A 114,471-nucleotide genomic window follows, 5' to 3' on the forward strand; every position below is an offset into this window, starting at 1 on the left:
GGCATCTTGATAACGTGCGTGCCCATTCAGACCTCCATAACCCGTTTCAAAGCCGCGCCCACACGGGACGGGCCAGGGAAATACGCCCACTCTTGCGCGTGCGGGTAGGGGGTGTCCCAACCGGTGACGCGTTCGATCGGCGCTTCCAGGTGATGGAAGCAATGCTCTTGCACCAGCGATACCAACTCGGCACCGAAACCGCAGGTGCGAGTGGCTTCGTGAACCACCACGCAGCGACCGGTTTTCTTCACCGATTTGACGATGGTTTCCAGGTCCAGCGGCCACAGGCTGCGCAGGTCGATGACTTCAGCATCGACGCCGCTTTCTTCAGCGGCCACTTGCGAGACATACACGGTGGTGCCGTAAGTCAGCACGGTGACGTCCTTGCCCGGACGGGTGATCGCGGCGACGTCCAGCGGCACGGTGTAGTAACCGTCCGGCACTTGCGCGGCAGGGTGTTTCGACCACGGGGTTACCGGGCGGTCGTGGTGGCCGTCGAACGGGCCGTTGTACAGGCGTTTTGGCTCGAGGAAGATCACCGGGTCATCGTTTTCAATGGAGGCGATCAGCAAACCTTTGGCGTCATACGGGTTGGACGGCATGACCGTGCGCAGGCCGCAGACTTGAGTGAACATCGCCTCGATGCTCTGGCTGTGGGTCTGGCCACCGTAGATGCCACCACCGCACGGCATGCGCAAGGTCATCGGTGCGGTGAACTCGCCAGCCGAGCGATAGCGCAGACGCGCCGCTTCGGAAATGATCTGGTCGGACGCCGGGTAGACGTAGTCGGCGAACTGGATCTCAGCTACCGGACGCAAACCGTAAGCGCCCATGCCGACGGCGACGCCGACGATGCCGCTTTCGGAGATCGGTGCGTCGAACACCCGCGATGAGCCGTATTTGGTCTGCAGGCCTTCGGTGCAACGGAACACGCCGCCGAAGTAACCGACGTCCTGACCGAACACGACCACGTTATCGTCGCGCTCAAGCATCACATCCATGGCCGAGCGCAGGGCCTGGATCATGGTCATGGTGGTCGTGGTCATGGCGGTTTCCAGCTGAATATTGTTGTTGTGATCGTTCATCTCAGACCCCCAACTGCTGACGCTGGCGCTTCAAGTGCTCCGGCATCTCTTTGTAGACGTCTTCGAACATGGTCGCGGCGCTTGGAATCTGGCCGCCGGCGAGGGTGCCGTACTGCTCGGCCTGTTTCTGCGCGGCAATCACTTCGGCTTCGAGTTCGGCGCTGACGGCGGCGTGCTCTTCATCGGACCAGTGGCCGATCTTGATCAGGTGCTGTTTGAGACGCGCGATCGGGTCGCCGAGCGGGAAGTGGCTCCAGTCATCGGCCGGACGATATTTGGACGGATCGTCGGAGGTCGAGTGCGGGCCGGCGCGGTAGGTGACCCATTCGATCATGGTCGGGCCGAGGTTGCGGCGGGCGCGCTCGGCAGCCCAGGCAGAAGCCGCGTAGACCGCGTAGAAGTCGTTACCATCAACACGCAGCGAGGCAATGCCGCAACCGACGCCGCGTCCGGCGAAGGTGGTGGCTTCACCGCCAGCGATGGCCTGGAAGGTCGAAATCGCCCACTGGTTGTTGACCACGTTGAGGATCACCGGCGCCCGATAGACGTGGGCGAAGGTGAGGGCGGTGTGGAAGTCCGATTCGGCGGTGGCGCCGTCGCCGATCCAGGCCGAGGCGATTTTGGTATCGCCCTTGATCGCCGAAGCCATGCCCCAGCCCACGCCCTGAATGAACTGGGTGGCGAGGTTGCCGGAAATGGTGAAGAAGCCGAAGTCCTTCACCGAGTACATGATCGGCAGTTGACGGCCCTTGAGCGGATCGCGCTCGTTGGACAACAACTGGCAGATCAGGTCGACCAACGGCACGTCGCGCGCCATCAGAATGCTTTGCTGACGGTAGGTCGGAAAACACATGTCGTCGACGTTCAACGCCAGCGCCTGGGCGCTGCCGATGGCTTCTTCGCCAAGGCTCTGCATGTAGAACGACATCTTTTTCTGACGCTGGGCGACCACCATGCGGTTGTCGTAGATGCGCGTCTTGAGCATGGCGCGCATGCCTTTGCGCAGGATCTCGACCGTCACGTTTTCAGCCCATGGGCCGAGGGCATTGCCCTGATCGTCGAGCACGCGAATCAGGCCTCGCGCCAGGTCGGCGGTGTCGGCAGGTTCTACGTCGATGGGAGGTTTGCGCACCGTACCGGCATCGGTCAGATGCAGGTAGGAAAAATCAGTTTTGCAGCCTGGACGGCCCGAGGGTTCAGGGACGTGCAGACGCAGCGGTTCGTACGCTTGTGTCATGGCTTCTACGCTCGATCTTGTGAATTTCTTGTAGTGAGCTGGCAGTCATTCTTCGGTAGAAGAAATCTTGTCCTACAACAATCATAGGCGCGGGCAAGAAGAATATTTCTCTCTGTTTCGTTGCGCTGGAGACGATTTGCAGATAAAAAATCTGCATAAACATAAAAAACAGGTGGTTTTGTCTCATGCGCAAACTGGACCGTACCGATATCGGCATTCTCAACAGCCTTCAGGAGAATGCGCGCATCACCAACGCCGACCTCGCACGCTCGGTAAATCTGTCGCCAACACCGTGCTTTAACCGGGTCAAGGCCATGGAAGAATTAGGCCTGATTCGCGAGCAAGTCACGCTGCTCGACGCCGATTTGCTGGGCCTGCATGTCAACGTGTTCATCCATGTCAGCCTGGAGAAGCAGGTCGAGGAGGCGCTGCAGCATTTCGAAGAGGCGATTTCTGATCGCCCTGAGGTAATGGAGTGCTACCTGATGGCCGGAGACCCGGATTACCTCATCCGGGTCCTGGTGCCGACGATTCAGTCGCTGGAACGCTTCATGATGGACTTCCTCACCAAGGTTCCCGGTGTGGCGAATATCCGATCGAGCTTTGCGCTCAAACAGGTGCGCTACAAGACGGCGTTGCCGCTGCCGGTCAACGGTCTGATTCTGGGCGCCTGATTGCGGCGCCATCACTCAAGTCATACCGATAATCAAGTGCCTCCGTGTCGAGGACCTGTCCAACCTTCCAGGTTCTTTGCCAAGGTGCAGGCTCGATGTCCGGATGAAAGATCAGGGTGACATCGAGCATGTCCTGGGAGGCGTCATCGGCAAACGCGATGGCGGGTTCGGCAGGGTGCTGACGCTTCCACCGTTCCCACAGGTAATCGAGGTGGCAGTGGTGCAGAAAGAATATCGGGTCGTTCGGCGATGTGGCTGTACCCATGTTGCCGCCCACCCACGAATGCACATTGTTGTGCATCTGCTCAATAGTGTTTTCCCACCCTTCAGGTTCAGACCAGTAGGGTGTTCGCATCATGACCGACTCGATTTCTTGCGCGTCAGGCAGTGGCGAGCCGTCCGCGCCGAAGTCGCGCCTGAGTTCCGGAGCTCCTTCGTCACCATTCCAGACCCTGACGTCAAAGGCGCGACCCTTGAAAGCAAATGGCCCGAGGGTTACACGCTGGTTTGACTGGGGATCGCCATCCCTGCCCATGAAGTCATCATTGAAGGGATTGTCTGCGCCGCTCATGCTCCAGTTCCAGTAAGGCAGGGTAATGCCAGGGTCGTCAGCCACGACTTGCAGTTCCCACTCGAATTGGCGAATCAGGATCCGGTGCCAGGGAAAAAACAGCGGGTTGCGATGGGGGTTGGGGGTGATCGGATTGCCCAGCCCCATGGAGTTCTTGTGAATCTGTACAAAGTCATCGTAGCGACACTGCTCGCCGGGTCGCAGAATGCTGGGGGTATGATTCTTCAGAATCAGGATCGCCCTGATGAACGCGGCTTTCTGTGCCGCTGACATGTCACGGTGATTACGACGAATATCCATATTGCGAAAACTCCATTGAATGTTTGTTCAATGGAGTCTGCTCGCTGAGAGGATTTTCACCAGTTCATCACTATCGCCAGCGTTCGTAGGAAAAATAAGCTGGTGATGGTTCGAGTGACTGGTTCCTATAAAGAATTGAGCGGAATCTTCAGGTACACCACACCGTTGTCTTCCGCCGCCGGAAAATTCCCCGCGCGCACATTCACCTGAATCGCCGGCAGCAACAACGTCGGCATGCCGAGCCCGGCATCGCGCTGGGTGCGCATCTCGACGAACGCCGCTTCATCAATGCCGTCATGTACATGAATGTTGCTCTTACGCTGTTCACCGACGGTGGTCTGGCATTGGGCTTCGCGGCCTTCAGGCGGGTAGTCGTGGCAAACGTAGAGTTTCACGCTGGCAGGGAAGGCCAGCAGTTTCTGAATCGAGTTGAACAGTTGATGGGCATTGCCGCCGGGGAAGTCGCAGCGCGCCGTGCCGACATCCGGCATGAACAGCGTGTCACCGACCAGAATCTGCTCGCCGTCGATCAGGTAAGCCATGTCGGCCGGTGTATGCCCCGGCACATGCAGCGCCGTGGCCTTAAGGTTGCCGATGGTGAATGACTCGTTCGGCGCGAACAGGTGATCGAACTGCGAGCCATCGACACAGAATTCCGGCTCGAGATTGAACAACGCCTTGAACACGTTCTGCACTTTGCTAATCGATTCGCCAATCGCGATTTTGCCTCCCAGTTCCCGGCGTAGATACGGCGCGGCGGACAGGTGATCGGCGTGGGCGTGGGTTTCCAGTAGCCATTGCACTTGCAGGCTGTGTGCCCGCACAAAAGCGATGATCTTGTCGGCCTCAGCGGTGCAGGTGCGGCCGGCGGCGCCATCGTAGTCGAGCACCGGGTCGACGATTGCGCATTGTCCGCCATCGGCCTCGTAGACCACGTAGCTGTAGGTCGAGGAGGCGGGGTCAAGAAAGGCTTCAATCAACGCGGGCATGGACATGAACCTGTGCAAGGGTGGAAAAGTCAGTTGCAACACTTTATGTAAAAACATAATGTTCGCAGCTTAAGTGACGTTGAAGGCATCATGCAAATGCAATCCAGTCTGACCGAATGTGAAGTCGCCCAATTGCGCGCCTCGGCCTCCAAGGCCTGTTCGCTGCTCAAGGCCATGGCCAATGAAGATCGCCTGTTGATCCTCTGTCAACTGACGCAGGGCGAACGCAATGTCGGCGAACTGGAAAAGATGACCGGCGTGCGTCAACCGACGCTGTCCCAGCAATTGGGCATCCTGCGCGATGAGGGATTGGTCGGAACCCGTCGTGAAGGCAAGTACATCTTTTACGGCCTGGCCAGTCCTGAAGTGATTCAGGTGATGAAGACATTGTCCGGGCTCTACTGCGGCGCTGTGCTGAAAAGCCTGGGTCACCAATAAATATCCGCCCACACACAAAACCTGTAGGAGTGAGCCTGCTCGCGATAGCGGTAGTTCAGCCGAAATCTTCATTGACTGACCCACCGCTATCGCGAGCAGGCTCACTCCTACAGTTTGTTTTGTGTGGTGGCTGAGAAATCCTTGCGTGCAGCTATAAGGAACAAGCAATGAACGATCAACACTGGGGCCCATCCATCAGTGCAGATATCGTGGTCATCGGCGGCGGCACTGCCGGTATCGCCTTCGTCGCCAGCCTGCTCAGGCGCGATCCGCACTTGAACATCACCGTCATCGAACCGAGTTCCCAGCATTACTACCAACCGGCGTGGACGCTGGTTGGTGGTGGCGCTTATGACGTGAAAGACACCGTTCGGCCGATGAGCAAAGTCATGCCGCGCCAGGCCACCTGGATTCAAGCGGCGGTTACCCAAATCGACGCGGACAACCGCCAACTCACCCTCAGCGATCAACGCAATATCAGCTATCAAAACCTGATCGTCTGCCCCGGCCTGCGTCTGGCCTGGGAGAAAATCGAAGGATTGCAGGACAGCCTCGGCCAGCACGGCGTCACCTCCAACTACAGCTATCAGCACGCGCAGTACACCTGGGATCAGGTGCAGAAACTACGCGGCGGCAAGGCGCTGTTCACTCAGCCGGCAATGCCGATCAAATGCGCCGGTGCCCCGCAAAAAGCGCTGTACCTGTCCTGCGATCACTGGCTGAAAAGCGGCGTGCTGAACAATATCAATGTCGAATTCAATCTGGCGGGCGCCGCGCTGTTCGGCGTGGCCACGTTCGTGCCGCCGCTGATGAAATACATCGAGAAGTACAACGCACAACTGGCGTTCAACGCGAATTTGGTCAAGGTCGACGGCCCGGCGAAAACCGCGTGGTTTGAGGTCAAGGACGCCGACGGCAACGTCACCCGCGAGGCAAAGACCTTCGACCTGCTCCACGTCGTGCCGCCGCAGGTTTCGCCGGACTTTATCGCGCAAAGCACATTGGCCGACGCCGCTGGCTGGTGCGAAGTCAATCCGCACAGCCTGCAGCATCCACGTTATCCCGAGGTGTTTGCACTGGGCGATATCTGTGGCACCAGCAATGCAAAAACCGCAGCGGCGGTGCGCAAGCAAGTTGTGGTGGTCGCACAGAACCTGCTGGCCCTGCGCAAGCAACAACCGTTGCCGCTTAAGTACGACGGCTACGGTTCCTGCCCGCTGACGGTGGAGAAGGGCAAGGTGATTCTCGCCGAGTTCGGTTATGCCGGTAAATTGCTGCCGACCTTTGCCCTGGACCCGACCGTGCCACGTCGGTCGGCATGGTGGTTGAAGGCAACGCTGCTGCCGTGGTTCTACTGGAACGGCATGCTCAAGGGGCGCGAATGGCTGACCAGCCTGTCCAAGGTCGATTGAGAAAACCCTATGTTGCTGGCAAGTCTGTTTGGCGTGGTGATGGGGTTGGTCCTCGGGTTGACCGGGGCCGGCGGCGGGATTCTCGCGGTGCCAGCGCTGGTGCTCGGGCTCGGCTGGACGATGACGCAAGCGGCGCCGGTAGCGTTGTTTGCCGTCGGCAGTGCGGCGGCGGTCGGCGCTATCGATGGCTTGCGTCATGGTCTGGTGCGTTACCGCGCGGCGCTGTTGATTGCCGCACTGGGCGCGGTGTTTTCGCCGCTGGGGATCTATTTCGCGCATCAGTTGCCGGAGAAAATCCTGATGATTCTGTTCAGCCTGCTGATGGTCATGGTTGCCTGGCGCATGCTGCGGCGCGAGCGTGAGCAAGCAGGGCCGAGTGATCATGGTCACGCCAGTTGGGGCCAGAAGAATTGCATGCTCGATGAAGAGACCGGACGCTTCGACTGGACGGCCAAATGCACGGCAACCCTGGCGGCATTGGGTGCGGTGACGGGAGTGGTTTCAGGATTGTTGGGCGTGGGTGGCGGCTTCTTGATCGTGCCGGCGTTCAAGCAACTGACCGACGTGCAGATGCGCGGCATCGTTGCCACGTCATTGATGGTGATCAGCCTGATTTCGGCGATCGGCGTGGTCGGCGCGTTTCATGCCGGGGTGCGGATCGACAGCCTGGGCGCGGCGTTCATTGTCGCCAGCGTGGTCGGCATGATCATCGGGCGCAAGCTTTGCGCGAGGGTGCCGGCGCGGGCGTTGCAGGTGGGGTTTGCGAGTGTATGTCTGGTGGTGGCGGGGTACATGTTGTTGCGGGCTTGAGCGCATGAAGATCAAAAGATCGCAGCCTTGTTTCACTCGACAGCTCCTACAGGGGAATGCGCTTCCTGTAGGAGCTGCCGGAGCTGCGATCTTTTAGCGGCTTACAACACCAGATGCGGCAGCCACAGCGAAATAGCCGGTACGTACGTCACCAGTATCAACACCATGAACAGCACGGCATAGAACGGCAGCAGCGCTTTCACGGTGCTCTCGATGCTGACCTTGCCCACCGCCGAGCCGACAAACAGCACGGCGCCCACCGGCGGTGTTATCAATCCGATCCCGAGGTTGACCAGCATGATCATGCCGAACTGCACCGGGTCGACGCCAATGCCGAGAATCACCGGCATCAGGATTGGCGTGAGGATCAGGATCAGCGGCGCCATGTCCATCACTGTGCCGAGCAACAGCAGCATGACGTTGATGCACATCAGGATCACGTAGCGGTTGTCCGACAGGGTCAGGAACAGCGTGGTGATCTTCGCCGGAATCTGCATCAGGGTCATGATGTAGCCGAAGCTCGCGGCAAAACCGATCAGGATCATCACGATCGAAATCGTCCGCACGGTGCGGTGCATCAGCTTGGGCAGTTCACTCCACTTGTAGTCGCGGTAGATGAACATGGTCACGAAGAACGACCACAGCACTGCGATGGCAGCCGATTCGGTGGCAGTGAAAATCCCTGACAGGATGCCGCCGAGGATGATCACCATCGCCATCAGACCCCACAGCGCTTCGCCGCAGATTTTCAGGGCCTGGCGCATCGGGATGACTTCGCCTTTGGGATAGTCGCGTTTACGCGCGAAAATCAGGCAGAGCACCATCAGGCACGCGCTCATCAACAGCCCGGGCACCACGCCGGCCATGAACAGCGATGCGATGGACACGGTACCGCCAGCGGCCAGCGAGTAGAGCACCGAGTTGTGGCTCGGCGGGGTCAACAGCGCTTGCACGGAACCGCTGACGGTCACCGCCGTGGAGAAATCACGCGGGTAGCCTTTGCGCTCCATTTCCGGGATCAGCACCGAGCCCACGGAAGCGGTGTCGGCTACCGACGAACCGGAAATGGCGCCGAAGAACGTCGAAGCCACGATGTTGACCAGCGACAGGCCACCACGGACGAATCCGACCAAGACGCCGGCAAATGCCACCAGCCGCCGCGACATGCCGCCCTCGGCCATGATCGCCCCGGCCAGAACAAAGAACGGAATCGCCAGCAGCGAGAATTTGTTCACCCCGCCCGCGACCTGAATCATCAAGGCCTGGAACGGAATGTCGATCCACCACGCGCCGATCAGTGCCGACAGCCCGAGGGCGTAAGCGACCGGCATGCCGATCAGGATCAGTGCGATAAAACTGCCCAGCAGAATCAATGCGTCCATCAGGCAGCCCCTTCGTTTTCTTCAACCAGATCGAACCGCACAACGCGGCGATTGCTCTGGTCACCCAGCAAAAGTTTTTCGATGACGAAAATCAGTGTCAGCGCGCCGCCAACCGGAATCGGCATGTAAGTGATGCCCACGCGCAGGGTAGGCAGGGCGCTCATGAACTGGTTCCAGGTCGACATGCACAGCTTGGCGCCCCAGATGGTCATGAACAGGCAGATAATGCCCATCAACACCTGGGAAACGATGCTCATGGTTCTGCGCATGTTCGGGTTCAGGCGATCAGTAACCATGGCCACGGCCATGTGTGCACCGGCGCGATAACTGGCGGCAGCGCCGATGAAGGTGAACACCATCATCAGCAGAATGGCGGTGGGCTCCGGCCAGCTCGAACCGGTGCCAAGGATGTAACGGGCGAACACGCCCCAAGGGATGATCAGGGAAATGGTCAGCACCGACAGACCGGCGACCCAGATGCAGGCCATGTAAATCCGGTCGTTGATGCTCAGCAGCAGATTCTTCATCGGGTTCCACCGTAACCGGGCAGGCGCTGACACCAAACGAGGTCAGCGCTGCCGGGCCTTTCATTGAGGACAGAGAGTTACTGAACGGCTTCGATGCGCTTGATCAGGTCGGCGTAAGGCGCGCCGTACTTCTCGCGGACCGAGGCGGTGGCCTCGTAGAACGGTTTTTTGTCGACGGTGATGAACTCGACGCCGGCAGCCTTGAGTTTCTCTTCACTGCTGGTGGACTTGGCGTCCCACAACGTTCGTTCCTCGGCCTGCGCGGCTTTGGCTGCTTTCTTGACCAGTACTTGTTGATCGGGAGTCAGTTTTTCCCAGGTGATTTTCGACATCACGATGGGCTCGGGCAGGATCAAGTGACCGGTCAGGCTGTAGAACTTGGCGTTCTGGAAATGGTTGTGTTCGAGCAGGGTAGGCGGGTTGTTTTCCGCCCCGTCGATCACGCCGGTTTGCAGGGCACTGAAGATCTCGCCAGTGTCCATCGCAATGCCGTTGCCGCCCATGGCGTTGATGGTGTCGATGAACATCGGATTGCCTTGCACGCGGATCTTCATGCCTTTGAGGTCTTCGAGTTTGCGCACCGGTTTCTTGGTGTAGATGTTGCGCGTGCCGCCGTCCATCCAGGCCAGGGCCACCAGACCGAATTCGGAATTGGTGATCTTGTCGAGAATCGCATCGCCGACTTCGCCGTCAATGACTGCGCGCATATGCGCCTGATCGCGGAAGATGAACGGCATGTTGAACACGTTCACATCCGGTACGACCGGGCCGACGATGCCGAGGCTGACGCGGGTCATCTGGATCGCGCCGACCTGCGCCTGTTCGATGACCTCTTTCTCCGAGCCGAGCACACCGCCCGGGAAATACTTGAAGGTCAGGTCGCCATTGGTTTCCTTGGTCAGGGCTTCGCCCATGCTTTTTTCGGCGACTACCGTTGGATAACCGGCGGGGTGGATGTCGGCGAATTTGATTTCCAGGGCCTGAGCGGCTCCGGCAAAGGTGAACATCAGCGGAAGTGCAGCGGCGAGCAAGGTGCGTTTGAAGTCCATGGGGGTGTCTCCAGTCTTGTTATTTTTGTGTTCAAGGCACAGCGGTGCAGCAGAGGCGGGTTAAAGCAAATCGTCGAAAAGAGGTTCCGGCAGGCCTTTGACGCCGGGGGTCAAGGCGAACACGCCGCCGGCCAGAGACTGCGGGTCGTGGTCATCGCCTGGACGAATCGAAGCGACAAACAGGGTGTCCATTCGGGCGCCACCAAAGGCGCACATGGTCGGTTTTTTCACCGGCACCGGCAGCGAGTAATCAAGGCGACCATCGGGGGTGAAACGGTGGACGAGGCCGGCGTCGTTGGCGCAGATCCAGTAGCAACCGTCGGCATCGACCGCCGCGCCATCGGGGCGACCGCAGTGCTGATTCATGTCGACGAAGACTCGGCGGTTCGACGGTGTGCCGCTGGCAGTGTCGTAATCGAACGCCCAGATCAGTTGCACGTTGGGATGCGAATCGGACAAATACATGGTTTTGCCGTCGGGGCTGAAGCCGAGGCCGTTGGGCACGATGAAACCGTCGAGTTGCGCGTCGATCACTCCAGACTCGGTGGCGCCGTAGCGATAGAGCCGACCTTCGGGCGCGTTCAAACCCATGTTCAGCACCATGCTGCCCGCCCAGAAACGGCCCTGGCGGTCGCAACGACCATCGTTGAGGCGCATGTCTTCGCGGCTGTGTTCGACCGTGGCGAGCAATTCGCTGTCGAGGCTGCCGTCCGCGTTTGGGTGCAGGCGGAAAAAACCGGTTTCCATGCCCGCGACCCAGCCACCTCGGCTGTGAGGGGCGATGCAGGCAAGCATTTGCGGGGCTTTCCAGGCGTGAACATGCCCGGTGTCGGCGCTCCAGCGCTGCAGGCCGCCGTTGGGAATATCCACCCAGTAGAGGGCATTCTCCTGCGGCACCCAGACCGGGCTTTCACCGACCGCGTTGCGGGCGTCGACGATCAATTCGGCTTGCATACTCATTCCCTTGGTTCTTATTGGAGGGGGATCAAGTGGACAGGTCAGTCACCAAACGGGCCGGCCGCAACGAAGGCGCCGCCCTGATAGATGCGCGCCGGGTCATCGGCGGCCGGCATCGGTTGCGCCTCGACTTTTTCGCGGAACACTTCAGAGCTGTCCTTGGCTTCGAAGCCGAGGTGACTGGCGAAGCGGTTGTCCCACCAAACGTCCTTGTTGTCGGACATGCCATACACGATGGTGTGGCCGACGTTGGGGGTGTACAGCGAGCGTTCGAGCAGTTGCGTGAGGTCGTCGAAGCTCAGCCAGGTGTGCATCATCCGGCGATTCTGTGGTTCCGGGAACGAGGAGCCGATGCGAATGCTCACGGTCTCGATGCCGTAGCGATCGAAGTAAAAACTGGCCATGTCCTCGCCGTAGGACTTGGACAAGCCGTAGTAACCATCGGGACGGCGGGCGGAGCTGGCGTCGAGCTGCTCGTCCTGTTTGTAGAAACCGATGACGTGGTTGGAACTGGCGAAGATCACCCGTTTCACGCCATGCAGGCGTGCGGCTTCATAGATGTGGAAGACTCCGCAGATGTTGGCGCCGAGAATCTCTTCGAACGGTCGTTCAACGGACACGCCGCCGAAATGCAGGATCGCATCAACGCCTTCGACCAGTTGATGCACGGCGTTTTTGTCGGCGAGATCGCACAGCACGACTTCTTCACGATCATCCACGGCCGGGGTGAGGGCGGCGATGTCGGACAAACGCAGCACATTGGCATAAGGCCGCAGACGTTCGCGCAAGACTTTGCCCAAGCCGCCGGCGGCACCGGTCAGCAGCAGGCGATTGAATGGAACGCGGGTGGTGGAGGTAGACGTCATGGCAAGCCCTTACACGTATTGTTTTTAGGGTTGTTGTAGGTTGTCGTATGACTGCGCTGAAGTATCGGTAGGGTTTCCGGATCTTGTCAACGCGACTTTTGGTGTAAATGACGGAAGGGCTGATTACCCGGTTCTCGTCTGACAATGCGATCCCTGTAGGAGGGAGCCTGCTCGCGATAGCGCAGTGTCTATCAACATTGATGTTGAATCTGCCGCCCTCATCGCTGGCAAGCCAGCTCCCACAGGTATCAAAGGCATGTACGATTCCTGTATTCACCACCAACACTGTGGGAGCTGGCTTGCCAGCGATGGGGGCGGTGTAGGCAACATTTGCATTGACTGACATGACGCCATCGCGAGCAGGCTCACTCCTACGGGGTTGGCGGTGACCCAGTGAGTTACAACAACGAAATCGGATAGCTGATAAAGAGCCGGTTCTCATCAAACTCGTTGGTGCTGAAGTCTCGGCGAATCGTCGCGTTGCGCCATTTCACATTGAGATTTTTCAGCGGCCCGCTCTGTACGGTGTAGGCCAGTTCCGACTCGCGGCCCCATTCCTTGCCGTCGCTGGTGGTAGCGGTGTGAACGTTATCGCCGCTGATGTAGCGGTTCATCATGGTCAGACCGGGAACGCCGAGAGCGACGAAATTGTAGTCATGGCGAACCTGCCAGGAGCGCTCCTTGGCATTGTCATAACTGGCGTTGTAACTGTCGTTGGCCAGGGTGCCGCCGCTGGTGCCGTTGACGCGCATCCACGCATCGTCGCCGCCGAGTTTCTGCAGGCCGACGTAGAAGGTGTTGCCGCCGTATTTGGCCGAAAGCAGGGCGAACGCGGTTTTGTTATCGAGATCGCCGGCCTGCGCGCTGCCGTCTTCCTTGCCGGTGAAGAAACCGAGGTTGGCGCCCAGCGTCCAGTCGCCGATTGGCTGGCTATGGCTGAGATTGAAGTATTGCTGCTGGTAGATGTCGGTGAGTTCGGCGTACCACACGCCGACCAGGGTGCGCTTGTCGTTGAAGGCGTATTCACCACCGCCGAAGTTGAAACGGTCGGACGTGAACGCGCCGCGGCCGTTCATCGACATGTCTTCCATGCTCGCGTCGTTGCGCGGGCTGTTGCCGCGGAACTGGCCGCCGTACAGGCTCAAGCCGTTGATCTCGGTGGACGTGATCTGGCCACCGCGGAAGGTTTGCGGCAGGGAGCGGCCATCGTCGGAACGCAGGATCGGCAGCACCGGCATCCACTCGCCAACCTTCAGTTCGGTCTTCGACACTTTGGCTTTCAATGCCACACCGAGGCGACCGAAGTTGTCTGCCGGACGCCCGTCATCGTGGATCGGCAGCAGCTGTGTACCGCCAGTGCCTTTACCGCCATCGAGCTTTTGCGAGTACAGCCCGAGCATGTCTATGCCGAAACCCACGGTGCCTTGGGTGAAGCCGGACTTGGCATCGAGAATGAAGCTCTGCGTCCACTCTTCAGCCTTGCCCTGCGCATTGTTCGGGTTGGTGAAGTTGCGGTTGAAGTAGGCATTGCGCAGGTTCAGCGTGGCTTTGCTGTCTTCGAGAAACCCTTCGGCGGCGGCGCTCATGGGTAAAGCAAAGGCGAGGCTGCTACAGCCGATCAGACTTAAGGTGAGGCGAGGGCGGGTGACGGAAAATCGGAAAGGGCGGACGGAATTGCAGACGAGTGTGCTCACTGGGTCGCTCCCTGTATCAGTTGTTGTTTTTATTATTTGTTATACGTCGTCGTACAACATGGGTGCGGATATTTCCTAGGTTTCACTGGAAAGTCAACAGGAAGTTATACGATGACTTCACGTCAGATGCCCCTGTAGGAGCTGCGGCACGCTGCGATCTTTTGATCTTGTCTATGAAATCCAAATCAAAAGATCGCAGCCTCGTTTCACTCGACAGCTCCTACAGGGCTTTCTGTTGTCCATGGAAATGTGTGTTGCGGCAACTTTTGCGGCAAACTTCATCCACCTCCCGCACAAGGCCTTTCAATGGATCAATACGCCCCGCGCAACTGGCAGCCTCACGAGAAGCCCAGTTTGCCCGGTTCCCCCTCGACGCCACTGCACTCCAATCCCAAGCGACTGGCCTATGCGCTGGTGGGTTTGCTGGTGGCGTTGACCGGCGGTTTGGGCAATTCGCTGGTGGTCGCCAATCTGATTTACCTGCAGGGCGCGCTCGGTGCGACCACGGCGGAAATGGCCTGGCTGCCGGCGGCGTATGTGATGACCAACGTGTCGATGAACCTGCTGCTGGTCAAGTTTCGTCAGCAGTTCGGTTTGCGTGCGTTCACCGAGGTGTTTTTGGTGCTGTATGCGCTGGTGACCTTCGGCCATTTATTCGTCAACGATTTGAACTCGGCAGTGGCGGTGCGTGCGGCGCACGGCATGGTCGGCGCGGCGTTGAGCTCCCTGGGTCTGTATTACATGGTTCAGGCATTTCCGGCGAAATGGCGGATGAAAGCGCTGGTGCTCGGCCTCGGCAGCTCGCAGTTGGCTTTGCCGCTGGCGCGATTGTTTTCCGAAGATTTGTTGCAGATTGCCGAATGGCGCGGGCTGTACCTGTTCGAACTGGGCATGGCACTGCTGTCGCTGGGTTGTGTCTTGCTGCTCAAGCTGCCGCCCGGAGACCGTTTCAAGACCTTTGAAAAACTCGACTTTCTCACCTTCGCGATTCTGGCCAGCGGTGTGGCGTTGCTCTGCGCGGTGCTGTCGCTGGGGCGGATCGACTGGTGGCTGGAGGCCGACTGGCTCGGCGTCGCGCTGGCCGGTTCGATCGCGTTGATCCTCACGGGCCTGGCCATCGAGCACAACCGCAGCAACCCGATGTTGATGACGCGTTGGCTCGGCAGCGGGGTGATGATTCGTCTGGCGCTGGCGGTGATCCTGATTCGCATGGTCACCTCCGAGCAATCCACCGGTGCCGTCGGCTTCATGCAATACCTCAACATGAGCAGTCAGCAGTTGTACAGCCTCTACGTGGTGATGATGATCGGCAGCGTCGCGGGATTGTTGACCAGTGCGCTGACCATCGACCCAAAACATTTGTTGATGCCGTTGATCATCTCGCTCGCATTGATGGCGACGGGCTCCGTGATGGACAGTTTTTCCAACAATCTGACCCGCCCCGAAAACCTGTATTTCAGCCAGTTTTTGCTGGCGTTCGGCAGTACGTTTTTCCTCGGCCCGACCATGGTTCTAGGCACGCGCAACGTGCTGACCAATCCGCGCAATCTGGTGAGCTTTTCCGTGTTGTTCGGGATCTGCAATAACCTCGGCGGCTTGATTGGTGCGGCGTTGCTCGGGACGTTTCAGATCGTTCGCGAGAAATTTCATTCCAGCCAGATCGTCGAGCACCTGACGCTGTCTGATCCGTTAGTGGCCGCGCGGGTGCAGAGCGGCGGCTCGGCCTACGGCTCGTTGCTGGCCGACCCGAACCTGCGCAATCTGGCCGGGATTCGCAGCCTGGCCAATGCCGCGACGAGGGAAGCCAATGTGCTGGCCTATAACGATGTGTTCATGCTCATCGCGGTGATCGCGGTGCTGACCATGATCTGGTTAACCATTCGTGCGCTGTGGCTGATGAGCACTACCAAAGCCGTCGCCGCTCCTCCCGATAAGCCTTCCGTACCTGACAGCGGTGCCATTTCTTCATGACCGAACCGACCACTACCACCACCAATGCCATTGCTGCCACGCCCGAGGGTGTGGCGCCGCCGTCATCGCCGAACACCGAACCGCGTTCGCTGCGGGTGCGGATTATCTCTTCGTTAGGCTTTGCCGCGATTGCCATCGTCGGCGTGTTGATCGTGCTGTATGCCTGGCAATTGCCACCCTTCAGCAGCGCCGTCGAAACCACCGAAAACGCCTTGGTGCGTGGGCAGGTGACGATCATCGGCCCACAGCTCGCCGGCTACGTTTATGAAGTGCCGGTGCAGGATTTCCAGTATGTGAAGGCCGGCGATTTGCTCGTGCGTCTGGATGACCGCATCTATCAGCAACGCCTCGATCAATCGCTGGCGCAACTGGCGGTGCAGAAAGCCGCGCTGGCCAACGTGGTGCAGCAACGCAACAGCGCCGAAGCGACGATCAAGTTGCGTCAGGCAGTGGTCGCCGACAGCGAGGCGCAGTTACGCAAAAGTGCGGCCGATCTGCGTCGTAACAAGGAACTGGTGAGAGACGGCTCGGTGTCAAAACGTGAGATGGACGTAGCACTGGCGGCCGACGCACAAAGTATCGCGGCCGTCGCGCAGGCTAAAGCCAATCTGGAAATCGCCCGTCAGGATCTGCAAACAGTAATCGTCAATCGAGGTTCGCTGGAGGCCGCGGTGGCCAGCGCCGACGCCGCCGTGCAACTGGCGCGGATCGATCTGTCGAACACGCGCATCGTCGCCCCGCGCGACGGCCAGCTCGGGCAGATCGGCGTGCGTCTCGGCGCGTACGTCAACTCCGGGGCGCAGTTGATGGCATTGGTGCCGAACCAGAAATGGGTGATCGCCAACATGAAGGAAACCCAGATGAACAACGTCCGGGTCGGGCAACCGGTGCACTTCACCGTCGACGGGTTGAACCACCGCAAATTTACCGGGCATGTGCAGCATATTTCCCCGGGCACCGGCTCTGAGTTTGCCTTGTTGCAGGCGGACAATGCGACGGGCAACTTCGTCAAAATCGCCCAGCGGGTGCCGGTGCGCATCACCATCGATCCCGATCAGCAGGAAGAAGAACGATTGCGGCCGGGGATGTCGGTGGTGGTAAGTATTGATACGGCGGCGGGGGATACCCAGCCGCATTGACCAACACTCTTCGAAAACGTTGTTGCCAGGGAGCCCACATGGGCAATCACAAGATCGAGATTCGCCGCAGTAACGTCGAAAAAATCCTCCTCGCCGCGGAGAAAGTCTTCGCCGAAAAAGGCTTCGGCAGCACCGCCATGGCCGACATCGCCGCTGAGGTGCAACTGCCGCGTTCCAATCTGCATTACTACTTCAGCACCAAGAGTGAGCTGTACAGCGCGGTGCTGTTTGATCTGCTGGAAGTGTGGAAGCAGGACGCGTTGTGCTTCGAGATGTTCGATGACCCGCGGGTGGTGCTCAGCAGCTATATCCGCGCCAAGATGAACCACTCGCGCAGCCGGCCGTATGGCTCGAAAGTCTGGGCCAATGAGATTATTCATGGCGCGCCGACGTTGGGCGAGGCGCTGGATGTCAGCCTGTATGACTGGGCGAAGATGAAGGAAGCGAAGATCCGTCAGTGGGTTGAAGACAAGCGGATCTTGCCGGTAGAGCCGTCGAGCCTGCTGTACATGATCTGGGCGTCGACCCAGCATTACGCCGACTTTGATCATCAGGTGAATATCCTGAACGATCACCAGCCGCTGTCGGACATGCAGTTCGAGCGCGCGGTGCAGACGGTGACGAGTGTGATTTTGCGTGGGATCGGGTTGGAGCCCTAGCGCAAAAGATCGCAGCCTTCGGCAGCGCCTACAGAGATTGTGTAGGAGCTGCCGAAGGCTGCGATCTTTTGATTTTGAATCAGACCGCAACGTGATACGGATTCCTCGGATCATGATTCCAGTCCAGAAACGGCTTCCCCGTCTCCATCGGCACCATCTCGATGCAGTCCGCTACCGGGCAGGTTATCTGGCAAAGATTGCAGCCCACGCACTCATCATCGATCACTTCATATTTATGCGTGCCATCGGCCTCGCGAACACTGCTGATCGCCTGATGTGAAGTGTCCTCGCAAGCAATGTGGCAACGCCCGCAACCAATGCACGCCTCCTGGTCGATCTTCGCAATCACCTGATAGTTGATGTCCAGGTACTTCCAGTCCGTGGTGTTGCCCACCGCACGCCCGGAAAACTCGGCAATGCTGGCGTAACCCTGACTGTCCATCCATCGCGACAGCCCATCCTTCATCTCCTCGACAATCCGAAAGCCATGCAGCATCGCCGCCGTGCACACCTGCACCGCGCCGCTGCCCAGCGCCATGAACTCCGCGGCATCACGCCAACTGCCGATGCCGCCGATGCCGCAGATCGGCAAACCCTGGGTCAGTGGATCGCGGGCAATTTCCGCCACCATGTTCAGCGCAATCGGTTTCACCGCCGAGCCGCAGTAACCGCCGTGGGTGCTTTTGCTGCCGACGGTGGGCAGGGCGACCATGTGTTCCAGATCGACGCTGGTGATCGAGTTGATGGTGTTGATCAGCGACACCGCATCCGCGCCACCGCGATGCGCCGCGCGGGCGGCGACGCGGATGTCGGTGATGTTTGGCGTCAGTTTGACGATCACCGGCAACGAGCAATAAGTCTTGCACCAGCGCGTCACTTGTTCGACGTACTCGGGCACCTGGCCGACCGCCGCACCCATGCCGCGCTCGGGCATGCCGTGGGGGCAGCCGAAGTTGAGTTCGATGCCGTCGGCCCCGGTGGCTTCCACCAGTGGCAGGATGTGTTTCCACGATTCCTCTTCGCACGGCACCATCAGCGAGACGATCAGCGCGCGGTCCGGCCAGTCCTTTTTCACCTGAGTGATTTCGCGCAGGTTGATCTCCAGCGAGCGGTCGGTGATCAACTCGATGTTGTTGATGCCCAGCACCTCGCGGTTGTTGCCGTAGTGCGCCGAGTAGCGCGACGACACGTTGACCGCCGCCGGGTCCTCACCCAAGGTTTTCCAGACCACGCCGCCCCAACCCGCCTCGAAGGCGCGGACCACGTTGTAGGCTTTGTCGGTCGGCGGCGCGGAGGCCAGCCAGAATGGGTTAGGGGCTTTGATGCCGGCGAAGACTATCGAGAGATCGGCCATTTACGCAGCCTCCACGTTAAGCATCAGTTGAGCATTGATCGCCTCGGCGGCGAGCTTGCCGTGTTGCACCGCTTGCACCGTCAGATCCTGATCGAGGCTGGTACAGTCGCCACCGGCATACACGCCGGGAATGCTGGTGCGCAGGTTTTCATCGACCTCAATCCGTTCGCCCTGACGCTTGAGTTCACGGGCCATCGGGTCGGCGAGGGCGCTGCCGTCGAAGGACTGACCGATGGCCTTGAAGATCGCATCGGCCGCCAGGTCGAAGGTTTCCCCGGTGGTTTGCAGACGACCATCGACCAGATCCGTGCGGGCGAAACGCATGCCGCGCACGCGGCCCTGATCATCGAGCAGCACCTCTTCCGGTTGCGCCCAAGTCAGCAGGCGCACCTGATTGGCTTTGGCGATATCTTGTTCATGACCGGTAGCGCCCATGTCCGCCGCGCCACGGCGATAGACCAGATTCACATCGCGGGCACCGAGACGCGCCATTTGCACCGCCATGTCGATCGCGGTATTGCCGGCGCCAAGGACGATGCAGCGCTCGGCCAGCGGCAGTTGCGTCAGGTCATCGGCCTGACGCAGTTCGCGGATGTAATCGGTGGCCGCGAGCAGGCCGGGGGCATCTTCGTGGGCCAGGCCAAGTTGTTTGCTGGCGTTGAGGCCGAGGCCAAGGAACACCGCGTCGAACTGTTGATGCAATTCGCTGAGGGTCAGATTCTCACCGAGTTTTTGCCCATGGCGGATTTCGATGCCGCCGATTTGCAGGAGGAAATCCAGTTCCTTCTGCGCGTAATCGTCGACCAGTTTGTACTTGGCGATCCCGTATTCATTGAGCCCGCCGGCCTTTTCCCGCGCTTCGAAAATCACCACATCGTGACCGTGCATGGCGCTGCGATGGGCGCAGGACAAACCCGCCGGCCCGGCGCCAACCACCGCGATGCGCTTGCCGGTGGCCGTGGCGCGCTGGAACGGATGTTCGGTGAAGTGCGCGTTGTCCACGGCGTAGCGTTGCAACAAGCCGATCAACACTGGCGCGCATTCCTGAGCGTTGTTGCGCACGCAGGCTTGCTGGCAGAGGATTTCGGTCGGACAGACCCGTGCACAACTGCCGCCGAGGATGTTCGCCGAAAGGATTTTCTGCGCGGCACCGGGCACGTTGTCCTGATGGATGTTGCGGATGAACGAGGGAATATCGATCTCGCTCGGGCACGCATTGACGCACGGCGCGTCGTAGCAATACAGGCAACGCGATGCTTCCAGATGGGCTTGCCGAGCATTGAGCGGCGGCGCCAGATCGGTGAAATGACCGGCGAGGGCGGCCGCGCTTTCGTGCGGGTGGGGGAGATGGTTCAGGGTCTCGATCACGGTTTTTTGCCTCACGGTTTGCTGCCTCTGACGGGCATTGGTTTTTGTGGCGTTCGGGATGGCCTCATCGCTGGCAAGCCAGCTCCCACAGGGATCTATGGTGCTCACATAACCTTGTGGGAGCTGGCTTGCCAGCGATAGGCCGAAGGCCGCTTTCAGCGTTTCACAGCAACTGGCTTATGTTGCTCGGCCCGCTTGCTCAGCAAATCAAACACCGCCGGATACGCCGGTCGTTCGATGTACCGCCCGGCACCCCGTTCGGCGCGCAAGTCGCCATCGGCCCAGACCACCCGGCCCTGGCTGACGGTATGACTTGGCACACCGCGCACGGTCTTGCCTTCGAAGATATTGAAGTCCACCTGCTGATGGTGGGTCTTGGCGGAAATGGTCCGCGTGCCTTGCGGATCCCACAGCACCAGATCGGCATCGGCGCCGACGCGAATCGCGCCTTTGCGTGGGTAGAGATTGAAGATCTTCGCGGTGTTGGTGGAGGTCAGCGCGACAAAATCCTGCATCGAAAAACGCCCGGTATTCACCCCTTCATCCCATAACAGCGCCATTCGGTCTTCGATGCCTGCCGTGCCGTTGGGGATCTTGCTGAAATCGTCGCGCCCGGCGGCTTTTTGCTCGGCGCAGAAACAGCAGTGGTCAGTGGCGGTGGTGTGCAGATTGCCGTTTTGCAGACCCTGCCACAGCGCTTCCTGATGGCCGCGTGGACGAAACGGCGGACTCATCACGTAACCGGCGGCCGTTTGCCAGTCCGGGTGCTGATAGACACTGTCATCCAGCAATAGATGGCCGGCCAGAACCTCGCCGTAAACCGGTTGGCCCTTGCTGCGCGCATAGGTGATTTCGTCGAGGGCTTCTTTGGTTGAGACATGCACCAGATACAGCGGCGTGCCGATTGTTTCGGCAATGCGAATGGCCCGGCTCGCGGCTTCGCCTTCAACCTGCGAAGGACGCGACAGTGGATGCGCTTCCGGCCCGGTGATGCCCTGGGCCATCAATTTGCGTTGCAGGTGATAAACCAGCTCGCCGTTTTCCGCGTGCACGGTCGGCACCGCGCCGAGTTCCAGACAGCGCTCGAAGCTCGCCACCAGCGTGTCGTCGGCGGCCATGATCGCGTTTTTGTAGGCCATGAAATGCTTGAAGCTGTTGATCCCGTGATGGCTGACCAGCTCGGCCATTTCCTCGCGTACCTGCTCGCTCCACCAGGTGATCGCGACATGGAAGCCGTAGTCCGACGCCGATTTTTCCGCCCAGCCACGCCACTGATGAAACGCCTCCATCAGCGACTGCTGCGGATTGGGAATCACGAAATCGATGATCGAGGTGGTACCGCCGGCCAGACCCGCAGCGGTGCCGCTGAAAAAGTCTTCGCTGGCCACGGTGCCCATGAACGGGAGTTGCATATGAGTGTGTGGATCGATGCCACCAGGCATCAGGTATTGACCGCTGCCGTCGAGCACTTCGGCGTTGGCGGGAACATCAAGGTTTTCACCGATGGCTTTTATCACGCCGTCAGCGCAATAGACGTCGGCGCGATAACTTTCATCATGGGTAACAACGGTGGCGCCACGGATCAACAGAGACATTCCGAGTTCCTCGCAGGCATGACCGACTTGTGCCGGTTCTAAATGTTTTATTGATGTACAGCGGCGAAGGGCGTATTCCTGTCAGCGCTGTCAGGAATAGAAACTAGTCTCAGTTTTGCAATAGATCAAGATTATTTTTTATAAGCTTATATCTGATTTAAGTGACTGAAAAATAACGATAAAAACTATAAATCACCAAAATGGTGAGCCCGCTCACCATTTTGACGCACTTGACAGGATGGAAATATGGTCAAGATTTCTTATGTGAAATCAGCCGCTTGAAGTTGAGCTGCGGTTGATCGCTCACAAACAAAAAAAGTGCAGTGCACCAGTTTGAGTCCTGTCTGTTCGGACAACTTGCCAGGCGTTTAGCCTGAGCGCCCAGACAAGTTTCCGAAGGCTCACCCAGTGAATAATTAAAATCGAGCAATATCAGAAAGTTGCAATGCGTTTAATGCACGGCCCGAGCGCTGAGCGGAACACCCGGCACGTTTATTGATGCCGCCGCTGACACCATGGCCGGTGCATGAAAGTTGTCAGTTCCTCCGGCCATCGTCCGGCTCGCGCCCCATGCGCCAGCCGCCTGATGAGCAAAAAAATAATCAGAAGAACAGTGGAGCGGCCATGCAACAGATCAGATCGCAAGTGACCGAGCGCGACGGCTTGTTTGAGCTTGAAGCCGGCAGCGACGTCCTCGACAGTCCCCGTTACAACCACGACATGGCACCGACCAAGGTGCGCGAACGAACCTGGAACAAATGGCACATCACCGCATTGTGGGTAGGCATGGCGATCTGCGTGCCGACCTACACCCTGGGCGGCGTGCTCACGGCGTATTTCGGCCTGAGCGTCGGTGAAGCGTTGTTGGCGATTCTGTTCGCCAACGTCATCGTGCTGATTCCGCTGACGCTGAATGCTTTTCCCGGCACCAAGTACGGCATTCCGTTTCCGGTATTGCTGCGCTCCTCGTTCGGCATTCTCGGTTCCAACGTGCCGTGCCTGATTCGCGCGCTGGTGGCGTGCGGCTGGTTCGGCATTCAGACGATGTTTGGCGGATTGGCCATTCACCTGTTTCTCGGTTCGGTGTTCGAGGGCTGGAAATCCCTTGGCGGCACCGGCGAAGTGATTGGTTTCATGGTGTTCTGGGCACTCAACCTGTGGGTGGTGATCCGCGGTGCCGAGTCGATCAAGTGGCTGGAAACCTTGTCCGCGCCGCTGCTGGTCGCAGTTGGTATCGGCCTGCTGGTGTGGGCGATGCCCAATGTGTCGATGACCGAGCTGCTGGCGATCCCGCCGAAACGCCCTGAAGGTGCGAGCGTGGTCAGTTACTTCGCCGCCGGGCTCACCGCGATGGTCGGCTTCTGGGCCACGCTGTCGCTGAACATTCCCGACTTCAGCCGTTACGCCAAGAGCCAGAAGGATCAGATTGTCGGGCAGATCATTGGCCTGCCGCTGACCATGTTCCTGTTCGCCTCCCTCGGCGTGATCATGACGGCCGCGTCAGTGAAACTGGTCGGCGTGACGGTTGCTGACCCGGTCACCCTGATCGGCCACATTCAGAGCCCGGTATGGGTCGCGCTGGCGATGGCGTTGATCATCATCGCGACGTTGTCGACCAACACCGCTGCCAACATCGTCTCGCCGACCAACGACTTTCAGAACATCGCGCCGAAGGTCATCAACCGCACCAAAGCAGTGTTGCTGACCGGGCTGGTGGGACTGGTGTTGATGGCCCATGAGCTGTTGAAAAAACTCGGTCTGATCGTCTCCGACGTCAGCCTCGAAACCGTGTATTCGAACTGGCTGCTGGGCTATTCAAGCCTGCTCGGGCCCATCGCCGGGATCATGGTGGTGGACTATTTCCTGATCAAGAAACAACAACTGGACCTGGCCGGGTTGTACCGCGACGACGTTTACCCAGCGTGGAACTGGGCCGGGTTCGTCGCGTTTGGTGTGCCGGTGGTGCTGACCTTGCTGTCGCTGGGCAGTGATGCATTCAGTTGGTTTTACAGCTACGGCTGGTTCACCGGCTCGGCGTTGGGAGGAATCATTTATTACGGGTTGTGCGTGATGCGTGCGCAGCCTTCAGTCGTGAAATCGACGGTGTAGCGCAGGGCCTCATCGCGAGCAGGCTCACTCCTACATTTTGGAATGCGTCCCCCTGTAGGAGTGAGCCTGCTCGCGATAGCGGTTCACCCGACACCAGAAAAATATCCATAAGAAAAGCAGCCTGAGGAGATCCCCATGAACGCAGCTGTAGACGTTCTGCAATCGACCCATCAGCACATCAACCGCGACCGCTTGTGGGCGTCGCTGATGGAACTGGCCAAGCTCGGCGCCACGGTCAAGGGCGGTGTCTGTCGCCTGGCCCTGACCGACCTCGACCGGCAGGCCCGCGACCTGTTTGTGCAGTGGTGCAAGGACGCCGGATGCAGCGTCACGGTCGATGAAGTCGGCAACATCTTCGCCCGTCGCCCGGGGCGCAATCCGAGCCTGCCGCCGGTGATGACCGGCAGCCATATCGACACGCAACCCACCGGCGGCAAGTTCGACGGCTGCTTCGGTGTACTCGCCGGGGTCGAAGTGTTGCGAACGCTCAACGACCTCGGCGTGGAAACCGAAGCGCCGCTGGAAGTGGTGGTCTGGACCAACGAAGAAGGCTCGCGTTTCGCCCCGTGCATGATGGGTTCTGGCGTGTTCGCGGAAAAATTCACCCTCGAAGAAACCCTCGCCAAAGTCGATGCCGATGGCGTCACCGTTGGCCAAGCGCTGAATGCGATCGGCTATGCAGGGCCGCGCAAAGTCAGCGGGCACAAGGTCGGCGCCTATTTCGAGGCGCACATCGAACAAGGCCCGATTCTGGAAGACGAACACAAAACCATCGGTGTAGTGCTCGGTGCATTGGGGCAGAAATGGTTCGACCTCAAGCTGCGCGGCGTCGAAGCCCATGCCGGGCCAACCCCGATGCACCTGCGCAAGGATGCACTGGTTGGCGCCTCGGTCATCGTCGGCGCCGTCAACCGCGCCGCCCTCGGCCATCAACCCCATGCCTGCGGCACGGTCGGTTGTCTGCAAGCCTATCCGGGGTCGCGCAACGTCATCCCCGGTGAGGTGCGCATGACGCTGGACTTCCGCCATCTGGAACCGGCGCGCCTGGACTCGATGATCGCCGAGGTCAAGCAAGTCATCGAGGCCACCTGCGAAGAACACGGTCTGAGCTATGAACTGATCCCAACAGCGGATTTCCCGCCCCTGTACTTTGAAAAAGGCTGCGTCGACGCCGTGCGCAGTGCCGCCAATGGTCTGGGCTTGTCGAACATGGACATCGTCAGTGGCGCCGGCCACGACGCAATTTTCCTCGCTGAACTGGGGCCTGCCGGGATGATCTTCGTGCCGTGCGAAGGGGGCATCAGCCACAACGAAATCGAGAATGCCGCACCGGACGATCTGGCAGCAGGGTGTGCGGTGTTGTTGCGGGCGATGCTGGCGGCTTCGGCAATGGTGGCGGGCGGTAAAGTCGCTGCCTGAAGATCAAGAGATCGCAGTCTTCTGGAGCACCTATATGGGATTTCGTGTATCTCCGATAGAAGTGGTCAGAGACAGCGATCGTTTGCTGCGTATCCCGTTGACATCATTCGTACTTCGAATCCATTGTTTGCTGTCATATTTTCGTCATGAGACTGTGCGATTTTGCCTCTGCCTGAAACATGATGTAACAGGTTGGGCTGGGCTTAACGCTCTGTTTTTAAAGCGGAAAATGGATTCTAAGGAAGTGTGATGTCGACGTTTTGCCAGATTATGGATAAATCTGAAAGTGGCGGATGCGGGTGCAAGATCCCATCCATTGTATTGAGCAAAATCCTGTCCGAAACGACCGCGGCCAACACCGTGGCGGATGACAGGGTCGTGTTGGGTTTCGAGTCTTCCGATGATTGCGCCGTTTATGACAATGGCGATAATTTCCTGCTGTTTACTACCGACTATTTTTCCCCGATCGTCAATGATCCTTATGTGTTTGGCCAATTGGCCGCCAGTAATGCGGTGAGCGATATCTTTGCTTCCGGCGGCACACCATTGATCGCCAACTCGATCATGGCGTTCGATCCGCAACAGGTTCCGGTCGAACAGGTTACACAGATGATCCTCGGCGCACAGTCGGTGATGAACAAGTTCAATGTCAGCATCGTGGGCGGCCACACGATCAAGAACAGCCAGCCGCTCTACGGCTTCTCGATCATTGGTGAAGTGGAAAAACACCGTCTGAAGAAGAACAACACGGCCAAGGCAGGTGATGTGTTGGTCATGACCCGACCGATCGGCGTGGGCATCCTCGCCAATGCGTTGAAGGCGGGCATTATCGAGCAGACGGACCTGTCCGCACCAACGATGGCGCGGATCACCGCCGACAACGCATTCGGTCGCACACTCAGTGCAAGCATCGAGGTCAGCAGTCTGACCGACATTACTGGTTTCGGCCTGATCGGCCACATCAGCGAAATGGTTGGTTTGGGTGAGCTGGATGTCACGCTCGACACCGCTGCACTGACGTTTTATGACGACGCTGAATCCTTGGCAGTAGCCGTTACGTCCGCCGACAGTGGCGTTTTTGCCAACATCAGGAAGTATGCCCAGCACGTCGAATACCTCAGCGATCTACCCTTGGCCAAGAAGTTTCTGTTGCACGATCCGCAAACCAACGGCGGGTTGTTGTTCACCGTCAGTGAGGCGTGTCTGGCAGACAACCGTCAGGCGTGGCTGGCCGATTGTCCCGACCTGATGGTAATCGGGCGTGTGACGCACGGGGCGGGCAAGATCAAGGTCTGCTGAGATGACAGCTATGACGTTCTACCCGGTGATGATCGGTGTCGGGGTAATGGCCGGTTTCATGTCGGGTCTATTCGGTATCGGTGGAGGCATCATCGTGACGCCTCTGCTGGTGCTGGTTTATCCGATGCTCTGCGGTCAGAAGCTGCCGATTGAAGTGGTCACGGGCCTGTCCTCCGCACAAGGTTTTTTTTCTTCCCTGGTGTCGTTTGCGCTACACCGCGTCAGGTTTCAGCCTGATTGGCGAGTGATCAGAAGCTTTGCAATACCGATGGCCGTTGCAAATTTTTTTGCTTCGATCCATGCCGCAGCGTTCAGCGAAAACTTCATTCTGTTCGTCTTCGGTTTGTTGGGTTTGTTGTCGCTGCTGGTGACGTATCTGTTCCGCAAACCGGTGGCCATCCTATGCGACCACCCGGCGTTATCGTTACCGCTGACCGGGCTGGTGCTGGGGGTGTTGTGTGGTCTGGTCGGGCAGGGGGGCGGGTTCATTTATCTGCCGGTATTGATCAGTCTGTTCGGCCTGCAAATCAAGCAGGCCATTTCGACCTCGGCACTGATCGGCATCATTGGCGCCAGTGGCGCGTTGTTGGGCCGAGTGGGCACGTCGGAGCATTTTCTCGGTTACACCGGTGAACTGGTGATCGGGATTTTACTGGGGGGCTTTCTGGGGACTGCATTGTCTCACCGACTGGAGGCAAAACACCTGAAACGGGCGCTCAACGCCTTCGTGTTGCTGTGCTCGATCCAGCTCATGGCGCGCTTGATCGTGTAGCCAAAGAACGATTGCCCGTTTTCTCGGGCAGCATCCTGAATGACATAAAACAGAAAACTGGAAGTGTTTGATATGGATATCGCTGTAGATGCAATTTATGCCGACGTTTGTGGTTCGGCACCGGTCTCGCTGGGTGTCAGCAACATGCTGCAGGCGTTGTTTTCGACCCGCCAATGCGCCAACCCTAATGCCAACCATGCCCTCGGTGTGCAGTTGCTGGAGCGGGTGGAGCGGGCACGCGGCAGTATTGCCCGACTTTTGAACGTCGATACTCAATGCCTGATTTTCAACAGCGGTTCCAGCGAAGGATGCGCACAGGTATTTCATGATTTTTTCGAGCGCTACCGACAGGATCGACCTGTAGTGCTGTATTCGGCAATCGAGCACGCCTGCACGCTGCAAAACATCAAGCGATACACCCTGGAAGGTCTGCACGCCGTCGCGATCGGGCATGACCGCAACGGTCTGCTTGACGTCGACCAGTTGCAGCGAGAACTGCTCGCCCATGTCGGGCGGCCGACGCTGGTTTGTGTAATGGCTGTGCATAATGAAACGGGCGTGGTTCAGCCGCTCGAAACCATCGCACGGAGGGTCAAGGCTCAAGGTGCCTTGCTGTTCTCGGACATGACTCAGGCGATTGGCAAGATACCGGTGGATCTACAGGCTTGCGGTGTGGATTTCGCCATTGCCTCGGGACACAAATTCGGCGCATTGCCCGGTGCGGGATTTCTGTATGCGAAAAATCGTTACGCACTGTCGCCATTGATTGCCGGTGGTGGTCAGGAAGGCGGGCTGCGTGGTGGTACTCAGAACTATCCCGGCATTTTGTCGATCGAGACGGCATTGCATGAGAAACACGCCAAGTTCGCTACGGGAAAATCCCCGGCAGAACAGGCACGGGAGACTTTCGAAGACAAACTGCAAGCGATGCTGGGTGAGTCAGTGGTGATCGGTCAGCAAGCCGCGCGCGTACCGTGTGTGAGTTTTATTGCGATGCCTGGGATCAACACCAAAAAACTGCAATGGGCCTTGAATAACCAGTCGATCTACATCACCGGCGGGTCTGCTTGCTCGGACAAGAAAAACAACCTGTCCAATACCGTCACGCAACTGGGCTTCCCTGACCGAGTCGCCGGGAGCACCGTGCGTATTTCCATTGAGGAAGAACAGTGTCAGCTTGCTTATGCGCGAATCCTGGCAGGCATCGCCAACGCGCTGAATCTGGCGCTTGAGGAAACGGCGCCGCAACAATGGGAGCAGGTCTGATGAGGTGCGTGACGTCCGGATCGGCTTATCTGGATATTGACGCGTACGCTTGCTGCATAGCCTATGCGCAACTGCTGAACCTGCAGGGTATTGAAGCCCTGGCGGTCAGTAGTGCGCCGCTCAACGCCAGCATCTGCGACAGCGTGCTCGGTGGGCATGTACTGCTGGATTGCTATGTGCCGCAGATGGGGGATGAATTCGTGCTAGTGGATGTCTCGGACTATCACCATTTTGACCCGGTCGTAGTGCTAGATCAGGTAGTGGAAGTCATTGATCATCATCCAGGTTACGAGGCTCACTGGTCGCACAAACTTGGATCAGCCGCTGACATACGCCCGATAGGCGCTGCCGCTACTCAGGTTTTCCAGCGCTGGCAGACGGCTGGACTGTTGCCGCAGATCAGCGAGCAAAGCGCCGCATTATTGGCCACGGCGATTCTGGATAACACGCTCAATTTCACCGGGCAGATGACCACGGCGGCCGACATTGAGGCGTATGCCGAACTCGCTCCTCTGGCGAAACTGAGTCCAGACTGGCCGGAACAATATTTCCTTGAATGCCAAGCCAACATTGAGGGAAACCTTACAGGTGCGTTGGCCGCTGACTTGAAACGCATGAGGCCCGAAAGCAATTTGCCGCAGGTCTTCGCGCAAATGACGGTATGGGATGCCGACGCCTTACTGCACAAACACCGTCCGACGTTCAGCCGCTGGATGGCAGGGCAGGGCGATGACTGGTTGCTGAATGTCATCGGTATTCGCGACCGAAAAAGCTGTCTTCTGGCCGAATCCACTCTCACCCAACAAAAGCTGAATAACCTGTTGTCACTCGATTGGCAGGCTGGAATTGCAGTTTTAAAGCCTTCAATTCTGCGAAAAGAGTTGTTGAAGCTGGGCCTGACAGCTTGCTGATAAACCACCCTCACCGATTCAACACATCCCCCATCCACTGTAAATACTCCCCCCGCTCGGAAATCGAGTTGTGCCCCGAAGCCGGCACAACCTTGAGCAGCGCAACACCTTTGGGGAAACTGCCCAGCAGCCGCTCGGTGCTGGCGCGGGGAATCACCTCGTCATCACTTGCCGCCAGCAACAACGTCGGCACGCGGATATGCGCGGCGTATTTGCCTGACTCGAAGCGATCCTTGAGCAGCCACTTTACCGGCACCCATGGATATTGCCGCGCGGCGATTTCTTCGAGGCTGTTGTAGGGCGTGACCAGAATCAACTGCTGCACCGGACGTTGACTGGCCAGGCGAACGGCGACACCCGAGCCCAGGCTGCGTCCAACCACGGCGATCTGCGCATGGCTGGCATACACCTGATCGAACAGTGCCAAGGCATCTTCGGCAATCGCCTCTTCGGATGGCGAACCACCGCTGCCGGCGAAGCCTCGGTAATTGAGCAGGTACAACGCGTACTCGGGAAATGCTTCAGCGAACTCCGGCAAGTTGCGCGACACGTCCTCGGCATTGCCGCCGAAATAGATCAACGCACGCGGGCCGACGCGTTCGCGGGTGGTGACCCAGATATCCGCGTCCGGCATCGACAGTTTCAGCCGCGAATCCTGCAAATCGACGGCGCTCGGCTGCGGAAAATAGATCAGCGAGCGCTGAAAAACGAACAACGCCGCGCACAGCACCAGGTAGGCGGCGACGATCAATGCGACGAGTGACATCAGGGTTCGGGACATTCGGCTACTTTTAACGGGGTAAGCAGGTTCGCTGTCGCAGTGTAGTCCAGCGCTGGCAAGCGGCAGCCTGCGCACACAACGTGCAACAGATCCGCACAGCAGGGGAACCAGCATGAGCCACACTGAGGGTTACTCTCGTCGCCGATTGCTCACGCTGGCTGCCGGCGTTTCGGCGGTGTTCACCTTTGATCGGGCGTTGGCCAATGCCACGTCGTCCGCCGCTTCCGGAGGCCAAGCCATGCAGACCCGTGCCATCCCATCCAGCTCCGAGTCCCTGCCCATGGTGGGTCTGGGCACCTACCGCGGCTTCGACGTCGCGCCGGGCGATCCAGCCTATCGGCAACTGCCGGCGGTCCTCGACGAACTGTTCGCCAAGGGTGGCACTGTGGTCGACAGCTCGCCCATGTATGGCCGCGCCGAAGAAACGACCGGCGAACTGCTGTCGATCCACGAACCGCGCTCGCCGGCATTTTTGGCGACCAAGGTGTGGACGAGGGGACGTGAGGAAGGCATCGCGCAGATGGAGCAGTCGTTCAGTCTGTTGCGTACCGAGCGTATCGACCTGATGCAGATTCACAATCTGCTCGACTGGCAAACCCACCTGCCAACCCTGCGCGAATGGAAGGAGCAGGGACGCATTCGCTACATCGGCATCACTCACTACACGTCGTCCGCTTATGACGAAGTAGAAGCGGTGCTGAAAGCCGAGCAACTGGACTTCCTGCAAATCAACTACGCCCTCGATGACCGTGGCGTGGAAAAACGCATCCTGCCGCTGTGCCGTGAGCGTGGGGTGGCAGTGATCTGCAATCGGCCGTTTGGTGGTGGTGGCTTACTTGCCCGGCTCAAGGGCCAACCCCTGCCAGCCTGGGTGTCGGACGTGCAGGTCAACAGTTGGCCGCAGTTGGCGCTGAAGTTTTTGCTGGCGCACCCCGCGGTCACTTGCGTCATTCCCGGTACCGGTAGCCCGCGCTACATGGCGGATAACGTCAAGGCCGGGTTCGGGCCGATGCTCACCGATGCGCAGCGGCATCAGTTGATTGCGTTGGTGCGTTAGTTTTCACCGCGAAACCGCAACGCCTCCAGCAACAACGCAAACGCCGGTGCCGCCTGCCGCCGGCTCGGGTAGTAGAGGTGATAACCGGCAAACGTCGGGCACCAGTCTTCCAGCACTTGCACCAGACGACCCTCGGCCAGATGTTGCGCGACGAGGTTTTCCGGGATGTAGCTCAAGCCGAAACCATCCAGTGCGGCATCGAGCAACGGGTAGACGCCGTTCAAGGTGATTTGCCCGGACACCCGCACGTTCAAGCTTTCGCCGTCCTTTTCGAATTCCCAGGTGTACAGCCCGCCGTTGGTGGGCAGGCGCAGGTTGTTGCAGGCGTGCTCGGTCAGATCGCGCGGGGTATTTGGCGCTGAACGAGTGGCAAAGTAGGCCGGCGAACCGACGACGGCCATGCGCATGTCCGGGCCGATGCGGGTGGCGATCATGCCTTGCGCCACGTCTTCACCCAGACGTACACCGGCATCGAAACCCTGGCCTGCGATATCGACGAAGCCGTAGTCGCAGCAGATCTCAACGGAAATGTCCGGGTATTGCGGCAGGAATGTCTTGAGCACCGGGCGCAGCAGCCAGTCCAGCGAATGGTCGGTGGCGCTGATGCGAATCTTGCCGGCCGGGGTGTCGCGCAGGTTGCTCAGGGCGGCGAGTTCCTGCTCGATCTCTTCGAAGCGCGGGCCGACGGTTTGCAGCAGATGTTCGCCGGCCTCGGTGGGGGAGACGCTGCGGGTGGTGCGGGTCAGCAGGCGCAGGCCGAGGCGTGCTTCGAGGGCGCGAATGGTATGGCTGAGCGCCGACTGCGAGACGCCGAGCTTGGCCGCGGCTTTGGTGAAACTGCGCTCACGCGCTACGGCGAGGAAGGCGAGCAGGTCGCTGGCGTTTTCACGAAGCATTGATCAGTTTCCTGCATAAGTTTTTTCAGATTCTAGTCGATTATCTAAACAGTACGGCCCGGTAAAGTGAACGCACGTCTCGTGTAGGCGCTGGCGCAGGCTGCGATCTTTTGATCTTGCTTTTCTGCGGGTCAAGATCAAAAGATCGTCCGATCGCGGCCCGAGCCTTCGGCAGCTCCTACAGGGGGGATGGAATCATTTTTCTGGAGAATGTCATGAACCCGATTGCTGCCTCTGCGCTGACTCTTTCCTTGCTCGCTGGCGATGTTCAGGCCAATGAACCCGCGCGTGTGACCGTGACTCCCAATGGCTCGCAACCTTCGGCCAAGGGGCCGAGTGACTGGTTTGTCGGCACGGTGCGCGTCGATGCGCCGTTCAAGGGCACCGACGAGGCGCGAGTCAGTGGCGCCACGGTGACCTTTGAACCCGGCGCACGCACGGCGTGGCACACCCATCCGTTGGGTCAGACGCTGATTGTTACTGCCGGTTCAGGTTTTGTGCAGGAATGGGGCCAGCCGATTCGCGCGATTCGGCCCGGCGACACGGTGTGGATTGCACCGGGGGCCAAGCATTGGCATGGCGCAGCACCGACGACGGCGATGACGCATATCGCCATTGCTGAAGTGCTGGACGGCAGTGTGGTGGAGTGGATGGAGCAGGTGAGTGAGGCGCACTATCCGCGCACCGAGTGACCCGATGACCCTCACCCCAGCCCTCTCCCGGAGGGAGAGGGGGCCGACCGAGGTGTCTGGCACTATGCATCGACCTGAAACAACGATGTCGATTATGGATTCACAACTGAACGTTCAAGTCGGCGTACCTCTCGAACATCCCCGAATCGGTCCCCTCTCCCAGTGGGAGAGGGTTAGGGTGAGGGGCTCTTCAGGTCTTCAGATCATCGCCGGCAACGAATCGAGAATCTTGTCCAGCGTGATCGGATACTCGCGCACCCTTGCTCCGGTGGCGTTGTAGATCGCGTTGGCCACCGCCGCACTCACCCCGCAAATCCCCAACTCACCGACACCCTTGGCCTTCATGGGCGAGGAAATCGGGTCTGTTTCATCAAGGAAAATCACCTCCTGATGCGGGATGTCGGCATGCACCGGCACTTCGTATCCGGCCAGATCATGGTTGACGAAGAAACCGAGTTTTTTATCGACCGCCAATTCCTCCATCAACGCCGCGCCAACGCCCATGGTCATCGCGCCGATCACCTGACTGCGCGCCGCTTTCGGATTGAGAATCCGCCCGGCCGCGCACACCGCGAGCATACGCCGCACGCGGACCTCGCCCGTCGCCGCATCCACCGCTACTTCGACGAAGTGCGCGCCAAATGTCGACTGCTGATACTGCTTCTCGAGGTCGGCGAATTCGATGCTGTCTTCAGCCACCACCTCACCATTTTTCGCCGCATCACGCAGCGCGACGGTTTTGCCGCCGACCCGCACCTGACCGTCAACAAACTCAGCCTGATCTGCCGCCATCCCCAATTTTCCAGCGATCGCCTCACGCAATTTCACGCACGCGGCATACACGCCGGCAGTCGAGCAATTGCCGCCAAACTGGCCGCCGGAACCCGCCGACACCGGGAAATTTGAATCGCCCAGCCGCACCACGACATCGTCAATGCCTACGCCCATCATTTCCGCAGCCGTCTGCGCAATGATCGTGTAGCTGCCGGTGCCGATATCGGTCATGTCGGTTTCTACAGTGATCTTGCCATCACGCTCCAGCCGCACCCGCGCGCCGGACTTCATCAACAGGTTGTTGCGGATCGCCGCGCCGACGCCCATGCCGATCAGCCAGCGACCTTCGCGACGGCTGCCGGGTTTGGCGTTGCGCTTGTCCCAGCCGAATTTCTCGGCGCCGGTCTGCAGGCACTCGATCAAGCGCCGTTGCGAGAACGGACGCTCGGTTTTCACCGGATCAACCTGAGTGTCGTTGAGAATGCGGAACTGCACGGGATCAAGTTTGAGCTGTTCGGCCATTTCGTCCATGGCGATTTCCAGTGCCATCAATCCCGGCGCTTCGCCGGGGGCACGCATGGCGTTGCCTTCAGGCAGATCCAGCGGCGCCAGACGCATGGTCACCTGACGATTTTGCGCCGCGTACAGCAACTGACTCGGCTGCGCTGCGACTTCAACCTTGCCCTCCGCGAGATTGCCCGACCAGCCTTCATGCGCGATGGCGGTGAGCTTGCCGTCCGCCGTGGCGCCCATGCGGATGCGCTGGATGGTGGCGGGGCGATGCGTGGTGTTGTTGGCGACCTGCGGGCGGGCGAGGGCGACTTTCACCGGTCTGCCGGCCATGCGCGCACCGAGGGCCGCGAGGATCGCGTCGGCGCGAATAAACAGTTTGCCGCCGAAACCGCCGCCGATGTAAGGCGAGATCAAGCGGACTTTTTCCTTGGGCAGACCGAGGGTTTCGGCGATGTCGCCGACGCTCCAGGCGATCATCTGGTTCGATGTCCACAGCGTCAGTTGATCGCCTTTCCACGCGGCCAGCGTCGCGTGGGGTTCCATCATCGCGTGGGACTGGTCGGGGGTGGTGTAGGTCTGGTCGAATTGCACCGGGGCGCCGGCGAAAGCGGTCGCGAAATCGCCGTGGGTGACGTCGGGCATTTCTTCTTTCTGCTCGACGCCTTTGTCACGCACGCTGGCCAGATCGAACTCGCCTTTGCTCGCGACGTAATCGACCTTGACCAATTGTGCGGCGGCGCGGGCCTGCTCGAAGGTCTCGGCAACCACCAGTGCAACGGCCTGGTGATAGTGCTGAACCTCGGGCCCGGCCAACAAGTGCGCGGCGTTGTACTGGCCCTTGCCAAGCTTGCCGGCATTGTCGGCGGTGACGATGGCCAACACGCCGGGCGCAGCTTTTGCGTCGGCGAGCTCAATGTGGCTGATGCGACCCTTGGCGATGGCCGAACCGACCATGAAACCGTAGGCCTGATTGGCCACGGCCTCATGCTGTTCGTAAGCGTAAGGCGCCTGGCCGCACGTTTTCAGCTTGCCTTCGATGCGATCGGTCGGCTTGCCGATCACCTTCAATTGATCAATCGGATTGGTCGTGGCGGGCGTGTCGAATTTCATGCTTCTTCCCTCGCTTGCGCCAACACCGAACCGAGCGTGCGCTCGACCAGAGTCAGTTTGAATTGGTTGTCGTGGCTCGGCGTGGCGCCGTCGAGCAGGCGTTCGCTGACGGCTTTTGCGCCCTTGGGCAGCAATGCGTCAGCCGCTTCCACGCGCCACGGTTTCGGCGCAATACCGCCGACTGCGACGCGACCGCTGCCGTCCTTTTGCAGGATCAAACCCACGGACACGAGGGCAAACGCGTACGACGAGCGATCACGTACCTTGTGATAGATGTGGGTGCCGCCCACCGGTGCAGGCAAGGTCACGGCCGTGATGAATTCGCCGGCGCCGAGGCTGGTTTCGATGTTCGGCGTGTTGCCCGGCAACAGATGAAAATCCGCCATGGCGATGCTGCGAGTGCTGCCATCGGGTTTCACCGTTTCAATCTGCGCATCGAGCGCGCGCATGGCAATCGCCATGTCACTCGGGTGTGTCGCGATGCAGGCATCGCTGACGCCGATGATCCCCAGTTGTCGGGTGACCCCGCCAATTGCCGAACAGCCACTGCCCGGATTGCGTTTGTTGCAGGCCTGATTTGTGTCGTAGAAGTACGGGCAGCGGGTGCGTTGCAACAGGTTGCCGGCGGTGGTCGCCATGTTGCGCAACTGGCCGGAAGCGCCGGCGAGCAAGGCGCGGGACAGCAGTGCATAGTCTTTCCTGACCCGGGCGTCGGCGGCCAGATCGGTGTTGCGCACCAGCGCGCCGATGCGCAAACCGCCCTCGGGTGTGGCTTCGATCGTGTCCAGGCCCAGGTGATTGACGTCGATCAGGTGCAGCGGAGTTTCGATGTCGAGTTTCATCAGGTCGAGCAGGTTGGTGCCGCCGGCGATGAACTTCGCGCCCTCTATCTGCGCCGCTTGTGCAGCGGCGGCGGGGGAGTCGGCACGTGTGTAATTGAACGGTCTCATGCCGGCACCTCCGCGACTTCAGTGATGGCTTCGATGATGTTCGAGTAGGCGCCGCAGCGGCAGATATTGCCGCTCATGCGCTCCTGGAATTCGGAAGCAATCAGCTTTGGCGACTCGGTCAGGCTGGGGCTGACGTGGCTGGGAATGCCGTCGCGGATTTCCTTGATAACCGCGACTGCCGAGCAGATCTGCCCCGGCGTGCAGTAACCACATTGATAGCCATCGTGCTTGATGAACGCGGCTTGCATCGGGTGCAGGTTGTCCGGCATGCCGAGGCCTTCGATGGTGGTGATCTCACTGCCTTCGTGCATCACCGCCAATGTCAGGCATGAGTTGATCCGCCGACCATCGGCGATCACCGTGCACGCACCGCACTGGCCGTGGTCGCAGCCTTTTTTGCTGCCGGTCAGGTGCAGGTGTTCACGCAGCGCGTCGAGCAGGGTGGTGCGGTTGTCGACTTCAAGGGACTGGGGTTTGCCGTTGACTTGAAGGGTCACTTTGTTCATGGCCGGTTGCTCCAGGTTGGCGGCGTAGGCCTTGAGGCTGATGAATGGCGGCATCGCGAACGCCGTTGCGGTCACGGCGCCGAGAATCAAAAATTTACGTCGGGAAATCGGCATGGTTCGATTCCTTTTTCTCTCAATCAGGCGGCAGGGCTGTGAATGGCCCATAGGGGCTTGCCGGCATGTTTGCCAGTCTCGTTCTAGGAGTGACCGCTGGAGAGAGGAAAAGGTTTTTGCGGATTTTCGCTATAGAGTTATTTGCTCAGCTCATGAATCGCCAGATACGCAAAATCCCCTGTAGGAGCTGCCGAAGGCTGCGATCTTTTGACTTTGCGCTTTTAAGATCAAAAGCAAGATCAAAAGATCGCAGCCTTCGGCAGCTCCTACACACGGGGTGCGTTCAGTTCCCGCCGACGACCATGCGGGTGAATGGTGAAACGTAGGCCTGCAACGTCACCAACCCACCCACCAGAATCGCCAGCACAATCGAGTGGAAGAACACGTAACGCAGAATCTCGCCCTCATGCCCATACCAACGGGTGGCGGTCGAGGCGACCACAATCGACTGCGCATCGACCATTTTGCCCATGACCCCACCGGAACTGTTGGCCGCCGCCATCAGTACCGGGCTGATGCCGAGCTGTTCCGCCGTCACCCGTTGCAGTCCGCCGAACAGCACGTTGGACGCGGTGTCGGAACCGGTCAACGCCACCCCTAGCCAGCCGAGCAGGGTGCCGAACATCGGGTAGAAAATCCCCGTCGCCGCGAACGCCAGGCCCATGGTTGCGTCCAGGCCCGAGTAGCGCGTGAGAAACCCCAGCGCCAGCATCGCCGCGATGGTGATCAGCGAAAAACGCACCACCCACAGCGTGCGCAGGTATTGCTTGATCAGCTGCGGGATCGAATAGCCCATCAGCAAACCGCCGACGATCGCCGCCAGCAAAATTCCGCTGCCGGTGCTGGTCAGCCAGGTGAACTTGTAGACTGCCTCTTCGGTTTTTGGCGTCGGCACCACGGGTGGCACTTTCTCGACTTGTTGATGCAGCGTCGTGAACACGATGGCCGGGGCGAAGATCGGGTTGGCCTCGCGCATCGGCTTGCCTTGCGGATCGAGCTTGGCCGATTGTGTGACCGGATCAATCGCCGGCCGGGTGTCAAACAGATTTTTGAAGCCCTGCGTGCCCCAGGCAAACACGAACACGGTGAGAATGAACCACGGCATCCACGCGCGCATCACGGCCGGGCGCGCCTGATCGCTGAACGCGGCGCTGGCGGTGACTTTTTCTTCATCGACTTTGGAGTTGTCGACCCTGCCCGATAGCGCCGCCGAGGTGTGAATGGTCGCCGGTTTCCAGACCTTCAGGAACAGCGTCAGGCTGGCCATGGAAATCAGCGCGGCGATCACGTCCACCAGCATCGGGCCGTGGTAGTTCGATACCAGAAACTGCGGCACGGCGAAGCTGACGCCCGCGACCAGAATCGCTGGCCAGACCTCGAGCATCTTGCGCCATCCGGCGAACGCCCAGATCAGCCAGAACGGCACCAGCACCGAGAAGAATGGCAGTTGCCGACCGACCATCATCGACAGCTCCATCTCATCCAGACCGGTGACTTTGGCGAGTGTGATGATCGGTGTACCGAGTGCGCCAAAAGCTACCGGTGCCGTGTTGGCGATCAGTGCCAGGCCAGACGCGGCCAATGGCGAAAAACCGAGGCCGATGAGGATCGCCCCGGTTACCGCCACCGGTGTACCGAAACCTGCCGCACCTTCGAAGAAAGCACCGAAGCAAAAAGCGATCAGCAACAGCTGCAAGCGGCGATCATCGGTGATCCGCGCCAGCGAATCCTGCAGCACTTTGAACGAACCGTTCTCGGTGGTCAGGCGATGCAGAAAGATGATGTTGAGCACGATCCAGCCGATTGGCAGCAAGCCATTGGCGGCGCCGAACAGTGCCGCCGACCCGGCCATGGAGGCGGGCATGCCGAACGCGAAGATCGAGATCAGCAGCGCCGATGCCAGCGCCAGCAGCGCCGCCAGATGCGCCTTGACGTGAAAGAACGCTAGCGCCGCCAGCATCACCACCACCGGGACGGCGGCCATGAGCGTGGAAATCACCGGATTGCCGAACGGGTCGTAGATTTGCTGCCAGACCATGGTCCACCTCTGCTTGTTGTTATTGAGGGTGCAGATCCATTGCATGGGGTTGGGCTGCAAGCAGTATAGGTGGCATTTCGCCGTCGTTCGGGATGGGCGGGCGAGGCGATAAACGGTCATTAGTGGCCACTGAATCATCGCTGTTTTACCCGGTCGTATTGACGGCTGCGCGCACCGCGTCCTGAAGGCGAGGGCAGCGTGGCCGATTCCGTCGTCAAGACCTTGGTTTTAGGGAAGTGTTGAATGAAGCGCGCTACAACGATGCTGCTGACCGTTACCGCCGCCGTATTGCTCGGCGGCTGTGTGGCGGATTTTGATAATGACCACCGCCACGGCCGGCATTACGACCGCGACCATGGGCGCCATTACGACAATGATCGGCGCTGGGATGACCGCGATGACGACCGCCGCGATGGCCGTCGCTATCACCGCGATCGGGATGATGATTGATTGAACACAAGAGGGCGTTCCCGCAAAGGAACGCCCTCGTTCATTAGCCCTCGGTCATCAAATAAAACGAGCGCTCGCCTGGACGCGGGAACGCGCAGGCACAGAGGCCTCGAGATCCAGCAAATGGGTGGCGAGGATGTCGCTCAGAAAGCGGAACTGATCGTTGATGCCGACCACTTCATTACTGAAATGATTGGTCGCGGCGGGCATCAGCAGATCTTCGAAATCTTCGTTGAATACCAGTGATTGTGCCTTGTGCGACACAACTTGCTGGTCGTAGTAGTTGCTGCCGAACACCGGAAAACTCACGGAGAGTGCGATGGTGTGAATCATGATGTGAACTCCTCGTTGCGGTTCGGATGTGGCAATCGTGCCCTTCGTGGGCGGCAGACGGAAGGTGATCGTGGCGATGGTGAATATCGACGGCATTGATGGTCGAGTTTTGCGGCGCTTTGGCTGGCCCCATCGCTGGCAAGCCAGCTCCCACAGTGATCTTCGGTGAACACAAATTCAGGAACGACGCGAAACCTGTGGGAGCTGGCTTGCCAGCGATGAGGCCGGAACATCCAGCAACACCGCTGACTGACCCACCTATACTCAAATGTGCTCCCTCCTCAAAAGGACACCCCCACCGTGAACCTGCGTGCGCTGGTCGTCGCCGCACTGTTTCTGCTGGCCGGTTGCACCACGTCGCCCCGGGCTCCGGTGACTGCTGCTCCAGCCGTCGTGGTGTCGCCCGCGACCTGGCGACAGATCGACCAAGAAATCGTCAGCGCCTCGCAACAAGCCACCGAGCAGGTCAAGTTGTTCGCCCGGGGTTCGATGGAACATTGGCGCACTCGCGTCTATCAGCAAACTGAAGAAAATTTCATCCCGTGGTTCAGCAGCTACTGGACCCAGGAATGGCTGTCGATGAAGGTCAGTTGGTACACGATCAGTGCCGGTGGCGAGCAGGATGCTTCGGCCAAGCGCTTGGCGACGTATCTGCTTGATCAGTATCAGAAAAGGGTGCTTGCGCCGGTCGCGGTGGAGGTTGATCCGGATGCGATCCTCGGCCAGGCCACGGCGTTCTATGCAGAGCTGATGGCTCGGCAGATGCCGCTCATCGCCCAGCGCCACCGCGTGCCGGTTGCCCAGCTCAACGGTCGTTTGCAGAAGATCCCGGCCATTGCTCTCGGACCCCCGCCGGCGCGGGATGCCTCGTTGTACAAAGTCATCAGCACCGAACCGTTGACCACACTGCCGGCCTACGCGGCACTGATAGATAAAATTCACACCGACGGCGGCGCCAAAGGCATTGGTTCGACGGATGCCGGCATGGCCCCGGTAGCCAAGCGTGCGAGCCAGCGAATGGAGGCGGAAATGGCCCCGCGCGGTGCCGCCAGTGCGGTGGCAGCAGCGGCGGGCAAACTGGCCGGGGCGATGATTTCCGTCGGCGTGATGGGCATCCGCGCGATCCTCCAGGCCAACGACCGGCCCGACAGTGAGGCGCTGATCCGCAGCAGCCTGGGCAACACCTTCGACAAGGCCTGGCTGAAACTGGTGCAGAACCCGACCACTGGCGTGATGGCCGGCACGCTGCACATGGCCGGGCAGGTGGAGCGCAATTTGGGAGCGGGCGAAGAGCCGTCGGTCGGGTTTGGGGCTAATCGTGTCGAATGGCGTCCGCCGGAATCGACTACCCAGCAGATCGAACCCAACGTACCAGGAGAATGATCATGGCTTACATCGATATTTTTGTAGCGCCGGTCCCGACTGCCAATCGCGAGCAGTACAAAAAGCACGCTGAAATCGCAGCAGTGATCTTCAAGGAATACGGCGCCCTGAGCGTCGCTGAATGCTGGGGTGATGATGTCCCGGACGGCAAGCTCACGTCGTTCCCGATGGCGGTAAAACTCAAGAAAGGTGAAACCGTCGCGTCCGGCTGGCTGATCTGGCCGGACAAAGCCACTCGCGATACCGGCATGGCGAAAATGATGGAAGACCCGCGCATGCAACCGGACGTCAACCCGATGCCGTTTAATGGACAGCGGATGATCTTCGGCGGCTTCCAGTACCTCATCGAACCTGAATAAATCCTCTGTAGGAGTGAGCCTGCTCGCGATTGCAATGTGTCAGTGATCACAAATGTCACCTGACCCACCGCTATCGCTGGCAAGCCAGCTCCCACAGGTTTCTCGGGTGTTAACAGAAATACAAAATCCATCAAAATCCCTGTGGGAGCTGGCTTGCCAGCGATTTGACCCGCAAATCCTGTATCTGTCTTGCCTGACCCACCGCAACCGCCAGCAGGCTAGCTCCCACAGGTTTCTGTGTGATGGTATCGATGGTGAATACACCGCAGATCCCTGTAGGAGCTGCCGAAGGCTGCGATCTTTTGATCTTGCCCTAAAAAACAAGATCAAAAGATCGCCGCCTCGTTTCACTCGACAGCTCCTACATGGAGGGCGGGGCTTGGGGTCACTCTGCGGAGGGGGTGATCCGGCAGCCTTTGCGGTTGCGGATCTGTTCGTCCGTCGGGCGTTCGCGGACGAATTCAAAACGCGGCTCACCTTCGCTGTAATGCACCAGCCAGCCCCATTCCAGCTCGGTTTCATCTTGCCCGGGATTCGGTGGTCGGGCCCACCACGGTTCTTTGCTGAGGATCTCGCGCATGGCGGCCTCCGGTCGATGGCAATCCTTGAACTATAGACCGGTGTCGCGAGTCGTCAGATCAGGCTGTGTAGAATCACGCCGATCACGAGGAACGAAGGAGCCCGGCCATGACCGATGACGCGTACAGGGATGAACCCTCCAAACGCCTGTTCTTCGCGCTGGACTGCCCGCCGGCGCAGCGCAAGGCAATAGCCCAGTGGCGCGCTGAGTTGGGCCTCAGAACCGGCAAGCCAGTGCCGGCAGACAACTTTCATCTGACGCTGCTGTTTCTCGGCGCCGTGCCGTTAGCGCAGATCGGCGAAGTCTGTGAGGCGGCTGCGAAAGTGCGCACGCCGGGTGAAGCCTTGCGGATTTCACTGGATCGCTTGCAGGTCTGGCATCGCGCCGGGGTGTTGTCATTAGCGCCGGAGCAGGCACCGCAGTCGTTGTTGCGATTGGTCTATGCACTTGAACAGGCGATGCTGCCATTCGGTTTTGAAGAGACTGCCCACGAGTTTCGCCCGCACCTGACCTTGGCCCGTGACTACCGCGCGCCGGAGCCGGAATCGGCCACGCCGGCGGAATTTTTCCTGCGTGCCGAGCGCTTTGCGTTGTTTGAATCGCACAAGGGTCGCTATCGGATTTTGCAGGATTGGCCGCTGATCTGAGCCACAAAAAAAGGCGCCCGAGGGCGCCTGAAATTCACCTGAGCCGAGGGAGCCAGGTGAGGCCGTTCATATGCAGGGTGCAGCGGTGGTAAGGCGCTGCGTGAACGGGAAACCAATAATTCTCAAACCACACACAATTCCACTGTAGGAGCTGCCGAAGGCTCGGGCCGCGATCGGACGATCTTTTGCCTTTGGGCTTTCAAGATCAAAAGCAAGATCAAAAGATCGTCCGATCGCGGCCCGAGCTTTCGGCAGCTCCTACACTGGGTAGTGGGTTACTTACCGAGTTTCACTCGGGTCCAGCCGCGGGTCATTATCCGCTGGGTCGCAATCGGCTGATCCGGCACCGCATACAGCGTCGCCATCACCGCTTGCGAGGGGTACGAGCCCGGGTCGTTACGGATCGCTTCGTCGACCAATGGCGTCGCCGCCGAGTTGGCGTTGCTGTAGCCGTTGCTGTTGGTGATCTCGGCGATGATGTCCGGGCGCATCAAAAAGTCCATGAACAGATACGCGTTGTCGACGTTCGCCGCATCACGCGGGATGGCGACCATGTCGTAGAAACTGCCGGCGCCTTCCTTGGGAATGCTGTAGTCGATCTTCACCTTGTTACCCGATTCCATCGCGCGGGCCTTGGCCTGCAGGACGTCACCGGAGTAGCCGACCGCCACGCAGATGTTGCCGTTGGCCAGGTCGGAGATGTACTTCGAGGAATGGAAATACGCCACGTACGGGCGGATCTTCATGAACAGCGCTTCGGCTTCCATGATGTGCGCCTTGTCCTTGTCGTTCACCGGGTAACCCAGGTAGTGCAGGGCGGCCGGGATCATTTCGGTCGGCGAGTCGAGGAAACTGATGCCACAGGCCTTCAGCTTTTCCGCATTTTCCGGCTTGAACAGCAAGTCCCAGGAGTTAGTCGGGGCGTCGGCGCCGAGTACTTCCTTGACCTTGGCCGGGTTGAAACCGATGCCGATCGAGCCCCACATGTACGGGAACGCGTGAGCGTTGTCCGGGTCACTGGCAGCAGCATTTTTCAGCAGCACCGGGTTGAGATTCTTCCAGTTGGGCAGCTTCGATTTATCCAGCGGCTGATAGACGCCAGCCTTTATCTGCTTGGCCAGAAAACTGTTGGACGGCACGACGAGGTCATAGCCGGATTTGCCCGCCAGCAAGCGCGCCTCGAGGGTTTCGTTGCTGTCGAAGACGTCGTAGGTCACGCGGATACCGGTCTCGTCTTCGAACTTCTTGACGGTGTCCGGCGCGATGTAATCGGACCAGTTGTAAACACGCAGCACTTTGTCGTTGGCCTGGGCGCCCATGACGATTGCGCCCATTAAGGACAGTGTCAGCAGAGTCCTGCCAAACATTTTCATCGGTACAACTCCATTTTTTTTATTCAAAAACACAAACCGGGTGTACATGGAACTTTGGGAGAGAGCTTCTGTGGCGAGGGGATTTATCCCCGATCGGCTGCGAAGCAGTCGCAAAACCATTGCATGCGGTGTTCCTGGTAAACCGCGAGTGCCTGGCTTAGGGCTGCTTCGCAGCCCATCGGGGATAAATCCCCTCACCACAATGGATCTCCATCAAACCGTCAGGCAGTTGTGGCGGCACGTTGCGGCTGCTGCCACGACTCATTCGCTGTCTGATCCATCGCTTCCTGAATCGCCCGCTTGCGGTTGGCCTCTGCCTTGCGGCCGAAGTACCAGACGAGGAAGGTCACCAGCGACACCGCCAGCAGAATAAGACTCGCCACCGCGTTGATCTCAGGCTTCACGCCCAGACGCACCGCCGAGAACACTTCCATCGGCAGGGTGGTTGAGCCTGGGCCGGAGACGAAGCTCGCCAACACCAGGTCATCCAGCGACAAGGCGAACGACATCATCCCGCCCGCCGCCAGCGACGGCGCGATCATCGGAATGGTGATCAGGAAAAACACCTTGAACGGCTTCGCGCCCAAGTCCATCGCCGCTTCTTCAATTGACAGGTCCAGTTCACGCAGGCGGGCGGAGACTACTACCGCCACATAGGCTGCACAAAACGTGGTGTGGGCGATCCAGATCGTGACGATGCCACGTTCCTGTGGCCAGCCGATCAGTTGCGCCATCGCCACGAACAGCAGCAACAACGACAGGCCGGTGATCACTTCAGGCATCACCAACGGCGCGGTGACCAGGCCGCCAAACAGCGTGCGACCCTTGAAGCGTGTTACCCGAGTCAGCACGAACGCAGCCAGAGTACCGAGTGCCACAGCCGCAACGGCGGTGTAGCAGGCGATTTCCAGCGAGCGTCCCACCGAGCCCATCAGTTGCGTATTGTCGAGCAAACCGGTGTACCACTTGATCGACCAGCCGCCCCATACCGTCACCAGTTTCGAGGCGTTGAACGAGTAGATCACCAGGATCAGCATCGGCAGATAGATGAACGTCAGGCCGAAGATCAACATGAATTTTGCAAAACCGAAGCGTTTCATCCCCGTGCCTCCATCTCTTTGGCCTGGCTGCGGTTGAACAGCAGAATCGGCACAATCAGGATCAACAGCATCACCACCGCCAGGGCAGACGCCACCGGCCAGTCGCGGTTATTGAAGAACTCTTGCCACAGCACGCGACCGATCATCAGCGTCTCCGGGCCACCCAACAGTTCCGGAATCACGAACTCGCCAACCACCGGAATGAACACCAGCATGCAGCCTGCGATGATGCCGTTCTTGGCCAGCGGTACGGTGATTTTCCAGAAGTTGTTGAAGTTGCTCGACCCCAGGTCCGACGCGGCTTCCAGCAGACTGCCGTCGTGCTTCACCAGGTTGGCGTACAGCGGCAACACCATGAACGGCAGGTAGGCATAAACCACGCCGATATACACCGCCGTGTTGGTGTTGAGGATCTCGATCGAGTGATCGGTCAGGCCAGTCCACATCAGAAAACTGTTGAGCAAACCGTTGTTGCTGAGAATGCCCATCCACGCATAAACGCGGATCAGGATCGCGGTCCAGGTCGGCATCATGATCAACAGCAGCAGGACGTTTTGTGTTTCCTTGCCGGTCTTGGTGATCGCGTAAGCCATCGGGAAACCGATCACCAGGCACATCAGCGTGCTCAGTGCCGCGACCTTCAGCGAACCGAGGTAGGCCGACAGGTACAACTCGTCTTCGCCGAGCATGGCGTAGTTGCCGATGTTCAGCAGCAGCTGGAATTTCTGTTCGGCGTAGGTGTAGATCTCCGAGTACGGCGGGATTGACAGCGCAGCTTCCGAGAAGCTGATCTTCATCACCAGGAAAAACGGCAGCATGAAGAACAGGAACAGCCAGATGAACGGAATACCGATCACCAGTTTTCGGCCACTGGGCACCAGGCGCAGGAATTGCTGATTGAAGGTTCTCATGAGCGCAGTACCACGCCGCTGTCGTCTTCCCACCAGACGTAAACCTTGTCGTCCCAGGTCGGTCGCGCGCCACGGCGTTCAGCGTTGGCCATGAACGACTGGACGATTTTGCCGCCCGGCAATTCGACGTAGAACACCGAGTGGCCGCCGAGGTAGGCGATGTCATGCACTTTGCCTTCGGACCAGTTGTAGCGGAACTCGGGCTGGGTGGTGCTGACGAGCATTTTTTCCGGACGGATCGCGTAGGTGATCGATTTGTCCTGCACCGAGGTGCTGACGCCGTGACCGACGTAGATCTTCTGCTGCAAGTCCGGGCTGTGGATGATCGCGTGACCTTCAAGGTCTTCCACCACGGTGCCGTCGAAGGCGTTCACGTTGCCGATGAACTCGCAGACCATGCGGCTGACCGGTGCTTCATAGATGTCGATCGGGCTGCCGATCTGCGCGATCCAGCCCAGGTGCATGATCGCAATGCGCTCGGCCATGGTCATGGCTTCTTCCTGGTCGTGAGTGACCATCACGCAGGTCACGCCGACGCGCTCGATGATCTCAACCAGTTCCAGCTGCATTTGCGAACGCAGCTTTTTATCCAGCGCGCCCATCGGTTCGTCGAGCAGCAACAGCTTCGGACGCTTGGCCAGCGAGCGGGCGAGGGCGACACGTTGGCGCTGACCACCGGACAACTGATGCGGTTTACGTTTGGCGTATTGGGTCATGTGCACCAGACGCAGCATTTCTTCAACGCGGGCGTCGATTTCACTGGCTGGCAAACGGTCCTGCTTGAGGCCGAAGGCGATGTTCTGCGCGACGGTCATGTGCGGGAACAGCGCGTAGGACTGGAACATCATGTTGATCGGCCGCTCGTACGGCGGCATGTCGGTGATGTCCACGCCGTCGAGCAGAATCCGTCCTTCAGTCGGGCGCTCGAAACCGGCAAGCATGCGCAGCAGGGTCGATTTACCCGAGCCGGAGCCGCCGAGCAGGGCAAAGATTTCGCCCTGATGGATCTCCAGTGATACATCGTCCACTGCGGTGGTTTCGTCGAACTTCTTGGTGACACGATCGACTTTCACCAACACCTTTTTCGGTTGCTGATGACCTTCAAGTGCCTTCCTGTAAGTGCTGGAGGCGTTTGCCATGTGAAACTCCCAACAGGTTTCAGTGCCTGGCCAACGTGGCCTGGCTTAAGTGGATTGCAAGCCTGGAAAAACAATTCCCGTCATCACACGGTCCCTGTAGGAGCTGCCGAAGGCTGCGATCTTTGGATCTTGATCTTTAACAACAAAGTCAAAAGATCGCAGCCTTCGGCAGCTCCTACAGGGGACTGCGTCTGTGGCAGGTTGCTCCGGCTTGTTCGGCGCCGCCGTCCTGGCTGCCTGGGTCGTACTTGTTGTTATTACGGGTGTTGTTTTTCACGAATGACGGATGCGCGCAGGCACACCCGACTTGCGTGGGGGCAGTAAATCGTTACGTATTCTTTGGTTGTGTCAGCGCTGGTTACGCCGCGCCGCACGCTGGCGGCAAGCCTCACCGAAAGCCTGGAAGATCTTCAGGTAGTTCGGGTTGTCGAGCACTTGCCACTCCGGGTGCCATTGCACGCCGAGGGCAAAGGTCGGGCTGTGCTCCACCGAGATCGCCTCGATCAGACCATCCGGCGCCACCGCTTCGGCACGCAGGCCGGGCGCGAGGCGGTCGATGCCCTGACTGTGAATCGAGTTGACCTGAAACTCGCCCGGCAACTCCAGCGCTTCGAACACACCACCGCCAAGCACAGTGACCGCATGAGCCGGTGCGTATTGCACGGCCACATCCGGGCTGTCTGCTTCACGGTGATCGAGCATGCCCGGCAGCTCATGCACCTTCTGATGCAGGCTGCCGCCGAATGCCACGTTCATCTCCTGGAAGCCGCGGCAAATGCCCAGCACCGGAACGCCCGCCGCAATGGCTGCACGCAATAAAGGAAGGGTGGTGGCATCCCGCGCCGGATCGTGATCCGTGCCGGGAGTGCTGGCCGGGCCCTGATAGTGGAAGGGTTCCACGTTGGAAGGCGAACCGGTCAGCAACAGACCGTCGAGTTGACCGAGCAGGTCCTCGATTTCAGTCAGGTTGCCAAGGGAAGGAATGACCACTGGCAGCCCCTGAGCGCCAACGCTGACAGCACGAACGTACTTGTCGCCGCTGATGTGATAGGGGTGCAGGCCAATCTGTTTGACGCACGCAGTAACGCCGATCAATGGCTTGAATGCCATTTTTATTCACCTCGAGTCTGACACTTGAACGAGCTTTTCCGGAGCTTAGCCTCGTTGATTTTAATTAACAACTGCCATGTAAAAAATTCTAAACGCCTTTCATCAAATCTTCATGATTGGCGGGCATCTGCCGCCTGTTTTGGCACGCAGGTGTCAAGAAAAGCCCTAAAAATAAAGGCTGAGCGGCAGGGTGTTCGCTATTGACTTCACTTTGCCGTTCGGGTTGACTGGCTCGGCGAAACAGCAGTGAACATAATAATTAACAGCTAAATAGGTGCATCATGTCGGTCCCTCTGCGTACCGTTCAACTCAACGAAGCAAACGCATTCCTTAAGAAATATCCTGAGGTTTTGTACGTCGACCTTCTGATTGCGGATATGAACGGTGTGGTGCGCGGCAAGCGCATCGAACGCACCAGTCTTCATAAGGTTTACGAGAAAGGCATCAACCTGCCGGCCTCGCTTTTCGCCCTAGACATCAATGGCTCCACGGTGGAAAGCACCGGCCTGGGTCTGGACATCGGCGACGCTGACCGCATCTGCTACCCGATCCCCGGCACCCTAAGCATCGAGCCGTGGCAGAAGCGCCCAACCGCACAACTGTTAATGACCATGCACGAGATCGAAGGCCAGCCGTTCTTCGCTGACCCGCGTGAAGTGCTGGCCAATGTGGTGCGTAAATTCGACGACCTCGGCCTGACCATTTGCGCAGCGTTCGAACTCGAGTTCTACCTGATCGACCAGGACAACGTGAACGGCCGTCCGCAGTCGCCACGCTCGCCGGTTTCCGGCAAGCGCCCAGTGTCGACTCAGGTCTACCTGATCGACGACCTCGACGAATACGTCGACTGCCTGCAAGACATCCTCGAAGGCGCGAAAGAGCAGGGCATTCCTGCTGACGCCATCGTCAAGGAAAGCGCCCCGGCGCAGTTCGAAGTCAACCTGCATCACGTCTCCGATCCGATCAAGGCATGCGACTACGCCGTCCTGCTCAAGCGTCTGGTGAAAAACATCGCCTACGACCACGAGATGGACACTACCTTCATGGCCAAGCCGTATCCGGGCCAGGCGGGTAACGGTCTGCACGTGCACATTTCGATCCTGGACAAAGAAGGCAACAACATCTTCGCCAGCGAGGATCCCGAGCAGAACGCCGCGCTGCGACATGCGATCGGCGGTGTGCTGGAGACCCTGCCTGCGCAAATGGCCTTCCTCTGCCCGAACGTCAACTCGTACCGTCGTTTCGGCGCACAGTTCTACGTGCCGAACTCGCCGTGCTGGGGCATCGACAATCGCACTGTGGCGATTCGTGTGCCGACCGGTTCTGCTGACGCTGTGCGCATTGAACATCGTGTAGCCGGTGCGGACGCCAACCCGTACCTGCTGATGGCGTCGGTACTGGCCGGTGTTCACCACGGCCTGACCAACCAGATCGAGCCGGGCGCCCCGGTCGAAGGCAACAGCTACGAGCAGAACGAACAGAGCCTGCCGAACAACCTGCGTGACGCATTGCGCGAGCTGGACGACAGCGAAGTCATGGCCCGCTACATCGACCCGCTGTACATCGACGTGTTTGTCGCGTGCAAGGAAAGCGAGCTGGCCGAGTTCGAGAACTCGATCTCTGACCTTGAGTACAACTGGTATCTGCATACCGTTTAAAGCCCAGCACCATTCCCTGTAGGAGCTGCCGAAGGCTGCGATCTTTTGACTTTGTTTTTCAAGGTCAAGATCAAAAGATCGCAGCCTTCGGCAGCTCCTACAGGGGATCGGGTTACCAGATTTTGATCGGCGGCGTTCGTCCGCTGCTCACCACCCCCTCGTCGAGCCATAACAATGACAACGACCCGCAACGACTGGGAACAACGCTTCCAGTCCCTGACCATTGAATCCCGCGCGTTCATCAACGGTGAATACCGCACGGCGATCAGCGGCGACACCTTCGAATGCCTGAGCCCCGTTGACGGCCGTTTTCTGGCCTCCGTCGCCAGCACCGATGAAGCCGACGCCAACCTCGCCGTCGAAGCCGCACGCCAATCGTTTGAATCCGGCGTGTGGGCCAACAAAGCCCCGGCCGAGCGCAAGCGCATCCTGATCCGCTTTGCCGATCTGATCCTGCAGAACCAGGATGAACTGGCGCTGCTGGAAACCCTCGACATGGGCAAACCGATCAGCGACTCGATGAGCATCGACATCCCGGCGACTGCCAACGCGATCCGCTGGAGCGCCGAAGCCGTCGACAAGATTTACGACGAAGTGGCCGCTACTCCGCACGACCAACTTGGCCTGATCACTCGCGAACCTTGCGGCGTGGTGGCGGCCATCGTGCCCTGGAACTTCCCGCTGATCATGGCCAGCTGGAAATTCGCCCCAGCGCTGGCCGCTGGTAACTCGTTCATCCTCAAGCCTTCGGAAAAGTCGCCGCTGACCGCCATCCGCATCGCGCAGTTGGCACTGGATGCCGGCATTCCGAAAGGCGTGTTCAACGTCCTGCCAGGCTTCGGCCACACCGTCGGCAAGGCGCTGGCGTTGCACATGGACGTCGACGTGCTGGCCTTCACGGGCTCCACGGCGATTGCCAAGCAACTGATGATTTATGCCGGCCAGAGCAACATGAAACGCGTCTGGCTCGAAGCAGGGGGCAAGAGCCCGAACGTGGTGTTTGCCGACGCACCGGACTTGCGCGCCGCGGCACAAGCAGCGGCCGGCGCCATCGCCTTCAACCAGGGCGAAGTCTGCACAGCCGGTTCGCGCTTGCTGGTCGAGCGTTCGATCCGTGAGCAGTTCATTCCGCTGCTGGTGGAAGCACTGCAAGCGTGGAAACCCGGCCACGCCCTCGACCCGGCGACCACCGTCGGCGCCGTGGTCGATCAGCGTCAACTCGACAACGTGCTGCGTTACATCAACATCGGACGCGAGCAGGGCGCCGAGCTGATTGCCGGTGGCCAGCGCACCCTTGAAGAAACCGGTGGCCTTTACGTGCAACCGGCGATTTTCGACGGCGTGACCAACGCCATGACCATCGCTCAGGAAGAAATTTTCGGCCCGGTACTGTCGCTGATCACCTTCGACACCGTTGAAGAAGCACTGCAGATCGCCAACGACAGCATCTTCGGCCTCGCCGCCGGCGTCTGGACCAGCAACCTGAGCAAGGCGCACACCTTCGCTCGTGGCCTGCGTGCCGGCAGCGTCTGGGTCAACCAGTACGACGGCGGCGACATGACCGCGCCGTTCGGTGGCTTCAAACAGTCGGGCAACGGTCGCGATAAATCGCTGCACGCATTCGACAAGTACACCGAGCTGAAAGCGACCTGGATCAAGCTCTAACTCTTTTACAGCGGCGGTTGCTGGCGTGTGCCGGCGACCCTCGGAGAACCCTATGAAACAACAACACGTAAACAGCTACTACGCCGCCACTCGCAACGAAGTCATCGACTTTCCGACCCTCGAAGAAGCGGTGGATTGCGACGTCTGCATCATCGGCGCCGGTTACACGGGCCTGTCCTCGGCACTGTTCCTCGCCGAGGCTGGCTATAAAGTCACGGTGCTGGAAGCGGCGAAGGTCGGCTACGGCGCGAGCGGCCGTAACGGCGGGCAACTGGTCAACTCGTACAGCCGCGACGTTGACGTGATCGAAGAGCGCTACGGCGACAAGACCGCGGAAATTCTCGGTAGCATGATCTTCGAAGGCGCCGACATCATTCGTTCGCGCATCAAGCAATACGACATCAAATGCGACTACCGTCCGGGCGGTATCTTCGCGGCGATGAACAAGAAACAATTGAATGGCCTGGCCGAGCAGAAGAAAAACTGGGAACGCTACGGCAACCGCAATCTGAAGATGCTCGACGCTGCGGACATTCGTCGTGAAGTCGGCTCTGATGCCTACGTAGGTGGGTTGCTCGATTTGCAGGGCGGCCACGTTCACCCACTGAACCTGGCCCTCGGTGAAGCCGCAGCCATCGTTAGTTTGGGCGGCAAGATCTACGAACAATCGGCCGCGGTGGAAATCACCTACGGCGAGCCCAATGTCGTGCGCACGGCCAAAGGCCTGGTCCGCGCCAAGTACCTGTTGATCGCTGGTAACGCCTACCTGCCGCAAGGCCTCGACAACCGCGTGACCGCGAAAAGCATGCCGTGCGGCTCGCAGATCGTCGTCACCGAACCGTTGACCGAGAAACAGGCTCGCAGCCTGATCACCAACAACTACTGCGTCGAAGACTGCAACTATCTGTTGGATTACTACCGCCTCACCGCCGACAACCGTTTGCTCTACGGCGGCGGCGTGGTCTACGGCGCGCGTGAGCCGGACGACATCGAACAACTGATCCGCCCGAAGATCCTCAAGACCTTCCCGCAGCTCAAAGACGTGAAAATCGACTACCGCTGGACCGGCAATTTCCTGCTGACCATGTCACGCATGCCGCAATTCGGCCGCATCGAGAAAAACGCTTACTACATGCAGGGCTACAGTGGCCACGGCGTCACTTGCTCGCACCTGGCCGGCAAACTGATCTCGGAAATGATCCGTGGCGATGCCGAACGCTTCGACGCTTTCGCCTCCCTGCCACACATGCCAATGCTCGGCGGCCGCACCTTCTCAGCCCCACTGACCGCACTCGGCGCCGTCTACTACTCACTGCGCGACCGCTTCGGCATCTAAGTTACCTCCCCGGCGGCGGCCCCAAGACCCCGCCGGTTTTTCTTATCGCAACACCGCAGATATCCAAATGTGGGAGCTGGCTTGCCAGCGATGGCGCCTATAAAGACGCCATAACTCCCACTGACACACCAATGATCAAATTGTAGGAGTGAGCCTGCTCGCGATGAGGCCAGCCCAGTCACCATCCTTCCCACAGAAACACCCCAATCCCTGTGGGAGCGAGCTTGCTCGCGAAGGCGGTCATCCAGTCAAAAATAATGGTGAATGTGCCATCCAATCGCGAGCAGGCTCACTCCTACAGGTCCGTATTACCAAGGCAAGAAGGACTTTTGCCGCACCACCCATCGAACCTGCTGAGCAACACCACCAAACGTGATTTAATAGCCGCCTTTCACGGTTCCGGGACACGGGAGCAACGTGACCCGCGCCCCGGCGCGTCACCCGCCACCCACCCCCATTACCCTTAAGTACCTCAACATAAGGCAGTCATGGATACGGGTTCTCGACTCAAACTAGTACGCGAAAGCTACAAACTCTCCCAGCGCGAGCTGGCCCGGCGTAGCGGCGTGACCAATGCCACCATCTCCCTGATCGAACAGAATCGCGTCAGCCCCTCCGTCAGCTCATTGAAAAAGCTGCTCGAAGGCATCCCGATGTCCCTGGCCGACTTCTTCACTTTCGACCAGCCGCCACGCGAACATCAATACGTCTTCCGTGCCAACGAACAGCCCGACCTCGGCCGCCACGGCCTGCGCCTGCTGCTGATCGGCGCCTCAGTCCCGAGCCGCCAGATGCGCCTGCTGCGCGAGCAATACGCACCGGGCGCGAGTTCCGGGGAAGAGCCGATTGTTCACTCGGAAGGTGAGGAGTGTGGGTTGGTGACGCGCGGGACGGTTGAGTTGACCGTGGATGGCTCGGTGAGCGTGTTGAATGCCGGGGATGGGTATTACTTTCCGACGACGTTGCCGCATAAGTTTCGCAATATCGGGGCGGATGAGGCTGAGATTATTAGTGCGAATACGCCTGCTAACTTCTGATTGATGCTCTAGGTAAAAACCATACGCTGTAAGTAAATCCGACGCCTTGTTGAAGGGCGTCGGATTTTTTTTGAGTCGAGGAAAGGTTTGTAGGTTTGAGGGTTTTCATTTGTAGGAAGGCTCTGAATGAGTGCGTGATGATGCAGGGTTAATGGCGTGATGAATTATCTCGCATGTTTACATTGCTTCGCGCGATTTTTTTAGGGCGAAGGTGTGGTGGGATTATGAGTGTTCGGGAAAAATGTCTTGTTTCGCGCTCAATGATAAAGGGGTGCCATATGACGTTCTTGAGGCGTGTGAAGTCATGACGTTAAGATTCATAACTCAAACAATATTTTTATTTTTCTTGACTGTTGCTTTGAGTGGTATTGGCGCGTTAGTGCAAGTGAATTTTTTCAGTGGGATTTTTTTATTGTTGAAGGATGTAAAAGAAATTGTAAGTGGTCTGATTTGCGTATTGCTTCTATATGTTAATTTTCGCTACTGCTTTCCTGATCAGCTGGCTGAGTTGCGAGGGCGAAACGTCCGAAGTGATCGGTATCCTGTATGGGTGAAGCAATATATTCTCTTTAATTGTGCGTTGTTTGTTGAGGAGGTTTTTTATTACACGATTAAGGATTTGGTGAGTCTGTCTGAAGTTGTTTATAGGTTGTTAGGTTTTGTGGTTTTTGCTTCTTTTTATGCGTACATGATGTCTGGTGATGAGTTTAAGATAAAGAAGTAATTTAATTATCTTGTCGAAATTCTATTTCTTTGTTTATGTTTTTGACTGTTATGCTGTCGGTCATTAGTTCGAGTGCCAAAGCCAGACTTCCCATTTGATTATAAGCTCGTTCATAATTAATAGGGTCGTGATTGAATAACTCCATTGAGCCTGGTTTTCGCACGTGCTGCAGCATGCCAAACCCGGAAAGAATTAAGTCTACGCTGTAGTAAGCAGTGTTTCCTAAATGTATGTCGTTTGCCATAAATTGATAAAATTTACGAATCGGACCCACTGTGCTTTGAGCATCAGGGCCGTTGTAGATATTTACTACCCCTTCATGAATGTTGTTGATGCCGTGCGCCGAATAGAGTGCTCCTGCAAATATACCTTGTGGGCTTTTGCTGGAGAATTGTATGGCACCTATGTGCAATTGCATCATCCCCGCTGCAACACCTACACCGTTTTGAGCATAAAACGATACTTTGTTCAATAACTCAGCGTGTTCCTCCCTAAGCTCTTGCAACCCTTGTTTGGCACTAATAACGCCTTCATCAACAGCCCGAATAATCTCATTCGCATAGGACGAAACGATCTCGCTAAATCGCAGTTGATTGAAACTGTCATACAGTTGAATCGCGCCGATCTGGCACCCGAATGCGACCAGATCAGAAGCAGCCCGGGTAACATCGTTGATGTCACACGAATCCTCATTCATCGTCATTTCCCCAAGTGCTGAAACCGCACGTGCCTGCCTGGATATGTGTCCAGCTGATTTCGCGATAAGTAAACGACACCAATTCTTGCGGCTGGGCGTCGTTCAAATGGATGGCGTGGGGAACCTGGAGGTTGATGTGTGCGATTTTTGCGCCGGTTATGTGGATTTTGAAGTATTTGTCCTGCGTGCCAGCGGGGGAGGTTCGGTAGAAGAAGATTGTGCAGTCCAGCACTTCACGCTCATGAAGTGCGGCGGACAGTAGTGGTGAGGATTTGTCGATGTTCTTGGTGATCATGATCGGCAGGTGTTTGCCACGGTCAGCGGTAACGCCGCCGTTATTGCCGGTGGTCATGTTATGCGAGTAGGCCAGTACCATTATTTCGTCAAGGTGACCCAGTTGGCACTTGTTGCCGATGGAATTAGTGTCGGAACAGCCGGCGGAGATCAGTCCTTGTCGGTTTCCGGTAATGCTCATGTAACTGTGGTTGGCCATGGATGCTCTGCTTTATTGAATGGAAAACTCTTGTTTGAAGAGTAACCGTCAACTAAAGCCGGAACAGTGAGGCGTCGGTTCGCTGTTGATGATGTTCAGACGCGTCTTACAAGGGGCGCGGAAGTCAGGAGGTGATTATTCCGAAGTGTCAACGAGGTTGATGAGTAGGACGAGGTTGTCGGTGGCGGGGTGGGACATGTGGGCGTAGTGGTGGAGCGGTTTGTCTGTCGGTATAAGTAAAACTTCCTCGTATCTTTGAGAGAAGCTACTGCCATTCGCTGCGAATCGAAGGGTGGTAGCTATGTGCGGGTTCGCAGACCGAGGATACGAGGAACCCGGCAGATCCGAAGATCTCCCACACACGGCCACCATTGAACGGATTTCGGACGCGGGTGCGACCGCCACCGTTTTTTGGGGCGCTAGGTTACTACACGTATCGTCAGGGCTGCGAAACCCTGTTGCTGAAAATCTTGTCAGCGACAGCCCCACTCTAGGCAGCAATTGCAAAAGCCACAACCGACCTGTAGGACGCAACCAGCACCCTGTGGCGAGGGGATTTATCCCCGTTCGGCGACGCAGTCGTCGTAAACCGGCGCCCACGGTGTGTCAGAAGAATCTGGCTCACGAGTTTGGGGTCGCTTCGCTACCCGTCCGGGATGAATCCCCTCACCACAGTGATTAAGTCGAAGCAGAAAAAGGAACACCCAGCCGTGTCCCTTTTTTATGTGCGCTAAACAACCATTACTTCGATTTCCAACTCCCCCCACCACTTTCACAATCAATCTTCGCCTGCCCCAAATCCTCCGCGCCGTAGTAATACGTGGTTACCTGCGCGCCATCCGGGATGTTCAACGCCTTGGCGTTTTTGTCCTTGCTGGTGGAATGCGGGTTGGCGAGCGATTCCTGGGTGAGGGTGGCGATGCAAGTGGCCTGGTAATGGTCGTCGCATTGCTGGACCTTTTTCTTGACGGCGTTAACCATGTCTTTGCTTTCGTTGCTGCACGACCAGTCGATGGCGTTGACCGGCGTGCCTTCGTATTCATAGCAACTGTGTCCGGATACTGCCGGCACGGCGGAGCTGGAGGAGCGGGTCTGGACGTCGCAGCCTTCGGCCATGACGCAGGTGGGGATGACGCTGAAGGTGGCGATCAGAAGCAGGAATCGAATGTTCATCGGTATTTCCTCTTCAATGGCGCCGGTTCTGATCAATGATTAGGCGCTTTTAGTTTCGAGATTACTTGAGGGGCGGAGGTTCAATCAGGTTTTTGATTTGCGCTGTTCATCTAGATTGAGAAACAATCGGACACATCTAGCACCCATGGATTGGAATTTGCTCATGATCGAGATCAGCAGCCGCAACAACGCCCCCACGTCGCAGCACCCAACCCACGACGTCTACATCTTCAACATCGACCTGTCACAACCGGCCACGCCTTTTTGTTTCGAACAGTCGACTGCTGGAGGGCATGGTGGGCAGGGCGGTGCGCGCTGGTTGGCGCGGGATGAACTGGACGCCTGGCCCGGTGAATGGCGCGAGCATTTGAAGAAAGCCGATTGCGCGTGGGTCGCGCAGGTGATCGATGCGCACCCGGGAGCGGATCAAGCGGCGCTGGTTTCGTTGATTCTCGAACGTCACTGCGACCCAGTGGGGCGTTAGAGCGTGATTGGCACCTGACTCAGCGCAATATTCATGTCGGCGGCCGGTATGGCGTTTAACCCAAGGAAACCCTTATGACTCAAACACTGGAACGCGCCATTGCCATCGCTGCCACTGCGCACGCCGGGCAGGTGGACAAGGGCGGCGCGCCGTACATTTTGCATCCGCTGAAGGTGATGCTGCGCATGACTACGCTGGAAGAACGCATCGTCGCGGTGCTGCACGATGTGGTCGAGGATTGCGAAATCAGTCTCGATGACCTTCGCAAGGAAGGTTTCAGCGAAGGCGTGATTAGCGCGATCGAATCGGTGACCAAAGTGCCCGGCGAGTCCTACGAGGATTTCGTCGAACGCGCCGCGCAGAACCCGATCGGTCGCGTGGTGAAATTGGCTGATCTGGAAGAGAACAGCGACCTCTCGCGGATAGCCTCGCCGAGTTGGGAGGATCTGGAGCGGATCGAGAAGTATCGGCGCGCGATTGGCCGGTTGCGTTCATAAAACCACGCAATCCCCATTTAGGAGCTGCCGAAGGCTGCGATCTTTTGATCTTTTTAAGAGCAAGATCAAAAGATCGCAGCCTTCGGCAGCTCCTACAGGGGATCGAGTTTAATTGCCAGGAAGGCATCTATGAAATCCATTCTCTGTTTGTTGATCGCCGCCGGGTTTGGCGCGGTGTTGCAGTCCCTCGGCGTGCCTCACGGTTTGCTGTTGGGCTCGATTCTTGTCACCGCATTGGTCGCCACTAAATCAGGTTTCGCACCCGTGACGCCTTATGGCTTGGGCTACATACAGGTGGCGCTGGGAATCGCCACGGGGCTGATGTTCGAGGCGTGGGACAGTGCGACGGCATCGGCCATGTTGCCGAGCCTTGGCGTGTTGCTGCTGTGTCTGATCGTGCAGATTACGTTGGCCGCGCTGTGGCTGACGCGCGGGGCAGGGTGGAATCGCACTGATGCATTGTTGGCGGTATACCCGGGCGCATTGGCAGCGGTTTTCGATTTGCTGGAGTCGGAAAAGGCCTCAAGCAAAGTCATCATCGTGCACCTGATGCGGCTGTTGCTGATCACCGTGCTGGTGAGCTTTTTGATTCCGGGACAGGCATCGGTGGCGGTGATTGAAAGCGCTCCGTTGACGACCGGGATGGCACTGACCGTGTTTGCGGTGATCGGCTTGAGTGTCGTGCTTGGACGCTTGCTGCTGGTGATCGGCGTGCCGGCGCCGTTTATGCTCACGGCGATCATCATCACGGCGGTTTTCGTCAAAGCAGGATGGCTACACGGTTTTCACATGCCGGACTGGAGCTTGAATCTGGCGGCACTGATTCTGGGTGTACGAATCGGCTCGCGATTTCAGGGATTGGGCGTCAAGGAGTTGGGCCGGCATGGCCGCACGGCGCTGGTTTCGGTCGGGTTGATGATCGTGGTCGCGGCGGCGTTTGCCGAAGTGGCGGCGCGATTTTTGGGGAGTGATCCGCTGTCCTTATGGCTTGCGTACATGCCGGGGGCGATCGAGACGATTGCGATTGTCGCGTTTGCGGGCGGACTGAATGTGGTGTTTATCCTCACCCACCATTTGGCGCGGATGGTGCTGCTGCATTTTGCGCCGGCGCTGTTGGTGCAGGTACGGCGGGGGCGTGAGGGGGCCTGAACGAATCAATCATCGCTGTAGATCAACTCCAGTTGTTCTATCCACTCGGCGCTGGCATTGAATCTTGCGTAATAGCGCTGTTTTTCAGCGTCGCTCATACAAGTAAAAAACGGCAGGAAATAGCGCTCGTTGTAGAAACCTTGGGCACCTTGCATATTCCCTCCCCACCACGAAGGGTTATAACTCTCGAAGGCAACCAACGGTGGGGGGACAGCGATTTTTTCGCGGCTCAACAAGTCAAGAAACCTGACGCTGTTTGTTACCAGCTGAATAGAAACGGCGTTGAACTCTTGGTTTGAGGTGAAAAATATCAGACGCTCGTTGCTCAGGGGCTCTTCATATTCAAACTTCGTTAGACCGTTGAATGCGCTTTCCTTGACCTTTCGGAAGGACGAGTCGACCAATCGTTGGAAACTACTGGCGTCTTTGATTTCAGTCAAAAGTGAGATGTGGTAGGCAGATACTCCGGATTGCTCCAGCGATGTGGTCCCAGACAGGTTTGGCAGCTTGATGGACGATAACGGTGTCACAAAGTACGACTGAAGGGCTTTTAGGTTGTATCCGGCAAAAATTGGCCTGGCTTCAGGCTTGATGAGTGCGGTGATTCGGCTGAGTAAACGACGCATCGAGATCCGTGAACTGGGAAAATGAAGGTGTCTTGATGGTATCCATCACTGTGAGGGGTGTCAGTCAGATTCGTCGCCCCTCAAGAATTCTTCCTCGGCACCATGAACTACACTCCCTCATTACCCCGCATCACCGCCAACCCCAGGCCCCGCCGGAGGTAATCATGAATCGCCTAACGTCCATCGCGCTGATGATCGCTGCCCTGTACGCCACTCACGTCAGCGCCGAATCCATCGTCCCGCTCAAAGGTCAGACCTCCCAGCAAACCCAGATCGACATCAACGACTGCCACTCCATCGCATCGACTTCAACGACTTCAACACCCCAGGCGGGTGGGCGTCTGAAGGGGGCCGCTGTCGGTGCCGCCGCTGGAGCCGCAGGTTCTGAAGTCCGCGGTCGTCAACACGATGAGGTTTACGACCGCGTCGACGATGATCGCAAGCAGGATTACCGACAGAACCGTGCCCAGCAAACCGCTGCGGCCGGTGCGGTAGTCGGTGGCTCTCGACAGCGGCAAGAGCGTCGCGCGCAGAGCAAAACCGATGCCGCGGCCAGTTCCAGTGCCTACACCGGGTGTTTGCAAGGACGCGGCTATCAGGTCACGCCTTGACGGCGGGTTCTGTGCCCTTGGAGTAGGTGCATCATCAAAACGCCGTAAAGCGTTACCAGGATAAACAGGCCCATGCGCACGGCAAACGCTGTGTAGACGTCTTTGCCTGCCGCGCTGTCCTGCACCGATTGGCCGAGCAGGATGATCATCGTTATCAGGGTGTTGAGCCAGAACCCCGGGCTGAATTGCGTCGGGCTGAGGCGATAGAGTTTGCGCGCCAGCCATAGCCCGATCAGCAACATCCACAGGAAGAACATCCACAAGTGCACGAAAAGGCTTAATCCGCACCACACCAGCACCGCCAAAACGCCGGCGAGCAGGGTCGAACCGACCAGTTCACGCCCCGCGTGATGAGTGTTTGTCGTGGAGCTTTGTTGGCCGAGGCTGACGGCTTTGAGGATGATCGGCATATAGCTGGCCGGGTCGCTCAGGGCCAGCAAAAAGGTTGGCAGCACGATCAGCGTGGCGCGCAGGGCCACGCGCGGTACCTCGTCGGCGGGCATGGCGGGCGGCTTGGGCGGGACGGGGCTGTTTGCCGGTTCCGGGAATAATGCGTGGCTGACGCCGACCACCGCGACTGCCAGCAACAGGCCTTTGACCAACGCACCAATCACCGCTATCGCCAGATCGAATTCAGCGAACCCGGCGGCGGAGATCATGGTGATGCCGATCACCAGAAAGGTCACGATCAGCGGGTTGCCGCCGCGCAAACCAAAGCGGAACACTAGAAACAAACCGAGGCCGATCAATAACACGCCACTCACCGGGTAGTAACGCAGCAGCGGCATCAGCAGCAGGCCGATGCTGGTGGTGAGCGCCGCGACCAACGCCAGCACCAGCGCACCTTTGAGCGGCAATGGTCGGGGCAGACTGGCCAGCAGCAGCACCGCCAATACTGGCGAGATAAACGCCAGCGGCAGCGCCAGCGCATAACTGACGGCGGTGCACAGCGCGGTGCCGAACGCCAGGCGCAACGCCCGTTGCGCCGGGACGCTGCGCTCAGTAGGCATACGACAGCCAGCTCATCAGCCCGACAAACAGCCGCCCCAGCGGATTGAGCGGGTTGCCTTCGGTGGGGAAGGCCATGACTTCAGCCTGACCACCGGCTCGGATCGCGCGGCTGTCGACCAGGCGTTTTTTCGCCTCCTCAGTGAGCTCGATAATCACCGGAAAACGCTGCGCCGGACGCAGCCAGTCACGGCTGTTCTGGATGCTTGGCAAGGTGCCGGGCGCGGGCGTCTGGCCGACGCTGACGCCATAACCGACGCTGCGCACTCGGCCATCGAGGACTTCGCCGGGCAGCGCGTCGAGGACGATGGCCACCGGCGTTCCGGGCTGCACGCGGCCGAGGTTGTTTTCGGTGAGGTCGGCGCTGATCCACACATCATGAATGGCGATCAGGGTCATCACCGGGCTGCCGGCAGCGGTGAACTGGCCGACGTCGGTGCGCAGGTCGGTGATCAACCCGGCCGAACGTGCGCCGATGCGAGTGTTGGCCAGATCCAGTTCGGCTTTTGCCAATGCCGAGGCAGCGCTGCGCAGCTGCGCGTTGGTGTCGGTGTTGCCACCTTCCTGCTCCTGCGCGCGCTGCACTTCGGCGCGGGCGGCGGCGACTTGGGCGACCGCTTGTTCGCGGTTGGCTCGCGATACTTCAAGCAAGCGCACGGAGATGGTGCCCGGATCCTCTTTGTATAAACCTTCCAGGCGTTGATTGTCTTGCCGCGTCTTGAGCTCGTTGGCTTGCGCGGCGCGTAGCGAGGCTTGCGCCGAAGCGATGCCGGCGGTGCTGGCGCCGACCTGACGGCGGGTCGACTCCAGATCGGCTTTCGCCCGATCCACGGCGATTTGCAGCGGCTGCGGGTCGAGTTCAAAGAGCACGTCGCCAGCCTTGACGTCCTGATTGTTGCGCACGTTGACCCGGATCACCCGACCGGCGACTTCCGCCGCCACCGGAATCACGAATGCGCCGACCCGCGCCTGCTGGGTATAAGGCGTGTAGCGGTCGGCGAGCAGATACCAGGCCAGGCTCAGCACAATCAACAGCAGCACCCAGCGGATGCCTTTTTTGGCCGGATCGGTCGGGGCCGGCGCGGGAGTCGGAGCCGGGGCGGGAGGTGCGGCGTCAGTCATGGCGGCTGTCCTGCGACGGGAGTGGATACAGCGGTTGGGCGGGCGGCGCGGTGAGCAAGTCGCCCCAATTTGTGCGTTGTTGCATCTGTTCGCGGGTCGGTTCATCGATCTGCGGCGAAGTGCTTTGCCAACCGCCACCCAGGGATTTGTAGAGGGCGATCAGGTTGCTCACGGCGTTGCTGCGACTGACTAGATAGTTGTCCTGCAATTCCAGCAGCGCGCGTTGCGCGTCGAGCACGCGCTGGAAGTCCGAATAGCCTTCGCGGTATTGCGTGTTGGCCAGCACCAGTGAACGCCGCGCGGCGCCTTCGGCCTCACGCAGAATCCGCTCGCGTTCCAGCGCTTTGCTCAAGCCACTGGCGGCGTCGTCGGCCTCGCGTGCGGCTTGGCGGACCTTGTCGCGATAGGCTTCGATCAGTTGCTGCAAGCGCGCGTCCTGCACCCGTATGTTGTTGCGGATGCGCCCGTAATCGAAGATGTTCCAGCGCAGGCTCGGCCCACCGATCAGGTCGAGGCTGCGCGGTGTGGCGCTGAGGGAGTCGGTAGACCAGACGATGCTGCCGAGCAACGTCAGCGATGGATACAGATCGGTTTCAGCGACACCGACCAGCGCCGATTGCGCAGCGACGTTCAGCTCCGCCGCGCGCACATCGGGACGGCGTAGCAGCAGGTTGGCCGGGACGTCTTGCAGCACCGCGCGATCAACCAGTGGAATCAATGCCGTTTGTTCGGCCAGCAATGCCGCGCCACCGGGCGGCTGGCCAACCAGCACCGCCAGCGCATTGCGGGTGCGCAGCAGTTGATCTTCGAACGCCGGGATGCTGCTCAGCGTGCCGAGGTATTGGGTTTTCGCCTGTTGCAGATCGAGTTCGGCGCTCTGGCCGCTGTTGAAGAGTTGTTCGGTGATCTCGAAATTGCGCTTTTGCTGCACAGCATTTTCCCGGGCGACGCGCAGCCGCGCTTCGGTGGTGCGCAGGGAGAAATAGGTGTCGGCAACTTGTGCGCGCAGCAATACAAGGGCGTCTTCATAGTTGGCTTGCGCGGCAAAATATTGCGCATCGGAAGACTCGATGGCGCGACTGAAGCGGCCCCAGAAATCCAGTTCCCAGCCAACATCAAATGCGGCGCTGTGCTGCCAGAAGTGCAGATCCTGCGGATTGTTGCCGCCGGACTGCTGACGGTCGACATACAGGCTGTCGACGCCGACCTGTTGCAATTGCGGGTAGCGACCGCTTTCGGCGATGCCCAGTTGTGCGCGGGCTTCGAGCACGCGCAGGCCCGCGATTTTCAGGCTGCTGTTGCGCGCATCGGCTTCGCTGATCAGGCGATCCAGCACCGGGTCGGCGAAGACCTGCCACCACTGGCGCAGATCCGGTTGCGCGGCGCGCTCACTGGCCTGCTCCAGAGCCGTGCTGTTCCATTGTTTGCTCCACGCTTCGCCTGGCGGCTGAAAATCCGGCCCCAGGCGCACGCAGCCGCTTAAGCTCAAGGCGCCAAGTAATAGCAGGTGACCGGGCCGCGTGAACAGGGTTGTTGTTGCAGGCATTACGCGTTTCCCAGGCCGCAAATATCACTGGAGCATAGACCGAGGATTACAGGTTGCTCGGGCGAATCTGCTGCTACGCTTTGCAGGCAACGGAACTCCACCCAGACAGGTAAGAAACCATGGACACTGCCCAAGATCCGCTGACCCCGCCGGCTCCCGCAACCTGGCGCTTCAAGGTTGGCGTGGGGATCATTTGCCTGATGCTCGGTTCGTGGCTGATGGTGCCGCTGGCGGCTGCACTTGATGTGCCCGGCTCGAAAGTCGCAGCGCTGACCGGCGTGCTGTTTATCAGCAACAAGGTGTTGTTGCTGGTGGTGATCGCGGTGATGGGCAAGGCCGGATTTGCCGAGCTAAAGCGCACGATCGGGCGTTACGTCTCGGGGATCATTCCAGCCCCGGTGGACGAGGTCGGGCCGACGCGCCATCGCATTGGCGTGGTGATGTTTTGCCTGCCGTTGCTGTCGTCCTTTCTGGAACCGTATTTCGATAACTTCTGGCCAGGGTTGCGGCCCAATCTGTGGCAGATGCAGTTGCTTGGGGATTTGATGTTTGTTGGCAGTTTCTTCGTGCTGGGGGGGAATTTCTGGGACAAGGCTCATGCGCTGTTTGTGCGTACCGCCAAAGTGGTTTCGCCTTGATTTTGAATTGGAATTTATTGTGGCGAGGGGATAAGTCCCCTCGCCACGGGTTTGCATAACGCTCTACTTGATATGTGCAGCAAACCCGACCAGATCCGGTGCAACATCGTCTTTCAACGTCAACGCCGGAATCTCGTAATCCCCCGCATTCTGCTGTCGAAACGCAATCGGCCGCGTGCTCCACAACTCATCCAGTCGCCGTCCCAGTTCATCAGTTGTCTGCGCATACCGCGTTTCATCCATGCGGCTGGTGCGATAAACCAGGAAGGGCGGTAGCACGTCAAAACCGGGGTAGTGGAGTACCCCGTGCTGGATCGGAAACAGCAGGTCATCAATCGGCCCGTTGATCCCTCGTGGGTTGTAGTGCGACTCCCAGCCTCCGGTCGTAACCATCAACATCGCCCGTTTGCCGCTCATTTTCCCTTCGCCATAACGCTCGCCCCAACGGCTGTCGGAGTGTTCGCCGACGCCGTAGGCAAACCCGTAGGCGTAGACACGTTCGACCCAGCCCTTGAGGATCGCCGGCATCGAGAACCACCACAGCGGGAATTGCAGAATCAGCGCGTCGGCCCACAGCAGTTTCTCCTGTTCGGCGGTGATGTCGGCGGCTTGGGTGCCTTGGGCGTAGGCGAGTTTGGAGTCCAGCGATGGATGAAACGGCTGGCTGTCGTCGCGGGCGGGGGCATCGTCGGCGTCGAGTGTGGTTTTCCAGTTCATCGCATACAGGTCGGAAACCTGCACGGTATGCCCCGCAGCTTGCAGGCGCTGGACGGTGAAGTCCCTGAGTGAGCCATTGAGCGAGGTGGGTTCGGGGTGGGCGTAAACCAGTAGTACTTTCATGTTGAAGCTCCGTTGCTGAGTGAGGGCAGGATCGGCGTTCAACAGGTATATTGGAAATGAATGTCTGGCATATCTGGTATAGAGATGAATAATTTACGGCGACTGGATATCAATCTGCTATTGACCCTGGACGTGTTGCTGGCAGAGCACAACGTCACCCGCGCCGCGCAACGGTTGAACCTGTCGCAGCCGTCGGTGAGTGTTCACCTGGCCAAGTTGCGCGACATCTTCGCCGATCCGCTGTTGCTGCCCGGCCCCCGAGGCATGCGCCCGACGGCGCGTGCCGATGAATTGCGTGAGCCGTTGCGCGAGGCGCTAGAGGCACTGGAACGCGCGGTGGCGCCGGCCAGTGCGTTCGACCCGGCGCAGGCGGCGCACACCTGGCGAATCGCCGCGACGGACTACGGCGAATCGACCATCGTCCTGCCGGCCCTGAGCGGGTTACGGGCAAAGGCGCCGGGCACGCGTTTGGCGGTGATCGACCTGACGCCGCCGCAATTGGTCAAGCAAGCCGAGCAAGGGGTGTTTGATCTGGCGCTGCACATCACTGAAGAAGCGCCGCTGGAGTTGCATCAACGTGTACTGTTCACCGAGCACTACGTGTTGGCCGGTCGAATCGGGCATCCGAAGCTGAAGCGTAAACCGAGCCGCGATGAGTTCTGTGCGCTGGAACACGTGATGGTTTCGCGCGAAGGCGGGGGCTTTTTCGGGGGGACTGACAAGGCGCTGGCCGATGTCGGGTTGCAGCGTAAAGTGGTGTTGTCGGTGCCGCACTTTCTGATGGTGATGTCGGCACTGGCGAGCACCGATCTGGTGGCGATGCTGCCGTCACGCTTGGTGCGCGGCAACCCGGCACTGCAAGTGGTCGACGCGCCGCTGGAAGTGCCGGGCTACGAGATGGCGATGTTCTGGGGCGAACGGCTGCATCGCGATCCGGCGCACAAATGGTTTCGCGAACATTTGGCCGCGACGGTGTGACCGTCAGGCATGGCCGAGGGCAACCGCGAACGACACAACGATCATGCAAGCGAAGGCGAAATTGAGATTCATGCGGGGTCCATCCTGGCCTGTTTAGAGTGGCGTCATTCTGAACAGGTTGAATGCAAAGGAAAAATTCGGCTTGTCGATTCCAATGATCGAAGCAATCGATAGCTGCCTGTTTGTGTTTGCCCGACGCTTTCGCTAATCTGCGCGAAACCTGCAATTACAAGCACAAACAGGCAGAATCATGCACGACCATTCCGTCACCGAGCTACCGTCCCTGCGCCGACAGAAAATCCTTTTGATCCTGGAACGCGACGGCAAGGTTATGGCCTCCGAGCTGAGCCAGCATTTTGCGGTGTCCGAAGATACGATCCGCCGCGATCTCGCCGAACTCGATAACGCCGGGCTCGTGCAGCGCGTACACGGCGGGGCGTTGCCGCGGCCCAAAGACACCGGCAAGGATTACTTCACCCGCATCAGCGAAACCGATGAAGTGAAGACCCGCCTGGCGCAGCTCGCTGCCGGACGGGTCAAGGACGGCCAGATCGTGCTGTTCGATTCCGGCACCACCACGTTGCAGATCGCGCGCTCATTGCCTGCGGACATCCGGATCACCGCTGTTACCACGTCGCCAATGACCGCGATCACACTCGCCGAATACCAAGGCATCAAGGTGATTCTTGCGGGCGGGCAACTCAATCTGGCGACGATGTCAGTCAGCGGCCACGAAACCGTACGGCTGCTGCAAAGTATCAAGGCTGACGTGCTGTTTACCGGGGTCTGCGCGATTCATCCGGAAGTCGGGTTGAGCTCGCTGTATTTCGATGAGGTGCCGGTGAAGCAGGCATTGTTCGAGAGCGCTGCGCAGGTGATTGCTGTGACCACGGCGGACAAGCTAGGGGCGGTCGAGCCGTTTGTGGTGACGCCGTGCAATCGCGTGCATACGCTGATTACCGAGCAGCATCTGGCATCGGGCAGTGTTGAGGATTATCGGCGGTTGGGGATTGAGGTGGAGCAGTTGCCTGACTGAATTTTGTAATCAGCGCTCAACCCTGTAGGAGCTGCGGCACGCTGCGATCTTTTGACTTTGATTGTAAAAAACAAGATCAAAAGATCGCAGCCTGCGGCAGCTCCTACAGTGACCGTGGCCGATCAGGAATGCGCACGCGGCGGGCGGGTGGCAGTGCAGTCAACGCAATTTTTCAAGCATCTGGTAATACCACATCCCCGCCGCCAGCAACGGATTGCCGAGCAAATCCCCCATCGGCACGCGAATGTGCTGACATGCCGCAAACGTATCGTACTGCTCCATCTGCCCGGTAATCGCCCGGCTCATGATTTCGCCCATGATGTGCGTCGTGGCGATGCCATGCCCCGAGTAACCCTGGCAGTACCAGACGTTGTCCGAGAGTTTCCCCAGTTGCGGGATGCGGTTGATGACGATGCCCATCGCGCAACTCCACTGATAATCGATCTGCACGCCTTTGAGCGCCGGGAAAGTCTGCTCGATGCACGGGCGCAGTTCGGCAGCGATGTCGCGTGAGTCCTTGCCGCTGTAGTTGGCGCCGCCGCCAAACAGCAGACGACCGTCGGCGGTGAGACGGTAGTAGTCGAGGACAAAGCGGCAGTCGTACACCGCGAGGTCTTCGGGGTTGATTTGCCTGGCCAGATCGCCCAGTGGTGCGGTGGTGACAATGCCGCCCATGGCCGGGAAAATCTTGCCTTTGAGCTGGCCGGGTTCGAGCTTGTGATAGACGTCGCCGGCCAGCATCACCTGGTTGGCGTCGATCTGGCCATGGGCAGTTCTCACGCCTGGTGTGTCACCGTGAATGATCTCCAGCACTTCGCTGTTTTCGAAGATCAGCGCACCGAGACTTTCCGCCGCCCGCGCTTCTCCGATGCACAGGTTGAGCGGGTGCAGGTGCATGTTGCGGGTGTTCTTGATCGCGCCGTGGTAGAGGTCGCTTTGCAGCAGATCGCGCACCTGGCTGCGGTCGAGCAGGCTGACCTCGTCACCCAGACCGCGACGCACGGCTTCTTCGTAGTCCTTGCGCAGATCGGTCATGTGGCTTGGCTTGTACGCGGCGTGCAGGTGGCCGTGTTTGAGGTCGCACTGGATGGCGTATTTTTCCACGCGATGTTTGATGATTTCATGTCCGCGCCAGCGCAGGTGCCAGATGAAATCGTCCACCTCGTCACCGAGTGTCGGGCGCATCTGTTTGCGCATCGCGCCGTCGCCGGAGAGGCTGCCGGTGACCTGCCCGCCATTGCGCCCGGTGGCGCCCCAGCCGATTTTGTTACTTTCGACGATGGCGACCTTCAAACCTTTTTCGGCGAGTTCGACTGCGGTGGCGACGCCGGTGAAACCACCGCCGATGATCACCACATCAACCTTGTGCCGGCCCTGCAGGGTCGAGTAGTCGGTCTCGTGGTTGAGGGTGGCGGTGTAGTAGGAATTGCAGCGATTGGTCATTTTAATTTCCACACAAATTCGGGAGACAGGATGCAGTCCCCTGTGGGAGCTGGCTTGCCAGCGATAGCGGAGTGTCAGTCACCAGAGATGCTGAAGGTGCCGACCCCATCGCTGGCAAGCCAGCTCCCACAGGTTGCAGTGGTGTAATCAGGCCTCGGTCAGATACCACCGCCAATCCTGCTCACCCACTTCAGCCATGAACTGCCGATACTCGGCACGCTTCACCGCCAGATACACCCCGAGAAATTCCTGCCCCAGCGCATCGCGCGCCCACACCGAATTTTCCAGTGCCTGCAACGACGTCAACCAATCGGTCGGCAGCAATTCCTTGGCTTGTGCATAGCCGTTGCCCTCAACCGGCGCGCCCGGATCAAGGTTCTCGCGAATGCCACGATGAATGCCGGCAAGAATCGCCGCCGCCGCCAGATACGGGTTGGCATCGGCGCCGCAGATGCGGTGTTCGATGTGCCGGGTGTTGGCCGGGCCGCCGGGTACACGCAGGCTGACGGTGCGGTTGTCGACGCCCCAGGTCGGCGCCAGTGGCGCGTAGCTGTTGGCCTGAAAACGCCGGTAGGAGTTGGCGTTCGGGCAAAACAGCAGCAGCGAATCGAGCAACGAGGCGAGCATGCCGCCAATTGCCGTGCGCAGCAGCGGTGTGCCGGCCGGGTCTTCGGAGGCGAACAAGTTGCGCCCCTCGTCATCGGCGAGGCTGACATGCATGTGCATGCCGGTGCCGGCCAGATCATCGAACGGCTTGGCCATGAACGTCGCCTGCATGCCGTGCTTGTGCGCCACGGCTTTGACCAGTCGCTTGTAGCGCACCGCCTGGTCCATCGCCTCCAGCGCATCGCCGTGTTCGAGGGTGATTTCCACCTGACCCGGTGCGTATTCCGAGATTGCCGTACGCGCCGGAATGCCGTGCAGTTTACAGGCGCTGTAGAGGTCGGCGAGGAACGGTTCGATCTGTTCCAGCTCGCGCAATCCGTAGACCTGGGTATGTCGCGGTCGACCGCCGTCAGCATCCAGCGCCGGTTGCGGTCGCCCGTTGTGATCGCGTTTGGCATCGAGCAGATAAAACTCCAGCTCGCAGGCCATCACCGGGTTGTAGCCCTCGGCCTTGAGGCCGTCGATGACCTTGATCAGCAGGTGTCGCGGGTCGGCAATGCTGGCGGGCATGCCCTCGGTCGGGTGCATGCTGACCTGCACCGCAGCAGTCGGAATCTTGCGCCACGGCAGGCGCACCAGACTGCCTTCCAGCGGATAGGCGCGGCAGTCGATATCGCCGACATCCCAGACCAGGCCGGAGTTCTCGACGTCCTCACCTTGCACGGTCAGACCGAGGATGGTGCTGGGCAGCGGGCGACCGCTTTCATACACGGCGAGCAGTTCTTCGCGGTGCAACAGCTTGCCGCGCGGCACGCCGTTGGCGTCGAGGATGAACAGCTCGATCATGTCGATGTCGGGGTTTTGTTCAAGGAACAGACGTGCGTCTTCAATGGCTGCGAATTTCATGGCAAACACTCACGTTGGCGCCGCACAGGCGCGCAGATTCAGGCCGGACGCGGCTAAGGGCGTCCTGGCAAGGAATATCGAAAAGTAATCCGTCAGTCAGACGTGTCACTGAAACTGTGGCGAGGGGATTTATCCCCGATGGCTCGCGAAGCGGGCCCAAAAAGGCGGGACTGATACGCAGTCCAGCGGGAGCAAGCTCCCTCGCCACAATGGTTCTTTATTGACTGACGGGAATCAGCGGGCGATATCCGGCGGGCGTGCGGAGTGACGCAGCTTGGAACGGCGCAGGGCCATTGGGAGATTGACGATACGATTCATACGCCGCCCCTGTGAGAGAGGGCGCGCAGAGTAGAGACGTTCAACGATTCTGATTGTTGTAGTGACGTGCTCATAACGCATGTTTCCGTTGGCGGAAAACGTCGGCGGCGGGACTGACCCCTCAACCGGTGTGCCCGGATAGTAAGGGGGAATCTGCGGGCGTGTAAACGACTGTTTCGGGGACTGAGCAGTGTGCCCCCAGGAAAGCGGCGGATCAGCCGCCGGTCATGTTCATGAAGCGTACGACCTGGATCTCGTCGTTGATTTCGAAATTATGCCGATACGGTTTGATTTTCATCGCCTCGATGATGGCGTTCTCCAGACGTTGCGGATGCCCTGGATGAGCGCGCAGCACCGCTTTCAAATCCACCGAATGTTCGTTACCCAGACACAGTAGCAGGCGACCTTCGACGGTGAGCCGCACCCGATTGCAGGTGCCGCAGAAGTTGTGGCTGTGCGGCGAGATAAACCCCAGGCGAATCTGCGGAGCCTCGGCCAGACGCCAATAGCGCGACGGCCCTTGAGTCGATTCCGTCGAGTCGATCAGGGTGTAGCGCTCGGCGATTTTTTCACGCACCTGCACGCTGGAAAAAAACGACTCGGCACGGCTGTGGTCGCTGATGATCCCCAGCGGCATTTCCTCGATGAAAGAAATATCGAGCTGACGGTCGATGGCAAAACTCACCAGATCATTGATCTCGTGATCGTTGCGGCCCTGCATCACCACGCAGTTGAGCTTGGTACGAGTGAAACCGGCCTGGCGCGCGGCATCGATGCCGTCGATCACTTGTGCCAGATCGCCGGTGCGGGTCATCTGTTTGAAACGCTCGGGATCGAGGCTATCGAGGCTGATGTTCAGGCGCTTGACCCCGGCGTCGAACAGCGGCGCGGCGAGTTTGCCCAGTTGCGAGCCGTTGGTGGTCAGGCACAGTTCCCGCAGGCCGGGCAGCGCGGCGATCTGCTCACACAACTGCACCACGCCGCGACGGATCAGCGGCTCGCCGCCGGTGAGGCGAATCTTGCGCGTGCCCAACGCCACGAAGCTCTGCGCCAGTTGGAAAATTTCTTCCAGCGTCAGCACTTGCTGGCGTGGCAGAAACTGCATGTCTTCAGCCATGCAATAGACACAGCGGAAGTCGCAACGGTCGGTCACCGACATGCGCAGATAGTCGACCCGGCGGTTGTGAGCATCGATCAGGACGCGCTCTGTCATGACTGCCTCGCAGTATTGAAACCGCTGATGAACGGGTTTGGACGGGCAGGGTAGGCGTAACTGCCACAGGCGTCCAATCAGTGAAAGTTAACGGCTGATTGATAGCGTCGATGACCGACATCGCCAGAAGGCTGTCCTACACCACCGACCCATGTGGGAGCTGGCTTGCCAGCGATTAAGCCAGCACAGTCGATATTAATGTTGACTGACCCACCGCCATCGCCAGCAGGCTAGCTCCCACAGGAAAGCTGTGTTGGTCGAAAAATCCATGAACACCGCAACACCCTGTGGGAGCTGGCTTGCCAGCGATTAAGCCAGCACAGTCGACATTGATGTTGACTGACCCACCGCCATCGCCAGCAGGCTAGCTCCCACAGGAAAAGCTGTGTTGGTCGAAAATCCATGAACACCGCGACACCCTGTGGGAGCTGGCTTGCCAGCGATGAGGCCAGCACAGTCGACATTGATGTTGACTGACCCACCGCCATCGCCATCGCCAGCAGGCTAGCTCCCACAGGAAAGCTGTGTTGGTCGAAAATCCATGAACACCGCAACACCCTGTGGGAGCTGGCTTGCCAGCGATTAAGCCAGCACAGTCGATATTGATGTTGACTGACCCACCGCCATCGCCAGCAGGCTAGCTCCCACAGGAAAAGCTGTGTTGGTCGAAAATCCATGAACACCGCAACACCCTGTGGGAGCTGGCTTGCCAGCGATTAAGGCAGCACAGTCGACATTGATGTTGACTGACCCACCGCCATCGCCAGCAGGCTAGCTCCCACAGGAAAAGCTGTGTTGGTCGAAAATCCATGAACACCGCGACACCCTGTGGGAGCTGGCTTGCCAGCGATGAGGCCAGCACAATCGACATTAATGTTGACTGACCCACCGCCATCGCTGGCAAGCCAGCTCCCACAGGTTTTGTGGTGTGCACAGAATCAGTCCACATCACCGAGCATTGCAGGCGTGAGCCTGAGGGTTATTGCGCACCAAACATCGCGGTCCAGTAAATCCCCGCATCGCTTTTCGGATCGGTCGCATAAGCGGCGCCCAGTTCCTTGTATTGCGGGTTCATCAGGTTGGCGCAGTGGCCGGGGCTGGCGAGCCAGCCGTCGATGACTTTGCCCGCGGTGTCTTGGCCGGCGGCGATGTTTTCGCCAACCAGTTGACCGCTGTAGCCCGACAGCTCAGCGCGATCGCCGGGGGTGCGGCCGTCGCGGTCTTTGTGGTCGAGGTAGTTTTTGTTGGCCATGTCGCGGCTGTGATCCTGAGCGACAGTGCCCAAGGTCGCATTCCACGCAAGCGGTGCGGCGGCGGCAAAGGCCTGGCCGCCACACTGGCGGGGCTGGCTGCGCGCGGTGTTGAGTTGTTCGAGCAATTTTTGCCCTTCACTCTGCGCGTCGCCAAGTTTGGCTGACAGCAGCGGCCGCGCCAGCACGATGCGCCAGTCGCGATCGGCGCGGCTGACGCCGACATCGACAAACTGCGGATCCAGCACCACCTGACAGAAACTCTCTTGAATCGCCTTCATCGCCGACGCTGCATCGCGCGGGCCGTTAAGGGTGATCGCCTGTACGTTGACCATCGGGTAACTGGCGCTGGCCATGGCTTGCTGCAGATTGACGGCGCCGCTGGCCGGCAACCTCAGGCGTGGATCAGCCGACAGGGGCGGCAACTCACTGGACGCCTGCGTGCCACAACGTTGCGGCTGGCTGCGATAGCTGTTGATCGACTCGATCAGTTGCAACTCGTCGGTGGCCAAGGCCGAGGCGGCAAACATCAGGCCTGCGGACAGCGCGGCAAATCGCAAAACGGACGGCATGAAGCGCATGGAATTCTCCCTTGAGCTGAATGCGCACATGATGCGCGAAACGCCCCCGGTGGGCGCAATGTCTTTTTCTTCAGTCGACGGTTTTTTCTACGGAACGCTGTGCGCGATTTCGCCGTCTACACTCAGCCAAGACCCCGGGATCCGGGCGTCTCCCCGACGTAACACCTTGCCCGCATCGGGCCCTGCCGGAAGAATTCACATGGGATTGAAATGGTTGGCTGGCTGTTTCGCATTCACTCTGTTGGCCAGCGCTGCCTGGGCCACCGATCAAGCACCGATCAAAGCCAAGGCTGAAGAGAAAGCCCAGGTGCTGGAAGAAAAAGCCGCCGATAAAGTCAGCGCGGCACCGGCGCCGAAATCCGAGGCGATCACCCCGAAGGAAGTGCAAGCGGTAGACCCTGTTGGCGCCGCGCCGCTGGATGATCCGATCACCTGTCTGGCGCGCAGCATCTACTGGGAAGCCAAAGGCAAGGACACGCCGGAAATGGAGGCCGTGGCCAATGTGGTGATGAATCGCCTCGGCCATGACGGTTTTCCAGACACGGTGTGCGCCGTGGTCAAGCAAGGTTCGGAAACCAGAAGCTGCCAGTTTTCCTGGTGGTGTGACGGGCGCCCGGATCAGGTCCAGGAAGACGCCGAGTACGCGCTCGCCAAGGAAGTTGCCGGCAAGGCGCTGAACCGTCAGCTCAAGGATCGCACCAACGGCGCGCTGTATTTCCACGACCGCAACGTCCACCCGAGTTGGGCCAGGGAATACCGGAAAACCGCCGAGACGAAAAAATTCCTCTTCTATAAACCCGCCGGCGGCGATGCGCGCTAGGCGCAGACTTCCCGCACGCAATCGCGCAGCCAGCGATGCGCAGGGTCCGCATCCATGCGCGGGTGCCAGAGCATCGACACGCTGATCTGCGGCATCTTCAACGGCAGGTCGAAACTGTGCAGGCCCGTGCGCAGTTTGCTGGTGTGACGCTCCGGGACGGTGGCAATCAGGTCTGATTCACGCACCAGCGTCAGTGCCGCCGAAAACCCGCCGAACGACGTGACGATGTCCCGTGTCAGTCCGCACTCGAGTAGCGCTTCGTCTACCGGGCCGCTGCTGCGCCCGCGCCGCGACACCAGAATATGCTGGCCTGAGGCAAAGCGTTTGGCGCTGACTTTGCCTGCGCTCAAGGGATGGCCCTCACGTACAACACCGATCCAGTGATCGTGAAACAGGATGCGGCTGTGCAGCGTCGGGTCGGTGCTGTCGTCGACCACACCGGTCTCCAGATCCACCCGGCCTTCGCGCAGCAGCGTGCTGTCCTTGTCGGCTTTTTGCACAAAACGCAGACGCACGTTGGGCGCCTCGGCGGCAATGCGGGCGAGCAGGGCGGCAGCGAAGGTTTCAACAAACCCGTCGGTATTGCGCAAGGTGAATGTGCGTTGTAGCCGGGCGGGATCAAGCACTTGCGCGGGGCGCAAAACCGCCTCGGCTTCCTGCACCAGGTGACTGACCCGTTCGCGCAATGCCAGCGCGCGCGGCGTTGGCACCAGGCCTCGACCGGCGCGCACCAGCAAAGGATCTCCGGTGGTTTCGCGCAGACGGGCCAGGGCACGACTCATGGCCGAAGGGCTCAACCGCAGGCATTTGGCGGCGCGGGCGACGCTGCCTTCACGCAGCAGCACGTCGAGGGTGATCAACAGGTTCAGATCCGGCGTGGTCATGACATGGCGTTCCATGCAGGTATTGAGTGCAAAGCATGCGTCTTGCGCCTTGTATTGTCCAGGCTCAGGCTATGGCGCAGGTCCTTTGTACAGTGAGCACACCATGCCCAGACAACCCCTCAATACCCAAGCCCGCTGGGCGCTGACCAGTCTGGCGCTGTCGATGTTGATGCCGTCGCTGGACACCAGCATCGCCAATGCCGGGTTGCCGACACTGGCGGCGGCGTTTGATGCGACGTTCCAACAGGTGCAGTGGATTGTCCTGGCGTACCTGCTGGCAATCACCACGTTGATTGTCAGCGTCGGACGTCTGGGCGATGGCTTTGGTCGGCGGCGCTTGCTGTTGATCGGGATAGGCATTTTCACCAGTGCTTCATTGTTTTGCGCGCTGGCCCCGGGGCTTGGCTGGCTGATCGGCGCGCGGGCGGTGCAAGGCGTTGGCGCAGCGATCATGTTTGCGTTGACAGTCGCACTGGTCGCCGATGCGGTGCCCAAAACGCGGGCGGGCAGTGCGATGGGGTTGCTGGCGACGATGTCGGCCACCGGCACCACGCTTGGTCCGTCGCTGGGTGGGTTGTTAATGGCGCATGTTGGCTGGCAATCGATATTTTTACTCAACGTGCCATTGGGATTGCTCAACGCGTGGCTGGTGTACCGCTATCTGCCCGCAGATCGGGCCGCAGGGCCGCGAGTTGCGTTTGATTACCTCGGCAGCGGGGTGCTGGTGTTGACGCTGGCAACCTATGCGCTAGCGATGACGCTTGAGGGTTTCACGCTGGCGTTGCTGTTGATCAGCCTGTGCGGTGCGGGATTGTTCATCGCGGTCGAGATGAAAGCCAGGGCGCCGCTGATTCGCCTGTCATTGTTCGCCGATCTGCGCCTGAGCGGCAGTCTGGCGCTGACGTTGCTGGTGACGACCGTGATGATGACCACGCTGGTGGTCGGGCCGTTTTACCTTAGTCGCGGTTTGGATCTCAGCCACACCGTAGTCGGGCTGGTGTTGTCGGTTGGGCCGTTGCTGGCTGCGCTCGGTGGCGTGCCGGCCGGACGGCTGGTCGATCGTTTCGGCGCACAGCGGGTGGTGCCGGGCGCCTTGCTCGGGATGGTTTGCGGTTGCGGGTTATTGGCGCTGCTGCCGATGAGTTTCGGATTGCCTGCCTACGTGTTGCCGATGACGGTGATCGCCGGCAGTTATGCGCTGTTCCAGGCGGCCAACAATACCGGGCTGATGGCGGCGGTCAGTCAGGACCAGCGCGGCGTGGTATCGGCGCTGCTCGGGCTGGCCCGCAATCTGGGATTGATCACCGGCGCGGCGGCGATGGGCGCGGTGTTTGCCGTGGCCACCGGCAACCCGACCCAGGCGCCCGCCGCCGTCATCGGCAGTGGCATGCACATCACCTTCGGCGTTGGCACGGCGTTGATGGTCATGGCCATGATCATCAGCCGAATGCAGATTAACGGCAGGAGTGAGCCTGCTGGCGATGGTGTGGGTACAGCCAAAGCATCCGGTGAATGACCTGCCGCTATCGCCAGCAGGCTGGCTCCCACAGGAAATCTGCATGGGCCGAAAAATTGTGGACACCACTAATCCCTGTGGGAGCTGGCTTGCCAGCGATGGGGTCGGCACAGTCGACATTGATGTTGACTGACCCACCGCCATCGCTGGCAAGCCAGCTCCCACAGGTGGTTTTCGCAGTGCGGGGGGCACACCACCCCTCAAGGGTTTTGTGGTGTTTCTCTTAGCTGGCGTGGGTACTGATGATGCTCGCCACTTGCTGCGGCTGGCAGTTGAGATACGGCGACTTCCTCAGCCAGCGCTGATCCGGGTACCACGAGAACATGAACTGGCCGTTTTTCAGTTTGTCGATCACCTGTTTCGCAATCTGCGGGCGGACGGCCGGGCAGCCCTGGCTGCGACCGATGCGGCCCTGACGCTTGCTCCACAACGGATTCACGTAATCGGCGGCGTGAATGACGATAGCGCGATCACGCGCCAGATCATTGAAGCCGGGCTCCAGACCATCCATGCGCAGCGAGTAACCATGAGTGCCGCTGTAGCTTTCCTGGGTGCGGAACAAGCCGAGGCTGGACTGATAGCTGCCTTCGACATTGGAAAACTGCGTGGCGAAGTTTTCCCCGGAGTTGGAGCCGTGGGCGACCAGATCACGCAGCACCAGTTTTTTCCGGTTGAGGTCAAAGATCCACAGTCGGCGTTCGGTGGACGGCTGCGAATAGTCGATGATTGCCAGGTGGCGGGACGGCTTCGCACCGTTATTGACCGCACATTGCATGGCGCTCAAGGCACCTTTCAGCGCTTGGGGATTGAGTTCTGGCGCGGCGTGCGCGAGGCTGGTGAAGAGAACCGGCGATGGTTTGCCGGCGGCAAAAGCTGGACTGGTCACGGCGACAAGGGTCGCGGTGGTCAGCAGAAGTCGGCGCAAATACGTCAACATTTATAAAGTGTCCTCAACTTGCTACTTATTTGGCACTTTGGCTCCTGACGTCCAGTCGTAACCTGCAAGCCCGAAGTTCGAGCCTGACTGTTCAGCGCACCTGATGTAAGGTTGGCCATCATCAAGGTGGCCATGGATTGGAGTAAAGCAGTTGTTCAAAAAGTACGCATGCTACTTGAGCATTTGTTTGCTCGCAGCGCCGTTTGTCGCTTGTGCCGATGAATCACTGCCGCCGTTGCAGACGCTGCCGACGCCTCCTGCCGAAATGCCGGTCGAGTTGCAAAGTCCATTGCATGCCGTATTGATCGGTCTGCCACAGACCTGCCCGGCGCTCGCAAAACAGCTCAGCGGCCCGTCGTTGCAACAGTTGCAAGCCTTCTATCAGCAGCAGGACTGGATGCCGGTGTGGGCCAGCGAATCCGGGCGATTGCAGGCCTTGCAGGCGCAATTGCCTTTGTTGGCCGACGATGGCCTCAGTCCGCAACGCTATCCGGTCGCGATCACCGCGCCGCAGGATGGCGAGTTGTGCGCCGATATCGATATCAGCCGCTATTACCTGCAAGCCCTGCAGGATCTGCACTATGGCCGTCTGCTGCAATCGCACTTCGAGCCGTTGTGGCATGCCGATGATTCCCAGCGTGACCGTCAGGCCGAACTGCTGGCGATTGCCGTGCCGGGTATGCATGACATTCCTGCTGCGTTCGACCTGGCCCGTCCGCGTCTGGCGCAATATCAGAAACTGCGCCAGCTCTACGCCGCACAACGGCTCACAGCCTTGCCGAAATGGCAGTCGGTGGGCAGCGGGCCGCTGTTGCGCCCGTCCATGGAAGACAAACGCGTGCCGGAACTGGCCCAGCGCTTATACAGCGAAGGCTATCTGAGCCACGCGGTCGGCACCACCGACATTCTTTACGAAGGCGCGTTGGTGGACGCGGTGAAAAGCTTCCAGGCCAATCATTCGTTGCAGGCTGACGGTGTGGTCGGGCCGGGGACGATTGCCGAACTCAACATCAGCCCGATGGCCCGCCGCGAACAGCTGCGGGTCAACCTCGAACGGTTCCGTTGGCTGGCCCAGGACATGGAGCCCGATGGTTTGCTGGTTAACGTCGCAGCGGCGGAACTGACTTTGTATCAGGGCGGCGAACCGGTCTGGCAGACGCGCACCCAAGTCGGCCGTGCCGAGCGTCAGACGCCGCTGCTCAAATCCCGCGTCACGCGGCTGACGCTGAACCCGACCTGGACCGTGCCGCCAACCATCTGGAAGGAAGACAAACTGCCGGAAATCCGCAAGGACCAGACCTTCCTCAGTCGGCATAATCTGCAAGTGCTGGATGCCAACGGTCAGCCTTTGGCAGCCGCAGACATCGACTGGGACCACCCCGGCAACATCCTTTTGCGCCAGGACGCGGGGCCACGTAACCCGTTGGGGCAGATGGTCATTCGCTTCCCCAATCCGTTCTCGGTGTATCTGCATGACACGCCGAGCAAGGCGTTGTTCGAAAAAGGCCCACGGGCGTTCAGCTCAGGCTGCGTAAGGGTCGAGCATCCGATGCAATTGCGCGATCTGCTGCTCAGCCCGGCGGAAAAGGCGCGTACCGACACCTTGCTCGCCACCGGCGCCACCCATGAGTTTCGCTTGTCGGCGCCGGTGCCGATCCTGATGACCTACTGGACGGCGCAGGTCGACAGCGCCGGTCACGTGCGTTATTCGCCAGACATCTACAGCCGTGACAGTGCCTTGCTGGTGGGCCTGGATCGCGCGCATTAAGGTTCAGCGGTCGCGGCGACTCCAAAACACCCGCGCCAGCCACGCATCGATGCTCAACTTGCCGGCGCCGGCGAATACCAGGGGCACCAAAGCTGCCAGGTAAATCGCCGGCAGCTTGAAGTTGCCGAAGCCTTTGTTGGTGATCGCGTAACCCTGCGCCAGTTCGCTCAACGACGACCAGTCGGCGGGCCAGTGCACGGCGGCAGTAGCGACGACGGTCACCACGATCAGCGAAATGGCCGAGATTCGCGTGCCGAAACCGATAAGAATCGCCAAGGCGCAGATCAGCTCGGCCCACATCGACAGTTCCCAGTTCAGCGTCGCCGGCAGGTGATCGAATGGGAATGGGAATTTGTCCTGAATGTCTTCGAACCAGTTCTGCCCGTTGAACTTTTCGAGCCCCGACTCGAAAAATTCCCAGGCGATAAACACGCGCAGGGTCAGCGGCGCCAGCCAGGCACCGGCGCGGTCAAGGTTCAGGTGCAGGCCTTTGACGGCGCTTGAGAGGGTGGTGGTCATGGGGAATCTCCGGTGGATCGGATGAGTGGGATCGACCGGGTGATTTGAGCGCTGGGGTGTGTTGGTGGTGTGTCGCCACTGTGCGGATTTGTGCATTGGATGTGTCTGCCGCCTGGCGGTACACACTGCGATACAGTCCACCGAATTCCCCTGTAGGAGCTGCCGAAGGCTGCGATCTTTTGATTTGGTTTTTTTAAAGACAAAATCAAAAGATCGCAGCCTTCGGCAGCTCCTACATTGGGGTAGTGTCTGGTAGTGGAACATGTGCGGAACGTATAGACGCCATCGCTGGCAAGCCAGCTCCCACAGTGTCTGGCGGCGAACACAAGTTTTCCATCCGACACAAAACCTGTGGGAGCTTGCTTGCCAGCGATGAACGATGATGCGGTCTACGGCTTGGCCACCCGCCACAAATACCAGGCCGCCACCGTCCGATACGGACTCCAGCCCAAACCAATCTCAACCATCTGCTTACGGGTCGGCTGCACCTCTAACCCCTTCAACCGCCTATACCCCTCGCGCACGCCAAAATCATCCGCCGGCAGGATATCCATCCGCTCAAGGCTGTAAATCAACAGCATCTCCACCGTCCAGCGCCCGACCCCGCGCAGGCTGACCAGTCGCTCGATCAGCGCTTCATCATCCATCGCCAACGCCGTGACGTAATCCGGCACCACGCCATCCAGCGTCGCTTGGGCGATCCCCTGAATCGTCGCAATCTTGCCCGCCGAAAACCCACAGCTGCGCAGGTGATCAAATCCGGTTGCGAGGATTTGCTCCGGTTGCGGAAACGATTGCCCGGGAAACAACCCGACCAACCGAGCGACAATCGCATCTCCAGCCTTGGCATGCAGTTGCTGATAGGCAATCGCCCGCACCAGCGATTCGTACGGATCGCGCGCCGGATGCGGTTGATGCAGGCAAGGGCCGACAGCGGCGATGTGTCGTTGCCAGTCGGCATCGAGCGCGGCCAGAAATGAGCTGGCCGCCTGATAAACATCGGTCATGTTATTTCAGCAAACCGTTGACTTCGCCGTAGGTGAACCCCTTCAGGTCGTGGGTATCGAGTTTGCCGCTGGTGAGGAAACTCTTCATCAGCCCACCCATTGCGCCGTACAGGAATTCAGCGATGCCGGAGCCCGCGCTCAATCGGCGCACGCCCAGCGCTTGCAGCTCGGACGGCGAGGGCAGACCGGCGAACCCCAGCACATTCACTGGCAATGAAGTGCCCTTGCAGATCGCTTCGATCTCGTAGGCTGCCGTGACGCCGGCGGCGAACAAACCATCGGTGCCAGCCGCTTGATACAGCGCGGCACGGCGCAGCGTTTCGGCGACGCGATCTTCGGCCGGCACCAGAGCGCGCAGGTAGACGTCGGTGCGCGCGTTGATGAACAACTTTACATCGCGTTTGTTGGCGACCGTTCGGGCCAGTTCGATCTTGCGCGCCAACAGGTCTGGATCAGCCGAGCCGTCTTCGATGTTGATCCCGACAGCGCCGGCCGCGATCACTGCATCGAGTACTTCGGCAACGCGCCCGAGGTCATCGGAATAACCCGCCTCGACGTCTACGGTCAACGGTACGTTGATCACCCGGACGATCGATTCCACGGTCGAAATCAGCCGTTCGAGAGGCAGGGCGTTGCCGTCCGGATAACCATGCGCCCAAGCGACTGCAGCGCTGCTGGTGGCGACGGCGTTGCCGCCCAGCTGTTCGACCAGTCGTGCACCGGTGGCGTCGGCGACGTTGGTCAGGATCAGCAAGTCCTGTTGGTGCAACTGGTGAAACCGAGTGTCGAGCGCGTCCATCGAAATTCCTTTTTGTGGGTTGATTCAAGTCGTCAGAAAGCCAGTTGTTGCGTGAGCTGTACGGCGGCGTTTTCCAGCCTCAACAGGAACGCCTTGCGCGGCTGACCTCCACCATAGCCGGTGAGCGAGCCGTCCGCGCCGATCACCCGATGACAAGGCACCACAATCGAGAGGCGATTTTGACCGTTGGCCAGGCCCACCGCGCGACTGGCGCCGGGTTTGCCCAAGCCTGCGGCAACGGCGCCGTAGGTGCTGGTGTGACCGTAAGGGATTTGCTGCAGGGCCGACCAGACTTGCCGGGCGAACTCACTGCCGGGCAAGTGCAAGGCGACGGTAAACGCGGTCAAGCGGCCGGCGAAATACTGCGCCAGTTCACGTTCGATCTGCTGCAAATGCGCGTTATGCCCCGGTGCGACCACGTAGCCATAGCGGTTTTGCAGTTCCTCGACTTCCCGGGTCAATGCCGGCCGGTCGAGAAACTCCAGCAACACCAGTCCGCGTTGTTCAGCCATGGCAATCATCGGCCCCAGCGGCGTGGTCAGTCGGGTAAACAAAAGCGGTTCACTTTGGGCGGTGCGGCCCGGGGTGATGTGGAATGACTTCTGAAAGGCATCGCGAAACCCGCTGAGCGATTCATACCCGGAATCGAACGCCGCGTGGTCGATCGAAGTGCCTTGCTTGATCCCACCCAGTGCCATGCCCAGGCGCCGGGTGCGCAGCCAGGCATGGAACGTCATGCCGAAATGCTGCTTGAACCAGCGCCGCAGCTTCAGCGGTTCGATGCCTTCGGCGAGCAATTGCGCATCGCTCCAGCGCAGCTCGGGGTCCGCGTCGACGGCCGCGAGCAAACGCTGTACCCAGTCCGGCGCGATGGCCGCAGCGTCCAGCGGTTTGCAGCGCAGACAGGCGCGGTAACCGGCGCTCATGCATTCGTCGGCATGGGCGAAGAACTCGACGTTCTCCGGTTTCGGTTTGCGCGCCGTGCAACTGGGGCGGCAGAAGATGCCGGTGGTTTTCACGGCCGTGAAGAACACGCCTTCATAGGCAGTGTCGCGTTCGAGCATGGCGCGAACCATCTCGGCGTGGGGCGGCAGGGCAGCGGTTTGTATGTTCATGGGGTGAGAGTAAAACCAGATTCTCGATGGCTCCACCGAAAAATCGACAATGAATTCCGGCTGACGCTGAACTATTGTAGGAGCTGCCGCAGGCTGCGATCTTTTGATGTTGATCGTGAAAAAACAAGATCAAAAGATCGCAGCCTGCGGCAGCTCCTACAGTTTGTTGAGGTCTGCCCATGCATCCGTTTGTAATTCAGCACATTGATCACATCGTCCTGCGCGTCGCCGACTTGCAACGCAGCATCGATTTCTACGGCCAGTTGTTCGGTGCTGAAGTGGTCAAGCGCAATGAACCGCTGGGGCTGGTGCACTTGCGCGCCGGGACGTCGATGATCGATCTCGTTGACCTTGCGGGCGACATCGGCCGCCAGGGTGGTGGGGCGGCGGGTGCGGAGGGGCGCAACGTCGATCACTTCTGCCTGCGCATCGAGCCATTCGATGAAGCGGCGCTGATCGAGCATTTGCGGGCGCACGGCCTTAGCGTGGAAAAAGCCGCCACCCGCTTCGGTGCCGAGGGCAACGGCTTGTCGCTGTACTGTTTCGACCCGGATGGCAATCAGGTCGAACTCAAAGGTCCGTCGCAGGCTTAAGCCCGTTTCGCAGGCCCATCCAGTCAGGCGGTGCTGTCGCGGTACAGCAACCGCAGGTGCGTCAAGTCGGGTCGAACTTTTTGCGTCAGAAGGAACTCTGAAATGTCCGAGGGCTGTGGTTTCGTTAGAAAAAACGATCTGCGCGGTCAGAAATGTCGTTTGACGTGTAAAATTTCACGCGACGTTTTTACACCCCGAATGGCCCCAGGCGGCCTCACCAAGAGCGACATACATGCAAGCAAAGGCCCGTGAGGTTTATGTGCCACCGGTGCTGCAAGATTTGCGGGCCGGTACTGCCGAACTGCACATCGCACTGGAAAAACGCCTTCCTTTTTTCTCCGATACGCTCGATATACCTGCTTTTGAGCGCTTGATGGCGGCCTATCACGGCTTCTATTTTCCGCTGGAAAGCGCATTGCAGCGCAGTGGTTCAGTCCCCGACGATTTCGACCTGACGCCACGCCTCAAAACCTCGACATTGCGCGGCGATCTGCAAGCGTTGGGGTTAGCGCCCGCTTCGCTGGAAAACCTGCCGATCTGCGATCAGTTGCCCGTGATTGATTCGAGCGCCGCGTGCCTGGGTGTGCTGTACGTGCTCGAAGGCGCAACCCTCGGCGGACAGATCCTGCGTCGAGAAATCTCCGCACGGTTGGGCCTTGAAGCAGACAACGGCGCTGCCTTCCTCGATGTCTATGGCGCTGCCACCGGCCGTCGCTGGCGCGAATTTATCGAGTACCTGGGCAATCGCCCGATGGACGCCGATGAGCGCGAAGCCGTTGTGATCGCGGCGCAAACCACATTCAGTTGCTTCGAGCGCTGGCTCGATTGCCAGGAGGTATTGGCATGAACCCGCAAGACAAGAAAGATTTTGAAGAGCTGCTGGCCAACTGTGCTGACGAGCCGATCCGCTTCCCCGGCGCAATCCAGCCTCACGGGTTGCTGCTGACGTTGAGCGAACCGGCGCTTGAGATCATTCAGGTCAGCGCCAACGTCGAAACCTTGCTGGGCCGTGCGCCAGAGGCGTTAATTGGCCAGCCATTGGTGGATTTGCTGGGTGAAGTGCACACAGCACAGGTGCGTGAGGCCTTGCAGCAAGCGGCGTTCTTCGACGCGCCGCGGTTGTACCTCCACCTTAATGGCACCGCGTTCGAGGGGTTGCTGCATCGACATCAGGGCGTGTTGATTCTTGAGCTGGAGATTCACGTCGAAAACTTCCAGCCGCGCAACGTCGCCGGCAATCAGACAAACCTGGGGCGCATGCTCCAGCGTCTGCAAGCGGCCACGACTTTGCAGGCGCTGTACGACATCAGCGTCAAGGAAATCCAGGCGATGACCGGTTACGACCGGGTGCTGATCTATCGTTTCGAAGAGGAGGGCCACGGCCAGGTCATCGCCGAAGCGTCCGATCCGTCGATGGAAGTCTTCAACGGCCTGTTCTTCCCGGCCTCGGATATTCCCGAGCAGGCGCGCGAGTTGTATCGCACAAACTGGCTGCGCATCATCCCCAACGCCGACTATCAACCGGTGCCGCTGGTGCCGAAGTTGCGTCCGGATACGCAGACGCCGCTCGATCTGAGTTTCGCGACACTGCGCAGCGTGTCGCCGATTCACTGCCAATACATGAAGAACATGGGCGTGCTGTCGTCGATGAGCATTTCCCTGCTCAAGGGCGACAAGCTCTGGGGTTTGATCAGTTGCGGCAACCGTCAGCCGCTGCATGTACCGCATGAATTGCGTATCGCGTGCCAGACCATCGGCCAGGTGCTGTCGCTGCAGATCAGCGCGATGGAGGCGCTGGAGGTCAGTCGCCAACGTGAAGAGAAGGTCGAAGCGCTGGCGCTGCTCAATCAGGCAATGATCGATTCGCCGCAAAATGTCTTCGACGGCCTGGCCAATCAGCCACAGGTTCTGATGGCGCTGGCCAATGCCGGCGGTGTCGCAATCATTGAAGACAAGCAGTTGCATCGTTACGGCAACTGCCCGGAACCGGAAGAAATCCGCGCCCTGCACAAATGGTTGCAGGACAGCGCTGAGCCGGTGTTCGCCAGTCACCATCTGGCCAGCGTTTATCCACCCGCCGCGCAGTTTCCCCAAGTGGCCAGTGGCGTACTTGCCATGAGCCTGCCAAAACCGGTAGACAACGGCGTGCTGTGGTTCCGTCCGGAAGTGAAAGAAAACATCAATTGGAGTGGCGATCCGCGCAAGCCGCTGGATCTGGAAAATTCTGATGCGGGCATGCGCCTGCGTCCGCGCACCTCGTTCGAAATCTGGAAGGTCGAGATGGCCGGGATTTCCGCCAAGTGGAGCCATGGCGACTTGTTTGCGGCCAACGATTTGCGTCGTTCGGCGCTGGAAAACGATCTGGCCCGTCAGGTACGGCGTGAGCAGGAGGCCGTGCGTGCCCGCGATGAACTGGTGGCGGTGGTTTCCCACGACCTGCGCAATCCAATGACCGTCATTTCGATGCTCTGCGGCATGATGCAGAAAGCGTTCAGCTCCGACGGCCCGCACACCTCGCGGCGAATTTCCACGGCCATCGACACCATGCAACAGGCGGCCGGGCGGATGAATACGCTGCTGGAAGACTTGCTCGACACCTCCAAGATCGACGCCGGGCGCTACAGCATCACACCGCAGAAACTCGACGTCAGTCAGATGTTTGAAGAGGCGCAAGCCTTGCTCGCGCCGCTGGCACTGGACAAGGACATCAGCATTTCCTTCGCGGCTGATCCGGATCTGCGCATCCATGCCGACCCGGAGCGGCTGTTCCAGGTGTTGTCGAACCTGGTGGGCAACGCCATCAAGTTCACCCCGCGTCTCGGCACGGTGGGCGTGCACGCGAAATCAGTTGGCAATCAAATCGTCTTCACCGTGCGCGACAGTGGCGAAGGTATTCCCAAGGAACACCTGCCTCACGTGTTCGACCGTTACTGGACGGTGAAAGAAGGTAATCCGACTGGCACCGGCCTGGGTTTATATATCAGCCAGGGCATCGTCGAGGCTCATGGCGGCCGGATCTTCGCCGAGAGTGAACCGGGGCAGGGCAGCGAGTTCCGCTTCACCGTGCCCCGCCTCGATTGATCCAATTGCCTGCACTTCGCCCCTGTAGGAGCTGCCGCAGGCTGCGATCTTTTGATCTTGATTTTAAAAAACAAAGTCAAAAGATCGCAGCCTGCGGCAGCTCCTACAGGGGTTAGTCGTTTCAGTTTCAGGGTTATTTTCTTCAATACCGCAAATAAGACGCTGGTTACCTTGAGCACCTTGTTCCTCGTTTTGAAGCAGGTGTGCGATGAGTCTTGTTCTTTCGATGGCGGCGTTTGCCCTGGCGGCGTCCATTACTCCCGGCCCGGTCAACATCGTGGCGCTGAGCTCCGGTGCGCAGTTCGGCTTTCGCGCCAGTCAGCGACATGTCGCCGGGGCGACGTTGGGGTTTGTGCTGTTGCTGGTACTGATGGGATTGGGCTTGCACGAAGTCCTCAAGCTTTGGCCGTCCATGACTCGCGTGGTGCAACTGGCCGGGGTGGCGTTTCTGCTGTTCATGGCCTGGAAGCTCGCGACCGATGACGGGCAACTGAATGCCGGCGACTCGGGGCGTGCGCCATCCATGCTCTATGGCGCCGTCATGCAATGGCTCAATCCGAAGGCCTGGCTGGCTTGCGTCGCCGGCATGGGCGCGTTTGTTGCTGATGGCGAGGCACGATTGGTCTGGCAGTTTGCGGCGGTGTATCTGGTGATCTGCTATGTATCGGTGGGCTGCTGGGCGTATGCCGGTACGTTTTTGCGTGGGTATCTGGGCAATCCGGCGGGGATGCGCCTGTTCAATCGGCTGATGGCGGGGTTGTTGGTGGTGAGCGCGGTTTATCTGTTGCTGCCGTAGTTTGCTTGAAGATCAAAAGATCGCAGCCTTCGGCAGCTCCTACACCGATCCCTGCAGGAGCTGCCGAAGGCTGCGATCTTTTGATTTTGAACGACCCGGTCAGCCGCGATACTGGCCGGGCGTCGCCGCCAGATGCTGCTTGAACGCCCGTTGGAAATGCGCCTGATCGGCAAATCCCGCCTCTAGTGCCACATCGGCAATCAACTGCCCGTTGCGTAACCGCTCGCGAGCGAACTGGATGCGTTGGTTGACCAGAAAAGCATGGGGCGTCATGCCGAAATGTTGCTTGAAGGCGCGGATCAGGTAGGACGGTGACAGCTGCGCCGCGCGACAAATGTCATCCAGGCTCAGCAGATCGGTGCAGTGTTCACGGATGTAGTCGGCGGCGCGTTCAAGCTTGAAGTTCGGTTCGCGCAATGGCGGTTGCGCCGGGTTCAGGCGCAATTGCAGATCGGTGAAAAACTCCACCGCTGCGCTCTGTTTGCGCAAGACATCCTGCTGGTTATCGACCAGTACCTCATACAACCCGTTGAGATCACGGAACAGCCCGGCGTCGTCGAGATGGGTGGTCGCGAAACGCCGGAACTCAAGCTCGGCGGCAAACCCCAGTTGATGCTGCAAGTCCGTCAACCACGGTGTCTCGACGTAAAGCATCACGTACGACCACGGCTGATCATCGATCGGATTGCACGCATGCACATCCCCCGGATTCATCAATACCACGGTGCCCGCCGCCACCTCGAACTGCGCCTGTTCATGCACATACGTGCTGCGCCCGGCAGTGATCGCACCAATGGAAAAATGCGCGTGGGAATGCCGCGCGTAGCACACCTCGCGACCATCGGCGATGGCCCGCGCCTCGATGAACGGCAGGGCCTCATCACGCCAGAAGCGCGGGGCCTTTTCAGGGTTTTTGGCGGCAGCGTGTTTCATCATCGTCCTTCCCGGCGGGCCAGCGTCCGAGTGTATTAGCTCCGGCCGGCAAAGGCTCGTTCCAGTTCGGCGATGTCGAGTTTTTTCATCGTGAACATGGCCTGCATCGCCCGTTGCGACTTGCTGGTGTCCGCATCCAGCATCATCTGCATGAAGGCCACCGGCACGATCTGCCACGACACGCCAAACTTGTCCTTGAGCCACCCGCATTGCTGGGCTTCTACGGGGCCTCCGGCAGAAAGGTTGCCCCAGAAATGGTCGACTTCTTCCTGATTCTGGCAGTTGACCTGGAACGATATGGCTTCACTGAACTTGAACAGCGGCCCGCCATTGAGCCCGGTAAAGGTATGCCCATCGAGTTCAAAGCTGACGGTCATCACGGCACCTTCCGGCTGCCCGTGAAATTCCTGGCCGACCTTGCTGTAGTGGGTCAGACCGGTGATTTTCGCGTGATCGAAGATCGAGCAGTAGAACTTCGCGGCGGCTTCAGCCTGATTGTCGAACCACAGGCACGGGGTGATTTTTTGAAAGCGTTGCATGGCAGTCGTCCTCGGCAGGTAAGACATGCTGGATTAACAGCGTAGTCAGTCCTTGGTCGATTAGTGCTGCCGTAGATCGGTTTAAACTGGCTTGCGGGAATGTGTTTACGCACGGTACACACAGGTGAACAGAGGAGACCCACCATGGACCGATTCACTGGCGGCTGCCTTTGCGGCGACATCCGTTTCGAAGCTTCAGGCCAGCCCTATCGCGTGGGGCTTTGTCACTGTCTTGACTGCCGCAAACGCCATGGAGCGTTGTTTCACGCGTCGGCGATTTTTCCTGAAAGCGCAGTGACGGTTACCGGCGAAACGCGTGACTACAACGGGCGATGTTTTTGCCCTCGCTGTGGGTCTCCGGTGTTTACGCGTTCGGCTGATGAAGTTGAGGTGAACGTGGGATCGCTTGATCAGCCTGATCAATTCAAACCCACTTATGAGCTTTGGACTATTCGGCGTGAGTCCTGGTTGCCGGCGCTGCCCGTTGCTCACCATTACGAGCGGGATCGAGAGAGTAGCGGGCGTTCTGAGGATTAGTCGGTGACAGGTCAATTGCAGGCTTTTAGCTGAGCTTTTTTGGGTTTATTTGGGTGTATATCCGTTTTTTTGGTGATGGCTTCTTAGGGTTCCGCCCTTACGGCGGGTCACCTTTTCCAAACGCCGAAAAGGTAACCCAAAAGGCTTTGCCCTGACGTTCGGCCCGCTCGCTGGAGCTCGGGGTTCCTTCGCTCCGTGATCCATCCGGGGCATCGCCTCCGGTTTGCTTCGCTGCACCTCCTCTCGATGTTTCCCCCCGGATGAATCCCGGAACGAAGCCTGCCGACGGGCCATTTAGATCAATAGCTGCAGCCGAGCTAACGCTCATCCTGTGGAGTGGTGGAGGAGCAGAGCGGGGCGGTGTGTTACTTGTTTTGCTTTTTTGTGGGAGCCAGCCTGCTGGCGATGACGGCCTGATAGTTGGCCAATCTCGACAAAATGTACTCAAACCTTGTGGGAGCTGGCTTGCCAGCGATGAGGCCGGCAGCCTCGACATCGATAGTGCCTGACCTGATGCCATCGCAGGCAAGCCAGCTCCCACTGGGTCGGGTGTGTGGCTCGCGCAATGATCACTCGCGAATAAACGCCAACAAATCAGCATTAATCGTCGCCGCCTCAGTCGTCGGCATCCCGTGCGGGAATCCCGGATACGACTTCAACGTGCCATTTGGCAGCAATTTCGCCGACAAAGGCCCCGAGTTCTCATAGGGAACAATCTGGTCATCTTCGCCATGCATCACCAGTACCGGCACGGTTACGCGCTTCAAATCCTCAGTGAAATCGGTCTGCGAGAACGCTACGATGCCGTCGTAATGCGCCTTCGCGCCGCCAATCATGCCCTGACGCCACCAGTTGGCGATAACACCTTCCTGCGCTTTGGCCCCCGGTCGGTTATAGCCGTAGAACGGGCCGCTCGGTACATCGCGATAGAACTGCGCGCGATTGGCCGCGAGTTGCGCCTGCAAGTCATCGAACACCGATTTCGGCAAACCACCCGGGTTGCTTTCAGTCTTGACCATCAGCGGTGGTACCGCGCTGATGATCGCGGCCTTGAGGACTTTGTCCTGGCCATGGCGAGCGATGTAGTGGATGACTTCACCGCCGCCGGTGGAGTGGCCGACATGCACGGCTTTTTTCACGCCCAGATGGTTGACCACCGCCAGCACATCATCGGCGTAGTGATCCATGTCGTGACCGTCCCAGACCTGGCTTGAGCGTCCGTGGCCACGGCGATCATGGGCAATCACCCGAAAGCCTTGATCCAGAAAGAACAGCATTTGCGCATCCCAGTCATCGGAGCTGAGCGGCCAGCCATGGTGAAAGTGGATGACCGGGGCGTCCTTCGGTCCCCAGTCTTTGTAGAAAATTTCGACGCCGTCTTGGGTGGTGACAAATCCCATGTTCGCTACTCCTGACCAATGTGGAGGGGCGACCCGCGAGGTGTTCGCGAATCGGTTCGCTGGTACGCGTGTTGCGGTGGCGGCGCAGTGCGAGCCGTTATCAACTGTAGGATTAAAGACGACATGTGCATGACCGGCGGTCGCACCGTCTGGCTTGAGGCGCAATTTAGGCTTTGCTGAAAGGGATAAGCCGAGGCGCGCGCAGGCTTTTATGGCCGCAGTGACGCCCCTTCAGAACACCGTGAGTCTGAGGAAAACCCCGATGCTGACTTTGAATATCAATGGCAAGGATCAAGAACTCGATGTCCCCGCGGACATGCCGTTGCTCTGGGTCCTGCGCGATGTCGCGCACCTGACCGGGACCAAATTCGGTTGCGGCATGGCGCAGTGCGGCGCGTGCACCGTGCATGTCGATGGCGCGCCGCTGCGTGCCTGTATCACCCCGGCCACGGCCGTCGCCCACGGGCAGAAAATCCTCACCATCGAAGGCTTGTCCACGGATGGCTCGCACCCTGTGCAGCAGGCCTGGGCCGAACTCGATGTGGTGCAGTGCGGTTACTGCCAGTCCGGGCAGATCATGTCGGCCGCCGCCTTGCTGGCGAAAATCCCCAAACCTACCGACAGCGATATCGATCAGGCGCTCTCCGGCAATATCTGCCGCTGCGGCACTTACCCAAGAATTCGCGCAGCGGTCAAACGTGCGGCCGAGATCGGCTGAACCTGACGGGGAGATGAACGATGAACAGTCCCGTATCGCGTCGGGGTTTTCTCAAAGGCAGTGCCATGTTGGGCGGCGGTCTGGTGGTGGCGTTTGCCGTGCCCGGCGGCCATCGGTTTGCCATGGCGGCGGAGAATGAGGGCAAAGTCTTTGCGCCGAATGCCTTTCTGCGCATCGGCGCCGACAACAGCGTCACCGTGCTGCTCGGGCATTCGGAAATGGGCCAGGGCATCTGGACCGGCCTGACCATGCTGATCGCCGAAGAACTGGACGCTGACTGGTCGACCATCCGCGTCGAACATTCGCCCGCGTCGGCGGCGGATTACGGCATGCCCGCTTTTGGCGGCATGCAGATTACCGGCGGCTCGACGTCGACCTGGATGGAGTTCGACCGTTATCGGTTGGCCGGCGCAACGGCCCGGCAGATGCTGGTCGAAGCGGCGGCCAAGCGTTTTGACGTCGCGCCTTCGACGATTCGCACCGAATCGGGTGTGGTGATTGCCGGCGATAAACGCGCGACCTACGGCGAGCTGGCGGACGCTGCCGGGCAACTGCCGGTACCGGATCCGAAATCCATCACGTTCAAGGAGGCCAAGGACTGGAAAGTCATCGGCAAACCGACAAAACGCCTCGACACCCCGGAGAAAATCACCGGCCGCGCCAAGTTCGGCATGGACGTGCAATTCGAGGGTTTGATGACCGCCATGGTCGCCCGAGCGCCGGTTTTTGGGGCAACGGTCAAATCCTTCGAAGGCGCCCAAGCATTGGCGATCCCGGGCGTACATAAAGTGCTGCAGGTGCCGACTGGCGTGGCGGTGATTGCGCAGCATTACTGGGCGGCGAAGCTGGGCCGCGATGCGCTGAAAGTCGATTGGGATCTGGGGCCTCACGCGGATCTGAGCAGCGAAAAACTACTGGAAAGCTTTCGCAAACTGGCCACCACACCGGGCACTTCCGCCAGTCAGGCCGGGGATGCGAAGGGCAACTTTACCAACGCGGCGAAGAAGATCGATGTCGAGTACAGCGTGCCGTATCTGGCGCATGCGCCGATGGAGCCTTTGAACTGCACGGTGAAAATCAGCGAGCAGAAATGTGAAATCTGGACGGGCACGCAGTTTCAGACACTCGACCAAATGGTTGCCGGCAAAATCACCGGGTTGAAGCCCGAGCAGGTGGAGATCCACACGGAATTCCTCGGCGGTGGGTTTGGCCGCCGGGCCAATCCGACGTCGGATTTTGTCGCTGAAGCCGTGCAAGTGGCGAAAGCGGCGGGTCTGCCGGTGAAAACCGTGTGGTCGCGGGAGGACGATATCCGCGGCGGTTATTACCGCTCGATGTTCCTGCATCAGGCGCGAATCGGCCTTGGCGCGGATGGGCTGCCACTGAGCTGGCAGCATGTGCTGGTCGGGCAGTCGATCATGACCGGCACGTTGCTGGAAGCGACCATGGTCAAGAACGGCATCGACCCAACGTCCGTCGAAGGTGTCAGCGACAGTCCGTACGTCAAAGGTCTGGCCCACCATCAGGTCGATCTGCATTCGCCGCAGACCGGGATCAACGTGCTGTGGCTGCGTTCGGTGGGGCATAGCCACACGGCGTTTGTCATGGAGTCGCTGATCGACGAAATGGCCACGGCGGCGGGCAAGGACCCGGTTGAATACCGGCGAACATTGCTCAAGGAGCATCCGCGGCATCTCGGCGTGCTCAATCTGGCGGTGGAAAAGGCCAACTGGACAGCGCCGCTGCCGGACGGCCATGCCCTCGGTGTCGCGGTGCACGAATCGTTTGGCAGTTATGTGGCGCAGGTCGCGCAGGTCTCCCAGGACAATCTGGCGATTCGCGTGCATCGGGTGGTGTGTGCGGTGGACTGTGGCATTGCGGTCAACCCGCAGAGCATCGCGGCGCAGATGGAATCGTGCATCACCTTCGGTCTGGGCATGGCGCTGCACAGCAAGCTCACGCTCAAGGACGGTGCGGTCGTGCAGTCCAACTATCACGATTATCAGGTGCTGCGGCTCAACGAGATGCCGGTGGTCGAGGTGCACATCGTGCCCAGCAGCGACAAACCCGGCGGCATCGGTGAGGCCGGTGTGCCGCCGACCGCGCCGGCGGTGGCCAACGCGGTGTACGCCCTGACCGGGCAACGCTTGCGCGAACTGCCGCTGCAACTGTCGGGGGTGTGAGATGAAACGACATCTAGTCTTGGGAACGCTGGTGTTGGTCGGTCTGGGCGGCTATGCCTCGGATTTGTTCGCCGATGATCAGGAGGCCCTGAAAGCCTTCGGCACGGTGCAGAAGGTATTCCAGAGCCCGCGCTGCCAGAACTGCCACATTCCCGGCGATTCGCCGCTGCAATTCGACGCCGGCATTCCTCATGCGATGAACGTGGTGCGTGGTATGGACGGCAAGGGCGCCGCCGGTTTGCCTTGTGCCACGTGTCATGCTGACAACAATCCGCCGGCCAGTTACGGCCCCCATGCCCCTCCGGGGGCGCCGCACTGGAGCCTGCCGCCAGCGGCGCACAAAATGGCCTGGATCGGCCTGCCGCCAGACAAACTCTGCGCGATGATCAAGGATCGTTCGAGCAACGGCGACCGCGACTTCGCCGCACTGCTCAAACACGTCAGCGAGGACAAACTGGTGCTCTGGGGCTGGAACCCCGGCGCAGGGCGCGCGCCAGTGCCGGTGCCGCACGACATATTCGTCAGCCAGTTCAAGCTCTGGGCCGATGCTGGAGGGCCATGTCCGGTGGTGGGTGGTTGATTGAGTGAGTCCGGGTAGATTTAGCGCTACTCTTAGGAACATTGATGCCAATGGAGTGTGTGATGCTGGTTCCCGGAAAACCTGCCAATGAAGAGGCGCGCATCCAGGCGCTGCGTGGCCTCAATCTTCTCGATTCGGCTCCCGAAGAGCGTTTCGACCGACTCACGCGGTTGGCCAAACGCCTGTTCAATGTGCCGATCGCGCTGGTGACACTGGTGGACAAGGACCGTCAGTGGTTCAAATCCTGCGTCGGGCTCGATGCCACGCAAACATCGCGGGATGTCTCGTTCTGTGGTCACGCGATCCTCAGTGACGACCTGCTGCTGGTGCGCGATGCCCGCGAGGATGAGCGCTTCCATGACAATCCGTTGGTGATCGGCGAGCCGAACATTCGTTTTTACGCCGGCTATCCGCTGACCGTGCCCACAGGCAATAAACTTGGCACGTTGTGCCTGATCGACACCAGACCCCGTGATCTCGACGAAGAGGAGCGTGCACTGCTGCGTGACCTGGCCGAAATGGCCGAGCAAGAGCTGACGGCGGTGCAGATGGCGAGCATGGACGAGCTGACGCTGCTGTCCAACCGTCGCGGCTTCAAGCAGCTGGCCCAGCATGCGCTGGACGCCTGCGCACGCCTCAAACGGCCGGCAACGCTGCTGTTTTTTGACCTCAATGACTTCAAGCAGATCAACGATCTGTACGGCCATGCCGAGGGCGACAGTGCACTCAAGACCTTCGCCGATGTGCTACGCATCGCCTTTCGCGAGAGCGACGTGGTCGGGCGCTTGGGCGGCGATGAATTTGTCGCGCTGCTGACCGGCTCCAGCCATATCGAAACCACAGCGGTCATGGCACGCCTGAAGGAAATTCTCGAGGAACGTAACGCCACGCTGCATCGCGGCTACGCCATCCGCTTCAGCGTCGGCCAGATCGAATACGACCCGAAGCGCCATGAAACCGTGGATCGATTGCTGGCTGATGCGGATGGGGCGATGTATGCGCATAAGCAGGCGTTGAAGGGTATTTGATCCGTACCCCATCGCGCCCGTTGCTGGTGTGAAGATCAAAAGATCGCAGCCTTCGGCAGCTCCTACACAGATCCCTGTAGGAGCTGCCGAAGGCTGCGATCTTTTGATTCTGATTCCATAAAAACCGAAGGTGATGACTAAGGTTTCATCACTCCGACGGACTCAACGCCTGATAAAACGCCATCCACGTCGAGTGGCAGGTTTCGGTGTCCTTAAGATCGACGGCGGTCATTGCACGTTCCAGCGCCGCGGCTTCGTGCACTTTGTACAACTGGTTGACTGCGGCTTGGGCGATGGCGTTGACCTTGGCGGATGAAAAGGTGTCGGGGACCGTTACGGGCTGTCGTGCGAATGGCGCTCCCTCGACGGTGAGACGTTCAATCCTGACCTTGTTGCTTGCCGGGTTCTTGGGGCGAGTTCCTCGCAGGTATGCGTCCCCGTCGATTGCCAGTGAAGGCGGTGGCGCGCTGTCGGCTGTTGGCGCCAACAATCTCCAGTCGATATCCCTGCGCAACTGAACCTGCGAGTGTCGGACGAAGACTTCGAAGACCCGGGGCGTGTAGTCGCGTAGCAGCGCGATTATGGCGAACGGCCCCGTGTCGTTCCTCGGTTTGACTGCCGCGCCTGGCTGCGGCACCGGACTCAGTGCAAACAGCTCCAGTGTGGAATCTTCGATATCAATTCGTTGTTGCAAAGGTAGCTCGCAAAACGCCTCCTTGATCAAGGCCAGGCTGGCTTTTTTCATTTGAGCCAAACGGTTGGTGAGGACGAAAGAGAACTGCTCGCAGACCTTCTTCAATCTGGAAAACTGCGGCGTCATTGTTTCCAGATTCAATTGGGCAAGCCTGGAGTTCCAGCCCGTCATGTCGGGCATCAGTCGGTTGGCCATGTGCAGATCCACCAGGGAATATTGCGGCGGATCGGTTTGCGGTACCGCGATTGCGTCGGTCCAGACCAGCACCTTGTCTTCGAGGTGACGGTGATTGGGGAAAATGCTGCGCAGGTCAGCCAATGCCACCGTATAGGGAGTGGGAAAGACCGGGTGAAAACCGTCACGGCACAGTTGGTCCAGCTGTTGAGTGTGCGCGCGGAAGGCCGTGCCGGCCTTTTCCAGCGTGGACGAATCGTAGGTGCTGACGTCAAGGTCGGGCTCTGACCGGATCAAGCCTCTGGCGATGGTCCATTCGACCAGCACCAAAGTGCACGCGTGCCCGGCCCGAAAGGTCTGGAATTGAGGGGGTGGATGTTTGGCCAGAGTCATCAGTTGTTCGAATGTGAGCACCCGCGCCAGTCCCGCTTTTAACTGTTCGACGTACAACACCATCTGTTTGAGCATGACCCAACGGCACGAACTCATGTAACCGACGGACTCGGGAATATCCCGAACCAGAAACTCTGGCGCTATGCCCGATAGCATCAGGTGTGTGGCCAGTACTTTGTTTCTGACTTGCGTCAGGTCGGGTTGACCGTCGATAAAGCGGCGTACTTCGCTGAAACTCTCGCCCCAGAAAAAGCGGTCGTTCAAGGGTTGGCCAATGACCTGTCGGGTGTGTTTTCCCATACTCGGGTCGAGACTCAATATCAGGGCAGCAAGGACCAGGCGTTCGCGGTTTATCGCGTCGAGTGCCTTTGCCATGTCAGTCAATCTGAATTTGCTCAACAATTGGTTGCCAAGATCCTGAGCCCGGGGCGCGCTCAGGATCTGGTTGAACAGGTAATCCGCTTTCGCGCGCAGAGCGGATCGGGGCAGGTCGCTTGCAATGCCTTCGTTCAAATAGTCCATCAGCGGCGCTGAGCCTGATGGAAGAAACGCTGCAGTGGTGTCGATGATGAGCTGGCGTTCCTCGGAGGTGAACTGTTCAGTTTCATTTCCGGGAGGGCCCAACAGATACCAGTGGTCCATGTGCACCGGATGCAGTATCAGAAGGGTTTTTTCCCACTGCGCGGTGGTGCGGGCGGCGCCGACGTTTTCAGGTACGTCCATTTCGTAGTAGCGCATCATCTGTACCAGGCTGACTTTACCGTTGGTACGTATCTCTCCTCCTGCATCGCCCGCCAGGGTTTTTAGCTGCTCAAGCAACACTTTCAGTCCCGCGTGTCGCTCGACTTGCCGCTTCAGGGCAATCCACTTGTGGTTGTTGTCAGCGGTGCCTACCCGACCTGATTCGGTCACAAGCAATTGACTGTCCGGCGGGAGGTTTTTGCCTTTGAGAATCGCCTGAAAGGCCGGATTGGACCTGAACTTCAGCAGTGACTCCATGTGCCTCGCCACCAGTCGGCCCAACGTCGATGCAGGTTCCGGTCTGCTGAACTCCTCCAGACTGATCGCCTGGGAGCTGTCCTTGTTCCAGCTCAGCGCCTCCAGGCGCCCGATGATGTACTGACAGTTCTCGATGTCAGCAAACGCTTCCTGGTAGTGCCTGATGAGCAGATTGGTCTGCACGTAGCCACTGACAAAGGGTGGGAGTGGCCATTTCGCCTGGCGCAACTGCAGAATCAGCTCGCGGGTGTCCTTGGCATTGGCCGGCAGTTCGAAGCCATAGCGCGTTATGACGTAGCCGAGGTTGAGTTCAGACTCTGTCCTGGCAATTAAAGAGTCGGAGGTCAGCGATACCGACGTTGCGGCAATGCGAAACTGGACGAAAGGCTGTTTGCGCTCCTCTGCGGTCTGCAGGGCCTGCTCCAGTTCTGCCGCGATGACGCGATAATCTTCAAGCTGCGCGGTGCGCTCTTTGATCACCGCAGACGCCGTGTAGCCGTCGTTGTTGATCGGGGCAATTGCGCTGGTTTTCAGCTCATTGACAATCACCTGCGCCTGCTGGGTGTTTTGCGGTTCTGGATAGCCGTAGAACGCCAGCACCAGCCGGCGCGGAAAACGGGACTGCGGGTTGGCGGATTTACCGCCAATACAGGGCAAGCCGATCCCGGCCGGATCGATTCGTTGCGAAATCGACAACAGGACCGGCGCCATTTGCCACCAGCCGGAATCATCTTCCAGGGTGAATATCCTGAGGGCAGGCGTCGTTAGCGACGCAGTCAGGGCCTGCAATGTCTCGCCTTTGGGGCTGAACGTGTCGAGGTTGAGGTCGAACCGGCTGGCCCAATAGAGAAAGTCCGGGCGCTGCAGAGCGGTCCAGTAGAGTTCGGTCCAAGCGCGCAACAGGCAGCCGCGCGGAATCTCAAGGGTGCGCGAGGGCGCCGTGGCATTGGCGACGGGCACTGCGGTCAATTCGTCGATCAGGCATTGGATCAATGCCTGATCGCCCTGGTCGGCAGCTGGATCTGATTCGGTTTCGTCCATCAGTGTTCTCCTATAGGCGGTTGAAAACCGCTGAGCGCCGATTGTCGAACGACGGGGAGAATCTCCGGTGGTACATAGTTATTGCCCGTGCACGACTTTTGCGCAGGCGAAAAAAAACCGCCTCGAAAGGCGGTTTTTTCTACATCGAAATCACTCTTCGATGTTGCCCATGGCGGTGGTGTTGAAGCCGCCGTCCACGTACATGATTTCACCGCTGATGCCCGACGCCAGGTCAGAGCACAGGAACGCGCCGGCGTTGCCGACTTCGTCGATGGTGACGTTGCGACGCAGTGGGGTTTGCGCTTCGTTGGCGGCCAGCATCTTGCGGAAGTTCTTGATGCCGGAAGCGGCCAGCGTACGGATCGGGCCAGCCGATACGCAGTTGACGCGGGTGCCGTCCGGGCCCAGGGAACCGGCCAGATAACGTACGCCAGCTTCCAGCGAAGCCTTGGCCATGCCCATTACGTTGTAGTTAGGCATGGTGCGCTCGGCGCCCAGGTACGACAGGGTCAGCAGGCTGCCGTTGCGGCCTTTCATCATTTCGCGGCCGGCTTTGGCCAGGGCCACGAAGCTGTAGGCGCTGATGTCGTGAGCGATGCGGAAACCGTCACGGGTGGTGGCTTCGGTGAAGTCGCCGTCCAGTTGGTCGCCCGGGGCGAAGCCAACGGAGTGCACGATGCAGTCCAGGCCGTCCCACTTCTTGCTCAGTGCTTCGAAGACCTTGGCGATTTCTTCATCGCTTGCCACGTCGCACGGGAAGCACAGCTCAGGGCTCGAACCCCAGCCTTGGGCGAATTCTTCAACACGACCTTTCAGTTTGTCGTTCTGATAAGTGAAGGCAAGCTCAGCGCCCTCGCGATGCATGGCGGCAGCGATGCCGGATGCGATGGACAGCTTGCTGGCGACACCGACGATCAGTACGCGCTTACCGGCGAGAAAACCCATGTGTTGCTCCTCTTTCAGGTTATTGCGCAGTGGCTGGTGCCAAAAAAGCGGCTTCCAGCAACTGCTGTGTATACGGATGTTCAGGGGCGGCAAAGATTGCTTGCGCGTCTCCCTGTTCGACCACTTGGCCATGCTTGACCACCATCAACTGGTGGCTCAGCGCTTTGACGACAGCCAGATCATGGCTGATGAACAAATACGTCAGGTTGTACTTGGCTTGCAGTGAACGCAACAGTTCCACCACTTGCCGCTGCACCGTCCGGTCGAGCGCCGACGTCGGCTCGTCCAGCAGGATCAGCGCCGGTTTGAGCACTAACGCTCGAGCAATGGCGATGCGTTGCCGTTGCCCACCGGAAAATTCGTGAGGGTAGCGGTGCCGGGTTTCCGGATCCAGACCTACCTCCTTCAATGCCGCAATAATTGCCGCTTCCTGTTCGGCAGCGGTACCCATCTTGTGAATCCGCAGGCCTTCACCAACGATGTCGCTGACGCACATCCGCGGGCTCAGACTGCCGAACGGGTCTTGAAACACCACCTGCATCTCCCGGCGCAACGGGCGAATCTCGTTCTGCGTCAGGCAGTCTAGCTGCTTGCCTTCAAAACGGATCGCGCCTTTGCTGCCGATCAGCCGCAAAATCGCCAGACCCAGCGTGGATTTACCGGAACCGCTTTCGCCCACAATCCCCAAAGTCTGACCTTGAGGCAGGCTGAAATTGATGCCGTCCACTGCCTTGACGTAATCCACCGTGCGCTTGAGCAGGCCTTTCTTGATCGGGAACCAGACTTTCAGGTCCTCGACCTCAAGCAGCGGCGCCCCGATTTTATTGGTCGCCGGGCCTCCGCTGGGCTCCGCGCCGAGCAATTCCCGAGTGTACGGATGCTGTGGCGAACGGAACAGCTCTGCGCACGATGCCTGTTCGACGATGCAACCGCGCTGCATGACACATACGCGGTGCGCAATTCTTCGCACCAGGTTCAAATCGTGACTGATCAGTAGCAACGACATGCCCAATCGGGCCTGAAGTTCCTTGAGCAAATCGAGGATTTTCAGCTGAACGGTCACGTCCAGCGCCGTGGTCGGCTCATCTGCGATCAACAGTTCCGGCTCGTTGGCCAAGGCCATCGCGATCATCACCCGCTGGCGCTGGCCGCCGGACAGTTCGTGGGGCAGGGCCTTGAGGCGCTTGTGCGGCTCGGGGATGCCGACCATCTCCAAAAGCTCCAGCGTGCGCTTGGTCGCGACTTTGCCGGTCAGACCCTTGTGAATGCCGAGCACCTCGTTGATCTGCTTCTCGATCGAGTGCAGCGGATTGAGCGAGGTCATCGGCTCCTGAAAAATCATCGCGATGCGGTTGCCGCGGATGTGGCGGATGGTTTTCTCGCTCAGGTTCAGCAGGTTTTGCCCGGCGTAATTGATGCTGCCGGCCGGATGCCGCGCCATCGGATACGGCAGCAAACGCAGGATGGAGTGGGCGGTCACCGATTTGCCCGAGCCGGATTCGCCAACCAGCGCCAGGGTTTCGCCGCGTTTGATGTCGAAGCTCACGCCCTCTACCACCCGGTGCAGGCGCTCGCCGAAACCGAATTCGACGGCGAGGTCGCGCACTTCGATCAGATTGTCCTGATTCATTTCACTTCCTCGGGTCGAAGGCATCGCGAGCGGACTCGCCGATAAACACCAGCAAACTCAACATCAGCGCCAGCACCGCAAACGCACTCATGCCCAACCACGGCGCTTGCAGGTTGGATTTACCCTGAGCCACCAGCTCGCCCAGCGACGGGCTGCCGGCCGGCAAGCCGAAACCGAGGAAGTCCAGCGCGGTGAGGGTGCCGATGGCGCCAGTGAGGATGAACGGCATGAAGGTCATAGTCGACACCATGGCGTTGGGCAGAATGTGGCGGAACATGATCGCCCCGTTCTGCATGCCCAGAGCCCGCGCTGCGCGCACGTATTCAAGGTTACGGCCACGGAGGAACTCGGCACGCACCACATCAACCAGACTCATCCACGAAAACAGCAACATGATCCCCAGCAGCCACCAGAAATTCGGCTGGACGAAACTGGCCAGAATGATCAACAGGTAGAGCACCGGCAAACCTGACCAGATCTCAAGAAAACGCTGTCCGGCCAAGTCGACCCAACCACCATAGAAGCCCTGCAAGGCCCCGGCGATCACGCCGATGATCGAACTCAGAATGGTCAGCGTCAGGGCAAACAGTACCGAAACGCGGAAGCCGTAAATCACCCGCGCCAGCACATCGCGACCTTGATCATCGGTGCCCAGCAGGTTGTCCGCCGACGGCGGGGCAGGGGCCGGGACTTTCAGGTCGTAGTTGATGCTCTGATAGTTGTACGGAATCGGCGCCCACAGCACCCACGCATCCTTGGCCTTGAGCAGTTCGCGGATGTACGGGCTCTTGTAGTTGGCCTCCAGCGGAAATTCGCCGCCGAAGGTGGTTTCCGGGTAGCGCTTGATCGCCGGGAAGTACCAGTTGTTGTCGTAGTGCACCGCCAGCGGCTTGTCGTTCGCGATCAATTCGGCGCCCAGGCTTAGCCCGAACAGGATCAGAAACAGCCACAGCGACCACCAGCCGCGCTTGTTGGCCTTGAACAGTTCGAAGCGGCGGCGGTTGAGAGGGGACAGGTTCATCTCAATGCTCCCGGCTTTCGAAGTCGATACGCGGATCGACCAGGGTGTAGGTGAGGTCGCCGATCAGTTTCACTACCAGCCCCAGCAGGGTGAAGATGAACAGGGTGCCGAACACCACCGGGTAATCGCGGTTGATCGCCGCTTCAAAACTCATCAGACCGAGGCCGTCGAGCGAGAAGATCACCTCGACCAACAGCGAGCCGGTGAAGAAGATACCGATGAACGCCGACGGAAAACCGGCGATCACCAGCAGCATGGCGTTGCGGAAGACATGGCCGTAGAGCACGCGATGCCGGGTCAGGCCCTTGGCCTTGGCGGTGACCACGTATTGCTTGTTGATCTCGTCGAGGAAGCTGTTTTTGGTCAGCAGGGTCATCGTCGCGAAATTGCCGATCACCAATGCTGTCACCGGCAGCGCCAGGTGCCAGAAGTAATCGAGGACCTTGCCGCCCATGCTCAATTCGTCAAAGTTGTTGGAGGTCAGGCCGCGTAACGGAAACCAGTCCAGATAACTGCCGCCGGCAAACACCACGATCAGCAGGATCGCGAAGAGGAACGCCGGGATCGCGTAGCCGACGATGATTGCCGAACTGGTCCAGACATCGAAGTGACTGCCGTGCCGCGTGGCTTTGGCGATCCCCAGCGGGATCGACACCAGGTACATGATCAGCGTGCTCCACAGCCCCAGCGAGATCGATACCGGCAGCTTTTCCTTGATCAGGTCGATGACCTTGGCGTCGCGGAAGAAGCTGTCGCCAAAATCCAGAGACGCGTAGTTCTTGACCATGATCCACAGACGTTCCGGGGCCGATTTGTCGAACCCGTACATGTGCTCGATTTCCTTGATCAGCGCCGGGTCCAGGCCTTGCGCGCCGCGATAGGCGGAACCGGCCACCGACACCTCGGCACCGCCGCCGGCGATGCGACTGGTGGCGCCTTCGAAGCCTTCGAGCTTGGCGATCATCTGTTCCACCGGCCCGCCGGGCGCAGCCTGAATGATCACGAAGTTGATCAGCAAAATGCCGAACAGGGTCGGGATGATCAGCAACAGTCGCCGAAAGATATACGCCAGCATCTGATTACTCCGTGCCCGCAGGGTCGGCTTGCAGTTTGGTTTCGACTTCTATTGCCGGTTTTGCGTCAGGTTTGACCCACCAGGTATTAATCCCGATGTCGTACTTGGGCGAGACTTTCGGGTGGCCGATGTGGTTCCAGTACGCGACGCGCCAGGTCTTGATGTGCCAGTTGGGGATCACGTAATAGCCCCACTGCAACACGCGGTCGAGCGCGCGGGCATGGGCCACGAGACTTTTGCGCGTATCGGCGTTGATCAGGTTTTCGACCAGTTGATCGACGATCGGGTCTTTCAAGCCCATGGTGTTGCGGCTGCTCGGCTTGTCAGCGGCGGCACTCATCCAGAATTCGCGCTGCTCGTTACCCGGCGAATTGGACTGCGGGAAACTGCCGACAATCATGTCGAAGTCCCGCGAACGCACGCGATTGATGTACTGCGAGACATCGACACGGCGGATCACCAGATCAATGCCGAGGTCGCTGAGGTTGCGCTTGAGCGGCAGCAGCACGCGTTCGAAGTCGGTCTGTGTCAGCAGAAATTCGATGACCACCGGTTTGCCATTAGCGTCGACCATTTTGTCGTCGACGATCTTCCAGCCGGCCTCTTGCAGCAGTTGATAGGCCTCGCGCTGCTGCGTGCGGATCATGCCGCTGGCGTCGGTTTTCGGATTCTCGAAGGCTTCGCTGAACACCTGCGCCGGCAGTTTGCTGCGGAAGGGCTCGAGGATCGCCCGCTCATCGGCGTCAGGCAGGCCGGTGGCGGCCATTTCCGAGTTCTCGAAATAGCTGCGGGTGCGCGCATAAGCGCCGTTGAACAGTTGCTTGTTGGTCCATTCGAAATCGAACAGCAGGCTCAAGGCCCGTCGCACGCGCATGTCCTGGAACACCGGGCGACGCAAGTTGTAAATGAAGCCCTGCATGCCGGTCGGGTTGCCGTTGGCGATCTGTTCCTTGATCAACCGACCTTCGGTGACGGCCGGGATGTTGTAGGCGTTGGCCCAACTCTTGGCGGTCATTTCCAGCCAGAAATCGAATTGGCCGGCCTTCAGTGCTTCGAGGGCGACGGTGTTGTCGCGGTAGTAATCGGTGGTCATCGTGTCGAAGTTGTAGAAACCGCGATTGACCGGAAGGTCCTTGCCCCAGTAATCCTTGACCCGTTCGTAGCGCACCGAACGCCCGGCTTTCACTTCGGTGACCTTATAGGGGCCGCTGCCGAGCGGAATTTCCAGGTTGCCCTTGTTGAAGTCACGGCTGGCCCACCAGTGTTTCGGCAGCACCGGCAACTGGCCGAGGATCAGCGGCAGTTCGCGGTTGTTGGCGTGCTTGAATTTGAACAGCACTTTCAACGGGTCTTCTGCGATGACTTCGGCAACGTCATTGTAGTAGCCGCGAAACAGCGGTGAGCCTTCCTTGGTTAGCGTCTCGAAACTGAACACGACGTCGTCGGCGCGTACCGGGTGGCCGTCGTTGAAACGCGCTTCGGGACGCAGATAGAAGCGTACCCAACTGTTGTCCGGGGCCTTTTCGATCTTGCCGGCGATCAGACCGTATTCGGTGAATGGCTCGTCGAGGCTGTGCTTGGTCAGGGTGTCGTAGATCTGGCCGATGTCATCGGCAGGCACGCCTTTGCTGATGAACGGGTTGAGGCTGTCGAAGCCGCCGGACCCGGCCTGGCGAAAGGTCCCGCCCTTGGGCGCGTCGGGATTCACATAGTCGAAATGCTTGAAATCGGCCGGGTATTTCGGCGGCTCGTTGTACAGGGTCACGGCGTGTTGCGGGGCGGCAAACACCAGCCCGGCGAACAGCAAGCCGCTGGCCTGCACGAGCAGGGCGCGGATCGGTTTCATTGATCTTTCTCCGAAGACTTCAGCCACCATGCGCTCAGGCCCAGCGTATAGGGCGGCGTGGTGACAAAGGCCAACCGGTTGCGGTAGGCCAGACGATGATAATTGAGGTACCAGTTGGGAATGATGTAGTGCTGCCAGAGCAGTACGCGGTCGAGGGCCTTGCCGGCGGCGACCTGCTCGTCGCGGGTGCGCGCCGCAAGCAATTGTTCGAGCAGGTGATCGACCACCGGATTGGCGATGCCCGCGTAATTCTTGCTGCCCTTGATCCCGACCTGGCTGGAATGGAAGTACTGCCATTGCTCAAGGCCCGGGCTGAGGGTCTGGTTGAGCGTCATCAGGATCATGTCGAAGTCGAATTGATCGAGGCGTTGTTTGTACTGGGCGCGATCCACGGTGCGCAGGCGCGCGTCGATACCGATGCTTTTGAGGTTCTCGATGTACGGCTGGAGGAGGCGTTCCAGGTTCGGATTGACCAGCAACAGCTCGAAGCGAAATGGCTGGCCAGCGGCGTTTTGCAGGCGTTGGCCATTGAGCTTCCAGCCAGCCTCGCCGAGCAACGCCAGTGCCTTGCGCATGGTGTCCCGAGGGACGCCGCGCCCGTCGGTCTGCGGCAGGGTGAACGGCTCGGTAAACAGCTTGGCCGGCAGTTGCTCCTTGTACGGCTTGAGCATCAGCCATTCGTGCCCGACTGGCAGGCCGCTGGCGGAAAATTCGCTGTTGGGGTAGTAACTGGTGGTGCGCTTGTACGCATTGCTGAACAACGCGCGGTTGGTCCACTCGAAGTCGAACATCAGGCCCAGCGCTTCGCGAACCCTGGTGTCAGCGAAGGTCGCTCGCCGGGTGTTCATGAACAGGCCCTGACTCTGGGTCGGGATCTGATGCGCGATCTGCGCCTTGATCACCTCGCCACGGCGCACGGCCGGGAAGTTGTAGCCGTTGGCCCAGTTCTTCGCCTGATGCTCGATGTAGATGTCGAACTCGCCGGCCTTGAAGGCTTCGAAGGCGACGTCGCTGTCGCGGTAGAACTCGACTTGCATGCGATCGAAATTGTACTTGCCGCGATTGACCGCCAGGTCCTTGCCCCAGTAATCCTTGACCCGCTCGAAAATCAACTGACGCCCCGGCGTCACCGAAGTGATGCGGTACGGGCCGCTGCCCAGCGGCGGTTCGAAGGTGGTGGCCTTGAAATCGCGGTCTTTCCAGTAGTGCTGCGGCAGCACTGGCAACTCGCCCAGGCGCAGGATCAACAGCGGATTGCCCGAGCGCTTCATCACGAAACGAATGCGCTGCTTGTTGAGAATGTCGACCCGCAGGACTTCCTGCAGCGCGGTGCGATACAGCGGATGACCTTCCTTGAGCAGCAACCGGTAGGAGAACGCGACGTCGTAGGCGGTGATGGGGGTCCCGTCGTGGAAGCGTGCTTCCGGGCGCAGATTGAACACTACCCAGCTGCGATCTTCGCTGTACTCCACCGATTGCGCGATCAAGCCGTAGCTGGATGCCGGTTCGTCACCGGATGGCGAATACTGGCCGGTGCCGACCATCAACGGTTCGTTCAGCTCGTTGATGCCGTACTGGAGGAAATTCCCTGTGGAAACCGGGCTGGTGCCTTTGAAGGTGTACGGATTGACCGTATCGAAGGTGCCGAACGCCATTACCCGCAACGTACCGCCCTTGGGCGCTTGCGGGTTGACCCAGTCGAAGTGGGTAAATCTGGCCGGGTACTTGAGCGTGCCGAACTGCGCATAACCGTGACTTTCGGTAATCGTCGCGCTTGCGGATGAGCTCAAGGCCAGGCTGATCAGGAGCAGGAGGAGGGGACGCTTCAAGTCAGATCTGATCCAGGCGGCTTGGGCTTTGTGGGCCGTACAGTAACAGCTTGTCTGGGCAGGAAAAAGATAGCGGGTTAATGCGGGGTTAATCGTAGCTCCCTGAGTAGTCTTTTTCCCCTGTGGCGAGGGGATTCATCCCCGTTGGACTGCGCAGCAGGCCTGCCTTTTGGGGATCAAAAGAGGGGCCGCTGCGCGCCCCAGCGGGGATAAATCCCCTCGCCACAGAATTCCCTGGCCATAAGAGCCCATCAATATTTTTTCATAAAAAAAGCCCCTGAATTTCAGGGGCTCTTTCATCAATCAATGCGGCGAATAAACCGTGAGCATCTGCCCAGGCTTCAGCGCCTTGCCGGCGCCCGGGTTCCAGCGTTTGAGATGTTGCATCTCTACGTTGAAACGCTTGGCCACCACATACAGCGTGTCGCCGCGCTTGACCTTGTACTTGGTCTGCTGGGCGCTCTCGGCCTTGCCTTTGGTCTTGCTGTTGGCCGCGATTACGGTGTTGACCCGGCCACTCTTGCGCGCAGGGCTGCGCTTGGTGTTGTCCTGCATCACCAGGGTCTGGCCGACCTTGAGATTCTTGCCGGTCAATTTGTTCCAGCGCTGCAGATCCTTGACTTCAACCTTGTTGGCCTTGGCGATGGTGCCAAGGTTGTCGCCGCGCTTGACGCGATAGGCGCGCTTGAGTTGCGCCACTTCGGTCGGGTCAGCACCTTCGAATACCGGTTTCAGCGAACGCGGGCTGATCAACTCGTCAGCTCGCATGGTTTGCAGGCTGGCGGTCAGCAGTTGCGCCTTGGACGTCGGCACCAGCAAATGCTGAGGGCCGTCGATGGTGGTGCGCTGCTTGAAGGCCGGGTTGAGCTGGAACAGTTCGTCTTCGTCGATGTTGGCCACCGCAGCGACTTTCGACAAATCCATGCGCTGGTTGATTTCGACGACCTGGAAGTACGGTTCGTTGGCGATCGGGTTGAGGTTCACCCCGTAGGCTTCCGGCGCCAGGACCACTTGCGACAGCGCCAGCAACTTTGGCACGTAGGCCTGGGTTTCCGCTGGCAGCGGCAGGTTCCAGTAGTCGGTTGGCAGGCCGAGCCTTTCGTTACGCTCGATCGCGCGGCTGACCGTGCCTTCACCGGCATTGTAAGCGGCCAGCGCCAGCAGCCAGTCACCGTTGAACATGTCGTGCAGACGGGTCAGGTAGTCCATGGCAGCGGTGGTCGAGGCGGTAATATCGCGACGGCCATCGTAGAAGCGGGTCTGACGCAGATTGAAATAACGACCGGTAGACGGAATGAACTGCCAGAGACCCACCGCGTTGGCCCGGGAATAGGCCATCGGGTTGTAGGAGCTTTCAATCACTGGCAGCAGGGCCAGCTCCAGCGGCATGTTGCGTTCTTCGAGGCGCTCGACGATGTAATGAATATAGAGACTGCCGCGCTCGCCAGCGCTCTCGAGAAAAGAGGGGTTACTGGCGAACCACAGGCGCTGCTGCTCGATGCGCGGGTTCACACCCAGGCCTTCCTGCAACTGGAAACCCTGGCGCATGCGCTCCCAGACATCCTGAGGAACCTGAGGGGTGGGCTTCTCGGTCAGCCAGATCGGCTTCTGCTTGGCTCGCGCAGCAATGTTCGGCGTATGGGTCGCTTCAGGCTGCGGAGCATGGCTGGAGCAGCCCGCCAGCGTGGCGGACACAGCCACCGCGATGGCTTGTGCCAGGCGGGTCAGCGCGTCTGAATTGACGGACTTACGTATGGATGACGACATTGGCTGGAAGTAAGTTCCGGGCGAAAATGTCGGGCGATTCTAGAAAGCGCACCCCTTGCGGTCAACCATTCAGAATATTTGTATCAGGCGATGGGGTAGTTAGAACGTATCTTTCCATGCTCGCAGAGCCGCAAAAACCTCGCTCGGCGCCCGGTTTTGAGCGCCTTCCCGTTCGTCCACTTTTTGTGTAACTAATGTTTCAGCTGTGCGCAAAAACGGATTTGTGAGCTTTTCCAGGGCCAGAGTCGAAGGCAGCGTCATGACCCCGTTCTGCCGTTGCTGGGTGACTTTTTCCAGACGGGCGGCAATGTCTGCGTTGCTCGGTTCAACCGCGGCGGCAAACTTTAGGTTGCTCAGGGTGTATTCGTGGGTGCAATAGACCAGCGTATCCTCGGGCAGCGCGGCGAGTCGGCTCAGCGAGTGATGCATCTGCTCAGGCGTGCCCTCGAACAAGCGGCCACAGCCGGCGGCGAACAGCGTGTCTCCGCAGAACAGCAAGCCGTGGTGATAATAGGCAATGTGTCCCAAGGTGTGACCCGGCACCGCGTAGACATCGAAGTCCCAGCCGAGCACGCTGACGCTGTCGTTGTCCTTGAGTGCCACGTCCCGTGCCGGAATGTTTTCGCTGGCCGGGCCGTAGACGGTGGCGCCGCTGGCCTGCTTCAGGCGCTCGACGCCGCCGACGTGATCGTGATGATGGTGGGTGATCAGGATATCGCTCAGCGTCCAGCCAGGATGGGCGTCGAGCCACGCCAGCACGGGCGCGGCATCGCCCGGATCGACCACCACGCAGCACTGGGTGCGGTGATCCTGTAACAACCAGATGTAGTTATCGGTGAACGCGGGCAGGGCACTGATCTGTATCATCGTCGGAATTCGCCAAGCGGAAAACATTGGCGCATCTTAGTAGTTCCTGGCGCGTTGGAGAATGACATGACCGATAAAGCGTTCGCTCAGGCTGATCCCGACTGGCTGGCGTTGATCAGCGCCGCCCGTGAATGGCTGGCGGGCCCGCTCGGGCAATTTCTGCTGGATGAAGAGCGGCGCATGCTCGAAGACGAGCTGGGCCGGTTCTTTGGTGGCTATCTGGTGCACTACGGCCCCTCGGCCGAAACCCCGCCGTCAGCGCCGCAAGTGCAGCGCAATGTGCGACTCGGTGCGCCGCTGCCGGGTGTCGAGATCGTCTGCGAAGAGCAGGCCTGGCCATTGAGCGAGCACGCCGCCGACGTGGTGGTGATGCAACACGGTCTGGATTTCTGTCTGTCACCTCACGGCCTGTTGCGCGAAGCGGCGAGCAGCGTGCGCCCAGGCGGGCATTTGTTGATTATCGGAATCAATCCCTGGAGCACCTGGGGCCTGCGCCATGCGTTTGCTCATGACGCCTTGCGCAAGGCGCGCTGCATCTCGCCATCGCGGGTTGCCGATTGGCTCAATCTGCTGGGCTTTGCGCTGGAGAAACGCCGCTTCGGGTGCTATCGTCCGCCGCTCGCGTCGCCCAAGTGGCAGGCCCGTCTGGCCGGCTGGGAACGCAAGGCCGGTGACTGGCAATTGTCGGGAGGCGGCTTCTACTTATTGGTAGCGCGCAAGATTGTGGTCGGGCTACGCCCGCTGCGTCAGGAGCGTCGCGAGCCGATGGGCAAGCTGATTCCGCTGCCGATGGCCAAGGTCAACCGCCGCCGCATCGAACCGTAAACCTTCTTTTTATAGTGGCCGGACTTGCTTCGGCCGCGGTCATCGTCAATCCGCGATTGGCGAGGCACGCATTTTTTCTGGATAGATTGGCATGAGCGAAAGCGTCGAAAGCGTAGAACTGTTCACCGATGGCGCCTGCAAGGGCAATCCCGGCCCGGGCGGCTGGGGCGCCTTGCTGGTGTGCAAGGGCGTCGAAAAGGAACTGTGGGGCGGCGAAGCAAATACCACCAACAACCGCATGGAACTGCTCGGCGCGATCCGTGGCCTCGAAGCCTTGAAGCGACCTTGTGAAGTGCTGCTGGTGACTGACTCGCAATACGTGATGAAGGGCATCAACGAGTGGATGGTCAACTGGAAGAAGCGCGGCTGGAAGACAGCTGCCAAAGAGCCAGTCAAGAACGCTGATCTGTGGAAAGAGCTGGACGAACAGGTAAACCGCCACAAGGTCACCTGGAAGTGGGTGCGCGGGCACATTGGTCATCACGGTAACGAGCGCGCCGACCAGTTGGCCAACCGTGGGGTTGATGAGGTTCGCGGGTACAAGCAGAGCTGATTTCTCCTGATGCACCGTGGAGGCCCAATCGCCAGCAGGCTGGCTCCCACAGGGGATCTGTGAATGACATAGATCTCGTGTGGGAGCCAGCCTGCTGGCGATGGCCGCGCCACGGTCTGACTGAAACACCCCGTCGAGCGTGTTAACATCCGCGTTTTTGCACGATTGACCCGTTGAGAGCTGAGCACTGATGGCCACCAGATCCGTTGTACTCGATACCGAAACCACCGGCATGCCGGTGACCGATGGTCACCGGATTATCGAAATCGGTTGTGTCGAACTGATCGGTCGGCGCCTCACGGGCCGACACTTTCACGTCTACCTGCAACCGGATCGCGAGAGTGACGAAGGCGCCATCGGCGTCCACGGCATCACCAACGAATTCCTGGTCGGCAAGCCACGCTTTGCCGAAGTCGCTGATGAATTCTTCGAGTTCATCAAAGGCGCACAACTGATCATCCACAACGCGGCGTTCGACGTTGGCTTCATCAACAACGAATTCGCTTTGATGGGTCGACAGGATCTCGCCGACATCACGCAACACTGCTCGATCCTCGACACCCTGATGATGGCCCGGGAACGTCACCCGGGTCAGCGCAACAGCCTCGATGCTTTGTGCAAACGTTATGGCGTCGACAACTCCGGTCGTGAACTGCACGGCGCCTTGCTCGACTCGGAGATTCTCGCCGACGTTTACCTGACCATGACCGGTGGCCAGACCAGTCTGTCGCTGGCCGGCAATGCCTCCGACGGCAACGGCACGGGCGATGGATCGGACAACTCCGCTACCGAAATTCGCCGCTTGCCGGCTGATCGCCAGCCAGCACGGATTATTCGTGCGACTGAAGATGAACTGGCTGCGCATCTGGTGCGGCTGGAGATCATTGCCAAATCGGCCGGTGGCCCGGCGTTGTGGACGCAGATTGCCGAGGCTGACGCCCAAGCCTGAAGATCAAAAGATCGCAGCCTGCGGCAGCTCCTACAGGGGATTGCATTCCAATGTAGGAGCTGCCAAAGGCTGCGATCTTTTGCTTTTGGCGCCATGAAGCCAACTGGCCACCCTCGCCACTTTCGCTGCAACCCTCTACCCTGAATGCATTGGCAGATTTGAATCCGCCGCCTCAGGACACTGAGCCCCATGTACAAAGATTTGAAATTTCCGGTGTTGATCGTCCATCGCGACATCAAGGCCGACACGGTCGCCGGCGATCGTATCCGAGGCATTGCCCGGGAGTTGGAGCAGGAAGGTTTCAGTATCGTTTCGGCCACCGACTACGCGGAAGGGCGTCTGGTGGCTTCGACCCATCATGGTCTCGCGTGCATGTTGATTGCCGCCGAGGACGCCAGCACCGACTCGCATCTTTTGCAGAACATGGCCGAACTGATCGGCCTCGCGCGGGTGCGGGCGCCGGATCTGCCGATCTTTGCCCTGGGCGAGCAAGTCACCCTGGAAAATGCCCCGGCCGACGCCATGGCCGAGCTCAATCAACTGCGCGGCATCCTTTATCTGTTCGAAGACACCGTACCGTTCCTGGCCCGGCAAGTCGCGCGGGCGGCGCGCAAGTATCTCGATGGTCTGCTGCCGCCGTTTTTCAAGGCGCTGGTGCAACACACCGCCGACTCCAATTATTCCTGGCACACGCCCGGCCATGGCGGCGGCGTGGCGTATCACAAGAGTCCGGTGGGGCAGGCGTTTCATCAGTTTTTCGGTGAAAACACTCTGCGCTCCGACTTGTCAGTGTCGGTGCCGGAACTCGGTTCTCTGCTTGATCACACCGGTCCGCTCGCCGAGGCAGAAGCCCGCGCAGCTCGCAATTTCGGAGCCGACCACACGTTTTTCGTGATCAATGGCACCTCGACCGCCAACAAAATTGTCTGGCATTCGATGGTCGCTCGCGATGATCTGGTGCTGGTGGATCGCAACTGCCACAAGTCGGTGCTGCACGCGATCATCATGACCGGCGCGATCCCGTTGTACCTGTGCCCGGAGCGTAATGAACTGGGGATCATCGGCCCGATACCGCTTAGCGAGTTCAGCCGCGAATCAATCCAGGCCAAGATCGACGCCAGTCCGCTGACCAAGGGGCGCGCGCCGAAAGTGAAACTGGCGGTGGTCACCAATTCGACCTACGACGGGCTCTGTTACAACGCCGAACTGATCAAACAAAGCCTGGGCAATAGCGTCGAAGTGCTGCATTTCGACGAGGCCTGGTACGCCTATGCGGCGTTTCACGAATTCTTCGCCGGGCGCTATGGCATGGACACTTCGCGCAGCGAAGACAGTCCTCTGGTATTTACCACCCATTCCACTCACAAAATGTTGGCGGCGTTCAGTCAGGCCTCGATGATTCATGTGCAGGACGGCGGCGCGCGGCAACTGGATAGTGATCGTTTCAATGAAGCATTCATGATGCACATCTCGACCTCGCCGCAGTACAGCATCATCGCCTCGCTGGACGTGGCCTCGGCGATGATGGAAGGCCCGGCCGGGCGCTCGCTGTTGCAGGAAACCTTCGACGAAGCCCTGAGTTTTCGCCGCGCGCTGGCCAATCTGCGTCAGCACATCGCGGCGGATGACTGGTGGTTTTCGATCTGGCAGCCACCGGGTGTCGAAGGCATCGACCGCGTGCACACCGAGGACTGGCTGCTGAAGCCTGACGCCGACTGGCATGGTTTCGGCGAGGTCAGCGACGATTACGTTTTGCTCGATCCGATCAAGGTCACGCTGGTGATGCCGGGGCTGAACGCCGGTGGC

104 protein-coding genes (2 of these 104 cut by a window edge) are annotated in these 114,471 nt (G+C 59.4%); 47 read left to right on the top strand and 57 right to left on the bottom strand.

The window, feature by feature from the left end; all coding sequences use genetic code 11:
• The 3 genes in view from ACA061_RS11080 to ACA061_RS11090 are tightly spaced (at most 1 nt apart) and all read right to left on the bottom strand, a layout consistent with a single transcriptional unit that may run on beyond the window.
• Positions 1-26 carry the beginning of a dihydrolipoamide acetyltransferase family protein gene (locus ACA061_RS11080; RefSeq protein ID WP_210555113.1) on the bottom strand. Its footprint begins 1,249 nt before the window's first position, so 26 of the gene's 1,275 nt are visible here — the first part of the coding sequence; the start codon lies at positions 24-26; its stop codon lies off the left edge, out of view.
• On the bottom strand, positions 27-1,085 hold the full coding sequence (locus tag ACA061_RS11085; RefSeq protein WP_042559684.1) for an alpha-ketoacid dehydrogenase subunit beta: 1,059 nt from the start codon (positions 1,083-1,085) through the stop codon (positions 27-29).
• Between the two features lies 1 nt (position 1,086).
• Positions 1,087-2,322, bottom strand: coding sequence for a 3-methyl-2-oxobutanoate dehydrogenase (2-methylpropanoyl-transferring) subunit alpha (locus ACA061_RS11090; RefSeq protein ID WP_497301524.1), 1,236 nt, complete (start codon positions 2,320-2,322; stop codon positions 1,087-1,089).
• A 185-nt stretch (positions 2,323-2,507) separates the two neighbouring features.
• Between ACA061_RS11090 and bkdR the strand changes: the two genes are divergently transcribed.
• On the top strand, positions 2,508-2,996 hold the full coding sequence (gene bkdR / locus ACA061_RS11095) for a Bkd operon transcriptional regulator BkdR (RefSeq protein WP_103305884.1): 489 nt from the start codon (positions 2,508-2,510) through the stop codon (positions 2,994-2,996).
• Here the strand turns inward: bkdR and ACA061_RS11100 are convergent.
• Together ACA061_RS11100 and ACA061_RS11105 are read right to left on the bottom strand one after the other, a co-directional pair.
• The gene (locus ACA061_RS11100) at positions 2,971-3,867 is read right to left on the bottom strand and encodes a tyrosinase family protein (protein WP_210701911.1); all 897 of its coding nucleotides are present in this window, start codon (positions 3,865-3,867) and stop codon (positions 2,971-2,973) included. The genes bkdR and ACA061_RS11100 overlap by 26 nt on opposite strands.
• A gap of 125 nt (positions 3,868-3,992) precedes the next feature.
• Positions 3,993-4,856 carry an MBL fold metallo-hydrolase gene (locus tag ACA061_RS11105; protein WP_497301528.1) on the bottom strand — a complete coding sequence of 288 codons (864 nt, stop codon included), beginning with the start codon at positions 4,854-4,856 and terminating at the stop codon, positions 3,993-3,995.
• A gap of 96 nt (positions 4,857-4,952) precedes the next feature.
• Between ACA061_RS11105 and ACA061_RS11110 the strand changes: the two genes are divergently transcribed.
• The 3 genes from ACA061_RS11110 (at position 4,953) to ACA061_RS11120 (ending at position 7,516) form a co-directional block, all read left to right on the top strand.
• On the top strand, positions 4,953-5,294 hold the full coding sequence (locus ACA061_RS11110) for an ArsR/SmtB family transcription factor (protein ID WP_150595589.1): 342 nt from the start codon (positions 4,953-4,955) through the stop codon (positions 5,292-5,294).
• A 167-nt stretch (positions 5,295-5,461) separates the two neighbouring features.
• Entirely contained in the window at positions 5,462-6,706 is a 1,245-nt protein-coding gene (locus tag ACA061_RS11115) for an NAD(P)/FAD-dependent oxidoreductase (RefSeq protein WP_497301530.1), read from the top strand.
• A 9-nt stretch (positions 6,707-6,715) separates the two neighbouring features.
• Positions 6,716-7,516 carry a sulfite exporter TauE/SafE family protein gene (locus ACA061_RS11120; RefSeq protein WP_497301532.1) on the top strand — a complete coding sequence of 267 codons (801 nt, stop codon included), beginning with the start codon at positions 6,716-6,718 and terminating at the stop codon, positions 7,514-7,516.
• Positions 7,517-7,617: 101 nt separating this feature from the next.
• Here the strand turns inward: ACA061_RS11120 and ACA061_RS11125 are convergent, their stop codons facing one another.
• The 6 genes from ACA061_RS11125 to ACA061_RS11150 all read right to left on the bottom strand — a co-directional run bounded on the left by ACA061_RS11125 (position 7,618) and on the right by ACA061_RS11150 (position 13,991).
• Positions 7,618-8,898, bottom strand: a complete 1,281-nt coding sequence (locus tag ACA061_RS11125; RefSeq protein WP_497301534.1) for a TRAP transporter large permease — start codon at positions 8,896-8,898, stop codon at positions 7,618-7,620.
• Positions 8,898-9,425 carry a TRAP transporter small permease gene (locus tag ACA061_RS11130; protein ID WP_150604595.1) on the bottom strand — a complete coding sequence of 176 codons (528 nt, stop codon included), beginning with the start codon at positions 9,423-9,425 and terminating at the stop codon, positions 8,898-8,900. The genes ACA061_RS11125 and ACA061_RS11130 overlap by 1 nt, the downstream gene beginning before the upstream one ends.
• Before the next feature lie 77 nt (positions 9,426-9,502).
• A complete protein-coding gene (locus ACA061_RS11135; protein WP_150616433.1) occupies positions 9,503-10,474 on the bottom strand; it encodes a TRAP transporter substrate-binding protein in 972 nt (323 codons plus the stop codon).
• A 60-nt stretch (positions 10,475-10,534) separates the two neighbouring features.
• A complete protein-coding gene (locus ACA061_RS11140) occupies positions 10,535-11,428 on the bottom strand; it encodes an SMP-30/gluconolactonase/LRE family protein (RefSeq protein WP_497301920.1) in 894 nt (297 codons plus the stop codon).
• Positions 11,429-11,472: 44 nt separating this feature from the next.
• The gene (locus tag ACA061_RS11145; RefSeq protein ID WP_210555118.1) at positions 11,473-12,297 is read right to left on the bottom strand and encodes an NAD-dependent epimerase/dehydratase family protein; all 825 of its coding nucleotides are present in this window, start codon (positions 12,295-12,297) and stop codon (positions 11,473-11,475) included.
• Positions 12,298-12,695: 398 nt separating this feature from the next.
• Positions 12,696-13,991, bottom strand: a complete 1,296-nt coding sequence (locus ACA061_RS11150; protein ID WP_150604598.1) for an OprD family porin — start codon at positions 13,989-13,991, stop codon at positions 12,696-12,698.
• 306 nt (positions 13,992-14,297) lie between these two features.
• Between ACA061_RS11150 and ACA061_RS11155 the strand changes: the two genes are divergently transcribed.
• From ACA061_RS11155 to ACA061_RS11165, 3 genes are read left to right on the top strand one after another with little or no spacing between them, the layout of a single operon-like run.
• A complete protein-coding gene (locus ACA061_RS11155; protein WP_210701918.1) occupies positions 14,298-15,962 on the top strand; it encodes an MFS transporter in 1,665 nt (554 codons plus the stop codon).
• Positions 15,959-17,101: an HlyD family secretion protein gene (locus ACA061_RS11160; protein ID WP_150604600.1), complete on the top strand. Its 1,143-nt coding sequence runs from the start codon at positions 15,959-15,961 to the stop codon at positions 17,099-17,101. Before ACA061_RS11155 ends, ACA061_RS11160 begins: the two co-directional genes overlap by 4 nt.
• 38 nt (positions 17,102-17,139) lie before the next feature.
• Positions 17,140-17,760: a TetR/AcrR family transcriptional regulator gene (locus tag ACA061_RS11165; RefSeq protein WP_095190174.1), complete on the top strand. Its 621-nt coding sequence runs from the start codon at positions 17,140-17,142 to the stop codon at positions 17,758-17,760.
• Positions 17,761-17,839: 79 nt separating this feature from the next.
• Here the strand turns inward: ACA061_RS11165 and preA are convergent, their stop codons facing one another.
• The 3 genes from preA to hydA all read right to left on the bottom strand — a co-directional run bounded on the left by preA (position 17,840) and on the right by hydA (position 22,077).
• Complete coding sequence (preA, locus tag ACA061_RS11170; protein WP_150616429.1) at positions 17,840-19,114, bottom strand: NAD-dependent dihydropyrimidine dehydrogenase subunit PreA; 1,275 nt, start codon at positions 19,112-19,114, stop codon at positions 17,840-17,842.
• On the bottom strand, positions 19,115-20,482 hold the full coding sequence (locus ACA061_RS11175) for an NAD(P)-dependent oxidoreductase (protein ID WP_497301540.1): 1,368 nt from the start codon (positions 20,480-20,482) through the stop codon (positions 19,115-19,117).
• Positions 20,483-20,637: 155 nt separating this feature from the next.
• Entirely contained in the window at positions 20,638-22,077 is a 1,440-nt protein-coding gene (gene hydA / locus ACA061_RS11180; RefSeq protein ID WP_497301542.1) for a dihydropyrimidinase, read from the bottom strand.
• Between the two features lie 624 nt (positions 22,078-22,701).
• On the opposite strand from hydA, the gene ACA061_RS11185 reads away from it, so the two are divergent.
• The 6 genes from ACA061_RS11185 to ACA061_RS11210 all read left to right on the top strand — a co-directional run bounded on the left by ACA061_RS11185 (position 22,702) and on the right by ACA061_RS11210 (position 29,853).
• Positions 22,702-24,186: an NCS1 family nucleobase:cation symporter-1 gene (locus ACA061_RS11185; RefSeq protein WP_150616426.1), complete on the top strand. Its 1,485-nt coding sequence runs from the start codon at positions 22,702-22,704 to the stop codon at positions 24,184-24,186.
• A 135-nt stretch (positions 24,187-24,321) separates the two neighbouring features.
• Positions 24,322-25,605, top strand: coding sequence for a Zn-dependent hydrolase (locus ACA061_RS11190; RefSeq protein ID WP_497301545.1), 1,284 nt, complete (start codon positions 24,322-24,324; stop codon positions 25,603-25,605).
• A gap of 270 nt (positions 25,606-25,875) precedes the next feature.
• A complete protein-coding gene (selD, locus tag ACA061_RS11195; protein ID WP_497301922.1) occupies positions 25,876-26,904 on the top strand; it encodes a selenide, water dikinase SelD in 1,029 nt (342 codons plus the stop codon).
• 1 nt (position 26,905) lies between these two features.
• Positions 26,906-27,676: a sulfite exporter TauE/SafE family protein gene (locus ACA061_RS11200; RefSeq protein ID WP_497292623.1), complete on the top strand. Its 771-nt coding sequence runs from the start codon at positions 26,906-26,908 to the stop codon at positions 27,674-27,676.
• A 72-nt stretch (positions 27,677-27,748) separates the two neighbouring features.
• On the top strand, positions 27,749-28,942 hold the full coding sequence (locus ACA061_RS11205) for a cysteine desulfurase family protein (RefSeq protein WP_497301547.1): 1,194 nt from the start codon (positions 27,749-27,751) through the stop codon (positions 28,940-28,942).
• Positions 28,942-29,853, top strand: a complete 912-nt coding sequence (locus ACA061_RS11210; RefSeq protein ID WP_497301923.1) for a DHH family phosphoesterase — start codon at positions 28,942-28,944, stop codon at positions 29,851-29,853. Before ACA061_RS11205 ends, ACA061_RS11210 begins: the two co-directional genes overlap by 1 nt.
• Positions 29,854-29,863: 10 nt before the next feature.
• Here ACA061_RS11210 and ACA061_RS11215 read toward each other — a convergent pair whose 3' ends face one another.
• Positions 29,864-30,634 (bottom strand): alpha/beta hydrolase, encoded by a 771-nt coding sequence (locus ACA061_RS11215; protein WP_497301549.1) that lies wholly within the window; start codon positions 30,632-30,634, stop codon positions 29,864-29,866.
• A 112-nt stretch (positions 30,635-30,746) separates the two neighbouring features.
• Between ACA061_RS11215 and ACA061_RS11220 the strand changes: the two genes are divergently transcribed.
• Complete coding sequence (locus tag ACA061_RS11220; protein WP_497301551.1) at positions 30,747-31,691, top strand: aldo/keto reductase; 945 nt, start codon at positions 30,747-30,749, stop codon at positions 31,689-31,691.
• On the opposite strand, the gene ACA061_RS11225 is transcribed toward ACA061_RS11220, so the two are convergent.
• Positions 31,688-32,587 carry a LysR family transcriptional regulator gene (locus ACA061_RS11225; RefSeq protein WP_150604608.1) on the bottom strand — a complete coding sequence of 300 codons (900 nt, stop codon included), beginning with the start codon at positions 32,585-32,587 and terminating at the stop codon, positions 31,688-31,690. The genes ACA061_RS11220 and ACA061_RS11225 overlap by 4 nt on opposite strands.
• A gap of 215 nt (positions 32,588-32,802) precedes the next feature.
• Here ACA061_RS11225 and ACA061_RS11230 point away from each other — a divergent pair, with 215 nt between their 5' ends.
• Positions 32,803-33,279 carry a (R)-mandelonitrile lyase gene (locus ACA061_RS11230; RefSeq protein ID WP_150604609.1) on the top strand — a complete coding sequence of 159 codons (477 nt, stop codon included), beginning with the start codon at positions 32,803-32,805 and terminating at the stop codon, positions 33,277-33,279.
• Between the two features lie 198 nt (positions 33,280-33,477).
• Here the strand turns inward: ACA061_RS11230 and paoC are convergent, their stop codons facing one another.
• From paoC to ACA061_RS11250, 4 genes are all read right to left on the bottom strand, one after another.
• Positions 33,478-35,676: an aldehyde oxidoreductase molybdenum-binding subunit PaoC gene (gene paoC / locus ACA061_RS11235; RefSeq protein ID WP_497301555.1), complete on the bottom strand. Its 2,199-nt coding sequence runs from the start codon at positions 35,674-35,676 to the stop codon at positions 33,478-33,480.
• On the bottom strand, positions 35,673-36,626 hold the full coding sequence (locus ACA061_RS11240) for an FAD binding domain-containing protein (protein WP_150618139.1): 954 nt from the start codon (positions 36,624-36,626) through the stop codon (positions 35,673-35,675). The genes paoC and ACA061_RS11240 overlap by 4 nt, the downstream gene beginning before the upstream one ends.
• The gene (paoA, locus tag ACA061_RS11245) at positions 36,623-37,297 is read right to left on the bottom strand and encodes an aldehyde dehydrogenase iron-sulfur subunit PaoA (protein WP_150605190.1); all 675 of its coding nucleotides are present in this window, start codon (positions 37,295-37,297) and stop codon (positions 36,623-36,625) included. Before paoA ends, ACA061_RS11240 begins: the two co-directional genes overlap by 4 nt.
• Positions 37,298-37,529: 232 nt before the next feature.
• A complete protein-coding gene (locus ACA061_RS11250; protein WP_497301924.1) occupies positions 37,530-39,284 on the bottom strand; it encodes an L-lactate permease in 1,755 nt (584 codons plus the stop codon).
• A gap of 243 nt (positions 39,285-39,527) precedes the next feature.
• On the opposite strand from ACA061_RS11250, the gene ACA061_RS11255 reads away from it, so the two are divergent.
• Positions 39,528-39,734 carry a hypothetical protein gene (locus tag ACA061_RS11255; RefSeq protein WP_210555132.1) on the top strand — a complete coding sequence of 69 codons (207 nt, stop codon included), beginning with the start codon at positions 39,528-39,530 and terminating at the stop codon, positions 39,732-39,734.
• Between the two features lie 57 nt (positions 39,735-39,791).
• Here the strand turns inward: ACA061_RS11255 and ACA061_RS11260 are convergent, their stop codons facing one another.
• The gene (locus ACA061_RS11260) at positions 39,792-40,067 is read right to left on the bottom strand and encodes a hypothetical protein (RefSeq protein ID WP_150618141.1); all 276 of its coding nucleotides are present in this window, start codon (positions 40,065-40,067) and stop codon (positions 39,792-39,794) included.
• A gap of 300 nt (positions 40,068-40,367) precedes the next feature.
• On the opposite strand from ACA061_RS11260, the gene ACA061_RS11265 reads away from it, so the two are divergent.
• Both ACA061_RS11265 and ACA061_RS11270 read left to right on the top strand, forming a co-directional pair.
• The gene (locus ACA061_RS11265; RefSeq protein ID WP_497301560.1) at positions 40,368-41,450 is read left to right on the top strand and encodes a hypothetical protein; all 1,083 of its coding nucleotides are present in this window, start codon (positions 40,368-40,370) and stop codon (positions 41,448-41,450) included.
• Between the two features lie 2 nt (positions 41,451-41,452).
• Positions 41,453-41,809, top strand: a complete 357-nt coding sequence (locus ACA061_RS11270) for a DUF1428 domain-containing protein (RefSeq protein ID WP_497301562.1) — start codon at positions 41,453-41,455, stop codon at positions 41,807-41,809.
• A gap of 385 nt (positions 41,810-42,194) precedes the next feature.
• Here ACA061_RS11270 and ACA061_RS11275 read toward each other — a convergent pair whose 3' ends face one another.
• Positions 42,195-42,389, bottom strand: a complete 195-nt coding sequence (locus ACA061_RS11275; protein ID WP_150605187.1) for a hypothetical protein — start codon at positions 42,387-42,389, stop codon at positions 42,195-42,197.
• Between the two features lie 107 nt (positions 42,390-42,496).
• On the opposite strand from ACA061_RS11275, the gene thpR reads away from it, so the two are divergent.
• Positions 42,497-43,036, top strand: a complete 540-nt coding sequence (gene thpR / locus ACA061_RS11280) for an RNA 2',3'-cyclic phosphodiesterase (protein WP_497301566.1) — start codon at positions 42,497-42,499, stop codon at positions 43,034-43,036.
• Between the two features lie 275 nt (positions 43,037-43,311).
• On the opposite strand, the gene ACA061_RS11285 is transcribed toward thpR, so the two are convergent.
• The 5 genes from ACA061_RS11285 to ACA061_RS11305 form a co-directional block, all read right to left on the bottom strand.
• A complete protein-coding gene (locus ACA061_RS11285) occupies positions 43,312-44,409 on the bottom strand; it encodes a polyamine ABC transporter substrate-binding protein (protein ID WP_210701929.1) in 1,098 nt (365 codons plus the stop codon).
• Between the two features lie 221 nt (positions 44,410-44,630).
• On the bottom strand, positions 44,631-45,509 hold the full coding sequence (locus ACA061_RS11290) for an ABC transporter permease subunit (protein ID WP_150605184.1): 879 nt from the start codon (positions 45,507-45,509) through the stop codon (positions 44,631-44,633).
• Entirely contained in the window at positions 45,506-46,387 is an 882-nt protein-coding gene (locus ACA061_RS11295) for an ABC transporter permease subunit (RefSeq protein ID WP_191626509.1), read from the bottom strand. Before ACA061_RS11295 ends, ACA061_RS11290 begins: the two co-directional genes overlap by 4 nt.
• 29 nt (positions 46,388-46,416) lie before the next feature.
• A complete protein-coding gene (locus ACA061_RS11300; protein WP_150605182.1) occupies positions 46,417-47,559 on the bottom strand; it encodes an ABC transporter ATP-binding protein in 1,143 nt (380 codons plus the stop codon).
• A gap of 348 nt (positions 47,560-47,907) precedes the next feature.
• Positions 47,908-48,669, bottom strand: coding sequence for a gamma-glutamyl-gamma-aminobutyrate hydrolase family protein (locus ACA061_RS11305; RefSeq protein WP_150605180.1), 762 nt, complete (start codon positions 48,667-48,669; stop codon positions 47,908-47,910).
• 281 nt (positions 48,670-48,950) lie between these two features.
• Between ACA061_RS11305 and ACA061_RS11310 the strand changes: the two genes are divergently transcribed.
• The 5 genes from ACA061_RS11310 (at position 48,951) to ACA061_RS11330 (ending at position 55,089) form a co-directional block, all read left to right on the top strand.
• Positions 48,951-50,327, top strand: coding sequence for a glutamine synthetase family protein (locus ACA061_RS11310; protein WP_150605179.1), 1,377 nt, complete (start codon positions 48,951-48,953; stop codon positions 50,325-50,327).
• 174 nt (positions 50,328-50,501) lie between these two features.
• A complete protein-coding gene (locus tag ACA061_RS11315) occupies positions 50,502-51,992 on the top strand; it encodes an aldehyde dehydrogenase (protein WP_497301572.1) in 1,491 nt (496 codons plus the stop codon).
• Positions 51,993-52,044: 52 nt separating this feature from the next.
• Positions 52,045-53,328 carry an NAD(P)/FAD-dependent oxidoreductase gene (locus tag ACA061_RS11320; RefSeq protein ID WP_150605177.1) on the top strand — a complete coding sequence of 428 codons (1,284 nt, stop codon included), beginning with the start codon at positions 52,045-52,047 and terminating at the stop codon, positions 53,326-53,328.
• A gap of 488 nt (positions 53,329-53,816) precedes the next feature.
• Positions 53,817-54,365, top strand: a complete 549-nt coding sequence (locus tag ACA061_RS11325) for a cupin domain-containing protein (RefSeq protein ID WP_042558757.1) — start codon at positions 53,817-53,819, stop codon at positions 54,363-54,365.
• A 304-nt stretch (positions 54,366-54,669) separates the two neighbouring features.
• Positions 54,670-55,089: a hypothetical protein gene (locus tag ACA061_RS11330; protein ID WP_497301574.1), complete on the top strand. Its 420-nt coding sequence runs from the start codon at positions 54,670-54,672 to the stop codon at positions 55,087-55,089.
• Between the two features lies 1 nt (position 55,090).
• On the opposite strand, the gene ACA061_RS11335 is transcribed toward ACA061_RS11330, so the two are convergent.
• The 3 genes from ACA061_RS11335 to ACA061_RS11345 all read right to left on the bottom strand — a co-directional run bounded on the left by ACA061_RS11335 (position 55,091) and on the right by ACA061_RS11345 (position 57,452).
• The gene (locus ACA061_RS11335) at positions 55,091-55,786 is read right to left on the bottom strand and encodes a DUF4225 domain-containing protein (RefSeq protein WP_497301575.1); all 696 of its coding nucleotides are present in this window, start codon (positions 55,784-55,786) and stop codon (positions 55,091-55,093) included.
• Positions 55,779-56,279, bottom strand: a complete 501-nt coding sequence (locus ACA061_RS11340; RefSeq protein WP_150618151.1) for an Hcp family type VI secretion system effector — start codon at positions 56,277-56,279, stop codon at positions 55,779-55,781. The genes ACA061_RS11335 and ACA061_RS11340 overlap by 8 nt, the downstream gene beginning before the upstream one ends.
• A gap of 741 nt (positions 56,280-57,020) precedes the next feature.
• Positions 57,021-57,452, bottom strand: coding sequence for a hypothetical protein (locus ACA061_RS11345; RefSeq protein WP_497301576.1), 432 nt, complete (start codon positions 57,450-57,452; stop codon positions 57,021-57,023).
• A gap of 163 nt (positions 57,453-57,615) precedes the next feature.
• Here ACA061_RS11345 and ACA061_RS11350 point away from each other — a divergent pair, with 163 nt between their 5' ends.
• The 3 genes from ACA061_RS11350 (at position 57,616) to ACA061_RS11360 (ending at position 59,582) form a co-directional block, all read left to right on the top strand.
• Entirely contained in the window at positions 57,616-57,936 is a 321-nt protein-coding gene (locus tag ACA061_RS11350) for a hypothetical protein (RefSeq protein ID WP_497301578.1), read from the top strand.
• 74 nt (positions 57,937-58,010) lie between these two features.
• Positions 58,011-58,433, top strand: a complete 423-nt coding sequence (locus ACA061_RS11355; protein ID WP_497301580.1) for an HD domain-containing protein — start codon at positions 58,011-58,013, stop codon at positions 58,431-58,433.
• A 129-nt stretch (positions 58,434-58,562) separates the two neighbouring features.
• Positions 58,563-59,582, top strand: a complete 1,020-nt coding sequence (locus ACA061_RS11360) for an AbrB family transcriptional regulator (RefSeq protein WP_497301583.1) — start codon at positions 58,563-58,565, stop codon at positions 59,580-59,582.
• A 5-nt stretch (positions 59,583-59,587) separates the two neighbouring features.
• Here the strand turns inward: ACA061_RS11360 and ACA061_RS11365 are convergent, their stop codons facing one another.
• Complete coding sequence (locus ACA061_RS11365) at positions 59,588-60,208, bottom strand: hypothetical protein (RefSeq protein WP_497301584.1); 621 nt, start codon at positions 60,206-60,208, stop codon at positions 59,588-59,590.
• Between the two features lie 164 nt (positions 60,209-60,372).
• Here ACA061_RS11365 and ACA061_RS11370 point away from each other — a divergent pair, with 164 nt between their 5' ends.
• Entirely contained in the window at positions 60,373-60,819 is a 447-nt protein-coding gene (locus tag ACA061_RS11370) for a YMGG-like glycine zipper-containing protein (protein WP_210555148.1), read from the top strand.
• Here ACA061_RS11370 and ACA061_RS11375 read toward each other — a convergent pair.
• From ACA061_RS11375 to ACA061_RS11385, 3 genes are read right to left on the bottom strand one after another with little or no spacing between them, the layout of a single operon-like run.
• Positions 60,804-61,829, bottom strand: a complete 1,026-nt coding sequence (locus tag ACA061_RS11375) for a DUF2955 domain-containing protein (protein WP_497301585.1) — start codon at positions 61,827-61,829, stop codon at positions 60,804-60,806. The two genes, ACA061_RS11370 and ACA061_RS11375, sit on opposite strands and share 16 nt — an antisense overlap.
• A complete protein-coding gene (locus tag ACA061_RS11380) occupies positions 61,819-62,949 on the bottom strand; it encodes an HlyD family secretion protein (protein WP_497301586.1) in 1,131 nt (376 codons plus the stop codon). The genes ACA061_RS11375 and ACA061_RS11380 overlap by 11 nt, the downstream gene beginning before the upstream one ends.
• Entirely contained in the window at positions 62,942-64,495 is a 1,554-nt protein-coding gene (locus tag ACA061_RS11385) for a TolC family protein (protein WP_497301587.1), read from the bottom strand. The genes ACA061_RS11380 and ACA061_RS11385 overlap by 8 nt, the downstream gene beginning before the upstream one ends.
• Positions 64,496-64,614: 119 nt before the next feature.
• Between ACA061_RS11385 and ACA061_RS11390 the strand changes: the two genes are divergently transcribed.
• Positions 64,615-65,133: a transporter suffix domain-containing protein gene (locus ACA061_RS11390; RefSeq protein WP_150605166.1), complete on the top strand. Its 519-nt coding sequence runs from the start codon at positions 64,615-64,617 to the stop codon at positions 65,131-65,133.
• A 63-nt stretch (positions 65,134-65,196) separates the two neighbouring features.
• Here ACA061_RS11390 and ACA061_RS11395 read toward each other — a convergent pair whose 3' ends face one another.
• A complete protein-coding gene (locus tag ACA061_RS11395; RefSeq protein WP_497301588.1) occupies positions 65,197-65,973 on the bottom strand; it encodes an NAD(P)H-dependent oxidoreductase in 777 nt (258 codons plus the stop codon).
• An 84-nt stretch (positions 65,974-66,057) separates the two neighbouring features.
• Between ACA061_RS11395 and ACA061_RS11400 the strand changes: the two genes are divergently transcribed.
• Entirely contained in the window at positions 66,058-66,951 is an 894-nt protein-coding gene (locus tag ACA061_RS11400; protein WP_497301591.1) for a LysR family transcriptional regulator, read from the top strand.
• Positions 66,952-67,201: 250 nt separating this feature from the next.
• Positions 67,202-67,987, top strand: coding sequence for a DeoR/GlpR family DNA-binding transcription regulator (locus ACA061_RS11405; RefSeq protein ID WP_042558769.1), 786 nt, complete (start codon positions 67,202-67,204; stop codon positions 67,985-67,987).
• 159 nt (positions 67,988-68,146) lie between these two features.
• On the opposite strand, the gene ACA061_RS11410 is transcribed toward ACA061_RS11405, so the two are convergent.
• The 4 genes from ACA061_RS11410 to ACA061_RS11425 all read right to left on the bottom strand — a co-directional run bounded on the left by ACA061_RS11410 (position 68,147) and on the right by ACA061_RS11425 (position 74,304).
• A complete protein-coding gene (locus ACA061_RS11410; RefSeq protein ID WP_210701939.1) occupies positions 68,147-69,430 on the bottom strand; it encodes an NAD(P)/FAD-dependent oxidoreductase in 1,284 nt (427 codons plus the stop codon).
• Between the two features lie 147 nt (positions 69,431-69,577).
• Positions 69,578-70,942, bottom strand: a complete 1,365-nt coding sequence (locus ACA061_RS11415; protein ID WP_150618163.1) for a glutamine synthetase family protein — start codon at positions 70,940-70,942, stop codon at positions 69,578-69,580.
• Positions 70,943-71,474: 532 nt separating this feature from the next.
• On the bottom strand, positions 71,475-72,473 hold the full coding sequence (gene moaA, locus ACA061_RS11420) for a GTP 3',8-cyclase MoaA (RefSeq protein WP_497301592.1): 999 nt from the start codon (positions 72,471-72,473) through the stop codon (positions 71,475-71,477).
• Positions 72,474-73,452: 979 nt separating this feature from the next.
• The gene (locus tag ACA061_RS11425; protein WP_150605160.1) at positions 73,453-74,304 is read right to left on the bottom strand and encodes a CAP domain-containing protein; all 852 of its coding nucleotides are present in this window, start codon (positions 74,302-74,304) and stop codon (positions 73,453-73,455) included.
• A 199-nt stretch (positions 74,305-74,503) separates the two neighbouring features.
• On the opposite strand from ACA061_RS11425, the gene ACA061_RS11430 reads away from it, so the two are divergent.
• Positions 74,504-75,124, top strand: coding sequence for a cell wall hydrolase (locus tag ACA061_RS11430; RefSeq protein WP_497301594.1), 621 nt, complete (start codon positions 74,504-74,506; stop codon positions 75,122-75,124).
• On the opposite strand, the gene ACA061_RS11435 is transcribed toward ACA061_RS11430, so the two are convergent.
• Entirely contained in the window at positions 75,121-76,008 is an 888-nt protein-coding gene (locus ACA061_RS11435) for a LysR family transcriptional regulator (RefSeq protein ID WP_210701943.1), read from the bottom strand. The two genes, ACA061_RS11430 and ACA061_RS11435, sit on opposite strands and share 4 nt — an antisense overlap.
• 103 nt (positions 76,009-76,111) lie before the next feature.
• On the opposite strand from ACA061_RS11435, the gene ACA061_RS11440 reads away from it, so the two are divergent.
• A complete protein-coding gene (locus tag ACA061_RS11440; protein ID WP_497301596.1) occupies positions 76,112-77,524 on the top strand; it encodes an MFS transporter in 1,413 nt (470 codons plus the stop codon).
• Positions 77,525-77,747: 223 nt separating this feature from the next.
• Here ACA061_RS11440 and ACA061_RS11445 read toward each other — a convergent pair whose 3' ends face one another.
• Entirely contained in the window at positions 77,748-78,461 is a 714-nt protein-coding gene (locus tag ACA061_RS11445; protein ID WP_150618168.1) for a murein L,D-transpeptidase catalytic domain family protein, read from the bottom strand.
• Positions 78,462-78,612: 151 nt separating this feature from the next.
• On the opposite strand from ACA061_RS11445, the gene ACA061_RS11450 reads away from it, so the two are divergent.
• The gene (locus ACA061_RS11450) at positions 78,613-80,229 is read left to right on the top strand and encodes a L,D-transpeptidase family protein (RefSeq protein ID WP_150605154.1); all 1,617 of its coding nucleotides are present in this window, start codon (positions 78,613-78,615) and stop codon (positions 80,227-80,229) included.
• A 3-nt stretch (positions 80,230-80,232) separates the two neighbouring features.
• On the opposite strand, the gene ACA061_RS11455 is transcribed toward ACA061_RS11450, so the two are convergent.
• The 4 genes from ACA061_RS11455 to ACA061_RS11470 form a co-directional block, all read right to left on the bottom strand.
• Positions 80,233-80,748, bottom strand: coding sequence for an HvfX family Cu-binding RiPP maturation protein (locus tag ACA061_RS11455; RefSeq protein WP_497301598.1), 516 nt, complete (start codon positions 80,746-80,748; stop codon positions 80,233-80,235).
• A 389-nt stretch (positions 80,749-81,137) separates the two neighbouring features.
• Positions 81,138-81,755, bottom strand: a complete 618-nt coding sequence (locus ACA061_RS11460; protein WP_497301599.1) for a DNA-3-methyladenine glycosylase family protein — start codon at positions 81,753-81,755, stop codon at positions 81,138-81,140.
• Position 81,756: 1 nt separating this feature from the next.
• On the bottom strand, positions 81,757-82,554 hold the full coding sequence (locus ACA061_RS11465; protein WP_150605151.1) for an isocitrate lyase/PEP mutase family protein: 798 nt from the start codon (positions 82,552-82,554) through the stop codon (positions 81,757-81,759).
• A 32-nt stretch (positions 82,555-82,586) separates the two neighbouring features.
• Positions 82,587-83,669 (bottom strand): bifunctional transcriptional activator/DNA repair enzyme AdaA, encoded by a 1,083-nt coding sequence (locus ACA061_RS11470; protein WP_210701949.1) that lies wholly within the window; start codon positions 83,667-83,669, stop codon positions 82,587-82,589.
• Between the two features lie 179 nt (positions 83,670-83,848).
• On the opposite strand from ACA061_RS11470, the gene ACA061_RS11475 reads away from it, so the two are divergent.
• The 4 genes from ACA061_RS11475 to ACA061_RS11490 all read left to right on the top strand — a co-directional run bounded on the left by ACA061_RS11475 (position 83,849) and on the right by ACA061_RS11490 (position 88,139).
• Positions 83,849-84,262 (top strand): VOC family protein, encoded by a 414-nt coding sequence (locus tag ACA061_RS11475; RefSeq protein ID WP_497301600.1) that lies wholly within the window; start codon positions 83,849-83,851, stop codon positions 84,260-84,262.
• A gap of 232 nt (positions 84,263-84,494) precedes the next feature.
• Positions 84,495-85,109 (top strand): biliverdin-producing heme oxygenase, encoded by a 615-nt coding sequence (locus tag ACA061_RS11480; protein WP_210555163.1) that lies wholly within the window; start codon positions 84,495-84,497, stop codon positions 85,107-85,109.
• A complete protein-coding gene (locus ACA061_RS11485; protein WP_210555164.1) occupies positions 85,106-87,343 on the top strand; it encodes an ATP-binding protein in 2,238 nt (745 codons plus the stop codon). Before ACA061_RS11480 ends, ACA061_RS11485 begins: the two co-directional genes overlap by 4 nt.
• Before the next feature lie 208 nt (positions 87,344-87,551).
• Complete coding sequence (locus ACA061_RS11490) at positions 87,552-88,139, top strand: LysE family translocator (protein WP_497301602.1); 588 nt, start codon at positions 87,552-87,554, stop codon at positions 88,137-88,139.
• A 99-nt stretch (positions 88,140-88,238) separates the two neighbouring features.
• On the opposite strand, the gene ACA061_RS11495 is transcribed toward ACA061_RS11490, so the two are convergent.
• The gene (locus ACA061_RS11495) at positions 88,239-89,072 is read right to left on the bottom strand and encodes an AraC family ligand binding domain-containing protein (RefSeq protein WP_497301925.1); all 834 of its coding nucleotides are present in this window, start codon (positions 89,070-89,072) and stop codon (positions 88,239-88,241) included.
• Between the two features lie 35 nt (positions 89,073-89,107).
• Entirely contained in the window at positions 89,108-89,611 is a 504-nt protein-coding gene (locus ACA061_RS11500; protein ID WP_150618176.1) for a VOC family protein, read from the bottom strand.
• Between the two features lie 144 nt (positions 89,612-89,755).
• On the opposite strand from ACA061_RS11500, the gene ACA061_RS11505 reads away from it, so the two are divergent.
• Positions 89,756-90,148, top strand: a complete 393-nt coding sequence (locus ACA061_RS11505) for a GFA family protein (protein WP_150618177.1) — start codon at positions 89,756-89,758, stop codon at positions 90,146-90,148.
• A 569-nt stretch (positions 90,149-90,717) separates the two neighbouring features.
• On the opposite strand, the gene ACA061_RS11510 is transcribed toward ACA061_RS11505, so the two are convergent.
• On the bottom strand, positions 90,718-91,548 hold the full coding sequence (locus ACA061_RS11510; RefSeq protein ID WP_497301604.1) for an alpha/beta fold hydrolase: 831 nt from the start codon (positions 91,546-91,548) through the stop codon (positions 90,718-90,720).
• Between the two features lie 262 nt (positions 91,549-91,810).
• Here ACA061_RS11510 and ACA061_RS11515 point away from each other — a divergent pair, with 262 nt between their 5' ends.
• From ACA061_RS11515 to ACA061_RS11530, 4 genes are all read left to right on the top strand, one after another.
• Entirely contained in the window at positions 91,811-92,266 is a 456-nt protein-coding gene (locus tag ACA061_RS11515) for a (2Fe-2S)-binding protein (protein WP_007965305.1), read from the top strand.
• A 20-nt stretch (positions 92,267-92,286) separates the two neighbouring features.
• Positions 92,287-94,449: a xanthine dehydrogenase family protein molybdopterin-binding subunit gene (locus tag ACA061_RS11520; protein ID WP_497301605.1), complete on the top strand. Its 2,163-nt coding sequence runs from the start codon at positions 92,287-92,289 to the stop codon at positions 94,447-94,449.
• A gap of 1 nt (position 94,450) precedes the next feature.
• Complete coding sequence (locus ACA061_RS11525) at positions 94,451-95,029, top strand: hypothetical protein (protein WP_497301606.1); 579 nt, start codon at positions 94,451-94,453, stop codon at positions 95,027-95,029.
• Positions 95,030-95,091: 62 nt separating this feature from the next.
• On the top strand, positions 95,092-96,057 hold the full coding sequence (locus ACA061_RS11530; protein WP_497301607.1) for a GGDEF domain-containing protein: 966 nt from the start codon (positions 95,092-95,094) through the stop codon (positions 96,055-96,057).
• Between the two features lie 148 nt (positions 96,058-96,205).
• On the opposite strand, the gene ACA061_RS11535 is transcribed toward ACA061_RS11530, so the two are convergent.
• From ACA061_RS11535 to gloB, 9 genes are all read right to left on the bottom strand, one after another.
• Complete coding sequence (locus ACA061_RS11535; RefSeq protein ID WP_497301608.1) at positions 96,206-99,358, bottom strand: hypothetical protein; 3,153 nt, start codon at positions 99,356-99,358, stop codon at positions 96,206-96,208.
• Positions 99,359-99,508: 150 nt separating this feature from the next.
• Positions 99,509-100,303, bottom strand: a complete 795-nt coding sequence (fabI, locus tag ACA061_RS11540) for an enoyl-ACP reductase FabI (protein WP_007910591.1) — start codon at positions 100,301-100,303, stop codon at positions 99,509-99,511.
• Positions 100,304-100,322: 19 nt separating this feature from the next.
• The gene (locus tag ACA061_RS11545) at positions 100,323-101,933 is read right to left on the bottom strand and encodes an ABC transporter ATP-binding protein (protein WP_150618183.1); all 1,611 of its coding nucleotides are present in this window, start codon (positions 101,931-101,933) and stop codon (positions 100,323-100,325) included.
• A gap of 1 nt (position 101,934) precedes the next feature.
• Positions 101,935-102,954: an ABC transporter permease gene (locus tag ACA061_RS11550; RefSeq protein WP_150605136.1), complete on the bottom strand. Its 1,020-nt coding sequence runs from the start codon at positions 102,952-102,954 to the stop codon at positions 101,935-101,937.
• A gap of 1 nt (position 102,955) precedes the next feature.
• The gene (locus ACA061_RS11555) at positions 102,956-104,029 is read right to left on the bottom strand and encodes a microcin C ABC transporter permease YejB (RefSeq protein ID WP_150605135.1); all 1,074 of its coding nucleotides are present in this window, start codon (positions 104,027-104,029) and stop codon (positions 102,956-102,958) included.
• A 4-nt stretch (positions 104,030-104,033) separates the two neighbouring features.
• A complete protein-coding gene (locus ACA061_RS11560) occupies positions 104,034-105,875 on the bottom strand; it encodes an extracellular solute-binding protein (protein ID WP_150618184.1) in 1,842 nt (613 codons plus the stop codon).
• The gene (locus tag ACA061_RS11565; RefSeq protein WP_497301611.1) at positions 105,872-107,704 is read right to left on the bottom strand and encodes an extracellular solute-binding protein; all 1,833 of its coding nucleotides are present in this window, start codon (positions 107,702-107,704) and stop codon (positions 105,872-105,874) included. The genes ACA061_RS11560 and ACA061_RS11565 overlap by 4 nt, the downstream gene beginning before the upstream one ends.
• Before the next feature lie 303 nt (positions 107,705-108,007).
• On the bottom strand, positions 108,008-109,471 hold the full coding sequence (locus tag ACA061_RS11570) for a transglycosylase SLT domain-containing protein (RefSeq protein ID WP_497301613.1): 1,464 nt from the start codon (positions 109,469-109,471) through the stop codon (positions 108,008-108,010).
• 99 nt (positions 109,472-109,570) lie between these two features.
• A complete protein-coding gene (gloB, locus tag ACA061_RS11575) occupies positions 109,571-110,338 on the bottom strand; it encodes a hydroxyacylglutathione hydrolase (protein WP_150605522.1) in 768 nt (255 codons plus the stop codon).
• A gap of 66 nt (positions 110,339-110,404) precedes the next feature.
• Between gloB and ACA061_RS11580 the strand changes: the two genes are divergently transcribed.
• From ACA061_RS11580 to ACA061_RS11595, 4 genes are all read left to right on the top strand, one after another.
• The gene (locus tag ACA061_RS11580) at positions 110,405-111,163 is read left to right on the top strand and encodes a class I SAM-dependent methyltransferase (protein WP_150605521.1); all 759 of its coding nucleotides are present in this window, start codon (positions 110,405-110,407) and stop codon (positions 111,161-111,163) included.
• Between the two features lie 91 nt (positions 111,164-111,254).
• Positions 111,255-111,716 carry a ribonuclease HI gene (gene rnhA, locus ACA061_RS11585; protein ID WP_150595434.1) on the top strand — a complete coding sequence of 154 codons (462 nt, stop codon included), beginning with the start codon at positions 111,255-111,257 and terminating at the stop codon, positions 111,714-111,716.
• 190 nt (positions 111,717-111,906) lie between these two features.
• Positions 111,907-112,665, top strand: coding sequence for a DNA polymerase III subunit epsilon (dnaQ, locus tag ACA061_RS11590; protein ID WP_047300751.1), 759 nt, complete (start codon positions 111,907-111,909; stop codon positions 112,663-112,665).
• Between the two features lie 189 nt (positions 112,666-112,854).
• On the top strand, positions 112,855-114,471 hold the 5' portion of the coding sequence (locus ACA061_RS11595; RefSeq protein ID WP_497301616.1) for an Orn/Lys/Arg family decarboxylase. 639 nt of this gene lie beyond the right edge of the window; only the first 1,617 of its 2,256 coding nucleotides appear in the window; it begins with the start codon at positions 112,855-112,857; its stop codon lies off the right edge, out of view.

This window comes from Pseudomonas sp. LBUM1668 (assembly GCF_059695715.1).

Excerpts from the sequence above, each read along its gene's own strand:
- ACA061_RS11085 (WP_042559684.1), bottom strand. The coding sequence starts at position 1,085 with ATGAACGATCACAACAACAATATTCAGCTGGAAACCGCCATGACCACG.
- ACA061_RS11090 (WP_497301524.1), bottom strand. The coding sequence starts at position 2,322 with ATGACACAAGCGTACGAACCGCTGCGTCTGCACGTCCCTGAACCCTCG.
- bkdR (WP_103305884.1), top strand. The coding sequence starts at position 2,508 with ATGCGCAAACTGGACCGTACCGATATCGGCATTCTCAACAGCCTTCAG.
- ACA061_RS11100 (WP_210701911.1), bottom strand. The coding sequence starts at position 3,867 with ATGGATATTCGTCGTAATCACCGTGACATGTCAGCGGCACAGAAAGCC.
- ACA061_RS11105 (WP_497301528.1), bottom strand. The coding sequence starts at position 4,856 with ATGCCCGCGTTGATTGAAGCCTTTCTTGACCCCGCCTCCTCGACCTAC.
- ACA061_RS11110 (WP_150595589.1), top strand. The coding sequence starts at position 4,953 with ATGCAATCCAGTCTGACCGAATGTGAAGTCGCCCAATTGCGCGCCTCG.
- ACA061_RS11115 (WP_497301530.1), top strand. The coding sequence starts at position 5,462 with ATGAACGATCAACACTGGGGCCCATCCATCAGTGCAGATATCGTGGTC.
- ACA061_RS11120 (WP_497301532.1), top strand. The coding sequence starts at position 6,716 with ATGTTGCTGGCAAGTCTGTTTGGCGTGGTGATGGGGTTGGTCCTCGGG.
- ACA061_RS11125 (WP_497301534.1), bottom strand. The coding sequence starts at position 8,898 with ATGGACGCATTGATTCTGCTGGGCAGTTTTATCGCACTGATCCTGATC.
- ACA061_RS11130 (WP_150604595.1), bottom strand. The coding sequence starts at position 9,425 with ATGAAGAATCTGCTGCTGAGCATCAACGACCGGATTTACATGGCCTGC.
- ACA061_RS11135 (WP_150616433.1), bottom strand. The coding sequence starts at position 10,474 with ATGGACTTCAAACGCACCTTGCTCGCCGCTGCACTTCCGCTGATGTTC.
- ACA061_RS11140 (WP_497301920.1), bottom strand. The coding sequence starts at position 11,428 with ATGCAAGCCGAATTGATCGTCGACGCCCGCAACGCGGTCGGTGAAAGC.
- ACA061_RS11145 (WP_210555118.1), bottom strand. The coding sequence starts at position 12,297 with ATGACGTCTACCTCCACCACCCGCGTTCCATTCAATCGCCTGCTGCTG.
- ACA061_RS11155 (WP_210701918.1), top strand. The coding sequence starts at position 14,298 with ATGGATCAATACGCCCCGCGCAACTGGCAGCCTCACGAGAAGCCCAGT.
- ACA061_RS11160 (WP_150604600.1), top strand. The coding sequence starts at position 15,959 with ATGACCGAACCGACCACTACCACCACCAATGCCATTGCTGCCACGCCC.
- ACA061_RS11165 (WP_095190174.1), top strand. The coding sequence starts at position 17,140 with ATGGGCAATCACAAGATCGAGATTCGCCGCAGTAACGTCGAAAAAATC.
- preA (WP_150616429.1), bottom strand. The coding sequence starts at position 19,114 with ATGGCCGATCTCTCGATAGTCTTCGCCGGCATCAAAGCCCCTAACCCA.
- hydA (WP_497301542.1), bottom strand. The coding sequence starts at position 22,077 with ATGTCTCTGTTGATCCGTGGCGCCACCGTTGTTACCCATGATGAAAGT.
- ACA061_RS11185 (WP_150616426.1), top strand. The coding sequence starts at position 22,702 with ATGCAACAGATCAGATCGCAAGTGACCGAGCGCGACGGCTTGTTTGAG.
- ACA061_RS11190 (WP_497301545.1), top strand. The coding sequence starts at position 24,322 with ATGAACGCAGCTGTAGACGTTCTGCAATCGACCCATCAGCACATCAAC.
- selD (WP_497301922.1), top strand. The coding sequence starts at position 25,876 with ATGGATAAATCTGAAAGTGGCGGATGCGGGTGCAAGATCCCATCCATT.
- ACA061_RS11200 (WP_497292623.1), top strand. The coding sequence starts at position 26,906 with ATGACAGCTATGACGTTCTACCCGGTGATGATCGGTGTCGGGGTAATG.
- ACA061_RS11205 (WP_497301547.1), top strand. The coding sequence starts at position 27,749 with ATGGATATCGCTGTAGATGCAATTTATGCCGACGTTTGTGGTTCGGCA.
- ACA061_RS11210 (WP_497301923.1), top strand. The coding sequence starts at position 28,942 with ATGAGGTGCGTGACGTCCGGATCGGCTTATCTGGATATTGACGCGTAC.
- ACA061_RS11215 (WP_497301549.1), bottom strand. The coding sequence starts at position 30,634 with ATGTCCCGAACCCTGATGTCACTCGTCGCATTGATCGTCGCCGCCTAC.
- ACA061_RS11220 (WP_497301551.1), top strand. The coding sequence starts at position 30,747 with ATGAGCCACACTGAGGGTTACTCTCGTCGCCGATTGCTCACGCTGGCT.
- ACA061_RS11225 (WP_150604608.1), bottom strand. The coding sequence starts at position 32,587 with ATGCTTCGTGAAAACGCCAGCGACCTGCTCGCCTTCCTCGCCGTAGCG.
- ACA061_RS11230 (WP_150604609.1), top strand. The coding sequence starts at position 32,803 with ATGAACCCGATTGCTGCCTCTGCGCTGACTCTTTCCTTGCTCGCTGGC.
- paoC (WP_497301555.1), bottom strand. The coding sequence starts at position 35,676 with ATGAAATTCGACACGCCCGCCACGACCAATCCGATTGATCAATTGAAG.
- ACA061_RS11240 (WP_150618139.1), bottom strand. The coding sequence starts at position 36,626 with ATGAGACCGTTCAATTACACACGTGCCGACTCCCCCGCCGCCGCTGCA.
- paoA (WP_150605190.1), bottom strand. The coding sequence starts at position 37,297 with ATGGGCCATTCACAGCCCTGCCGCCTGATTGAGAGAAAAAGGAATCGA.
- ACA061_RS11250 (WP_497301924.1), bottom strand. The coding sequence starts at position 39,284 with ATGGTCTGGCAGCAAATCTACGACCCGTTCGGCAATCCGGTGATTTCC.
- ACA061_RS11255 (WP_210555132.1), top strand. The coding sequence starts at position 39,528 with ATGAAGCGCGCTACAACGATGCTGCTGACCGTTACCGCCGCCGTATTG.
- ACA061_RS11260 (WP_150618141.1), bottom strand. The coding sequence starts at position 40,067 with ATGATTCACACCATCGCACTCTCCGTGAGTTTTCCGGTGTTCGGCAGC.
- ACA061_RS11270 (WP_497301562.1), top strand. The coding sequence starts at position 41,453 with ATGGCTTACATCGATATTTTTGTAGCGCCGGTCCCGACTGCCAATCGC.
- ACA061_RS11275 (WP_150605187.1), bottom strand. The coding sequence starts at position 42,389 with ATGCGCGAGATCCTCAGCAAAGAACCGTGGTGGGCCCGACCACCGAAT.
- thpR (WP_497301566.1), top strand. The coding sequence starts at position 42,497 with ATGACCGATGACGCGTACAGGGATGAACCCTCCAAACGCCTGTTCTTC.
- ACA061_RS11285 (WP_210701929.1), bottom strand. The coding sequence starts at position 44,409 with ATGAAAATGTTTGGCAGGACTCTGCTGACACTGTCCTTAATGGGCGCA.
- ACA061_RS11290 (WP_150605184.1), bottom strand. The coding sequence starts at position 45,509 with ATGAAACGCTTCGGTTTTGCAAAATTCATGTTGATCTTCGGCCTGACG.
- ACA061_RS11300 (WP_150605182.1), bottom strand. The coding sequence starts at position 47,559 with ATGGCAAACGCCTCCAGCACTTACAGGAAGGCACTTGAAGGTCATCAG.
- ACA061_RS11305 (WP_150605180.1), bottom strand. The coding sequence starts at position 48,669 with ATGGCATTCAAGCCATTGATCGGCGTTACTGCGTGCGTCAAACAGATT.
- ACA061_RS11310 (WP_150605179.1), top strand. The coding sequence starts at position 48,951 with ATGTCGGTCCCTCTGCGTACCGTTCAACTCAACGAAGCAAACGCATTC.
- ACA061_RS11315 (WP_497301572.1), top strand. The coding sequence starts at position 50,502 with ATGACAACGACCCGCAACGACTGGGAACAACGCTTCCAGTCCCTGACC.
- ACA061_RS11320 (WP_150605177.1), top strand. The coding sequence starts at position 52,045 with ATGAAACAACAACACGTAAACAGCTACTACGCCGCCACTCGCAACGAA.
- ACA061_RS11325 (WP_042558757.1), top strand. The coding sequence starts at position 53,817 with ATGGATACGGGTTCTCGACTCAAACTAGTACGCGAAAGCTACAAACTC.
- ACA061_RS11330 (WP_497301574.1), top strand. The coding sequence starts at position 54,670 with ATGACGTTAAGATTCATAACTCAAACAATATTTTTATTTTTCTTGACT.
- ACA061_RS11335 (WP_497301575.1), bottom strand. The coding sequence starts at position 55,786 with ATGAATGAGGATTCGTGTGACATCAACGATGTTACCCGGGCTGCTTCT.
- ACA061_RS11340 (WP_150618151.1), bottom strand. The coding sequence starts at position 56,279 with ATGGCCAACCACAGTTACATGAGCATTACCGGAAACCGACAAGGACTG.
- ACA061_RS11345 (WP_497301576.1), bottom strand. The coding sequence starts at position 57,452 with ATGAACATTCGATTCCTGCTTCTGATCGCCACCTTCAGCGTCATCCCC.
- ACA061_RS11350 (WP_497301578.1), top strand. The coding sequence starts at position 57,616 with ATGATCGAGATCAGCAGCCGCAACAACGCCCCCACGTCGCAGCACCCA.
- ACA061_RS11355 (WP_497301580.1), top strand. The coding sequence starts at position 58,011 with ATGACTCAAACACTGGAACGCGCCATTGCCATCGCTGCCACTGCGCAC.
- ACA061_RS11360 (WP_497301583.1), top strand. The coding sequence starts at position 58,563 with ATGAAATCCATTCTCTGTTTGTTGATCGCCGCCGGGTTTGGCGCGGTG.
- ACA061_RS11365 (WP_497301584.1), bottom strand. The coding sequence starts at position 60,208 with ATGCGTCGTTTACTCAGCCGAATCACCGCACTCATCAAGCCTGAAGCC.
- ACA061_RS11370 (WP_210555148.1), top strand. The coding sequence starts at position 60,373 with ATGAATCGCCTAACGTCCATCGCGCTGATGATCGCTGCCCTGTACGCC.
- ACA061_RS11375 (WP_497301585.1), bottom strand. The coding sequence starts at position 61,829 with ATGCCTACTGAGCGCAGCGTCCCGGCGCAACGGGCGTTGCGCCTGGCG.
- ACA061_RS11380 (WP_497301586.1), bottom strand. The coding sequence starts at position 62,949 with ATGACTGACGCCGCACCTCCCGCCCCGGCTCCGACTCCCGCGCCGGCC.
- ACA061_RS11385 (WP_497301587.1), bottom strand. The coding sequence starts at position 64,495 with ATGCCTGCAACAACAACCCTGTTCACGCGGCCCGGTCACCTGCTATTA.
- ACA061_RS11390 (WP_150605166.1), top strand. The coding sequence starts at position 64,615 with ATGGACACTGCCCAAGATCCGCTGACCCCGCCGGCTCCCGCAACCTGG.
- ACA061_RS11395 (WP_497301588.1), bottom strand. The coding sequence starts at position 65,973 with ATGAAAGTACTACTGGTTTACGCCCACCCCGAACCCACCTCGCTCAAT.
- ACA061_RS11400 (WP_497301591.1), top strand. The coding sequence starts at position 66,058 with ATGAATAATTTACGGCGACTGGATATCAATCTGCTATTGACCCTGGAC.
- ACA061_RS11405 (WP_042558769.1), top strand. The coding sequence starts at position 67,202 with ATGCACGACCATTCCGTCACCGAGCTACCGTCCCTGCGCCGACAGAAA.
- ACA061_RS11410 (WP_210701939.1), bottom strand. The coding sequence starts at position 69,430 with ATGACCAATCGCTGCAATTCCTACTACACCGCCACCCTCAACCACGAG.
- ACA061_RS11415 (WP_150618163.1), bottom strand. The coding sequence starts at position 70,942 with ATGAAATTCGCAGCCATTGAAGACGCACGTCTGTTCCTTGAACAAAAC.
- moaA (WP_497301592.1), bottom strand. The coding sequence starts at position 72,473 with ATGACAGAGCGCGTCCTGATCGATGCTCACAACCGCCGGGTCGACTAT.
- ACA061_RS11425 (WP_150605160.1), bottom strand. The coding sequence starts at position 74,304 with ATGCGCTTCATGCCGTCCGTTTTGCGATTTGCCGCGCTGTCCGCAGGC.
- ACA061_RS11430 (WP_497301594.1), top strand. The coding sequence starts at position 74,504 with ATGGGATTGAAATGGTTGGCTGGCTGTTTCGCATTCACTCTGTTGGCC.
- ACA061_RS11435 (WP_210701943.1), bottom strand. The coding sequence starts at position 76,008 with ATGACCACGCCGGATCTGAACCTGTTGATCACCCTCGACGTGCTGCTG.
- ACA061_RS11440 (WP_497301596.1), top strand. The coding sequence starts at position 76,112 with ATGCCCAGACAACCCCTCAATACCCAAGCCCGCTGGGCGCTGACCAGT.
- ACA061_RS11445 (WP_150618168.1), bottom strand. The coding sequence starts at position 78,461 with ATGTTGACGTATTTGCGCCGACTTCTGCTGACCACCGCGACCCTTGTC.
- ACA061_RS11455 (WP_497301598.1), bottom strand. The coding sequence starts at position 80,748 with ATGACCACCACCCTCTCAAGCGCCGTCAAAGGCCTGCACCTGAACCTT.
- ACA061_RS11460 (WP_497301599.1), bottom strand. The coding sequence starts at position 81,755 with ATGACCGATGTTTATCAGGCGGCCAGCTCATTTCTGGCCGCGCTCGAT.
- ACA061_RS11465 (WP_150605151.1), bottom strand. The coding sequence starts at position 82,554 with ATGGACGCGCTCGACACTCGGTTTCACCAGTTGCACCAACAGGACTTG.
- ACA061_RS11470 (WP_210701949.1), bottom strand. The coding sequence starts at position 83,669 with ATGAACATACAAACCGCTGCCCTGCCGCCCCACGCCGAGATGGTTCGC.
- ACA061_RS11475 (WP_497301600.1), top strand. The coding sequence starts at position 83,849 with ATGCATCCGTTTGTAATTCAGCACATTGATCACATCGTCCTGCGCGTC.
- ACA061_RS11480 (WP_210555163.1), top strand. The coding sequence starts at position 84,495 with ATGCAAGCAAAGGCCCGTGAGGTTTATGTGCCACCGGTGCTGCAAGAT.
- ACA061_RS11485 (WP_210555164.1), top strand. The coding sequence starts at position 85,106 with ATGAACCCGCAAGACAAGAAAGATTTTGAAGAGCTGCTGGCCAACTGT.
- ACA061_RS11490 (WP_497301602.1), top strand. The coding sequence starts at position 87,552 with ATGAGTCTTGTTCTTTCGATGGCGGCGTTTGCCCTGGCGGCGTCCATT.
- ACA061_RS11495 (WP_497301925.1), bottom strand. The coding sequence starts at position 89,072 with ATGAAACACGCTGCCGCCAAAAACCCTGAAAAGGCCCCGCGCTTCTGG.
- ACA061_RS11500 (WP_150618176.1), bottom strand. The coding sequence starts at position 89,611 with ATGCAACGCTTTCAAAAAATCACCCCGTGCCTGTGGTTCGACAATCAG.
- ACA061_RS11505 (WP_150618177.1), top strand. The coding sequence starts at position 89,756 with ATGGACCGATTCACTGGCGGCTGCCTTTGCGGCGACATCCGTTTCGAA.
- ACA061_RS11510 (WP_497301604.1), bottom strand. The coding sequence starts at position 91,548 with ATGGGATTTGTCACCACCCAAGACGGCGTCGAAATTTTCTACAAAGAC.
- ACA061_RS11515 (WP_007965305.1), top strand. The coding sequence starts at position 91,811 with ATGCTGACTTTGAATATCAATGGCAAGGATCAAGAACTCGATGTCCCC.
- ACA061_RS11520 (WP_497301605.1), top strand. The coding sequence starts at position 92,287 with ATGAACAGTCCCGTATCGCGTCGGGGTTTTCTCAAAGGCAGTGCCATG.
- ACA061_RS11525 (WP_497301606.1), top strand. The coding sequence starts at position 94,451 with ATGAAACGACATCTAGTCTTGGGAACGCTGGTGTTGGTCGGTCTGGGC.
- ACA061_RS11530 (WP_497301607.1), top strand. The coding sequence starts at position 95,092 with ATGCTGGTTCCCGGAAAACCTGCCAATGAAGAGGCGCGCATCCAGGCG.
- ACA061_RS11535 (WP_497301608.1), bottom strand. The coding sequence starts at position 99,358 with ATGGACGAAACCGAATCAGATCCAGCTGCCGACCAGGGCGATCAGGCA.
- fabI (WP_007910591.1), bottom strand. The coding sequence starts at position 100,303 with ATGGGTTTTCTCGCCGGTAAGCGCGTACTGATCGTCGGTGTCGCCAGC.
- ACA061_RS11545 (WP_150618183.1), bottom strand. The coding sequence starts at position 101,933 with ATGAATCAGGACAATCTGATCGAAGTGCGCGACCTCGCCGTCGAATTC.
- ACA061_RS11550 (WP_150605136.1), bottom strand. The coding sequence starts at position 102,954 with ATGAACCTGTCCCCTCTCAACCGCCGCCGCTTCGAACTGTTCAAGGCC.
- ACA061_RS11555 (WP_150605135.1), bottom strand. The coding sequence starts at position 104,029 with ATGCTGGCGTATATCTTTCGGCGACTGTTGCTGATCATCCCGACCCTG.
- ACA061_RS11560 (WP_150618184.1), bottom strand. The coding sequence starts at position 105,875 with ATGAAACCGATCCGCGCCCTGCTCGTGCAGGCCAGCGGCTTGCTGTTC.
- ACA061_RS11570 (WP_497301613.1), bottom strand. The coding sequence starts at position 109,471 with ATGTCGTCATCCATACGTAAGTCCGTCAATTCAGACGCGCTGACCCGC.
- gloB (WP_150605522.1), bottom strand. The coding sequence starts at position 110,338 with ATGATACAGATCAGTGCCCTGCCCGCGTTCACCGATAACTACATCTGG.
- ACA061_RS11580 (WP_150605521.1), top strand. The coding sequence starts at position 110,405 with ATGACCGATAAAGCGTTCGCTCAGGCTGATCCCGACTGGCTGGCGTTG.
- rnhA (WP_150595434.1), top strand. The coding sequence starts at position 111,255 with ATGAGCGAAAGCGTCGAAAGCGTAGAACTGTTCACCGATGGCGCCTGC.
- dnaQ (WP_047300751.1), top strand. The coding sequence starts at position 111,907 with ATGGCCACCAGATCCGTTGTACTCGATACCGAAACCACCGGCATGCCG.